This window comes from Nonomuraea sp. NPDC048826 (assembly GCF_043198225.1).
Classification (GTDB): domain Bacteria; phylum Actinomycetota; class Actinomycetes; order Streptosporangiales; family Streptosporangiaceae; genus Nonomuraea.
The window spans coordinates 226,044-332,272 of the sequence record NZ_JBICUQ010000012.1 but is presented as its reverse complement, the minus strand read 5'-3'; the positions used below and the strand labels follow the sequence as shown (position 1 = coordinate 332,272).

Below are 106,229 nucleotides of genomic sequence, written 5' to 3'. Positions count from 1 at the left end.
AGGGCTTTTCGCCGTTTCCACCACGTCGCAAGCCACCGACCTGCGGTTTCACACCCGAACATGCCCTGGATCATGGATTAGCTGCGGAACGCGGGCGGCACGCTCCCGCCAAGCACGCCATCCCGCGCCGCGGCCTCGGCGTTCCAGCCCCACCACAGCGCGTTCCGGAACCGGCTGAGACCCAGCGGGCGGCCAGACGGTTGGATCTTGCCCCATGTGCGGCCGATCGGATCGATGTCCATCAGTGCCTTCCAGACCGCATCTACGACGTCGGGTTCTCGCTGGTTGGCACAGTGGACCTGCGTGTCCCAACCCTGTTTGAAGCCCCCCAAGGTGAACACATGGGTGGGGAATCCGGGCACCGGCAGCGTGGGTGGCGGGTCCGTCCTGCCAGCGGGCGGGAACATGGGAGCGACCAGAAACAGACTCTCGACCTTTTCGGGGTTGTCGATCGCGTACGGGCCCATCTGGAACGCAGCTGCGGACCATCCGATGAACGCGACCTTCGAGACGTTGCGCTCGGACCGGATGTACTCGACCACAGTGTCCAGCTCGGCCCAATCGCTCTGGGAGTTGCTCAGCTGGAACGGATAGCTGGGTGTGCGCTGCCCAGAGAGCGGAGGGATGAGAAGGGTGGTGTGCAGAGCCGGATTGACGTTGCACGGATCCTCCATACGAGGCCGCGTCGACTTGCCCGACCCCTGCAGATCCATCATGAAGACGTCGTAGCCGGGGGCTCACCCCGAAGTGTGGACACGAGCTGTTATGCGCGAGCAGCGCCTTATCGGTGGCTTGCTGCTCGTAGTCGATAGGGCTGAGGTAGCCGAGGGCGGAATGCCGTCTTCGGGTGTTGTAGCGAGTGATCCACTTGAAGACGGCCAGCCGCCCGAACAGCAGCGTGCGGCCAGCCGCGGGCAGCGCGTAGGCCGAAGCGATTCCTGTGGTCAGGGGCCGTGGCATGAACGCTCTGTTCCGGGGCTGCTTAGGAGGTTCGGTCGCCTCGTCCCGGCAAGGGGCCCAACCTGTCGAGTGTGGTGGGCTCAGCTCTCTTTCCCGATCGGCCGCCTCGGCGAGACGCTTGAGCGGCAGCCGCAGATCCTACTCTGCCGCGAGCGTGAACATCTACCGCGTTGTCACGTCAAGCGCCGCGTACCGCGCCCTTTGTTCCACCTGGGCGCCGGAAACCAGCCGGTGGCGTCACAGACGGCGAGGTGCTTGACCACTGTCTGCCGCGTGACCGGCAGCCGTTCGCCCAGCGTGGTCGCGCTCGCCTCGCCATCCGCGGCGGACAGATCGAGCAGGCGACGTCGCGTCGGCTCTGCCAGCGCGGCCAGGACGCTGTCGATCCCCTCGACGGGACCCGATCTTGGGACGGTCTCGGGAGCAATACTCGTACCCCAGCTTCGTAGCGGATCAGGCCGGACACGTAGGACAGCGTCCCCGTGAAGACAACGACCTGCTCAACCCGACACGCCTCTCCGGTTCGGTGTGAACTGGAGAGCGACGGCACCTGAGCTGGTTCTAGGCGTCGCCCTTGAGCTGGATGATCTGGAGGTAGTTGCCGTCGGGGTCGGCGAAGGCGCCGAAGCGGCCGAAGGGGCGGTCCTCGACGGGCAGGAGCCAGTCGACGCCGGCTGCCCGCAGTTGCTTCTCGGCGGCGTCGAAGTCGTCGACGTGGAAGTTGAGGATGGCTCGGCCCGGCTCGCTGTTCTTGGCCGCGACGTCGTCGCGCTGGTCGATGACCAGCAGGAAACCGCCGAGGTTGAGCGGGCCCTCGCCCTGGTGTTCCGGTGCGAGCGCGTTGCGGTACCACTCGCGCAGTTCCTCGGGCCGGGTGCTGCCGAGCAGCAGGCTGCCGGGAGTCAGGATGGTCATGATGATCTCCGTGGTGTCATGCAGGGGTGGGTGCGGAACCAGGCTGGGGCTGAGAGCCGATGCTGGCGTACTCACGCTCCAGCGCCTTAGCCGGGCCACCGCGCCAACCGTCGGCCATAGTCTGCGACATGGGGTCGGGGAAGATGTCTTCCTCGTGGTTCGCCACGCCATCGAAGATGGCACTGGCTACCGATTCCGGCGTGGCCTTCGGGGCGTCGAACTCGCGGGACATGTCGGTGTCCGTCGGGCCGATGAAGACGGCGTGCACCCGTACGCCGCGGCCGGCGAGCAACGCCCGCTGCGACTGCGTCAAGGAGAACGCGGCAGCCTTCGAGATCGAGTAGGCCGGAACGATGGGCAGCGGGGCGAAAGCCATCACCGACAGATTGTTGACGACGGCGCCGCTCGAACTGACCAACTGCGGCAGGAAGGCCTGCGTCATGCGGTGTGGGCCGTACAGGTTGACGGCGAGGTGGTGTTCGAGCACGGCGTCGTCGTCGAGCGCGTCGTACAGTGCCGCGCCGGCGTTGTTAACGAGGATGTCGAGGGACATGACCGTCTGGGCGGCCTTCTGCATCTGTGTCGCGTCGGTCACGTCAAGAAGCAGGTTCGTGACGCGGGCGTCGGGGTGAGCGAAGGGGGCGCGGGTGCCCGCGTACACCCGCGCGGCGTCCCTGCGCAGGGCCTCCTCGACCAGCGCCCTCCCGATCCCGCGGTTGGCACCGGTGACCAGGATGTTCTTGCCTGTGAGCTCGGTCATCTCAGACATCCGCGGACCCGGTGCCGGTGCGGGCCACGGTGGCGGCGTCCTGGTGGGCCGCGATGTCCCCGTCCTCCTTGGGGTTGGGCTGTCCCTTGCCCGTGGCGATCAGGTTGCGGAGGCTGCCGTCGATGTAGCCGCCCCATGCGTTGGAGCACACGTCGTAGCACTCGTGTTGCGGGACCAGGCCCTTGTGGGTGAAGCGGACCTCGGCGCCGCCGTCCTTCTCGAGGATGTCGAAGACGACTTCCGTGCCGATCCACTCGGCCTGGTCAGTGACGAAGTTGAAATGGTTGTTCAGGACGCGCCAGGCGGCCTTCTGGCCGGGAACGAGTTCCGTGATCTGGATCGTGGCGCGATGGACGTCCTTGTAGTGGTGGTAGAACACGGCGCCGACCTGATCGGTGACGCCCTTGACGTCTTCCGACCACCACCCGCGGACGTTGGTGACGGCCTCGAAAGCTTCTTGAGGGGTCTGGTCCACCACGAAGGTGGTGGTGTAGCTCTGCTGCTGAGTCGCTTGCGTCATGCAAGTGACTGTACGGCCATTAGCTTTCATGACGCAAGCACCTTCGCCAGATTGCGTACATGCCCGGGAGGCCCCGCCGCGCTATTCCCGCAGGCATGGACGCGTGAACGACGAGACGAGCGAGACGGAGCCACCGCGGTTCGAGAGACCTCGACGCGATCGTGGACGCGGCTCTGGTCAGGGACGACGTCGACGGCGAGCGCGTCGCCGCGATGGGCGGCTCGTTCGGCGGTTGCATGGCCAACTGGCTCGCCGGCCACAGCGACCGCTACCAGGCCATCGTCACCCACGCCTCGCTGTGGAACCGCGACCAGTTCGCCAGCACCACCGACGCCGCGATGTACTGGCGGCGCGTACCGGCAACGCGAGTTCGGCCGGCCCGACGGCGAGCGTTACTCGCTGCTGTCGCCGCACAACGCCCTCGACCGGATCACCACCCCGATGCTCGTCATCCACGGCGACAAGGACTACCGGGTGCCGATCGGCGAGGCGCTGCGACTCGTGGCACCTGCGGCGTACGGACGGACGCGAAGGCCCTCTACTTCCCGACGAGAACCACGGAATCCTCAAGGCCGGCAACATCGTCGCCTGATACGAGACCGTCCTGGCCTTCCTCGGGCAGCACGTGTCCGGTCAGGAGTGGAAGCGCCCGGACTCGGTGGCGTGATGACGGACTTCCTGCGACTGGTCCGGACGAGCCATCGCCAGGATGAACGGCCCATCCGGCAGGCAAGGTGGCGGGCACGAGCCGCTACGACGGGAGGTCAGACCTTCTGCGATAAGCGGCCGGGCGTGAGCGCGGCTTGGATCTCAGCGGGATCGTCCACGAGACCGCAGTGGTCGCACATCGTCCGCTGGGCGACGCCGGTGCCGCACACCGCGTGAATGTAAAAGACGGGCGGCTCCCCGTCAGTCGCCCACTGGTCGCCCCATTCAGAGAGCGCGACCAGCGCGGGCGCGAGTGCACGCCCCTTCTCGGTCGGCAGGTACTCGTAAAGCTCGGGCTGCTCAGAATACCTGTGGCGCCGCATGAGCCCCGTCTCAACGAGGCCATCGAGCCGGGCCTTGAGGATGTTGGTCGCGATGCCCAGTTTGTGCTGGAAGTCGCTATAGCGGGTGGCTGCCCCGAACAGAGCGTCGCGAATGATTAGCAGGCTCCAGCGTTCGCCGACCACCTCGAGAGTGCGTGCGATCGAGCACTCCTGTGAGTCATAGGTTTTCCCCAGCATACGCTCATCTTAGCGTGCAAGACTTGCATCATGAAAGCATGAGACGTGTATGCCGTGCATGATGCGGCAGGAAACTGACAGCACTGCGCCATCTTCCTTTCCGTGGGCCGCCCTCCTCAGGATGCTCTGATCGCCCGGGCCTGCTGCATCGGCGGCGGCCTGATCAACACAGAGAACAAGCAGCCCAACCCGGCAGCAGCACGCGGTCACCGTGGCGCGGGCGAAGCACTCACTCGAGACCAGGCCCGGCCGATACCGGGTGGACGGGCTCAGTGGCAAGCAGCGCCCGGCCCTTCCAGATCGCCTTGGCGACCAGGGCGAACAGCACGCCTTCCATGTTGGTGGTGAAGCGCCGGCCGTCGGCCGTCTTCTTGATCGCCGAGGCGACGGCCAGTTGCCGCCACAGGCCCTCCAGCAGCCAGACGGCGCCGATGGGACGGGAATCGACCACCTCGATCGGCGCGCTGCCCGCAGGGCGGCCGACCTCGACGGCATCATCGGCCGCACCCGGGGTAACCTCAAGGAGTGAAATGATTACATAGCGCGATACGGGGATGGAGTGGGTATCTGTCATATGCTCCGCTACGGGTTGCTCGTCGCCGCCGCCATCAGCCTCACCTGGTATCTCCATACCAAAGCTGATTCAGGAGGCAAGGCAACAGGCTCGACCGGGGTGCTCTTCGACGACTTTTCCTACTCCGGTGCATCGGATCCGCTGCTCGCCCAGCGCGGCTGGACTGCGCGCTCCGGACTGGGCGGACCCGGCGTGCCTGGCGTGAGCTGGTCACCGTCGGCCGTCAGCTTCCCCGACGGACTGCTGACGCTCGACTCTGTCACGGATGGGACCGCCTCCGGCACCGTGCAGGCCGCGCTGTTCACCACACGTCAACGCTTCCGCGAGGGCACGTACGCGTCCAGAGTGCGCTTCAGCGACACCTCCTTGAGCGGTCCCGACGGTGGGCAAGTGGTGCAGGCGTTCTTCACCATCAGCCCACTGCGGGCGGACTGTGACCTCGACTACAGCGAACTGGACTTCGAGTACTTGCCCAACGGCGGATGGGGGGCGCTGGACACGAGGCTGTACGCCACGAGTTGGGAGACTTACCGAACCCATCCGTGGCATGCGGTGAACACCCACACCGCAGAACCGATGGGCTTCGCCGGCTGGCACGACCTGGTCATCCAGGTCTCCGGTGGACGCATGCGGTACTACGTAGATGGGCGCCTCTTCGCCGATCACGGTGGTATCTACTATCCAGAGCAGCTCATGCGCATCCAGTTCAATCAGTGGTTCACGGCCCTGGCCGACGGCTCGAGCCCGCAAATCTACCGGCTGCAGGTGGACTGGATCTATCACAGCAGGGGTGAAACGGTCTCTCCGGCCGACGTGCGAGCCAGAGTCGCCGGCTTCCGTGCTGCGGGGACCGATTTCCGTGACACCATCGGCTCTCCGTCCAAGCCTGCAGGCCTTGCCATGGTGACCAGCATGTTGCCGAACGGCTGCACCGACAGGCCCTAACTGGACGCCCATCCCTTTAGCCGCGGGCCTTCTCCGTGCAGGCGGGATCGAAGCCCGCAGTCTGAACGGCCGACATGCATCGTGACCTGGTCAGATGACGAAAACGGGGCACTTCATCTCCGGTGTCAATGGACTGTGCGACTTCCCAGTGGCAAACTTGGGTCCTCCCCGCTGGCGGACAGATCTTCTCCCCAGGTGGACACGAAATCTCCGGTGGCTGTCACCCTGGGTGACGATGTGGGCGTGATGCAGGAGCCGGTCGACGGTGGCGGTGGCCAAGGTCTTGGGCATGATCTCATCGAAGCCGGACGGGTGCAGATTACTGCTGACCGCCAGGCTGCGCCGCTCGTAGGCGGCATCCACCAGGCGGTAGAAGCCTTCGGCGGCGTTGGTGGAGACCGGTAGCAGCCCGATGTCGTCGACGATGACCAGGTCGCTGCGGATAATCCGGGCCAGGGCCCTGGCGATGGAGTCGTCGACGCGGTGGCGCGCACCAGCGCGCCGAGGTCTTCGATGGTGAACCAGGCGACGCTCATCCCGGCATCGACGGCGGCTTGCCCGAGAGCCTCGGCGAAGTGGGACTTGCCGGTGCCGGACGGGCCGCAGACACACAAGTTCTCCCTCCGGGCGATCCATTCCAGCGTCCGCAGCGCGCTTTGCGTGGGGATCGGGATGGAAGAGGCCTCTTCCTGCCAGATGTGGAAGGTGCACTGCGCCGGGTTTCGTGGAGACTCTGGTGTGCCCCGAGTTCGGTGGAGTCGCGTTCCTGGATTGTCATGCCACGGTGGGTGTGGCCTGTTGGTAACGGTAGTAGATCGCTTCGTACTCTGCGGGCGGGATGTTGCCGCAGGCGGTGTGCAGAGCCGGATTGACGTTGCACGGATCCTCCATACGCCCCTCCAAGACCGACGCCGAGCGGCGCGACGGAGCGAAGTGTCAGTCAGCGGTCGAGTGACGATGTCCGGGAGTCGGCCTCGCCGGAGTCGCGTGGTGTGAAGCGCAGCGCGCCGCTGGGTGCTCGGGCGCGGGAGGTCAGTGGGTACGGAGGACGACGTCGGTGACGGCGGTGTCCCGGGAGAAGAAGTGGTCCCGCTTCCAGATGACCATGACCACTGCCACGAGGGCGAACACGTAGTTCTCCCAGGGCTGCCCCTCGGGGTAGGCGGGGATGTTGGCCTGGAAGTGGAACAGGGCGGGGATGAGGATACTGCCACGGGAGACGTTGAACAGCGGCGTCATGATGATCGACAGCGCGAATGCACCCAGCATGAAGGGGCCGAAGGACCACGCGCTCTGCGGGGTGCCGCTCAGCAGGAACGCGGGCAGGTGCCACAGCCCCCAGAAGAGTCCGAGGATCAGGCTGGTCACCAAGGGGTTGAACCGGCGCTGCAGCATCGGCTGGGCGTAACCACGCCAGCCGAGCTCCTCGATCGGCCCGAGCAGGAGAGCCGGGATCAGCGCGGGCAGGACCGTGTACCACGGCGAGAACGGAAACTCGCCCGCAGTCCCGTTCAGCAGCGCGCTCAGATATTTGCCCGCGGGCATGGCGAGCAGCAGGAACAACCACCACCCGGCAGGCATCCGCCACAGGGTCAGACGGCGCAAATGGTCCCGGATATCGCGCAGGCCGCCTACACGCCAGAGGACGTAGAGGGCCGCGATCTCGGGCGAGTACACGGCCAGGACGAACACCGGGTGGGTGCCGGACGGAGGGCCGAAGATCGGTTCCAGGAGACCGCCGAACGCGATCAGGGATGCCAGAGCTCCCCAGCCGAATAGGAAGGTCAGGGCGAAGAACACGACGAGCGGCCGACGAAGGCCGCTCTGGGGGGATGCCGTCTTGGTTGTCACGACGCCATCATCGATCTCCGTGCCACGCTGGTGGATCCGGGTCCCCCCTGAGCGGCACCCTGGGCCTGCTGCCGAGATCTCAGGGGCGCTACCCTTGCCGCCATCCGTTCGGATATGTCCTGGGCGCGATCAGGACCGCGTTCGGCGTGATCGTCGTCACACAGGCCTGGGCCACGATGAACTGGATCGACGGACGACCGCCCGGACTCGGCGATCCGGATGGCGAGTTCGTCATGGCGGTTCCGGCCTTCGCCTCTGGTGCGGTCACCAGCCTCGTCGGCCCCTTCATCGTCTTGATTCGATGGTCCGGCTATGATCCGCAAGCCGCCCCGGCGCGTCAACGGGGTCCACGCAGATACGGCAGGGCAAGACGATACGGCGTGACGAGACGTCGGCCGGTGCCCTACGCGGGAGGCCATTCCCCCTGATCGACGGGATGGCCGCTGTGAAGTAGCCGCTCTCACGTCACGTCGAACTCGTTACGGCCGGAGCGGATCGGACCGTGCGGCGTTCCCAGGCCAGGGCCGCGCCCACGCCGATGGCATAGGCGACCAGATCCCATGGGTCGGGGAACGCGCCGACCAGGACGCCGCCGATGCCCGGCGGGGTCATGCCGGCTATCTGGTAGACCTCGACGGCGGCGGCGATCACGGCCGTGGCCAGGGTGCGGCGTGCGGCGGTGGTGCGCCACAGCAGTCCCAGGAACGCGTAGACCAGCATGGTGGCGCCGACGTCGCTCACGTAACCGCGGACGAACGGCTGTCCCGGGCCCCGGTAGAAGAGGGCGAACGCGCAGACGGCGAGGGCGACGCCACCCAGAACGACCATGGCGCGGCGCATGAGACTGACATCTTCTCCGAATCTCAACGATCAGGACGAACCTGATCATAGAGATCGTCCCTTTCGGCGGCATGCTGATCGCGGCAGGCCAGCGACCACCTCACGCAGTCGGAACCGTCCGACCTCGGGTCCGCGCCGGCACCGGGTATGGCGTGCGCTGTTCCAGGCGTAAGTGAGCACGCTGAAGCATGGCCACATGCGGGCTCGGGCACTCATCCAGCACCGTCACGTCATGCTTCTCAGAATAGAACGTGTTTGAGAAGGACTAATTCTGGGCGGGCAGGTACGAACCGCTGCTGTCGAGTGGCAGCAGCCCCGCACGTGAGACGCCGTGCCGTGGTACCGATTCGGATCAGTAGAGCGCGCACTCCCACGGCTCAAGGTCTGGCTCTCCGGGAGGGAGTTCGCCAGTGCAGTACAGGTAGAGCCATGTGGCTGCCCGGCGCTCGGCGTACTTCTCGTTGATCGGCAGTCCGTGATCGTCAAGTTCGAGGACGTTGGCGAAGACGGCAAAGCAGGTCTCCATCTGGGACGGAGAGTCCTTCAACTCGTCCCAGTAGTTGACGCCCTCAAGCATGGGATGACCGACCGAGCCGCGGGCGACCCACCCCGCGAAACGACGGATCGCCCCTGATGCGCCATGACTGAGCCGGAAAGACATGCGCGGAACCTACTCTCTCAGATCGTGCTTGAGACGGCGCTAATCCGCTGGACAGGCAGGTACGAACCGCTGCTGGCGAGAAGCAGCACCTCCGCGGGTGAGGCGGCGCCATGGTACCGATCGCGGCCCAGCGGATCATCGCCTCTGCGGTGGCCGGGTGGCGTTCGTAGTCGCGGGCCAGACGGCGGTGATTGGTCAGCCAAGCCAGCGAGCGCTCCATCACCCAACGGCGCTCGATCACCGCGAACCCGACCTGGCCTGGGGCTTTACCCACAATGTGCAGCGCGGTCCGCAGCACCCGCTGGGTCCACTCCACCAACATCCCGGCGAACCCCGCATCGGCGAACACGTATCGGACCGGGGTGAATAGATCAGGCTCAGTAGCGTGGTCTTGGCTCCGTCCCGGTCCTGGACCGAGGCCGCCATGACACACACGACCAGCAACAGGCCGAGCGTGTCGGTCATGATAAATCGCTTGCGGCCGTTGATCTTCTTGTTCGCGTCGTAGCCTCGGCTGTCATGGCCGACAGTGTCCGCGCCTTTGACGCTCTGGGAGTCGATAACACCGGCCGTCGGCTCCGGGAGCGGCCCTCGGCGAGGCGGACCTGCCGCCGCAACGCGACCAGGATCTGCTCGGTCACCTTGGCCTCTTCCCAGCGGACGAAGTACCAGTACACGGTCTGCAAGTGGGTGATCATGCCATCTTTCTCGCGTTATAATCTTAAAGACATGTCACGCAAAATAGAACATCTCCTTGTGACGTTATGTGTGCTGATAACTGTTGGCGGCTGTAGCACGCAATGGTTCCCAACTCTGCTGGAAGTTGATGAGGCGACAGTTGGTGAAGTATCCAAGGTGGGTAAGGTGGTAACACGGACTACGATAGATTTCGTGTACGAAAATACTCATCAGATTACGCAGATGTTAGTAGTCGATACAGGAAAGAATGTTTTCTCTGATGCGCTGAAATCAATGCAGGAAGGGCTGGAGCGCGAGGGTTGGACTGTCATCCATCGTCGCCCAGATTCCATCGACATGGAATCGGCACGATGGGGGAAGGTCATTCTCTCAGTCAGGTCGTTAGGCTCGCTGGAGCAATACTATTTAGAGGCTAGGCCTGAACTTGCGGAAGCGCGCAGAGATCATGACGCGGGAGTTGGCTTCTACCTGCTCATAGAGCTGATTAGAGTCACATAAGGTTTCTGGGGCGATCAAGCGGCATGTGGGCATCTCGCGCCACCTGAATGAACACCGCTGCGCGCCGCCTCGATCTGACGATCCCGTGCGAGCAGTTGAGGTCCGCGACACCGTCGTGCTGCGCCTGGTTGTCGGGCTTCATGCGGGGGATCGTAGGGGGACCGCCAGTTTCGGACGGGTCCCCCACGCGAACCCGCCGGGGCACCAGCGCTGCGCTCGCCTCCGCCGCCGCCCGAGCCAGGTTCGGCAGCACACTTGTATAGGGGTCCGACGTGATCGCCTGATTCGAGTGCCGCATCATCGCGCTCGTGGTCTTCATGTCGTTCCCGGCCGCGAGATACAGGGTCGCGGCGCCGTGCCGCAGATCGTGCAGGCGAATCGGCGGCGGCCCGGCTGCGAAGACCAGCCGCTCGAAGTACTCCGACACCCGCTCCGGCTTCAGCTCGCTCGCTGCCGTTCTCCTGGGTGAAGATCCGACCCGACTCAAGCCATGCTCCGCCGACGCCAGCCGCTCCTTACGTTGCCGCCGGTGGTGCGCGGAGCACAGCCAGCGTTCCCGAGTCGAGAGCCACCGGTGCGTCACTGCCCTCCGTCTTGGGACGCCCTTCCCGCACCTTCCGGTCCACGATCGTGAGCTGTCTGGCCACCGTCAGCACGGCGTCGTCGAAGTCGAGATCCACCCACCGCGCCCCGCACGCCGATCCGGCGGGCTTGGTCGACGACGTCGTTGAGTGATGTGGTGCCGCCGGCTCCGACGTTGATCAGGCTGTTCGGTAGATGGGCGGTTCCTGCGGCGATGGTGCCGGCGATGGCGTCGTCGATGTAGGTGAAGTCTCGGCGTTGTCGGCCGTCGCCGTAGATCTGGAGGGTCGTGACCGTTCGCTACCTGGGGTGTTTCCTGGCCGACCCGTTGGAGGTGCCGAACGAGGTCCTGGACGTCGTCGCCGGCCAGCTGGGGATCGAGGATCCGTCTTGTGTGAAGCGTTACACCGAGCGGGACAAGACGCGGCTGGAGCACACCTGGGAGATTGCCGAGGCGTTCGGGCTGAAGGACTTCGCCTCGGCCGAGGTCGAGCTGGCGGGCAAGGTGCGGGCGGACGCGTGGAACACCGGCGACGGCCCGACCGCGTGCTTCCAGTACGCGGTGCGCTGGCTGCGCCAGAACGACGTGCTGCTGCCCGGGATCAGCACGCTGACCCGGCCCGGAACTCCTACAGCTCCGGCGAGCCGCCACTCAGTTGATCAGTGGGTACGGCGACGTGGCCAAGGTCAGCACCTCTTTGTCAGCGTCGCTCAACGTGGACAGGGCTTTCATCGCGGTGGCCCGGTCGGCCACCTGGTCGGCCACGTCTCCCTTCAGTTCCTCGGTCCAGCTAGGGCAGATCGAGCATGCGCGGCGCTAACGGCGCGCTAGGCCGGCGCTAGCGCGAACCGTGATGATCGTCGGCTATGACCCTCCCGCAAGTGGCGTGCCAGGTCGTGCTCGCCGTGGTTTTCGCGGTCTCCGCGGTCACGAAGATCCGAAGCGTCGCGGCCCTGCGCGCCTTCGCATCCTCGCTCACCGCCGTGCCGAGCGGGAGCCGGATGACGGTTGCCGTGGGCGTGGCGGGTGCGGAGGCCGCTGTGCCGTTCCTCATGCTGGTGCCGCCACTGGGCCTGGCGTTGAGCGGGCTGCTGCTGGCCGGGTTCACCGCGGTGATCGTCGCGTCGATGCGCGCCGGAGTGCGCACGCCATGCCGCTGTTTCGGCGGCTCCGCGACGCCCCTCGGGCCGGTGCACGTGACACGCAACGCGCTGCTGCTGCTGGTGGTGGTGACGGGCTTGATCGCGCTCGTCCGGCCGGGAGGGCAAGCGCCTCTGGAGGGGCTGGCCGTCGCGGCTTCCGCCGGTCTCGTGGGCGCCGTGCTGCTGATCGTCCTCGACGACATCGTCGATCTGGTGAAGGGGAAGGCGTAGTGTCCTATCTGGTCGCTGCCGTTGTGCTGCTCGGGCTGCTCTGCCTGGTCAACCTGCTGCTCACGGTCGGGATCATCCGCCGGCTCCGCGCGCGACCAGCGCGCCAGGGACTGTCGCACACCGAGGACGGGCTCGCCATCGGCGAGCGGATTCCCCTTGAGGTGATGCGGGGACCCGGGCTCATCGGCTTCTTCGCACCCGGCTGCGAGCCGTGCGAGGAGATGCTGCCCGGCTTCGCCGAGCGCGCGACGCAGGGCTCCGGCGAGGCGATCGCCGTCCTCGTGGCCGAGACCGAGGAGGGGGCGGCTGACTACGCCGCGGCCCTGGCCGGAGCCGCGCGGGTGGTCGTGGAGCCCTCGCTGGGAGGGCCCCTGCAGACGGCGCTGCGCGTCACGGGCTATCCGACCGTCTACCTCGTCGATGCGGCCAACCGGGTGACCGGGACCGAGATGGACCTGGCGTGAGACAGGCCCTCTCCGTGGCCGTCCGGACGGTCCCGGGACTGCTGGCCGCCTATGTCGTGGTGATGCTGGCTCACGCGGTCGCGCCGATCGCGGTGGCCTGGCTGACCAAGATGGTGGTCGACGGCCTGGCCGAGGGGATGCCGGTGGCCGGTCTGGTGCCGCTCGCGGTGGGGCTGGCCGTCGCGGGAGCCGTGGTGGCCGTCCTGCCGCACCTGTCACATTATCTCGGCAGCCAGATGGGCCGGGCCTTCACCGCCTACACCACGGACCGGCTCTTCCTGGCCACCCTCCGCTTCTCCGGGTTGCGGAACTTCGAGGACCCGGTCTTCCACGATCGACTGCGGATGGCGCAGAGCAGCCTGTCGTCGGGTCATGCCGTACTCACCGGTGTGCTTGGCACGATCCGCGAAGCGATCACCCTCCTGGGCATGGTGGGCTCGCTCCTGGTCATCAGCCCGAAGCTCACCGTGATCGTGCTGGCCACCGGCCTGCCCATCCTGATCGCTCAGATCCGCCTCTCGCGCCGGCGCGTCTCGCTGATGTGGGAGGTCAGCCCGACCGAACGACGCCAGATGTTCTTCGGCGACCTCCTGACGACCGTCGAGGCCGCCAAGGAGATCCGTCTGTTCAACAGCGGCAGGTTCCTGCGGGGCAAGGTGATGGGCGAGTTGCGCACGGCCAACGCCGCCCGCCGCCGGATGGACCTCAAGGAGCTGTCCGTGGAGGGCCTGCTGACCCTGCTGGCAGCGGTGGTCGCCGGCGGAGGCCTGGTGTGGGCGGTCATGGCCGCCGGGTCCGGTGCGCTGTCCATCGGAGACGTGTCCTTGCTGATCGCCGTCGTCGCCGCCGTCCAGAACGCGCTCAACGGGATGATCGGCGGCATCGCGGCCCTGCACGAGGACCTGCTGATGTTCGGCCACTATGTCGCCGTTACCCACGCCGGGCGCGACCTGCCGGTGCCGGCCGAGCCCGCGCCCATGCCGCGCCTCCAGCGCGGCATCCAGCTCACCGACCTGTGGTTCCGCTACAGCGACGACCACCCGTGGATCCTGCGCGGCCTCACGCTGTTCATCCCCGCGGGCGCGGACGTGGCCATCGTCGGGCTCAACGGCGCGGGCAAGAGCACTCTGATCAAGCTGCTGTGCCGGTTCTACGATCCCCAGCACGGCTCGATCACCTGGGATGGCGTCGACATCCGGAGCGTGGACCCGCAGGAGCTGCGCGCCCGCATCACCGGCGTCTTCCAGGACCACATGGACTACGACCTGTCGGCCCGGGACAACGTTTCCATCGGCTTCTACGCGGCCCGGGAGGACCTCGAGCGCGTCCACGCCGCCGCCTTCGAGGCGGGCGTGGACCGGACGCTGGCCGAGCTGCCGCAGGGCTACGACACCCTGCTGACCCGCATGTTCTTCGGCGAGGAGGACGAGTCCGGAGTGGTCCTGTCGGGCGGCCAGTGGCAGCGCACCGCGCTGGCGCGCGCGCTGTTCCGGGGCCAGAGGGACTTGATGATCCTCGACGAACCAAGCTCCGGGCTGGACCCGGAGGCCGAGGCGGACGTGCACGCCAGAACGCGCAAACAGCGCAACGGCTGTACCAGCGTGCTCATCTCGCACCGGCTCAACACCGTCAGGGACGCCGACCTCATCGTCGTCCTGGACCGCGGTGCCATCACCGAGACCGGACGCCACGAGGAACTGATGGCGTCCGGTGGTTCCTACGCCCGCCTGTTCGATCTGCAGGCGAGCGGCTACCAGAAGGAGAGCTGTGAAACTCATTGACAACCTCACCGACCGCATGCTCGCGGCGGTCGTCCGGGAAGTTCCGGCCGATGCGAGTGAGTGTCAGTACCAGTACAAGTGCCTCAATACCGTGTGCTACACCGTCAGCGGCCCCATCCATTCCATGCAGAAGGCCAAGAGGCTCGTGTGCTACAGGGGCAAGACCGTCACCTACTCAGGGTGGCAGCGCTACGGCGGCTGCGGCTCCTGCTAACTGCCGGTGACCTTCCTGGCGGTAGGTTCGGCCGCGCTGTTGCTCGCGCTCGCCGTACGACTGCGCCGCACGTACGCGGTCGTCCGCGTGGACGGGTCCAGCATGACTCCCATCCTCGCGGACGGAGACCGCCTGCTCGCCAGGCGTGTGCGGGCTGACGGGCTGAGTCGCGATGAGATCGTGATCGTCCGCAGCCCGCTGCCCATCGGTGGGCCGTACCTCATCAAAAGGATCGTCGCGCTGGCGGGAGATCCGGTTCCCAATGCGGTACGGCCCGCCGTACCCGATGACCGCGTGCCGTACGGGCAGGTCGTCCTGCTCGGTGACAATCCCGCCGCCAGCTACGACTCACGCGAGCACGGATACTTTCGCGCCGCCGATGTACTGGCCGTCACCATCCGGCGGATGCGTTCCTAGCCGGCTGGGAAGGCGTCCGCGCGAGCGTGGAGGATGTCGTCCTGGAGTCGCCGGAGCTCCTCGGAGGGTTCGATGCCGAGCTCCTGCGCGAGCAGATCGCGAACCCGCTGGTAGGCGGTCAGCGCCTCGGCCCTGCGGCCGGTCTTGGCGAGGGCTCTGATCAACATGGCCCACAGGCCCTCACGGAAGGGGTGGACGCGCACGAGCCGCTCCAGGTCCGGTATCACCCGGCTTGCCAGTCCGGTCCGCAGTTCCGCGTCCAGAAGCAGTTCGTGCGCGTTGACGTGCATGTTCGCCAGCCGCTCGCGCTCCTGGCAGATGACGGGGAGGTCGGCGTCGGGCAGCAGCGGACCGCGCCAGAGGGCAAGCGCGTCCCGCAGGTGCTCCGCGGCGCGCGCCGCCTCGTCCTGGGCGAGCATGGCCGCGCCCGCGTCAACCGAGCGCTCGAAACGCTCGGTGTCGAGCGAACCGTCCGGGACAGTGAGCGCGTAACCGGATCCGTGGGTGGCCAGGTGCACGCCCTCGAGAGGCCTCAGGATCCTGCGCAGGCGATACACATACGTCTGCAGGCTCGTCCGCGCGGTGGCGGGTGGTCCCTCCGGCCACAGGTCGGTGATCAGGCCGTCCGTGGTCACCGGGCTGCCCTGCTGGAGCAGCAGCAGCGTCAGGATCGCCTGCTGCTTGGATGCTCCGATCGCGATCTCTCCGACCGCGCTGGTCACCGTCAGTCGCCCCAATAGCGTAAACACGCCCAACAGTATTGGGGGAGCCGGTATGGAGCCGGTATAGCGCGAACGGCCCGGTGACGAGCAGCGGCGAGCTTTGGTCCTCCAGCGCCTAGCTAGCGCCGCTCGCCGAAGCTCGTCGCGATAGAGATCGCGGATCACGTTGTGCGCCACACCAAGTAACCAGGGCAAGGGTGCCTTGGCCGGAATGACGACGATCGCCGCCCGCGAGGTTCTGGCGGGTGACGTAGGTCGCGCGCACGTGCCGGGTAGAACTTCAAGATCAACGCGAAACCGAGCCTGCCGGCCCCCGCCTTTTCGCCGACCAGCTATGACCCGTTCGGCAGCGTTACCGCCCAGACCGGTACTGCTGCCAACCTCGGTTACCAGGGTTGGGGCGATGTCATGGAGTACATTGGCGAGGAGATTCGGTCCGGAGGCTGCATTCAAATCGGCAACACCTGCTCCGAGACGTACATGAGTTCACTATGGTGGACCGCCTACATCAACTCGCCGGAGTATATTCTTTCTCAGCCTGACTGGGATCCTGAAGAGGCAAAAGCGTGTCGGGGTCTACGATAGAGGTTTGGGCAAGGGACGTCCGGCTCCGGACGACTACTGGGGTGCCGATCCTGCCCGTCGTGGCCTTATGGCTGACTTCTACAACCCTCGACTTACCGATAAACAACTTAATGATATGTGGAAGTCGATCAAGAAGGGGCCTGATGAGGACGGCTTCTGCGATATCCAGGATGGCGTTCGCGCTCGTCCGGCGAGGGTCTCGAATTCGGATTACTGGGACGTTTATTATGAGGTGAATCTATGGATTGGTGTGCGACGTGGAGTTACTGCGAAGGAGGCAATGAGCTGGATTGCAAAACATGGAAAAAGTGTCCCCTTTGGTGGATGTAGCTCGCCGTTGGCTGTTGGGCAAAGATGTGATCTAGAGGGTGTCCCGGGATGGAGTCTCTTCGGCAAGAAGGCTCTGTGAAGATAGTGAAGATTACTGACCAGTCTTTCAGGTTCGAGGCGCTCGACGGACATGTCGAGCCGACTGGCGGCCTCATTAGATTCACCATCATTCACGGCGACGACAAAAGGGCGACAGGTTATGGGGATACGCTGTGGTTGAATGTCAAAGCCTGGGGCCCCAAGGAAGGGATCCATCATGCAGGAATCTGCAGCTTCCTTTGGAGGAAGTGTGATTGGGCCACCTTTGATATTGAGATCGAAATAGGAGCGTATGGGAGATGACTCCTCAGAAGTTTATGAGTGCGATTTTAGGACTTTTTAGTGCTAGTGTGAGCTCGCGTGGTCCGTCTACCGCGTCCTGACCGATCACGGCACAGTCGACCAGGACGAGCTCGCCGCGAGTTTCGCCGCCCGCCACGACTTCGATCGCGGGTACGGCCCGGCGACGAACCGCATGCTCCGGCTGGTCCGTGAAGGCGGCGACCGGCGGGCGCTCTCCGCGGAGCAGTTCGACGGCAAGGGCTCGTGGGGCAACGGTGCCGCGATGCGGGTGGCGCCGCTCGGCGCCTGGTTCGCCGGCGACCCGACGCTGGCCGCCCGGATGCTCGGCAACGGGCGGCAGGTCACCTCCCACGACACGGTCCCGTTCACCCTCTGGGTGGCGGCTCGCCGGCACCACGACTACGAGGCGGCCATGTGGACCACGGCAGCGGCCGGCGGGGACGTCGACAGCACGTGCGCCATCGTCGGCGGCATCGTCGCAGCGTCCGGGAGCACTCCCCTCCCGCCCCAGTGGAGAGGAAAGTGCGAGCCGCTACCGGGCTGGGCGGGCGCCCCGCCCCTCGACCACGAGCCCGCCTGACCCGTGCCCCCGTACGGCGTGCGAAGGGTCAGCGCAGGGAGCGGAAGAACGCGCGCACGTCGGCGACGAACGGGCCGGGCTGTTCCAGGGCCAGAAAGTGTCCGCCCCGCTCGAGCTCGGTCCAGTGCACGATGGTGTGATCCCGTTCGGCGAAGCGACGGATGGCGACATCCTGGGAGAGAGAAACCGCTACGCCGGTGGGCACGGTCCCGGGCTCGCGTGGCGCCCAGGCCGATGGGTCGTGGTGGGACTCGTAGTAGTGGTGGGCCGAGGAAGCGCCGGTCTGCGTGAACCAGTAGATGCTGACGTTGGTGAGGAGGGCATCGGGGTCGACGGCGTCTTCAGGCAGGTCGGCGGCGCTGTCGGTCCATTCCTTGAATTTCTCGACGATCCAGGCGAGCTGGCCGGCCGGGGAGTCGTTCAGGGCGTGTCCCAGGGTCTGCGGGCGGGTGCCTTGAAGCTTGTCGTAGCCGCTCTGCTCCTGCTGCCAATGCTCCAGACGCGCCAGCCGCTCCTGTTCGGACACGGTCAGGCCGTCCATCTCGCCGTCGGCCCCGATCGGGAAGGTGACCAGGGCGTTGACGTGCACACCGATGACACGCTCGGCATCTTGGCGACCCATGGCCGGGGCGACGAAGGCACCGACGTCCCCACCCTGCACGCCATAGCGGGAGTAGCCCAGCCGGTGCATCAACTCGGCGAAAGCATCGGCGATGCGCCCCTGCGTCCAGCCCGCATCACGGAGCGGAGCGGAGAAGCCGAACCCGGGGAGAGAAGGGATCACCAGGTGGAAGGCGTCGGCAGGGTCGCCGCCGTGGGAACGCGGGTCGCTCAGCGGACCGATGACATCCAGAAACTCGGCGATCGAGCCGGGCCATCCGTGGATGAGCATCAACGGGGTGGCTCCGGCCTCGGGGGAGCGAATGTGCGCGAAGTGAATGGTCTGCCCGTGGAGGTCGGTGGTGAACTGGGGCAGCTCGTTCAGTCTGGCCTCGTGCTTGCGCCAGTCGTAGCCGTCGGCCCAGTAGGCGGCGAGCTGCCGCAGGTAGCTGGTCGGGACGCCACGGCTCCATCCCTGGCCGCCGAGCTCGCCGCTCCAGCGGGTACGGGCAAGCCGGTCTCGTAGGTCATCCACCTCGTCCTGCGGGATGTCAATGCGGAACGGGTTGATCATCGAGCTATTCCTCTCGGAAATGGAAAATCACATGAAGATGGCGACGCGTTCGTTGTCGCAGGCCCCTTCTCGTGCGGGCGCACCTGATGACCCGAAACGGAAAGTCGCTGAGTCCTCGAAAGCCGGAGCTTTCAGGCTGTTCGCCTGTTCGTGCTTGAGTGGAGATTATGGGGACTCCCATGACGTCGGCTATCCATAAGACGCAGCGCCATGTGCGCTCCGGGGATGGCGTGCGGGGAGACCGCACACTCCATGTTCGGCGGCGTGCACCACGCGGCGTACGGTCGATCGCCCTCGGCCATCATCAGAGGCGCGTGGTGACAAGGCGGGATATCCACTTCGCGTAGCGGGCTCCGCGCTTAACGGATAGAAACGCGAATGGTGGTCGAGCCAGGCTTCTTCTCGGTTGTCGAGGCGAAAAGAGGTGAGAACATGACCGCCACCACTCCGAAGAAGACCCGCGTCCGGCCGTCCACGTACTGCCGTTCCGTCCGTATCACCAGGGGTTAGGCCCGGAAGTTCGTCGCTGCGACCGGCGGGCCCGACCGCGGAGAGTCACCCAGGATGACGGCGGAACAGCTCCAGCAGCTCCTCCGCCCGGCGGGTACGGGCGATCCATACCTCGCGGCCCCGGCGCTCCCGCGTGATCAGCCGTCCGGCGTGCAGCCGGTCGCAGTGGTACGTCAGGCCGCTGGGCGCGATCTGCAGGTCCGTGGCCAGCGTGCGCATGCTCATGGGCCGGTCCAGGGCATAGAGCAGGTGGGCGCGGACCGGGCCCAGGAGCGCCGACACCTCGTCCTCCGCGGGCGCGACGGACTCGTGCCACAACGAGCTCGCGCCAGGCACCGGGTAGGCGATCCAGACTGCGTCCGGGCTGTCCAGGCTGACGATTACGGCGTCCTTGCCGGCCAGCACGGGCACCAGAACGAGCTTCCTGTCACCCAGCTCGAACGTGCTCGACTCCAGGTCGGAGATGAGCAGGCCGCGCTCCCCGTAGACGATGCGTTCGCTCAGCGTGCCCAGTAACAGCTCGTGGCCGCCCCGCACGGCTGCGATGCCCACCCGCTCGACCTCCCTGTCGAGCAGCGGGCGGGCGCGTTGCCACAGCGGTTCCGTGGTTTCCCAGACCTCGGCCAGGGCGCTGGCGTACCCGCGCAGCCAGTGACCGGGCCGCTCGGCGGCCGAGCGCCAGTGCGACGGCAGCGTCCCCGGGCCGAACGTCTGCTCCAGATCCTTGATGAGAGAGTCGGGCGAGCCGTCCTGCAAGGCGGTGACCTGCGACTGCACGGTGACATCGCCGTTGATGGGGGAGCACGGCACGGTGCTGTCCGGCGCGACCGAGCTGCCTGCCACGGCCAGCGGGCGCACGGCGCCCCGGCCGAGCGGGCCGATCCGTGAGGCGATCGTCCTACGCCACGATTCGGGCAGGCCACGGCGGCGTCCGGCGAGGGCGTCGGCGAGCATGGCGAGCGCGGTCAGATTGGGCGAGATCGAGATCTGGAGCTGTGGTGTGGAGCGCAACCGCAACTCGCTCCACACACTGCCTTTCGTAGCTATCCGGCTCTCCACGGGAAGGACTTTAATGGGTGTTTCGTCCATGACATTGAGGGAACCAACAGGCCTCGCACCGGCCGATCCTTCCAGGCGTGGACAGCACGACGGGCGTGCCGGTGCTGTCCACGCGACTGTCCGCGGCCGGGAGGACGATCGAGCGCGGGACGCGAAGGCCGCGGCATCAGCGGCACCGGTTCGGTCGCCCGGCCAAGGGCCGGCTACCTGAAGGCGCGGTGGAGCTGGGTCATGGTGTCCTCGACGCGGCTCTTGTTGCCGACGACCACGTAGGTCTCGTAGGAGACCTTGTCTCCCCGGTCCATGGCTCCGCTGGGGCTGGTGACCTGGATGGTGTTCTCGCCGAAGTGGGCGTTGTAGTCCATGGGCGGGCGGGTCATCGTGTAGTAGTAGCCCTTGCCGTCGAGAACGTCGGGCTTGACGTACATGCCGAGGCAGTAGTCGCCGTCGGGGGTGCAACGGACCATGGGGTCCCTGCTCGTGTGCGACTCCGCGGGCTTGGGCGACAGACGACGGGTGGCGGGGCTGTAGGAGAAGACCTTGGTGAAGTCCGGCTGCAGGTAGGCGACGAGGACACCGCTGAAGTGATCGTGTCGCTCGTCGTCGGAAGTGATCGTGGCGGTGGCGCGGAAGACGTTCTCCAGCTTGGGCACGTCGTGGTCGGGGGCGAGCTCGATCGCGGTCTTCAGCCAGTACGGCGACAGGCCCATGGTGAACGGGACGCGCTTGGGCTGGTGGTCGGCGCTGCGACAGCCGCCCCAGCCCGGTTTCGTGTCCGGGAGGGTGACGAACATCGCGGGCCTCACCTCCGTGCGGATGGTGCTGCCGGACCTGGCCATCACGTAGAGCGCGCTGGTGCTGGGGCCGTGGTAGGGCGGCGGCTGGCCCTCGTCGTCCAGGCGGGTGCCGGCCTGCGTGGGGTTGTAGCACTCGGTCGCCGCCTTGCCCTTCTGCCAGGCGTGGAAGGCGTACTGGAAGGCGGCGCCGTGACCTCCGCTGGTGATGAACTCCTTGTTGTTCACCTTGACCGACGCGATCGCGCCGGCCAGCGCCGTCGACGTCGTGACCGACAGCGTGTTGCGCTTGTCGACCAGGACGGACGCCGTGACGTCCTGGAACGTCCGGTCATAGTTCTTCTTGGTGGCGCATGCGGACTTGTACGTGAGCACGAAATCGTTGTAGGCCGCGCTGCTGCGCGGCGGCGCCTCGCACGAGCTCGACGCCGCCGTCGCCGTCGCCACTGTCACGGGAGTGCCCACCGCCGTGATGACCAGGACCGCGGCCAGTGATGCTCCCTGCCGGATAGATCTCATGCGCGCATCAAACCAGAATCTGGCGATACAGCAGGATCTGTTCAAAAAAATAGAAAATGTTAGGGGTAGTGGCCGGTTCGCGTGCCGATGGAGTCGTGTAGCACGCCTACCGGTGTCCTTGCCGGGTGCTGGACGGCGGCCGGCCGTAGGCCTGCCGGTACAGGGCCGCGAAACGTCCGAGATGGGCGAACCCCCACCGAAGGGCCACATCCGTGACGGTTGTCTGGCTACCCGTCTCAGCGATACGGACCAGATCGGCGTGGGCATGAGCCAGCCGTACGGAACGGAGATAGGCCATGGGGGTGGTCTGCAGATGCTCGCGGAAGCCGAGCTGGAGGGTGCGGACGCTGACCCTGGCCGCGGCGGCGATGTCGCCGAGACGGATCGGCTCGCCGGCGTGATCCTCGCAATAGCGGATCGCGCGCCGGAGAGCGGCAGGGGTCCACGGGGCGGGAGTCTCGCAGAGTTCGTGGGCGTGATTGTGGGACTGGGAGGAGAGCAAGGTGTGCAGCAGGAACTGCTCGAAGTGATGCTCGGCCAGCTTCGAGGCCGCGAAGGGCAGCGTCCCGCTCGTGCCGGCCGACGACAGCATTCTCAGCGCGTGACCGAACGCGCTGGTGGCATTCACCCTCGGTTCGAACCGCAGCCGCTCCCGGGGAGGATCACCCAGGTAATCCTCAAGCACCTCCTGCATGAGTGCCGACGGAAGCTGCATCACCATCACTTCATGATCGAGGCTCCAGTGCATGTCGATCTTCTGCTGGGGGCCGATGATGGAGATCGGCGCGGTGACGTCCTCCCCGTTGAGCGTCACCGCGCCGGCCCCTCGCAACGGCATGATCGCGTAGAAGTTCAACGACTCCGACGTCCCGGTACGGATCTCCGCCCCATAGGACGCGGTGTACAGAGTGATCTTCTCCCTGTGGAGAAGCTGGTATCGAGCGCCGTGCGGATGCGGCTTGATGATCTTGAGATAGTAAGACGGATACTGTTGCTCCAGTAAATCTCGCAGCTGATCGACGCCTGCGGTGGCAGCCGGGTCGTTTGTCAATGGACCTGGGGCATGCCCCGGACTCTGCGAATCCACATCTTTCATTGCGCTGGTTCCCCCTGCACGCTCCGCTGACTGTCGCGCCGACGCGAGCGGTCACACCTGGCCTCGGCGTGGAGGCTGTGTCGATCTCCACGACGGAAGGACCACGGACTTCTCCCTGCGGTCAGCAGATCAGCGATAGATCGCGACCCCTGTAAATCAGGACATTTCTAAATGAATCGTGCCTTTGCGCCGCCGACCCCTACCAGGGGGTGCGGGCGCCGGCTACCGGCCGGGAAGCGCTCGGCATCACCGGCGAGGCGATTGTAGCCAGGGATCTCACCGATGGAACGGTGGGGCAAAAGGCCATACGACTGTGTGTATCCCCCGTATGACCCGGTCGGGCAAGTTACCTGCGGGCTGGCCGAACCGTGCCCGTCCTCCGCGACTGCCTCTGATGTGGCGCAGTTCGATCGCGATCTGGAGAACATTGTGCGTGCGCGATTCGCGGCCATGGCGATGATGCTTGCCGCCGGACTCGTGGTCGGGGTGGATGTACCGGCGTCCTCGGAGCCGTCGAAACGACCGCCCGTTCCGCAGGAGAAGGTGGTCGCCCACACCGATGCGCCGTTGGGGCAGGTGAAGCCGCCGCCGAATCCGGGGGCAGGTGAGGTCCGGGACTTCACGACCTGGCCGAACGCCGGTGAAACCGACATGGTGCTCGCGGGAGCACGACAGGCCGGAACGGCGCGGGCCGGCACGGTGCCGGTGTCGGTGGCGTCGAAGTCGGGCCTGGAGGCTGTGCGGGTCAAGGTGGCCGACCGGGCCACGGCTCGCAGGGCGGCGGTGCCCGGCGTGGTGGTCGCCCTTTCACCGACCCGGGGTACGCCCGGGAAAGCGACGGTGGGCGTCGGATACACGTCGTTCCAGCACGCCGTCGGCGCCGGTTTCGGGGCGCGAGCCCGATTAGTGAGCCTGCCGGAGTGTGCGCTGACCACACCGGACGTGCCGGCGTGCCGGGTACAGACTCCGCTGCGCTCACGCAACGACGCCAAGGCGGAGGTGGTGTCCGCTGACGTGGACATCGCCGCGAAGTCGTTCACCGTGCTGGCCGTGGTGCCCGACTCGGCCGGATCGAACGGGTCGTTCGAGGCGACCTCGCTGTCGCCGTCCGGGACCTGGTCGGTGTCCGGCAACTCCGGCTCGTTCACCTGGTCCTATCCGATCGCGGTGCCGCCGGTGGCGAGCGGGACGGGCGCCGGGCCGTCGGTGCGGTTGTCGTACAGCTCGGGCAGCGTGGACGGGCGCACGGCGGCGACGAACGGGCAGCCGTCGTGGGTCGGCCAGGGCTGGGACTACACGCCGGGCTACATCGAGCGCACGTTCCGGTCCTGTGCCTCCATCGAGAGCCTGCCGGAGGAGAACAAGACCGGGGACCAGTGCTGGGCCGGCGACATCGTCACGATGAACCTCGGTGGCCAGTCGATGCCCCTGGTGTACGAGGAGGGCAAAGGCTGGCACGGCGAGAGCGACAACGGGACGCTGATCCAGTTGCACGGCAGCGGGACCGGCGAGTACTGGCAGGCCACCCAGACCGACGGGACGAAGTACTTCTTCGGCCGCAACAAGTGGACAGGGCACACCGGCCAGGAGCTGACCAACTCGGCGTGGACGACCCGGGTCTACGGGACCAAGGCAGGCGATCGGTGTTATGACCCGGCCGGGTTCGCCCGGTCCGGATGCACCCAGATCTACCGCTGGAACCTGGATTTCGTCGAGGACCCGCAGAGCAACGTCCAGGCGTACCACTACGCGCCGGAGATCAACTACTACGGGGCCAACAAGGAGACCACCGGGGTCGAGTACACCCGCGGCGGGACCCTGCGGCGGATCGACTACGGCCTGCGCAACGTCGACGGCACCATCTACGGCCAGACCGCGACCGGACAGGTCGTGTTCGACGTGACCGAGCGGTGCAAGCCCACCAGCGACTTCTCGTGCGACCCCTCCCTGTTCACGGTGGACAACGCCACCCGGTGGCCGGACACCCCGGTGGACCAGGAGTGCAAGAAGGGCGCGGTGTGCAACAACCACTCGCCCACCTACTGGTCGACCAAGCGCCTGGCGAAGATCACCACCCAGTACGACCCGGGCACCGGCCCGGTGAAGGTGGACACCTACGACCTCACCCAGGACTTCCCGTCGATCGGTGACCCACAGCTGCGGCTGGACAAGATCGTACGCACCGCGCACGCCAAGGACGGCAGGACGCTGTCGTCGCCGCCGGTGGAGTTCACCAGCCAGCTGTCTCCCAATCGGGTCGCGGGCTACGACGGCAACGCGTCGATGCCGCACTGGCGGCTGACCGACATCGCCACCGACACCGGGTCGATCATCCACATCCGGTACAGCCGCGAGGACTGCACCGCGGACAGCGTCCCCGACGATCTGGCCAACAACACCCGGCGCTGTTACCCGGTGTACTGGGACCTGGGGTATCGCAATCCCGAGCCGGTGAAGGACTTCTTCCACAAGTACGTCGTGGAGCGGGTCGAGGTGCAGGACCGCAACGCGATCTCGCCGACCCAGGTCACCACGTACCGATACCTGGGCCACCCGGCGTGGCACTTCGACGACAACGAGGTCGTCGAGCCGAAATACCGCACCCACGGCCAGTTCCGCGGCTACTCCCAGGTCGAGGTCCGTAGCGGTGACACGGAGAACCGGCTGGATCTCGACGGGTCGAAGGACAAGCAGACCCTGACCCGCACCACCTATTACCGCGGTACGGGCGGCCAGGTGGAGAACTCGCTGGGGGAGAAGGTCACCGACCACGACGCCTTCGCCGGCGAGGTCCACGAGTCGCAGACCTTCGACGGCGACAGCGACGTGCTGATCTCGTCGGAGATCACGGAGAAGGAGGTCAAGCGGACCACGGCCACGCGCGTCCGTGACGGGCTGACCCCGTTGACCGCGAACGTGGTCGTCACCAGCCGCGCTCGGGCGCGGGCGCCGATGGCGGCGGGTGGTACCCGGACCAGCACGACGTCGTACGGCTACGACGACCTCGGACGCGTGGTGTCCACCAACAAGGCCGGTGACGGTGTCGCGACCCTGTGCGAGACGGTGAGCTACGCCGACAACACCGACACGTGGATCCGTGACCGCGTCAAGGAAAGGCTGACGTACGGACAGGCATGCCCGGCGAAGGAAGACCGGTCGCTGGCCGTGGGGGCCACCCGCACCTACTACGACCATTCCGAGACGCTCGGTGCCATCCCCGGACCGGGACTGGCCACCCGCACCGATACCGCCACGGCGAAGACCGGCGGCGCTCTGACGTTCACGACCACGGGGACCAGCGCGTACGACACCCGTGGACGGCTGACGGCCTCGACCGATGCCCGCGGCACGACCACCCGCACCGCCTACACCCCGGCCGACACCAGCCTGGTGCGGACGGTGACCACCACCAACGCGAAGGACCGGGTCTCCACCGTCGAACGGGAACCCGCGCGTGGGCTGGTCGTCGCCAAGGTGGACGAAGGCGGCCGCCGTACCGAGGCCGACTACGACCCGATGGGCCGGCTGGTGTCCGTATGGCTGCCGGGCCGGCCGAGGAACAGCCCCGGCCCCAGCCTCTCGTACGCCTACCGGCAGAGTCCCGACCAGCCGCTCGCCGTGACCGCCAAGACGTTGGTGGACAACGGGCTGCTGACCAACTACGTCACCACCGTCAGCCTGTTCGACGGTCTCGGCCGGCTGCGTCAGGTCCAGTCCGACGACGTGTCCGATCCGGCCGGAGTGGAACAACGGGTCGTCAAGGACGTCTTCTACGACTCGCACGGCTGGGAGGTGCTGAGCAACAACCGGTATCTCACCGATGGCGTGCCCGAGGCGAAGCTGATCGAGGTAGATGGCAAGGCGGTCGACGACCGCACCCGCACCACGTACGACGGCGCGGGCCGGCCCACGAAGTCCATCGCCTACAAGGGACTCGACGCGACCCGGGAGACCAGGACCGTCCACGGCGGCGACCGCACCACGGTCATCCCGCCGTCCGGCGGGGTGCCGAGCACCACGGTGGTGGACGTATGGGGCCAGAACACCGCGCTGATGACCTACACCACGCCGCCGGCCGTCAGCGCCACCGCGTCAGGGACCAAGGTGTCCGGTGGAGAGGCGCACACCACCACCTACAAGCACAACGCGCTGGGCCAGCTGGAGTCGATGACCGACCCGGGCGGCAACGTGTGGTCGTACGGCTACGACTTCCTCGGCCGGCAGACCAGCGCGACCGACCCGGACTCGGGTACCCGCTCGGTGACCTATGACATCTCCGGACTGGTCCGATCCACGAAGGACGCCAAGGGCCAGGTGATCTCCTACGACTACGACGAGCTGGGTCGCAAGGTCGCCGAGTACCGGACCCTGAACAAGACCGCGGCCAACAAACTGGCGTCGTGGACCTACGACACCGCGGAGAACGGCGCCGGCAAGCTGGCGCGGACCACCCGGCACACCTCGAAGGGCGACTACAGCGTCAAGGTGTCCCGGTACGACAGCCTGGGCAACGTGGCCGAGCAGGCCATCGAGATCCCGGCCGGGGAGACCGGGTTCGCCGCGGAGTACAAGTCCGAGATGTCGTACACCACGACGGGATTGCTGCGCAGTGCCACCAAGCCCGCCATCGGTGGACTGCCTTCCGAGACGATCACCATCGAGTACGACCGCTACGGCCAGGCGAAGTCCACCAAGGGATACAACGACTACGTCTCCGACTCGGCGTACACGCCCTACGGTGAAGCCTCCCAGTACTCGTTGGGCGCCCGCTCGAACCCCGTCGGATGGCTGACCTACGGCCGGGATCCGCACACCCGCCGCGTCACCCAGGCCAACCTGTCCACCCAGCAGGCCTTCGCGCAGGTCGACGACCTCCGTTACACCTACGACCCGGCCGGCAACGTCACCAAGCTCGTCAACACCCAGGGCGACACGAACGACAACGCCCCGGTGCGAACCCAGTGCTTCACCTACGACAAGCTCAACCGCCTGTCCGAGGCCTGGACCGCGACCGACGACTGCGCCGCCGCACCGTCCACCACGGCGGGCGGCGTCAACGTCGGCGGCCCCGCGCCGTACTGGACGACATGGGAGTTCGATCCCATCGGCCTGCGCAAGAAGCAGGTCCAGCACGCGCTGCCCGGCGCGACCAGCGACACGACCACGACCTACGACTACCCGGGCTCGGGCCCGGGCAGGATCCGGCCGCACGCGCTGTCGAGCACGCGGACCACGGGGCCTGCCGGCACCGCGAGCACCGCGTACGGCTACGACGCGAACGGCAGCACGACCAGCCGTGACGTGCCCGATGGCAAGCAGACCCTGGCGTGGAACGAGAACGGCACCCTGGCTTCGATCACCACCTCGGCCGGCACCACGTCGTATGTCTACGACAGTGACAACAACCAGCTGATGCGGCACGACCCCGGCAGGACCACGCTGTTCCTGCCGGGCGAGGAGATCGTACGGGACAACGCGACCGGGCGGCTGTCCGGCACCCGGTACTACGCGCACAACGGTGTCACCGTCGGCCTGCGCGCCGGCGGCGCCGCCGTCCAGTACCTGCAGGCGGACCAGCACGGCACCAACCATGTCGCGCTGCAATCCACCGGGAACGGCTTCGTCGTCACGCGCCGTGAGATGGATCCTTACGGAAACCCGCTGGCGGCCCAGGGAACGTGGCCGGACAAGCACGGCTTCCTGAACAAGCCGCACAACGAGGTCACCGGGCTGACCGACATCGGCGCTCGTGCGTACGATCCCGCCACCGGCCGGTTCCTCTCGGTCGACCCCCTGCTGAACATGTCCACGCCGCAGCAGTGGGCCGCCTACACCTACGCCGACAACAATCCCACGACCCTCAGCGACCCGAGCGGCCTGAGTCCCGTCTACTGCCTGATGGACGACTGCTACCGGGCCAAGGACAACAAGCAGGTGGCGGGTCCGAAGCCACCGACCCCGGTCACCGGCATGGGGCCCGGAAGGCCCGGGCGGGTCGACTACGGCGGCAACTGGTCGTTGATCGTCGACAACTCCGGAACGGCCTTCCTCAACGGCATCGTCGAACTGCCGTGGAGCCCGCTCGCGGCGGACGTGATCCTCCCGAAGGTCAAGGAGAAGTTCGGCGACATCGTCACGCCGATGGGCGAGGACTACAACGCCGAGAACAGCATGGAGGCGTTGGAGGCCTACTGTCGCGAGGACAAGCGGACCTGCAACGAGACCGCTCGGCTGTTCCTCAAGCAGGAAGCTCTGCGGGTCCAAGCTCTCATCGGCACGTGGGAGGGCGGCGGCCGTGGCCGAGGCGCCGGCCAGCGCTCGATCCTGAAGGCCGTCAGGAAGCTGCTCGACAAGGTCGAGGAGAGCGAGTCCTGCAGTTTCACCGGCGACACCCTGGTCGTGATGGGCGACGGCAGCGCCGAACCCATCGCCGAGGTCGAAGAGGGCGACGAGGTCCTGGCCACCGACCCGGAGACCGGTGAGACCGGACCGAGACCCGTCAAGGCGGTCAGCGTCCACGACGACACGGTGTTCGACCTGGTCACCCGGGACGGCGCCAAGGTGACCACGACCGAGGACCACCCGTTCTACAGCGTCACCGACGGCCGGTGGAAGCGGGCCGACGAACTCGACGGTGACGACGTCCTGCGCGCCCCCACGGGTGGTGGCAGCGTCAGGGTCGGCGGCCTGCTGCTGCGGGCGCCGCGCGTGGCGTCCGCGCACAACCTCACCGTCGAGGGCCTGCACACCTACTACGTCAAGGTGGGCAGGCACCCGGTCCTCGTCCACAACAGCTGCCCGGATTTCGGGGCCGGCACGCCGAAGCCGGGAAACATCGCCGTGATCGGCAGGCTGTCCGACACGGCTGAGGCGAAGAATTGGCCAGGACACGACGTGCTGGACATTCCTCGGTGGAACCTCGCGAAGAACGACGCTTGGATCAACCTCGTGATCAAGAACAAGCAGGATGTGTACGTGGCGTCGCCGTTGACGTACGAGAACCTTTGGGATGCCACGAAAGGCAGGCAGCGCCCGCTGGCCCGGGAGGTCGAGATGCTCACCGCCGCCGGCTACACGTGGGACGGGTTCCACATGCGTTCCCCCAAGAGGTGAGCGCCGTGACTCTTCAGGAGCGGTCGTTCAGCATTCTCGAGCCGCGCAGGAACATCGACTACGGTCGCGACGACCTGCCTTCGGCGCGGGATGGTCAGATACGTGACCTGCTGTTCGAGGTCGTCGACGGCAAAACGTTCGACCAGGCCGCGGCGTTCGTTCCGCGTGCCGGTGACCGGGTGCTCACCGCGTTCGCCGAGCGGGCGGCGTCCATCGCCGTCCGCCATCAGGACGCGCGTGAGCTCCGGGCGGGCCTTCTCGCGGTGGCGATCGCGCAAAAGATCACCGACGACCCGCGAGATTCGTTGCCCGGCCTGGCCTTGCTCTACCGCGCGGCGGTGATGATCGGACACGATCCGGACGCCGAGTTCCGTGCCGCGAACGAGGTGACCGACGGTCGCGCGGGCGGGCTGCTCGCCTTCCTGCGCTGGCCCCCCGAGGACAGGTCGGTCGAGGCGATGGGCTTCGAAGAAGGCAATGACCAGCAAGGGTTCCGTTTTCTCAGCAACTGGTGATCCAGGCGCCGGGCCTTGACGCGTAAGTGGAGCGACAATCGTGGGTAGAACTGTGTCCAGATCCGTCACGGTCGTGCTGGCGGCGTTACTCGCCGCCGGGACGCTGACGCCCGTCGCGGCAGCGGCCCCACTGGCCGCGCCGTCCGCGAACGCCGCGGACACCGCGGACACCGCGACCGGCGCGGCCACCGAGGCCGAGGCGGTACGGCTGGCCAAGCAGACCGGTCAGGCCGTGCCGATCCAGGACAAGTACACCGAGACCACCGAGGTGCTGGCCAACCCGAAGGGCAGCTTCACCCTGCGGTCGAACGCGCGGCCGGTGCGGGTCAAGAAAGGCGGCGCCTGGCGGGGCATCGACACCACGCTGAAGGCCCGACCGGACGGAACCGTCGCTCCGGTGGCCACGGCGCTGGACGTGGCCTTCTCCGGCGGCGGTCACGTCCCGGTCGTCCGGGTCGCCGAGGGGGACGGTGCCCTGGCCGTGACGTGGCCGGACGAACTGCCCAGGCCGGTTCTCGACGGCAACACCGCCACGTACCCCGATGTCCTGCCCGGCGTCGACCTGAAGATGATCGCCGAGCGCGACACGTACGTGCAGACGCTCGTGGTGCGGGACGCCCAGGCGGCGCGCAACCCCGCGCTGGCCTCGCTCAAGCAGACCGTGACGGCCACCAACCTCGCGTTGCGCATCGAGGACGACGGCCGGGTGTCCGCGCTGGACGAAAAGGGCGACGCCGTGTTCGTCAGCTCCGCGCCGCGCATGTGGGACTCCAGCCATGACCCGCAGGTCGGATCCGCGCCGACCGCGGTGTCGGCCGGCGGCGCCAGGGTGACCGAGATCGACGCCACCGCCAAGTCCTTGGCCCGTTCGAAGCTCGGCCAAGGCGGGCACGCGTCGCTCGAGATGACGCTCACTCCCGATGCCGACGCGTTGACCGGGCCGGACGTGCGGTACCCGCTGTTCATCGACCCGCACTTCGCCCGCAACCGGGAGCAGTGGACCGAGGTCACCACCAACTCCGATTGGACCCCGAAGTGGCGAACACCGGACCCGGTGCGGGTCGGTCGCTGCTACAACGGCAAATCCCAGTGCGGCGGGACCTGGACCGCGCGGTCGTACTTCAGCGTGGGCTTCTGGGACCTCAAGCCCCGCGAGAACGGGGTCCGGCCGATCCTGTTCAGCGGCTACTTCATCGTCGGCCAGCTCCATTCCTCGCACAACTGCGAGAACCCGGAGCCCACGGACCTGTACGCCGCGGGTGACTTCGGCTCGGGCACCCGATGGCCCGGACCTGCGAGCAGGTTCCTGGACCGGCAGTCGTCCAATGCCTCGGTCGACTGCGGCGGCGGCCGCGCGGTCAGGTACAACGCCGCGAACTTCGTGCAGGAAGGCATCGAGCACGGGTACAACACCCTGAACTTCGGGCTGCTCGCCCCGGATGAGAGCAACGACCTGCAGTGGAAGGTGTTCGACAACAACCCGGTGCTGGAGGTGGAGTTCTCCTACCCGCCCAACAAGGCCTACGACCTGCGGGTGTCGAACGCGGTCACCTGCACCGGAAAGGTCATCACGCCGGACGCCCGTCCGGTGCTCTACGCCAAGGCCACGGACAACAACGATCCGCCGCTCAACCCGGCACTGTGGTACCACGTGACGACGGCCGACGAGTCACGGACACTCGGCAGCGGCGGTGGTGTCCGGATCGACTCCGGCAGCGAGGGAGGCTGGCGGGAACCGGACGACCTGGGCGACGGCGACTACAAGTTCCGGGTCTACGTGGACAACAATCCCGGCCACCCGCACAACACCAACTCCGGGTACGGCGACTGGTACCACTTCACCGCGCGGTCCACTCCACTGACGGTCGCGCCGACCATCGAGCCCAGCGTGGACTACCCGAAGAACTACTGGGGCGCACCCGCCGGCGCGCCGGGCAGCATCTCGGTGCGGTCCAACGGCGCGCCCAACATCGTCGGCTACACGTACACGTTCAACGGCGCGGGCACCGAGACCCTGCCCAGCACCACCGACTGCGTCTACAACCGGGTGTTCGGCGTCAACGGCGGCTGGATCCCCCACAACGACCACGCTCCCAACTGGATCCCGGTGCCGGCCGGCCTGCCGCCCGGATACCACACGCTGCACGTGCGCAGCTTTGACGACGCGCACAAGCTGTCGCCGGAGTCCGAGCCCTACACGTTCTACGTCGCCCCGCCGGCCGGGGACTCGGTCATGCGGATCGAGGCCGAGGACATGCCCCAGTCACAGCCCGCCGGGCAGAACCGGCCGGTGCACACGCAGCGCGACGCGGAGATCGGCTGGTCGAACGGCCAGGCGCTGTGGTTCGCCGGCAACGCGGCCGGCCAGTCCCTGTCCCTGTCGTTCGACACTCCCGTCGACGCCGACTTCACCGTGTCGCTGGGCATGACCAGATCCACCGACATCGCCAGGATGATCTTCGAGCTGGACGGGCGGCGGCTGGGCGATCCCGCTCTGGAGTTCGACGGCTACCACCCGACCCGGCAGACGGCCAGGCATAACGTGGGCATCCATCGCATACCCAAGGGAAACCACACGCTGACCATCCAAGTGGTCGGCACGAACCCCGATACGGTGGGCGACCGGTATACCGTCGGCGTCGACCACCTGACCCTCAGCCAGACGTCGGTGTCCGAGGCGGAGGATCCCGCCCAGGTCACGCTGAGCCAGCCGCCCGGCCAGAACGTGCCGGCCGTGAACGTTCCCCGGGACGCCGGCAACCCGGCCTACACGCCGTCGCGAGGCGCGGCGGTGGGATTCATGGCCACCGCCCGTGGGCAGTCGATCAACCTCACCTTCCGCACGCGCGTCGAGGCCGACTACGCGCTGGGGCTCGGGCTGGCCAAAGGCCCGGAAGGCGGCCAGTTCCGTATCGCCGTCAACGGAAGAACCGTGATGCGCACCGACGAGACCCCGTGGGACTCCTACGACGGTGGCCGTGGTCTCTCCGTCCACCAACCGCTCGGCGGCACGCATCTGGGCGCGGGCGTGCACCGGCTGACGATCACGATCACCGGGAAGCACGCGGCGTCGCGTGGCTACCAGGCCGTGGTGGACTACATCACCGCGATACCGATCAACAAGGCCACCGCGGCTGACTTCACCGCCGCGATGAACAACGACGGCATCGGGGCCGACGGCACTCGCGCGGATCTCGACCTCATGTCCGGCTCGTTCTCCACGCAGAGCCTCGTGGCGGCCGGGTACGGTCCTGGTGCCGCCGTCACCGTCAACGGCGCCACCTTCACCATGCCGGCCGCTCGGGCCGACGGAGCCGACAACGTGATCGCCATCGGGCAGACCATCCCGTTCCCCGCGTCACAGCAGGTCAAATCCACCGCCATCGGCCTGCTCGCCGCCTCCACCTGCGGCGACACCCCGGCGGCGTCGGCGACCATCCGCTACACCGACGAGAGCACCCAGGACTCCGCCGTCCCCGCGCTGACCGACTGGCTCTTGCAGGAGGTCAGGAACGCGGCGGTCGTGCTGCCGTACCGGAACGTGAGCGGCGCACCGTGGTACAACCATGCGCCGCGGCTGACGGCGCTGTTCGTGCCTGTCGATCCCACGAAGACGGTCAAGTCGATCACCTTGCCCAACTACGGCACGAGCCTGCTGCCAGGCAGTTGTTCTCCCGCGTTGCACGTGCTGGCCATCGCGCCGCGACCGGTCGCGGCCGGCTGGATCGGCGCCTGGGCCGCGCCGGCGGATGCGGCGAAGCCGACGCCGGGGGGCGTCGGCTTCGCCGACCAGACGCTGCGCACCGTGCTCAAGCCGAAAGTCACCGGCGGATCCGTACGCGTGCGGGTGGCCAACCCGCACGCCGACATCCCGGTGACCATCGCGGCGGCGAGCCTCAGCGCCCAGACTGGCACCGGGCCCGGCCTCGTCCGGGCGCCGGTCGCGCTGGCCTTCGGCGGCAAGGCCACGATCACCTTGCCCGCCGGCGGGGAGGCGCTCAGCGACCCGGTCGCCTACCCGGCCGGTGGCACGGGCAATCTCACGGTGAGCCTGCACGTGCCCGACGCGGTGACGTACTCGCCGACGCATCACGCGGCGAACAACCTGAGCGAGCCGACGGTGCTGGCCGACGGCGACAAGACGACCGACACCGCCGGCACCTCGTTCACGACCCTGCTGGACGGCTCCCGCTATCTGGCCGGTGTCCTGGTGTCCACCTCGGACGACGCGCACGGCACCGTCGCCGTGCTGGGCGACCAGCTGGCCGCGGCGGCCCCACCCGGCGTGAACGAGGCCACCTGGGTCGACCGCCTGCCAGGCGAACTGGCCGATGGCGGGAGGCCCCTGCCAGGCGGTCTGGTCAACGCCGCGCAGGAGGGTGTGCTTCCCGCCGGGTCGTGGCCGCTCGACGACGGCAGCGGCACCACCGCACGTGACACCACGAGCAGCAACCCCCTGACACTCAACGGCGGTGCCACCTGGAGTCCCGAGCGCGGCGGGTCGATCGCCTTCGACGGCACCGGAACGGCCACAACGCCGCGCCCCCCGTTCGTCACCGACTACAGCTATGCCGTCTCGGCCTGGGTGAAGGTCACCGACGGAACGGCGGAACAGACCGTCATCGATGCGGAAGGCAAGCACACCTTCGGCTTCAACGTGCGCTACACCGGCGGTGCGATCCCCAGATGGGCCTTCCACCTGCCGACCGAGGACACCGTGGGTGGCCCGTTCGTCAGCGCGATGTCCACCGCGCGCGCCGAGCCGAACGTCTGGACCCACCTTGTCGTGAGTTACAACGCCCCCGGCAAGTACGCCTCGCTGTGGGTCAACGGCGTGCACCAGTCCTCGGTCGCCCTCCCCTGGGCGGTCGGCGCGACCAAGCGGTTCGTCATCGGCCGCGACCTGCGGGGCCTGGTGTCCGATGTGCGCGCCTACCAGACGGCCGCCGACAATTTCGACGTCACCACCACGCTCCACGGCGTGCCCGGAGCCCCACCCGGGTTCGGCGCGCCCACCGCTTACCAGGCCGGCCAGTCCCTCGACCGAACTGTTCAGGTGCAACCCAACCTGCGCACGGTCATCGTCAGCCTCGGCGCGAACGACGTCCTGGCGGGGACGGCGACCATCACCATCAAGCAGGCGCTCACCCGGCTCATGCACACCTCCAGTCCGACGAGTCCCCGGCACACCCGGCGCCCCGACGGCGACGCCGTACGCGTCGTGGTCACGACCATCCCGGCGCTCGGCCTGCCGGCGGATGATCCTCGCGAGCAACGCCGCCGGGAGATCAACGCGGACCTGATGGCCAACCACACCAACTACGGCGCCGACGACGTCGTCGACATCGCCGCCGCGGTGGCCGATCCGGAGAACCCCCACCAGGTCAGGCCCGGGTATCTGACGGGGGGCAAGCGCAACCCCGAGTATCACAGGGCGGTGGCCCGGGCCATCGCCGCCGCCGTCGCCGCTTCCCCGCCGAGGGTTCAGCTGTAGGGCGTGTCACACCAGGAGATTCGCCACTCCTGGTGTGGAACTCGATTCATGAGGCCATCGGACCAATCGTTCATGTGGTACATCTACGCGTATAGCGCGACATGATCTAGAGCACTGACCACTAGGGATGGCGGGGACCTAGATGCGACTGCGGGTGCTCGGACCGCTGGAGGTCCGTGATCGAGACGAGCGTCCGCTGTCCATGGGGCGGGTCAAGGAACGTGTCCTGCTGGCGATGCTGGCCCTTCGCGTGAACACGTTACTGTCGAAGGAATCGATCCTGGCAGGGCTGTGGGAAGGACCGCCGCCGCGCTCCGCAACCGCCAACCTCGCCTCGTACGTGTCCAACCTCCGCCGGTTGCTGCAGACCGATGAGGGCGGCGTGGCCCTCGAGACACGCGCCGGCGGATATCTGCTGGTCGCCGACCCCGACAGCATCGACCTGCTGGTCTTCGAACGGCTCGCCGGGGAGGGCAGACAGGCCCAGGCCGTCGGTCAGTACGCGCTCGCAGTCGAGCGGTTGACGCAGGCGGCCGGACTCTGGCGAGGCCCGGTCATGGACGGGCTGCCCGTGCCCGACGTCGTGCGACCGGACATCGCGCGGCTGGAAGATCTGCGGCTGGCCGTGGTCGAAGACAGCATCGAGGGCCGTCTGAAGCTGGGGCAGCACGACACCCTCGCCGGTGAGCTCGCCGTGCTGACCTCCCGGTACGAGTTCCGGGAGCGGCTCTGGGGTCAGCGGATCCTCGCGTTGTACCGGTCCGGCCGGCAGTCCGAGGCGCTGGCCGCCTACCAGGACGTACGCCGTCTGCTGGCCGAGCACCTGGGGATCGAACCGGGCGCCGCCCTGCGTGCCCTGCACGAGCAGGTGCTGCGCTCGGACCCCGTTCTCGATCACTCGGCGGCACCGCCTGTCGCGGGCCTGGTCCCCCGGCAGCTGCCGCCGGCCATCGGGGCCTTCACCGGCCGGGCCGCCGAGCTGGCGTGGCTGGACGAGACGGTCGTCGCGGCGGACACGACGGTAGTGGCACTGGTCGGCACCGCGGGGATGGGCAAGACCGCGCTGGCGGTGCATTGGGCGCACCGGGTGGCGAGCCGGTTTCCCGATGGCCAGCTCTATGCCGATCTGCACCGCCACGGCACGCACGACCCAGCGGCCCCGATCGAGGTGCTCACCTCTTTTCTCCGGGCATTGGGCATGCCCGGAGAGCGGATTCCCACGGACACGGAAACCGCCACGGCCACCTACCGATCGATGCTGGCGGGCCGGCGCGTCCTGGTGATCCTGGACAACGCGGGATCCGCCGAGCAGGTTCGCCCCCTCCTGCCCGGCGACCCCGGCTGCTTCACCGTCGTCACCAGCAGGCGCCGGCTCACCGGGCTCATGGCGCTCGACGGCGCCCGCGTATGCGCGGTGGGCGGACTCATCCCCCAGGACACGAGCCGATTGCTGACCCGGCTGCTGGGCGCTGACCGGGCCGACGCCGAACCGGCCGCGGTCGCCGAGCTCGGTGACGTGTGTGCTCATCTTCCCCTGGCATTGCGGCTGGCGGCGGCCAGAGTGGCCGCCGCGGAGGGCTCGATCGCGGACTATGTCTCCAGGCTCGCCACCGCGCGGACTCTCGACCTGCTCGCTGTGGACGACGAACCGAGGACTGTCCGCACGGTGTTCGACTCCTCGTACGAACCGCTGAATCCGATGGCGCAGCGGCTGTTCCGGCTGCTCGGGCTCGTACCCGGACATGGTTTCACCCCGCGCGCGGCCGCCGCGCTGCTGGATGTGCCACCCGTACGCGTCGAAGCGGTGCTCAACGAGCTGGTGGCCGCGAGCATGGTCGAGCGACGGGCCGCCGGCCAGTTCGTCATGCACGACCTGCTTCGTCGGTACGCCGAGGAGAAAGCAGGCAGTGAACCCGCCGCTCTACGCCGGTTGTTCATGAGCTATCTGCAGGACACCGAGACCGCCGTCGCCACGTTCGGTTCGGCGCTGGCCCGGCTGAATCCGCCGCTCCAGAAAGTTCTTCCCGAACTGGAACTGCCCGGCGGCGATGCCCTCGCCTGGCTGGATTCCCAACGGGACTGCCTGGTCGCCGCCGTGACCTACGCCGCCGAACATGGACCGCGCGAGGTCGCGTGGCAGTTGTGCGATCAGCTGCGCGTGTACTTCTGGTTGCGGCGCTGCCTCCCGGAATGGTTCGCGGTCGCCGGTGCGGCCATGGCCGCGGCGGTTGCCGAGGGCGACGTCGAAGCCGAGATCGCGGCACGGCACTGCCTCGCCGACGCCCAGTGGAGCGTCGGCCGGTACGAACGCGCGATCGACGAGTACGAGCTGGCCATCTCCGCGTGCGAGCACCGGAACCTGCCCCGCCGGCAGGCCAGCCTGCAGCACAATCTCGGATCGGTGTACCGCGAGCTCGGCCGGCTCGACCAGGCGCACAAGTGGTTGAACGAGGCCCTGGAAGTACAGCGGAGCAACGGTTTCAACGAGTCGGCGACCCGCGCCAACATCGGCACGGTATATGAGGAGATGGGCGCGCTTCAGGACGCGCTCCGCGAACACTCGAAGGTGCTCGAACTGACCCGCACCGCGGAAACCAAGCGCGCACACGCTTTCAGCCTCGATGCGCTCAGCGTCATCCACCGCCTGATGGGACGGCCGGATCTGGCGTTGACCTGCAACACCGAAGCCCTCGCGCTCTACCGTGAAATGGGCGACCGCGCCGGTGAGGCGAGTGTCATGGAGAACCTGGCCTCGTTGCACCTGGATCAGGGTGACGTCGACCAGGCGATGTCCTGCGCCAAGGCCGCGCTCGACATGGCCAAGGACCTCGCCAATCCGCGGATCTACGCCTGCGGCCATACGATCGTCGCCAAGGTGCACCTGCGGCAGGGCGATCACCGGGAAGCCGAGCGCCACTACGAACTCGGCCTGCACCTCGCCCACATCAACCGGATGTCCTACGTCGAGGTCGACGCACAACTCGGCCTCGCGGCCACCCACCATGCCGCGGGCCGGCCCGACCTCGCGCTCGACCTCTGCACCCAAGCGCTGCACACCGCTGAGGCGTCTGGATTCCAGATCCACGCAGCGACCGCTCGCAACCTGCTCGCGGAACTGTCCGTCCGCTCCACCTGATCACACTCCGAGTGTTCACCTGGCTGAGCGTGGTCGGAGCTCGGGACGTGTCCCGTGTGCCGGCGTTTCAGACCGAGCCGACCAGCTGATGTGATGGCCCGTAGCCGATCTTCCAGTCGGCGCAGTAGCCGATGAGCCCGTCGGCCGTGCATCGGACCGCGATGCTGACCCAGCGGATGTCAGAGGTCGGCGTGTCGTCGTAGAACGTGAAACCGACTGCCGTCTCGAACTGGTCCGAGCCACAGGCGCATTCGACGAAGTAACCGGCCTCGGCCTCTTCCTCTGTGGTGGGCCAGTGTTCCTCGCTGTCGAGCATGTAGGTGACCTGGTCGCATCGGACGCAGGTGCGGCGCACACATGTCGAGGATTCGTCGGTCTCAAGGATGAAGACTTGACCTGTGCAGTGAGGGCAATGTGCCGCGACCACCTGATGCACGACATATTCGTTCGGATCAGTGCGGAAATAGGTAACGAGGTCATTGATGTCGTCTCCGACCCACCTGCCGTTGATCTTCTTGAGCGTCACATGAGCAAGGTATCGGGCGCTCTCCAGTCAGTGCGGTCGGATGCCGGCCGTTCTGGTCGTGGGCGGCGGTTTCCCGATGGCTGCTGCTGCGAACGGTTGTCGCTCATCGTTCGCCGGCGGCGCCAGCATGCTGCTGTGGAGCAGGAAGTCGCCCGGCGCAGGACGCTGTCTCCCGAGCGGCGCAGTGTTGAAGATGCCGTGCGCATGGAACAAGCCATGGAGACCCGTTCCGGGCGATACATGGACCAGCCCCGTGATCTTCATCCCGAACGCGAGATGGAAAGCGCCCGTGCGCCCGATCGAGAAGAAGCGAACCGTGATCAAGGGGCACGGTAAAGGACTGGTCTGTTACGGCGTCAAATGCGTTCTGCTCGCCGACCGAAAGGAAGGCGCCGGACTCTTTCGACGGCGGACTGTCGCTGTGCCTCCCACCGTGGGCCCGGTTCCGCGCCGAGGGAATGTGAGGTGCCTAGAAGATTCCGGACAGCCAGCTACATAAGCTGACAGCAGGCTGGAAGAGGTAGGTACGTGACGAGGCGTCGCGGGCAGTTCTCGCCGGAGTTCAAGGAAGAAGCCGTCCGCATGGTGCTGGAGGGCGATCGGTGATCTTCAGCCTGGTGGGACAGCGGCCCGTGTCGGGCTCGCAGGTGGTGCTCAGGCCGGTCTCGATCTGGGTCCCTTTACTGGTGCCGGGAGGCAGGTGGCAGACCGTGACCGACCGGCCGCTCTCGTCGGCGAACCTGGCCAGTTCGGTCTTCCACCGTCGTACCCGGTTACCGTTGGACCCGCCGGAATCGGCGGTGATCAGCAGCCGGCCGGCCTGCGGGCAGGCGGCCCTGCCGACCTTGGCCCACCAGGTGCGCAGGGCGTTGACAGCGAACTGGGCGGTGTCGGCGTCGGTGCCGACATCGACCCAGCCCGCATCGGTGGCCAGGTCGTAGATCCCGACGGGATCGCCTTGCCCAGCTGCTTGTCGACGAAGTCATGGACCCGGACCCGTTCGGGACCTTCGGCTGGACGCCACTCGGCGCCGCCGTTCTTGAGGTCGCCAACCAGTTCCTTCTGCTTGGTGTCGACCGATATCACCGGCTCGCCCTCGGCGATCTGCGCGGTGACCTGGGCGTGGATGTACTCGAATCGGGTGTTGCGGTCCGGGTGCTTGCTGCCCTCCAGCACCTTGGCGTTGGCCTGCCGCCAATATCCCGCCTCGACCAGCAACCGCCGCACGGTGCCGTGACTCTGCTCGGATCGGGCTGCTCGCGGTGGGGCAGCCGGCGGCGGGCGTGACTGTGCACGCCGTCGCCGCATACTGACAGCGGTTCACGGGCGTCGCCAAGCCCTCGCGCCTGTACTGCCGGGCTCTGGTGGCCTGCCTCGGGTTGTGGTTCACGACCCAAGGAGTCGAGCTAGCAGTTGATGGGGGCGCCGTTGGTCGGGTTGGCGGGCGAGCCTTCCAGGGTGAAGCACGTGTTCGGGTCGTTCCCGCCGTCACCGCCGTCGCCACCGCCGACTGGGTTGCCCTGGCCGCGCAGTGTGTCCCCGCCGCCGTTGCCGTACAGCGTGTCGGAGCCGCTTCCCCCATGCAGCTCGTCGTTACCGTCCCCGATCCTGCCATTGCCGCTGAACAGGTCGTCGCCGTAGAGAGTGTCCGCATGGTCGCCGCCGTGCAACTCGTCGTTGCCCGTGTTGCCGATCAGATCGTCGGCGCCGGCACCGCCGCAGATGATGTCGTTGCCACCTCCTCCGCTCAGGATGTCGCGGAACGAGGTTCCGTAGATCCAGTCGTTGGTGCCCGGACCGTTCACCACTGCCCCTTGCTGGCCGCTGAGGTTGATCGTGTTGAAGCCCGCCGCGATGGCCTGGGCCTCTGTCATCCCTCCGCACGACACGACCAGAGAGCTGGCGTGGGCGGCCCCTGTGCCGAAGAGGATTCCGGTCCCGCCCAGCAGCAGCGCCGCCGCCCCTGCGCTGGTCCTGAAGCGTGTGCTCCAGTGATTCGTCATCTGTCTGTCCTCCACGTCCCCGCAGTGCGGGTTCCTCGGGACGGCTGGTCCGCCCATACGGCAAAGGTCCCTGGTTGCGAAGGCCTGTTGTACGGACAAAGACCGGACCTGACGTGCACTTGTGCGTATACGCCGATGGCGCGGTGATGGAACTGATGGGGGACGACAGACGGGCATCGCCTGGGCGCGTAGCGTTCCGGAAAGCGGCGGCTGCTGGTCGAGGCGGGATATTGGCTGCAGGCCAACGCCAAGGTGCCGGAGGGCAGCAGGCACCCGGACCGCAACACCCGATTCGAGTACATCCACGCCCAGGTCACCGCACAGATCGCCGAGGGCGAGCCGGTGATATCGGTCGACACCAAGCAGAAGGAACTGGTTGGCGACCTCAAGAACGGCGGCGCCGAGTGGCGTCCAGCGGCCTCCGGTAGCTCCTCAGGGTGATCACACGTGAGGGGCTGCTGAACCTGGTGACGCCCGGTCCGGCGAGGTGTTCTCCGGTTCGCCCTGTCGTTCGGCGGTCAGGTCCCCGTCGTTAGGGGGCCGAGATCGCGGACGACCTCGGCCAGGGCGCGGACGGACTCGTTGTCCGTCTCGGTGCGCCACACCATCGCGTACGACAAGGGCCCCATGTCGCTGACCGGCAGGTAGGTGATGTCCGGTCGTATCCAGTAGCGGGTCATGTGGGCGGGGAAGAGCACCACGATCTCGGCCAGGCCCGCGAGGGTGATGGCGGCTTCCGTGGTCTTGATCAGGGGGCCGCGCTGGATCGTGAGGCCGCGGCGGGTCTCGCGCGGAATGGCGGCGTCGTACCAGTAGTCCGGCTGGGTGTCCGACTGGGGGAGCTGGAAGTCGGCGGCCATCTCCAGGGAGACCGACGTGCGGCGGGCGAGCTCGTGGCCGGTGGCGACGGCCATCACCCGGGGTTCGGCGAACAGCACCGGGCCCACGGTGAGGTCGGGTTCTTCGATGGGCAGCCAGGCGATCAGGACGTCGATGTCGCCGCGGCGCAGGGTGGCGAAGGCGTCGCTGAACTGGATGCTCTGGATGCGCAGTTTCCACTGCGGATGCCGCAGGCGGAAGACGTCCCAGTAAGGGCGCAGGTCGTGGGCGTTGGCGGGGAGCATGCCGACGCCCACGGTGCCGGTGATGCCCTGGCCGGCGAGTTGGGCGCGCTGCACGCTGTCCTTCAGCCCGGCGTAGACGGGCCGCAGGTCGTCGCGGAGCTGCTGCCCGACCGGTGTCAGCCGTACGCTGCGGTTGGTGCGTTCGAACAGCGCGACGCCGATCTGCCGTTCCTGCTTCTGGATCGCCTGGGTGACTCGGGCGGGTGACAGGCACAGGCGGGCGGCGGTGCGGCCGAAGTGCAGTTCCTCGGCCAGGGTCAGGAAGATCTCGATGTCGCGTAGTTCCACGCCTGGCCTGCTCCGTTTACTCCCACTGAAGGTGATCTTACGGGATCTGTCCTTGTTCTGGGTGCTTACCGTACTTGATCCTCGAATCGCACGAATCATTCGTTCGATGGAGCTTGGTGATGGACGTCCTCATTTCCGGCGCCGGCGTCGCCGGGCCCGCTCTGGCGTACTGGCTGCGCCACCACGGTTTCGCCCCCACCGTGGTCGAGCGGGCCCCACGGGCGCGCGCGGACGGGGGCATGGTGGGCTTGCGTGGCGAGGCGCTGGACGTGCTGGACCGCATGGCCTTGCTGGAGCGGGTCAAAGCGCTGACCATGCACGCGGGCGGCACGGCGAGGGCAGACGGCCACGGCGGCCTGCCGATCCTCAGGGGTGACCTGATCGGCCTGCTCCACGAGGCCACTCACCGGCAGGTGGAGTACGTCTTCGGCGACTCGATCGCCACGCTGGAGCAGGACGCCGACGGCGCGCGGGTCACCTTCGAACGCGGCCCGCCGCGCCGCTTCCATCTGGTGGCCGGCGCCGACGGGCTGCACTCGCACACCCGCTCGCTGGCCTTCGGGCCGCACGAGCGGTTCGTCCGGCGCCTGGGCATCTACACGGCGACCTTCAGCCTTCCCGACCACCTCGGCCTGCGCGACACCGGCCGGCTCCCCGGCATGCCGGGCAAGGCCGCCGACATCCTCGGCACCCGCGACGGCACCGGGACGTACGCGGCGCTGCACTTCGCCTCCGGTCCGCTGGCCTACGACCGTGACGACGTCGCGCAGCACAAGCGCATCGTGGCCGGGCAGTTCGCCGGCGAAGGCGGGCCTGTCCCGCTCCTGCTGGGGGAGATGAGCAGGGCGGAGGATTTCTTCTTCGACGTCAACGCCCAGGTGGAGATGGACCGCTGGTCCTCGGGCCGGGTGGTGCTGCTCGGGGACGCCGGATACTGCGCGGCGCAGACCTCGGGCCTGGGCGCCTCCCAGGCGCTGATCGGCGCCTACATCCTCGCCGGCGAACTGGCCGTCGCCGGCGGCGAGCACACGGCGGCGTTCGCCGCCTACGAGCGGGAGATGCGCGGCTTCGCCGCCGAGCATCAGCAGATGGGACGCGACGAGGCCGACCGGTTCTTCATGGGCGGCCCTTTCACCAAGGGGTCGGCCCGGCCGCCGCCCACGCGCCGCAGGCGGCCTGCGGGCAGATCGTCAGGCTGAAGGACTACGCGCCCGGCTTCGCGTCAAGGCGACCGTGACCGACGCCGACCATGAAGGCTCGATCTCCACCGGCCCGCACGCTCACCGCTACCAGAAGGCGCGGCGTCAGCGGTCGCTCCACTCCGGCGTCCTCCCGTTCACAAGATTTCCCAACACATTCGAAGGAGCACATAGCCATGCCCATCACCCTTTCCGAGCAGGACCAGCTCACCTTGCGGACCGCCGCGTGGGGCGCCGTGTCGCTGATGTCCGCCGCCGGCGCCGCCGGCTCGGCGCACCAGGCCGCCGCCGAGGGCTCCATCGCCCTGACCTCCGCGACCGGCCTGGTCGGGCATGTACTCGCCAAGGCCCCCAAGGGCGTGAAGTACGGCAAGACCGTGGCCGAACTCGCCGACCAGGTGCTGCCCGCCCTGACGCGGTCCATAGGCCTGCTCCGGCAGCGGGACCCCGCCGAGGCCGCCGACTTCCGCCGCACCGTCCTGGTCGCCGTCGAAGCGTCCACCCGGGGTGAGGACCGCCCCGCCATGGCGGAGATGGCCCGCAAGATCACCGCGGCCCTCGACGCCGCCGCCGTCTCACCCGGCGCGGACAGCCTCCCGGCCGCGCGCAAGGTCGGCCAGGACCGCCCAGAACTGGACAAGCTCCTCCAGGAGATGGTCGACGCCGGTTTTGTCGGAGTGTCGCTGCGGGTGCACGATGAGCGGGGTGAGTGGACGGGCAGCGCCGGAACGGCCGAACTCGGCGGCTCCGAGTCGGTCCCGGTGGACGGGCACGTGCGGATCGGCAGCAACACCAAGACCTTCATCGCCACGGTGGTGCTGCAACTGGTGGCCGAGGGCAGGATCGTTCTGGACACGCCGGTGGACGACTACCTGCCGGAGTTCGGGCTGGACCGGCGGATCACGGTCCGGATGCTGCTGCAGCACACCAGCGGGGTGTTCAACTTCACCGGCGAGTACTACGAGGACGGCACGTTCGCGCCCGGCATTCCGGCCACCCCGGCGGGCCGGGAATGGGTGGACAACCGCTTCCGCACCTACCGGCCGGAAGAGCTGGTGCGCCTGGCTCTGTCCAAGCCGGCCCGGTTCGAGCCCGGCACCGGCTGGAGCTACGCCAACACCAACTACGTGCTGGCCCGGCTGCTGATCGAGCGCGTCACCGGCCGTCCGGTCGCCGAGGAGATGCACCGGCTCATCCTCGGACCCCTCGGCCTGACCGGCACCGTCCAGCCCACCACCGAGATCGACATCCCCTCCCCGCACGCCCACGCCTACTACCGCTACGAGCAGGACGGCACGCACAAGACCGTCGACACCACCCGGCACAACCTGTCCTGGATCTCCAGCGGCGGCGACATGATCTCCACCACCCGCGACCTGCACACCTTCATCTCCGCTCTGGTGGGCGGCAAGCTGCTGCCGGCCGGCCTGCTGGCCGAGATGTGCACCCCCGAAGCCAAGGCCGGCTACGGCTTAGGCGTGTTCGTGCAGGAGGTGCCCGGCGGCGGCACCGTCATCACTCACAACGGCGGCATGGCGGGCCACGCCGCGCTGATGTACAGCACACCCGACGGCAGCACCACTCTGACCGCCGCGCTCAACTATGTCGACGACGCCGCCCTGTCCATGGGAGCGGCCTTCCAGCAGGCGACCCAGCGCCTCGTCGCCGAAGTGTTCGGCAGCGGGCAGGCCGGACCGGCTCAGTAAACGCGGCCGAGCACCGCGGATACGTCCTTGAGGGTGAACTCTCGCGCTCGCGCCACAGGAAGAGCGCGAACCGGCCGCGCCGAGCTCGGCGCGGCCCGGTCCACCTGCGCGCCCCCGGATCGGGCAGGGGACAACTGGTCGGCGGGTGTCTCATGAAAGAGGCCGGCGGATCGGATGGCGGCGCCGGTCAGGAGCGGACGCCACGGGCGACGACGACACCAGGCAAAGATCGATGAGCGTGGCTTGAGCCCCCAGGCCCTGTGCCGCTCGAACGCTGGCTGACGGCGGCAGAGCTCGGCCGCCCCCGGCGGAGATCGTCGACGCGCCCAGGACCGACGGCAGCACGGTGTACGGCGTGTACCGGCGGATTGTGCTCCCGCTGGGCATTCCGGCGCTGCTGCCGGTCGGCGTTCTCGGCAGCCTGCTCTGCTGGAACGATGCTTGGAACGATGCTGGAACGATGCTGGAACGATGTGCTCATCGCCCTGATCACGATGCCGTCGCGCCGGAGCGTCGTACCCTCATGATCGGGGTCAACGCGCTGCGCGGGCAGTACTCCGGCGACATCCCCGTCTTCGCCTCAGGAGTCCTGATCGCCGCGGTGCCCGTGCTGATCATCAATCTGGTCGTCCAGCGTCAGATCACCGGCGGGGTCACCGCCGGTTCCACGAAGGGTTGACATGCGGATCACGGGTTATCGCACCATGACGACGGTCCAGGAGTGGGACCGTCCCGTCGGTGACGTCAACGGTGTCTTCGCCGGCGGAGTCGTCCCGGTGCCGCTCGTCCTGGTGGACACCGACGAGGGGATCACCGGCGTTGGCCTCGGGCCCCATGTGGAGATCGAGACGGTCTTCGCCGCGATCGAGGGTGAGGATCCGCGCGGCGTGACGGCGCTCTACGACCACATGCTGCGGCGTACCTTCAAAGCGGGCCACGCCGGCGCCGTGTTCGGCACGATCGGCGCACTCGACACCGCCCTGTGGGACATCAAGGCGCAGGCGGCCGGTGAGCCGCTCTGGCGCCTGCTCGGCGGGCGCGACCGGGTGGTGCCCGCCTACGCCTCCGGCCTCGACATCGGCCTGTCCGACGACGAACTCGTCTCGGTCTACCAGGTCTACGCCGGGCACGGCCTGCGCGCGGCCAAGGTCAAGGGCGGCCTCGACATCGAACGCGACCGGCACCGCCTCACGCTGGTACGGGACGTCCTGGCCGAGGCGGGGCGCGGAGCGCGGCCGGGCCTGATGCTCGACGTGAACGAGGCCTGGACCCGCAAGCAGGCGGTCCGGCACGTCTGCGAGCTCGAACGCACGCTGGATCTCACGTGGATCGAGGAGCCGGTACGGCGGTGGGACGCCGACGGCCTGGCCGCGGTCGGACGCGGGATTCGCGCCTCCGTCGCCACGGGGGAGAACCTCACCGGGCTGGAGCAGTTCCGGCCGCTGCTGGCCGCGGGGGGCGTGGACATCGTCCAGACGGCCGTCGGGTGGGGGGTGTCCCACTTCCTCCGGGTGTCGGCGCTGGCGCACGCCCATGACCTGCCGGTCAGCCCGATCGGGGCCACGCCGGTCGCGCTGCTGCACGCCGCGACGTCGGTGCCGAACCACATCGCCAGCGAACTGCAGGAGCTGAGCCCGCCACTCGGGCTCTCGCTCGACCTGTGCGTCGAGGACGGCGCGTTCATCCTCGGCGACTCTCCGGGTCTGGGCATCACGGTCGACGAGCAGGCGATCGGCGCCTCCGCACACCGGCCGGACGTCAGGCCGGCCGAGGGCCCCCACATCCGGCCGGAGCACGCCGGGCGCCGGCTGCTGTCTGCCGGGGACCCCTTCGCGAAGTGAGCCGCGGCCGGGGTCAGGGGGACGAGAAGAGGCGCTGCTGGATCTCCCTGCGGTAGTCGTCGAGGGTGTTGTCGATGTGCGTGGCCGCGGCCTGGGCGGCCGCTTCGGGGTCGCCGGCGCGGATGGCCTCGTAGATGGCCTCGTGTTCCTCCACGGCCTTGGCGGCGTGCCCGCCCACCGAGCCGTGCAGGCCGATGATGCTCGACTGCGCCTGCAGCCTGCGCGCCTCCCGCACGCCGACCTGGAGGAACATGTTGTGCGAGGCGGCGGCGACCGCGGTGTGGAAGGCGTCGTCGCCCTCATGGAACAGGTCCTCGGCTCCGGTCTCGAAGCCGCGGCGGCACCGGCCGGCCGCTTCTTCGATGGCCCTCAGCTCGGCGGGGGTGGCGCGCCGGGCGGCCAGCCGGCTGGTCTCCATCTCCTGCGTCCGGCGGAACTCGAACAGCATGTAGACATGGTCGAGGTCGGTCGGGAGGAAGAAGGCCCCCCAGCGTCCGGTGCCGAACATCCCCTCGTCGTCGGCCACGTACAGGCCACGGCCCTTCTGGGCGCGTACGCGGCCGAGCGCGGAGAGGATCTTCACCGCCTCGCGCACCACGGTGCGGCTGGTGCCGAGTTGCCGGGCCAGTTCGAGCTCCGTCGGCATGCGGTCGCCCGGACGCAGGCCGAGCCTGACGATCAATTCCAGCACCTGCTCGGCCGCTACCTCGTAGCCCGGCCGGTATCCGCTCTGGCGCGGGGCCTCAGTCACGGTGCTTCCTCCTCGCCGTTCCCTGCAAGAGTATGACGCAAGAGCCGGCCCTTCACCGCCGCCAGAGCGCGCGATAAGTATGAACCATTATGAACGGTTCATCCGAGGTCGTGGGTGAGGAGATGCGGAGTTACGGGTGTTGATCCTGGTGAACGCCGAGAACGGCCGCACGCTCGGTGCCGGAGGCGGGAAATAGGAAGGCTTAAGAGCTTGACGGGTATGCCCGCGGCGAAGGTAATGGGGAGCGAGGCCGGCGTTCCACGTCCGCTCGACCCCGCAATGGCGCGGCCTGCCTGATGATCAGGGCGTGACCTGGCCATACGCCTACCCCCCGAAGGAACCACCGTGCCCTTATCGCCACCCGTCACGATGCTGAGACCGGTCCTGATCGGCATCGTCGCCGCGCTGGCCGCGGCGTTCGTCCTCGTCGGCCCCGTGTCCCCGGCCCGCGCGGCCACCACGACCCTGTACGCGTCACCTGCCGGCACCGGCACCGCCTGCACCTCCGGCCAGCCCTGCTCGCTGGCCGCCGCGCAGACGGCGGTACGTTCGCTGAACGCCGGGATGTCCGGTGACATCGTCGTGGAGCTGGCCGGCGGGGTGTACCGGCTGTCCTCGCCGCTCCGGCTGACCGCCGCGGACTCCGGCGGCAACGGCTACACCGTCAGATGGCAGGCCGCGGCGGGAGCCGTCCCGGTCATCAGCGGAGCCAGGGCGGTCACCGGATGGACCGTGGCCGATGCCGGCAAGAACATCTGGCGCGCCAACGTCGCAACCGGGATCGACACCCGGCAGCTGTACGTCGACGGCGCGCTCGCCACCCGGGCGCGCACCGTCGTCAACCGGTCCGACTTCACCGCGAGCAGCACCGGGATGAGGTTCACCAGCGGCGCGCTGAGCTATCTGAACAACCTCGCCAACCAGGGCCGGGTGGAGATGGAGAGCATCGGCTCGTTCACCGACCGGTACGCGCCGGTGCGGAGCATCAGCGGAAACCTCATCACGATGCGGCAGCCCGCCTGGAACAACAACAACTTCGGCTACGACACCTTCACCAGCCCGCACCGCGCGGGGCCGCTCTACCTGGTCAACGCCTACGAGTTCCTCGACTCGCCGGGGGAGTGGTACCTCGACCCCGCGACCGGCGCCCTGTCCTACATCCCGCTCGCCGGGCAGAACATGGCCGATGTCAGCGTGGAGCTGCCGGTGCTCCAGTCCCTGGTGCACCTGGGGGGAACCTACGACGCGCCCGCGCACCACATCACGTTCAGCGGGATCACCTTCACCGGCACGAGCTGGCTCGGCCCCGGCCAGGACCAGGGCTACGTGGACCAGCAGACCGGCGCCTACATAGCGGGCGACTGGAACTGGCCCGCCTTCACCTCCTGCCATCAGGGCTGCCGTCAGTTCGAGGCGGCCCGGCCGAACTGGTACCAGATGCCCGCCGCCGTGCAGATCTCCGCGGCGAACACCGTCACCTTCACCGACTCGCGCTTCGTCAACCTGGGACAGACGGCCATCGGCATCGGCAACGACGCCAACGCGCACGCCAGCGGGGTCGGCCTGGGCGCCTCCGACATCACGGTCACCCGGTCGGAGATCGCCCGCAGCGCGGCCGGCGGCGTCGTGGCCGGCGGCGTGCGCGGCGACGCGCACCACCCGAGCGACCAGCGGATGGTCAACCGGAACATCACCGTCAGCCACAACCGCATCCACGACCTCGGCCTGAACCACCGGGGCATCGTCTCGGTCCTGACCACGTACGTCACCGGCGCCGACGTGTCCCACAACGAGGTCTACAACCTGCCGTACACCGGCATGTCGATCGGGTACGGCTGGGGAGCCAACGAGCCGGGCGGCAGCGACCACTACGCCCAGCGCGGCCTGTACGACTTCCAGCCGCGCTACACCACGCCCACCACCGCCTCAGGCAACCGGCTCGTCGGCAACTACGTGCACGACGTCATGCAGCAGATGACCGACGGCGGCTGCATCTACACGCTCTCGTGGAATCCGGGCGCGGTGATCAGCGACAACCACTGCCTGCGCACCAACGGCTGGTTCGGCATCTACTTCGACGAGGGCTCGCGGTACTACACCGTCAGGAACAACGTCCTGTCGAACACCGGCACCTGGGCCACCGCCAACTACTGGTACGGCGAGAACATGGGGAACTTCACCGTCACCGGCAACTGGTCGACCAACGGCGGCACCAACGTCACCAACGGCGACCGCGGCAACGTGGTGAACAACAATGTCACCGTCGCCAACGGCGCCTGGCCGGCCGGAGCCCAGGCCGTGATCGCAGCCGCCGGGCCCGAGGGCCAGTCACCCGGAGACGAGACGGGCGTCTTGAGGGGCGTCGGGTCGGACCGGTGCCTGGACGTCAACGGCGCCTCCCAGGCCAACGGCGCCCAGGTGCTCATCTGGGACTGCAACGGCCAGGCCAACCAGCAGTGGACCGCCACCGGCGCCGGTGAGCTGCGGGTCTACGGCGGCAAGTGCCTGGACGTGTACGGCGGCGGGACGGCGGACGGCTCAGCGGTGATCATCTGGGACTGCAACGGCCAGAACAACCAGAAGTGGACGCTGAACGCCGACGGCAGCATCACCGCGGTCGGCGCGAACAAGTGCCTGGACGTCAGCGGCTACGGCACCGCCAACGGCAGCAAGGTGCACATCTGGACCTGCCACGGCGGCACCAACCAGAAGTGGACCCGCTCCTGACACCGCTTGCCCTGACCGGTCTTCCTGCCGCAGGAGGGAACACCCATGCCCCGACGTCCGTGGCTCACCTCGCTGGCCACGATGGCGCTCCTCATCCCCGGAGCGCTCGCAATCACCGCCACCCCCGCGAACGCGCTCGACATCCCGCCGTCCGACTACCAGCAGGTGTCCCTCGCCTCGGGCGGCGCCGAACTGGGCGAGGCGATGTCGCTGGCCGTGCTGCCGAACCGGTCGGTGGTGCACACGGCACGCGACGGCACGGTCCGCGTCACCGACGCCGCCGGCAACACGAAGGTGGCCGGCAGGCTCAACGTCTACACCCACGACGAGGAGGGCCTGCAGGGAGTGGCGGCCGACCCCGGCTTCGCCGCCAACCGGCACCTCTGGCTCTACTACTCGCCGCGGCTGAGCACACCGAACGGTGACGCGCCGAGCACCGGCACGCAGAGCCAGTTCGACCAGTGGAAGGGCGAGCTGTACCTGTCCCGGTTCACCCTCAAGACGGACGACACGCTCGACCTGGCCAGCGAGAAGGTGGTCCTGCGGGTCCAGAACGACCGCGGCCAGTGCTGTCACGTGGGCGGGGACATCGACTTCGACGCCGCCGGCAACCTCTATCTGACCACCGGCGACGACACCAACCCGTTCGAGTCGGGCGGTTACTCCCCGCTGGACGAGCGGACCAACCGCAACCCGCAGTACGACGCCCAGCGCTCGGCCGCCAACACCAACGACCTGCGGGGCAAGCTCCTGCGCATCACACCGCAGCCCGACGGCACCTACACGATTCCCGCCGGCAACATGTTCCCGCCGGGCACGGCGAGGACTCGGCCGGAGATCTACGCTATGGGCTTCCGCAACCCGTTCCGGATGAGCGTGGACAAGGCGACCGGCATCGTCTACCTCGGCGACTACGGGCCCGACGCGGGCGTCACCAACTCCAGCCGCGGGCCCAGCGGGCAGGTGGAGTTCAACCGCGTCACCGGTCCGGGCAACTACGGCTGGCCGTACTGCACGGGCGCGAACACCACCGCCGAGACCTACAACGCCTGGAACTTCGCCACCAACAGCACCGGCCCGAAGTACGCCTGCGCGGGCGGGCCGACGAACGACTCCTTCCGCAACACCGGCCTGACCACACTGCCCCCGGCGAAGCCGGCGTGGATCCGGTACGCGGGGGACGCGGGGAGCCCGCCCGAGTTCGGCTCCGGGTCGGAGTCGCCGATGGGCGGCCCCGTCTACCGCTACGACCCCGGCCTGAACTCGGCCGTCAAATTCCCCCAGTCGCTCGACGGGCGGTACTTCGCCGGCGAGTACGGCCGGCGCTGGATCAAGGCGATCGAGGTCAGGCAGGACGGCGGGTACGGGGAGATCTCTGCCTTCCCCTGGTCCGGGACGCAGGTGATGGACATGGCCTTCGGCCCCGACGGAGCCCTGTACGTCCTCGACTACGGCACCGGCGGCAACAACCAGGCGCTCTACCGCATCGAGTACATCGGCGGCGCCGACCGCAACCCGATCGCCAAGGCCTCCGCCGACAGGACGTCCGGACCGGCGCCGCTCACGGTGGCCTTCTCCTCAGCCGGCAGCTCGGACCCGGAGGGCGGCGCGCTCACCTACGCGTGGAACTTCGGCGACGGCACCACCTCCACGGCGGCGAACCCGGCCAAGACCTACGCCACGGAAGGCACGTACACGGCGACGCTCACCGTCCGGGACCCGCAGGGCCTCACCGGCACGGCGAGCGTGATCGTGACCGTCGGCAACACCGCGCCCACCGTCACCCTCACCGCCCCGGCCGACGGGCAGCCCTTCTCCTTCGGCGACACCGTGCCCTTCCAGGTCACCGTCGGCGACCCGGAGGACGGCACGATCGACTGCGGCCGGGTCACCGTCGCCTACTTCCTCGGCCACGACAGCCACCGCCACCAGATCACCTCCAAGACCGGCTGCTCGGGCACCATCGCGGTGCCGATCGACGGCGAGCACGACGACGCGGCCAACATCTACGGCGTCCTGGAGGCCTCCTACACCGACCAGGGCGGTCTGACCTCCACCAGCGCCCGCACGCTCCAGCCGCGGCACCGGCAGGCGGAGCACTTCACCGCCCACCAGGGCATCCAGACGGCGGAGCACGCCGTCGCGGAAGGCGGCGTGACGGCCGGCTTCATCGACGACGGCGACTGGATCTCCTTCCGCCCGTACCACCTGAGCGGCACGACGAGGATCACCGCCCGGGTGTCCTCGGCCGGCGCGGGCGGCAGGATCGAGGTGCGGGCAGGCTCGGCGACAGGCACCCTGCTGGGCACGGCGAACGTGGCGAGCACCGGCGGCTGGGACACCTTCACCGACGTCTCGGCGGACCTCAGCGGCGCGCCGGCCGGCACGACGACGCTGTACCTGGTCTTCCGCGGCCCGACCGGACAGGGCTACCTGTTCGACGTGGACGCCTTCACCCTCGGCACCGGCACCCCGCCCGCGGAGAGCACGAGCGCGTTCAAAGGCGTCGCGTCGAACCGGTGCCTGGACGTCAACGGCGCCTCCCAGGCCAACGGCGCCCAGGTGCTCATCTGGGACTGCAACGGTCAGACCAACCAGCAGTGGACCTCGACCGGCGCCGGTGAGCTGCGGGTCTACGGCGGCAAGTGCCTGGACGTGAACGGCGGCGGGACGGCGGACGGCTCCGCGGTGATCATCTGGGACTGCAACGGCCAGAACAACCAGAAGTGGCGGCTCAACGCCGACGGCAGCATCACCGCGGTCGGCGCGAACAAGTGCCTGGACGTCAACGGGACCGCCAACGGCACCAAGGCACGCATCTGGACCTGCACCGGAGGAACCAACCAGCGCTGGACCCGCGTCTGAAAGGGACACTCATGCTGCGACATCCGACCCCGCCAGGGGGCGCTCGCAAGACCTCTGTACTGCGGCGCCTGTCGGCCGTGGCGGTGGCGGCGATCACCGCCGCCGCGACGACGCTCCCCGCCGTCCCCGCCCAGGCCGCCGCCTTCAAGGTGCTGGTGTTCTCCAAGACGGCCGGGTTCCGGCACGACGCGATCCCCGCCGGGATCCAGGCCATCCGCGACCTGGGGACCGCCAACGACTTCGCCGTCGACGCCACCGAGGACTCGAACGCCTTCACCACGGCCAACCTGGCCCAGTACCAGGCGGTGGTGTTCCTCAGCACGACCGGCGACGTGCTGAACAACAGCCAGCAGTCCGCCTTCCAGACGTACGTGGACGGCGGGGGAGGAGTCGTCGGCGTGCACGCGGCCGCCGACACCGAGTACGACTGGCCGTACTACGGGCAGCTGATGGGCGCCTGGTTCGCCGGCCATCCGGCGATCCAGCAGGCCACCGTACGGAACGAGGACCGGGCGCACGCCGCGACCGCGCACCTCGGGACCAGCTGGACCCGCACCGACGAGTGGTACAACTACCGCTCGAACCCCCGCCCGGACGTCCGGGTGCTGCAGAGCCTGGACGAGGGCAGCTACAGCGGCGGCAGCATGGGCGACCACCCGATCACCTGGTGTCGCCCGCAGGCCGCCGGCCGTGCGTTCTACACCGGCCTGGGCCACACCCAGGAGTCGTACGCCGACCCGAACTTCCGCGCGCTGCTGCTCGGCGGGATCCGGTACGCGGCAAAGGCCGTCAACGCCGACTGCCGCCCGGAGACCGGGTACACGTCGTTGTACAACGGCTCGACGACCGGCTGGTCGCAGGCGGGGCCGGGGTCGTTCGCCAACAGCGACGCCACGCTGACCTCCCAGGGCGGCATGGGGATGCTGTGGTACAACGCGAAGGAGTTCGGCTCCTACTCGCTCAAGCTCGACTGGAGGCTGACCGGCGACGCCAACTCCGGCGTGATCGTCGGGTTCCCCGCCACCGGCGATCCCCAGGCCGCGCTCGACACCGGCTACGAGGTGCAGATCGACGCGACCGACACCCCGGACAAGACCACCGGGGCGGTCTACGGGGTCAAGTCCGCGGACCTCGCCGCCCGCGACGCGGCGCTCAACCCGCCGGGCCAGTGGAACACCTACGAACTGCTGGTCGAGGGCGAGCGGCTGCAGGTGTTCCTGAACGGCAGCAAGATCAACGACTTCACCAACACCGACCCGGCCCGCTCTCTGCAGCAGGGCCACATCGGCATCCAGAACCATGGGCCCGGCGACGTGGTCTCCTTCCGCAACATCCGCGTCAAGGAGTCGGGCACCACCCCGGGCGGCACGAGCGCGCTGCGCGGCGTGGGGTCGAACCGGTGCCTGGACGTCAGCGGCGCCTCCCAGGCCAACGGCGCCCAGGCGCAGCTCTGGGACTGCCACGGGCAGGCCAACCAGCGCTGGACCGCCACCGCCGCCGGTGAGCTGCGGGTCTACGGCGGCAAGTGCCTGGACGTGTACGGCGCCGGGACGGCCAACGGCACCAACGTCATCATCTGGGACTGCAACGGCCAGAACAACCAGAAGTGGCGGCTGAACGCCGACGGCACGATCACCGCCGTCGGGGCGGACAAGTGCCTGGAGGTCAACGGCACCGCCAACGGCGCCAGGGCCCGCATCTGGACCTGCACCGGAGGAACCAACCAGCGCTGGACCCGCGTCTGACCACCCACTCACCCACCCGGCGCGGCGATCCAGTCGCCGCGCCGGTACGCGGTCAGCGGACTCTCCGGGCCAGGGCGGTCAGGAGTCCCTTGACCTCGGTCGCGTCGTAGGAGTCGCGGTCGAAGGGGCCGATGATCAACGGCCCGTCGTCGGCGCGATCGGGCAGCCGGCCGTGGCTGCCCCGCACCGGCGACGGGTCGAGCGGCACCACCCGCATCGTGTACCGGAAGCCCAGCTTCTTCCTGGCGAGCGCCGCCGCCGCTCGGAGCTTGACGAACGGATCGGCCGGGTCCATGAACAGCTCGGCGGGGTCGTAGCCGGGTTTGCGGTGGATGTCCACGAGCCTGGCGAAATCGGGGGCGCGGTCGTCGGAGAGCCAGTAGTAGTAGGTGAACCAGGCGTCCGGCTCCGCCACCGCGACGAGCTCGCCGGCGCGTTCGTGGTCGAGCCCGTACTTCGCCTTCCCCGCCTGGCCGAGCACCTCGTCCACGCCGGCCAGCTCGGCGATGACGGCGCGGGCGCGGTCGAGGTCGCCTGGGTCGCGCACGTACACGTGGGCCACCTGATGGTCGGCGACGGCGAAGGCCCGGGACGTCCACGGGTCGAGATACTCCATCCCGGCCTGGACGTAGACCTCCAGGAGACCAGCGCGGCGCAGCGCCCGGTTGACGTCCACCGGGCGGGACGCGGGGGTGATGCCGTACTCGGAGAGCACGACCACCTCGGCCTCCTCGCCCAGGAGCGGAGCCAGCGCGGCGTCGACCGCGCGGGCGGCCGCGACCGCCTCGGGACCGGCGGGACCGTACCGCTGGAGGTCGTAGTCGAGGTGGGGCACGTAGACCAGCAGCAGATCCGGCCGCTCGCGGGCCAGGATGCGGCGGGCGGCGGCGATGATCCACCCGGAGGAGGCGATCCCCGCGGTGGGTCCCCAGTAGGTGAACAGGGGGAACGGCCCCAGCGCGGCCTCCAGGTCGTCGTGGAGCGAGGGCGGGCGGGTGTAGCAGTCGGGCGACTTGCGGCCGTCGGCGTGGTAGACGGGGCGCGGGGTGACGAGCAGATCGGCGGGCGCGCCCATCGCGTACCACCAGCAGACGTTGGCGGTACGCAGGCCGGGCGCGGCGGTCCACAGCTGGTCGCCCTGGATGAGCGCGTTGTGCTGGCGCCACAGCAGCACCTCGCCGAGATCCCTGAAGTACCACCCGTTGCCGACGATGCCGTGGTCGCGGGGCATCGAACCGGTGAGCAGGGTGGCCTGCATCGAGCAGGTGACCGCGGGCAGCACGGGCCGCAGCATCGCCGCCGAGCCCGCCTTCGCCACGTTCGGCATGTGCGCGAGCAGGCGCGGGGTGAGCCCGACCACATTGACCACGATCAGCGGTGCCATCACATCTCCTTCAGCCCGAGAGCGGCGAGCTGCCCCCGCATCCAGTCGAGCTCGGCGGCGATGCCCCGCGCGATGTCGGCCGGCGCGCCGGGAAGCACGTGCCACGTGTAGGTCTCCACCTCGACGTGCCTGGTCAGCGGACGCTCCCCGCCGAGCAGCGTCTCCAGCAGGCGCCGCAGGTAGGGGGCGCTGGTGGTGAGCGGCGGGGGCGGCGCGTCGTGCAGCGGGACGTGGAAGTGCACGCGCCAGCTCTCGTCCGCGGGCAGCGCACCGGCCAGCGCCTCGCCCAGGTCGTCGGCGTACCCGGTGGCGGAGCGCGTCTGGTGGAGGAAACGGGGCTCGTCGAACGCGGCCAGCGCCCGCTGCGCCCCCGGCGGCGCCACCAGGGCGCACGACGCTTGGAGCTTGACGACCGGCAGCCCGCCGGCGGCGCCGACGCCGGGCTCCTCGAACCCGACGGCCATGTGGCAGGCGTCCAGACAGAGGCCGAGGTGGTCGTGGTCCACGTCGCCCAGCAGGACGCTCGCCTGGGACGTCGTCTCGACGATGCAGCCCGGCTCGGGCTCGAAGCCCAGCCGGATCACCTTGCCGGTATGATTCGCCAGCGCGCGCAGGCCCCGGGCGGCCGCGTCGAGGTTGGCCGTCACCGCCGCCGCCTTCTCGCTCGTCCACCCGGTCCGCCAGGCGAGGGGCAGGGTCGAGATCGTGCCCTCGGAGACGTCGTCCGGCAGCAGCGCGGCGAGGATCCCGGCGAGCGCGAGCGTGTGGCGCAGCCGCTCCGCGTCGGCCCAGTCGGGGGTGTAGACGCGGTACTTCACGATCTCGTCCTGGAAGCCGCGGTAGGGGAACCCGTTGAGCGTCACCACCTCCAGCCCGAGCGCGGTCAGCCGCTCGCGTAGCGCCGTGAGCTCTTCGGGCCGGGCGGTGAGGTCCGCGGCGGCGCGCTGGGACAGCCAGAGCCCGAGCCCGAGCCGTCCGGCGCCGAGCAGGCGCCTGACCCGTGCCGCGACGCCGGACAGCTGACCGTGGATGCCGGGGAGATCCTCGGCGGCGTGGACGTTCGTGCAGTAGGACAGATGCACCGTCGAGCCGTCCGCGTGGCGCAGCCGCATGGTCAGCCCCGCTTGATCGTGTTGCCGGCGTAGTCAGGGCCGGCTTCCGAGTCGGTCTCGACGTCGAGCCGGCCGCTCTGCCCGTAGAAGGCGACCGGATTGCGCCAGAGAACCTGATCCACGTCGTCCTCGCCGAAGCCGGCCGCGAGCATGACGTCGGCCACCTCGCGCGTCTTGAGCGGGTCGCTCCGTCCCCAGTCGGCGGCCGAGTTCACCAGCACCCTGTCCGTGCCGTACTCCTTGAGCAGGGTCACCATCCGGTCCGGGTCCATCTTGGTGTCCGGGTAGATCGAGAACCCCATCCAGCAGCCCGAGTCCGCGACCATGCCGACGGTCAGCTCGTTGAGGTGGTCGACGAGCACCCGCCCGGACGGTATCCCGGCGGCCCGCACCACGTCGAGCGTCCGGCGGGTGCCCGCGGCCTTGTCCCGGTGCGGAGTGTGCACGAGCACCGGGAGATCATTCTCCTGCGCCAGGGTCAGCTGGGCCTCGAACGCCCGTTCCTCCTCCGCCGTCATCGAGTCGTAGCCGACCTCGCCGACCGCGACGACGCCGTCCTTCAGCAGGTATCGCGGCAGCTCGGCCAGCACCGGCGCGCATCGCGGATCGTTCGCCTCCTTGGGGTTGAGCGCGAGCGCGCAGTGGTGGCGGATGCCGTGCTGCGCGGCGCGGTAGGGCTCCCAGCCGAGCAGCGCGTCGAAGTAGTCGAGGAAGCTGCCCACGTTGGTGCGGGGCTGCCCCAGCCAGAAGGCGGGTTCGACGACGGCCCGGACCCCCGCGTTGTGCATGCGCCGGTAGTCGTCGGTGGTCCGGGAGGTCATGTGGATGTGGGGGTCGAAGATGCGCATTCAGATCCTCTCCAGGACGTCGCGCGGGACGGGCCGGCCCGCCGCCCGCAGCTCGGCCGCGTAGTCCGACAGCATCCGGGCCAGCTCGGCGTCGAAGCGGCGGTCCAGCCCGGCCACCGCCGCCAGGGGGATCGACATGAAGACGCACTTGAGCACCCCCTGGCGGAAGGCGTGGTCGTCCAGCCACGCCGAGCCGTACGGGCCGAGTGCCGCGGCGACCAGCCGCGCGTCATTGGTGCGGAGCGCATCCTCCACCAGCGCGACGGCCGCGTCCTCCAGGCCGAGCTCGTGCAGGACGGCCAGGATCGCCAGCCGCTCGCCGCTGTCGCCGGCCTCGTACAGGCTCCGGATCGCGGCGTGGTCGCCGCGCAGCGCGCCGAGCAGCGCGCGCCGGGCGCCCGGACCGCCCCGCCGTTCGGCCTGCGGGAAGAGCCGGTGGATCGCCCGCGGGTCAGCCTCGACCTGCCGGACGGCCGAGGTCCGCCACTCCTGTGCCGGCTCGTTCATGGGCCCTCCTCAGGAACTCGATCGATCGGCGGGCGACCTGCGGGGCCGCATGGCTGTGCCGGGCCAGTTCCACGGCCACCAGACCCGGGTAGCCGCGCAGGGCGGCGAGCACCGGCACGAAGTCGATCTCCCCTTCGCCGAACTCCAGGTGCTCGTGCACGCCCCGGCGCATGTCCTCGATCTGCACGTGCACGGTGTACGGGAGCGCCCGCCGGAGACAGGTGTCCAGATCCTCCGGCTCCACGCAGTGACAGTGCCCGATGTCGAGGGTGAGACCGAAGCGGGGATGGCCGCCGAGCATCCCGCGCAGCCGCTCGTAGCCGTCCAGGTCGGCGACCAGCATCCCGGGCTCGGGCTCGAACCCCAGCGTGACGCCTGCCCGATCGGCCTCGTCGAGCAGCCGCGCGCACTGGCGGGCCAGTCGCGTGTACGCCTCCGCCTCCGGCATGCCGCCGGGCCGGCCGCCGCTCCACAGATGCACCACGGGAGCGCCCAGGTCGGCGGCGACGCGCATCGCCGTGATCAGGAACTCCGCCCGGCGGCCGGCGTCCTCGCTGATGAGGGTCGGGTGGTGTTTGCGCAGGGGGTCGAGGGTGTAGCGCCCGCCCGTCTCGACCACGACGCCGAGGCCGAGGCGGGCGCAGATCCCGGCGATCCTGGACACCTCCCCGGCCAGGCCGGGGGAGCGGGGATCGAGGTGACCGTGGTCGAGCGTGATGGCCGCACCCGTGTACCCCAGATCGGCCAGGACGGCGAGCGCCTCCGGGAGCCGGTGGCCGGCGAAGCCGTTGGTGCAGTAGGCCCAGTTCACGAGGTCGCCACCCGGGATGAGAGCCACCTGCCCGCGGGGAGCGAACACAGCAGCGCGCCCGCCGTCGCGAACCGGCCGCCGCCCGCGACCACCGCCGCCTGGAGCGGGATCAGGCCGAGGATGCTCAGCTGGACGGCCCGTCGTACGTTCCCCGGGTCGGGGAGGGTCCGTAACCCGGCCTGGACCGGGAGGGCAGAGGCGAGATAGCCGGCGATGAGGACGCCCGCCCCGGCCCGGGCGGCGGCTCCGTTGCGTACGCAGGAGGCGGCCGCGAGCCCGGCCGCCACGGTGCTGGCCGCCAGCGCGCGCTCGGCCGTGCCGGGTGCCGCCCCCGTCACCTCGGCACGGCCGAGGACGCTGATCCCGTAGGTGTGCGCGCCTATCGCCAGCGCCGCGGGCAGAGCGGCCCTGGCCTGCTCGCCCGCGCCCAGAAGAACGTCGAGCACGCGGCAGGCCGCCATCGACGCCGGTCCCGCCGCCGTCCGTTTGAGACGCAGGTCGTAGGCCCACACCGCGCCGGCCAGCAGGCCGGCGACGGTGAGACCGCGACGGCCGCCGGTGAGGGCGGCGGTGGCCAGGCCCGCGCCGGTCAGGGCGGCCGCGAGCCCGAGCGCGGCGCCGGGGCTGATCCGGCCCGACGGGATCGGGCGCTCGGGACGCTCGACGGCGTCCGCCTCGCGGTCCGCCCAGTCGTTGAGCGCCATTCCCGACCAGTACATGAGCACCGACGCCAGGGCCAGGCCGGCCGCCGGACGCCGTCCCGCGGCGGCGGCCCCCGCCAGGGTGTCGCCCGGCACCGACAGCGCGGCCGGTGCGCGGACCAGTTCGAGCAGCGCCTTCATGACAGCTCCTCGGCGAAGGCGCGCAACCGGGCGTACTGGGCGGCCAGGGAGTGCTCGTCCGTCCCCAGCGGGCTCTTGAAGAAGTACGCCAGATCGGGCAGGACGCCGTGCCGTCCTTTCTCGTGCGCGCGGGCGACCAGCCGGGCCAGGTCGAGGACGAGCGGCGCGGCCAGCGCCGAGTCGCAGCCCTGCCAGGTGAACTGCAGCGTCATCCGGACGCCGAGAAAGCCCTCGAAGCTCACGTGGTCCCAGGCAGTCTTCCATTCGCCGAGATCCGGGACGTAGTCGATGTGCGTCTCACCCTCCACGGGTTCTCCCAGGACCTTCGCGATGACCTGGTCCTTGGAGAGCCGCTTGCTGGACCTGGCGGCGGGATCGGCGAGAGTCGCTCCGTCGCCGCCGCCGAGCAGGTTGAGACCGGACCAGGAGCGGACCCGGAGCGACCGGTCCGCGAACATGGGTGCCAGGGCGCTCCTGACCAGGGTCTCCCCGGTCTTGCCGTCGCGTCCCGCGTACGGCACGCCCCGCAGGGCGGCGAGCTCCGCCAGGGCGGGCAGGGCCGGCCCGGTGGACGGAGTGAACTCCACATAGCCGCACCCCGCGTGGAAGGCCGCATAGGCGTACAGCGAACTCGGCGGCAGGATGTCGTCCCCCGCGGCGATCCGCTCCTCCAGATCGGCCAGCCTGCCGAACTCCGGGCGCGCGTCCACCGGCGGCTCGGTCGAGGACACGTTGACGACGACCACCCGGGCCAGCCCGTGCCGGGCGCGGAAGCCGGCGATGTCGTCTATCAGCCGCGCCGCGCTCTGTCCGCCGCCGGGGACGTGGCCCGGCCGGATCTCGGCGTCGGCGGCTTCCAGATCGGACGCGAGCAGCTCCGGCAGGTCCGGAGAGATGACCTCCGCCCGGGCCAGTTGTTCGGCGCGCTTGCGTAAGGAGGTCTCGACGACGTCATGGCCGCCGAAGACCAGGGCGGTCAGCGGAACCAGCCGCCCCGGAAAGCCGGCGGACTCGCTCACGCATCCACGGGGGGACGCCGCTCCCGCCCTGATGGCCGCGGCGCCCACCATGGCAGTGGTCGCCACGGACCCTCGTGCCCCGATGAGCCACACACCGAGCTTGCTCATGAAAGCTCCATCGTGTCGGGACTACCCCCGTAGGCAACGGTAGGTGAGTCTGCGCGATGGTAAAAGCCGATTTCGCCGATGGTCAAGCATAAGTAGGCTCATCGTCGTCCGATTCTGCGGTGTCCCCGGCCCATCGCCGCCCGTCATGCCCGCTTCATCCCGATGATTACGCCATTCGGGCGCCTGACTTTTGCTTGACCGTCGATATAAGCCCGCTTAGCATCCCGCACCAAGAGGCTTGGGCCTGAAACTTTCCTACAGCCCCGGGAGGCTGACCGGATGCTGAGCATGCGAGGCATCGGCAAGAGCTTCCTGGGCGTGCGGGTGCTGTCCGGGGTGGACCTGACGGTGACGGCCGGCGAGGTCCACGCCGTCGTCGGCGAGAACGGCGCCGGCAAGTCCACCCTCATGAAAATCATCTGCGGGGTCCATGGGCCGGACGAGGGCACGATCGAGATCGACGGCCGGTCCGTCTCCTTCGGCCATCCGCTCGAGGCGCGGCGCTCCGGCATCGCGATCATCCACCAGGAGTTCAACCTGCTGCCCGAGCGCACCGTCGCCGAGAACGTGTTCCTCGGGCGAGAGCCCGTCCGGCGTGGCCTGGTCGACCGGGCCGCCATGGAGGAGGCGACCGCGCGGCTCCTCGACGAGCTGGGGGAGACCTCCATCGGCCCGCGTGACGTCGTCAAGCGCCTGCCGGTGGCCCGGCAGCAGATCGTCGAGATCGTCAAGGCGCTGTCGGTGGACGCGCGGCTCGTCGTCATGGACGAGCCCAGCGCCGCGCTCGCGGAGCACGAGGTCGAATCGCTCTATCGGCTGATCGGGCGGCTGCGGGAACGCGGCGTCGCCGTCGTGTACATCTCCCACCGATTACGCGAGGTGTTCGATCTCGCCGACCGGGTCACCGTGCTCAAGGACGGCGCCCGCGTCACCACCCTCCCGATCGGCGAGGTCACCCCCGGCGAGCTGATCCGCCTGATGGTGGGCCGCGACCTCGGCACCTACTTCCCGCCCCGCTCGGCGGGCGCCGGCGAGGTACGTCTCAGCCTGCGCGCGGCGGGCAACCACAGACTCCGCGACATCGACCTGGAACTGCGGGCCGGGGAGATCGTCGGCATCGCGGGCCTGCAGGGCTCCGGCAGATCGGAGCTAGCCCGAGCGATCTTCGGCGCGGAGCCGTTCACCACGGGCGAGATGATCCCGTCACGCCCGCGCTCGGTCCGGGAAGCCGTGGCCCTGGGCATCGGACTCGTGACCGAGGACCGCAAGGCCGAAGGGCTCGCGCTGCGCCAGTCCGTACGCGACAACGTCCTGCTCGTCGCCCGCGCGGTGGGCGGCGGGAACCGCGCCGCCGTCCGCGGCCTGCTCGAACGGGTACGCCTCTCGCCCGTGCGCCGGGACCAGGAGGTCCGTTACCTGTCCGGCGGCAACCAGCAGAAGGCGGTGCTCGTCAAATGGCTGACGATGGCGCCGCGGGTGCTGCTGTTCGACGAGCCGACCCGGGGGGTCGACGTCGGGGCCAAGGCCGCGATCCACGACCTGATGCGCGAGCTGGCGAACGACGGCATGGCCATCATGATGATCTCCTCCGAGCTGCCCGAGCTCATCGGCATGAGCGATCGCATCGTCGTCCTGCGCGACGGCCGCATCGTGGGCACGCTGCCGGCCGGTGCCTCGGAGGAGGCCGTCATGCGCCTGGCCGCGGGAGAGGCGGCCTGAATGCACCTGCTCACGCGCGCCCGCCGCCCCGCCCCGGCGCGCCCGCGTGACCCCGCGCAGGTGCTGTTCCTCGCGCTGCTCGGCCTGGTCGCGGCCGGCTGGGCCCTCGTCGCGCTCGACGGCGGTCAGTTCCTCACCCTGGAGAGCGTCGTCGGGATCCAGCAGCGTTCCGCGGCCCTCGGCATCGTGGCGATCGGGCAGACGCTGGCGATCCTGGCCGGGTCGCTCGACCTGTCGGTGGCGTACCTGATCAGCCTGACCTCGCTGGTCGCGGCGGAGATCATGGCGGGCCAGGACGGGAACATCGGGCCGGCGGTCGCCGCGGTGCTGGCCGTCAGCGCTCTGGTGGGGCTGGTCAACGGCCTGATCATCACCGGGCTGCGGGTCCACGCCTTCATCGCCACGCTCGGCGTCGCGCTGATCATCAGAGGCATCGTGGACCACCTATACGACGGGCCCGCGGGCGCGGTGTCCGAGTCGTTCCAGGTCCTCGGCTACTCCCGGATCGGGCCGGTCCCCGTCTCCGCCCTGCTCTGGGCGGGCGTGGCCGTCGCGGCCTGGTTCCTGCTGAGCAGGACCCGGCTCGGCTACCGCATCTACGCGGTCGGCGGGAACGAGGAGGTCGCCCGCCTGTCCGGGATCCGCACCGGCCGGGTCATCGTGCTCACCCACGTGCTGTGCTCCCTCTGCGCCGGTGTCGCGGGCCTGCTGCTGGCCAGCAGGCTCGGCGCCGGAGCCCCCACGGTGGGCACCGACGGCGGCTACGACCTCGAGTCGATCGCCGCGGTCGTGCTCGGCGGGACCGCGCTGGCCGGCGGCAAGGGCGGCGTGGCCGGAACCGTGGGCGGAGTCCTGCTGCTGGCCGTCCTGGACACCCTCTTCAACCAGCTCGAGGTCAACTCCTTCGTCAAGGACGTGGTCCGCGGCGTGGTCATCGTCGTCGCCGTGGCCGTCTACGCCCGGCGTACCCAGGGACGACCGGCATGAGGCGGGCGCTTCCCATCCTCGCGGTCCTCGCGGCGCTGCTCACCGCGATCGCCCTGGTCAACCCCTACTTCCTGGAGCCCGCCGGATTCCTGGCGTTCCTCAAGCGGGCCGCGCCGCTGGTGATCCTCGCCGCGGGACAGTACTTCGTCATCGTCTCCGGCGAGTTCGACCTGTCGGTCGGCTCGCTGGTGACGGCCGAGGTGGTGATCGCCGCACGCCTCATCGACGGCGACGAGTCCGCCACCTGGCCGGTCCTCGCCCTGCTGATCGTCGCCGGGCTGCTCGTCGGGCTGGTCAACGGCGTGGTCACCACCAAGATGCGGGTGCCGTCGTTCATCGTGACGCTCGGCATGCTGCTCGTCCTGTCCGGGGCGGTGTTCCTGTGGACCGGCGGCGCGCCGCGGGGCGCGCTGTCGGAGGGTTTCCGCGTCTTCGGCCGCGGCGGCCTCGGGCCGGTGCCGTGGTCGGTGCTGATCCTCGTGGTCCTGGGCGCGGCGGCGATCCGGCTCATGCGCGCCGACTTCGGCAAGACGCTGATGGCCGCCGGCGACAACGAGCGTGCCGCGGCGCTGTCCGGGGTCCGGGTCGACCGGGTCAGGATCTTCGCTTTCATGCTCTCCGGCCTGGCGGCGGCCGTCGCGGCGATCCTGCTCGGCGGTTTCGCCGGAGTCTCGGCCCAGGCCGGCCAGGGGCTGGAGTTCTCCGCCATCACCGCCGTCGTCCTCGGCGGCGTGACGCTCGGCGGCGGCCGCGGCTCCGTGCCGGCCGCCATGGCCGGGGCCGTCACGCTGGAGGCGCTGTTCACCCTGCTCAACCTGTACGGAGTCTCGGGTGCGCTGGAGTTCACCGTGCAGGGCGTCATCATCATCGCCGCGATCGCGGCAGGAGCCGCCCGGCTTCCCCGCATGCCCACCCCCCGAACAGGAGACGCCCATGCCGCGTCCTAAGGCCGCCGTCGCCGTGCTGGCCGCGCTCGTCCTCACCGGCTGCACGACCGACAGGCCGACCGCCGCCACCCGGCCCGCGGCGTCCGCCGCGAGCACCCAGGATTCCGGTACGGGCGAGCAGTCGAAGTTCTTCGTCCAGGCGGACTTCGACGCCCAGCTCGCCATGCGTTCCCAGACACCTGAGGGCCCCGCGGACAAGCCCTGGGAGCAGGCCATCGCGCCGAAGATGATCGACACGGCGCAGTACAAGAAGGACGGGCCGTACCACCTGTGCTTCTCCAACGCGGCGATCGACAACCCCTGGCGGCAGGTCGGATGGAAGACGATGCAGGCCGAGGTGGGCCTGCACGAGGAGATCGGGAAGTTCACCGCCCTGGACGCCGAGGGCAAGGACGACAAGCAGATCTCCGACATCGCCGAGCTGCAGGCCAAGGGCTGCGACGCGCTGATCGTCTCGCCGAACACCACGGCGACGCTCACCCCCGCCGTCACGGCCGCCTGCGCGAAGGTGCCCGTCATCGTGTTCGACCGGGGCGTGGAGACGGACTGCCCGGTGACGTTCATCAAACCCATCGGCGGCTACGCCTTCGGCGCCGACGCCGCCGAGTTCCTGACCGAGAAGGTGCCCGCGGGCGGGAAGGTGCTCGCGCTGCGCATCCTGCCCGGTGTCGACGTGCTGGAGACCCGCTGGTCGGCGGCGAAGGTGGTCTTCGACCAGAGCGACCTCCAGGTGGTGGGGGTGGAGTTCACCGACGGCGACGCCGCCAAGACCAAGAACATCGTCAGCGACTACATCCAGCGGCACGGCAAGGTCGACGGCGTCTGGATGGACGCGGGCGCCACGGCGGTGGCCGCGATCGAGGCGTTCGAGGACGCCGGCCTGCCGGTGCCGCCGATCAACGGTGAGGACCAGCAGGACTTCCTGCAGAAGTGGAAGGACGCCGATCTCACCGCCGTCGCACCCACGTACCCGACCTATCAGTGGCGCACCCCGATCATCGCCGCACTGAGGATCCTCGGGGGCGAGGAGGTGCCGGAGAACTGGAACCTGCCGCAGCCCAAGATCACCGGCGATAACCTGCGGGACTACCTCCAGCCCGACATGCCGCCGCTGCACTACGCGCTCTGCGGGTGCGAGGACCTGCCCGGGTTCCCGGAGGTCTGGGGCGGGAAGAAGAGCTGACCGGCTCCTTCCCCCGCGAACCGACGACGAGGAGGAACGCCATCTTCTCCATCGGAGTGAACACCTGGGTCTGGGCCTCCCCGCTGACCGACGGCGAACTGGCGCGGCTCGCGCCCCGCATCGCCCGGTGGGGCTTCGACGTCATCGAGCTGCCCGTCGAGCGGCCCGGCGACTGGGACCCGGACCGGGCCGCGGCGGTGCTGGCCGAGCACGGGCTGGCCGCGTCCGTGGTGCTGGTCATGCCGCCGGGGCGCGAGCTCGTGGCCGCCTCCCCGGAGACCGTCCGCGACACCCAGGACTACCTGCGGCACTGTGTCGACGTGGCGGTGACCGTCGGCTCCCCGGTGATCGCGGGGCCGGCTTACGCCTCTGTCGGCCGTACGTGGCGGCTCTCGCCGGCCGAACGCCGGGAGGTCTACGCCGAGTTGCGCGAGCGGCTGCGGCCCGTCCTGGACCATGCGGCCGAGCGCGGCGTGAAGGTCGCCGTCGAGCCGCTCAACCGGTACGAGACCAGCCTCGTCAACACCGTCGAGCAGGCGCTGGACGCACTGCCCGAGGACTGTCACCTGGCCCTCGACGTCTACCACATGAACATCGAGGAGAAGGATCCCGCCCGTTCGGTGCGGCGGGCTGCCGGTCGCATCGCGCACGTACAGGTGTGCGGCACCGATCGCGGCACGCCGGGGGCCGACCGCTTCGACTGGCCGGGCTTCACCCGGGCCCTGCGCGACGCCGGATATCAGGGGCCGCTCGTCATCGAGTCGTTCACCGCGCACAACCGGACCATCGCCACCGCGGCCTCCGTCTGGCGGCCGCTGGCGGAGAGCCAGGACAGGCTGGCCGTCGACGGTCTCGCCTTCCTGCGCACCCTGTGACACCTGAACGTTTCATACTCATCCTGCTGGAGGCGGGATCTCCCAGGACGCTTCGACCTGCTGATTCGTAGCCAAAAGAGGGGAGTGCCCGCCAGATAAGTAGGAAAGACCGGTTCCTGTGCCCCAAATAAGCATGCTTAATAGGTTTGTTGGTGGGCTCGCCTTCACCTCCGAGCCCGACCGCTGCCGGCACCCCCCAGGAGATCCTTCATGCGAAGATCACGCCTGCTCTCAGCCCTGGTCGCCGCCTTGACAGGGCTGTCGATGTCCCTGTCGCCGCAGGTGGCGCAGGCGGCGGCACCGCAGTTCCGGGTGCTGCTGTTCACCGAGACGGCGAGCGGCGCATACCGGCACGACTCCATCCCCGCGGGTGTCGCGATGTTCCAGCAGCTGGCGTCCGAGAACGACTTCCAGCTCGACCACAGCGAGAACTCCGCCGTCTTCACGTCCGCGACCCTGGACACCTACGACGCGGTGATCATGTTCCAGACCAGCGGCATGGTGTGGGACAACGACGCCCAGCGTCAGGCGTTCCAGGCCTATGTGCGCGGCGGCCACGGCGTCGTCGCGGTCCACAACGCCACCGACATGAACATCGAGGCGCAGTTCCCCTGGTGGGACCAGGTCGTCATGGCGGGCGCCCACATGACCGCGCACTCGTCGGTCCTCCAGGGCACCGCCAAGGTCGCCGACAAGGTCCACCCCTCCACGGCGGGCCTGCCGGATCGGTGGGTGCGCACGGAGGAGTGGTACAACTTCGACAAGAACGCGCGGGGCTCGGTGAACGTGCTGGTGACCGCGGACGAGACCACGTACGACGCGGGGTCGAGCCGGATGGGCGCCGACCATCCGATCTCCTGGTGCCACAACCCGGAGGGCGGCCGGGTGTGGGCCACCGCGATGGGCCACCAGTCGTCCTCCTACTCCGAGCCCCTGTTCCGGCAGCACCTGCTGGGCGGCGTGCGGTGGGCGGCGGGCGCGGCGCCGGGCGACTGCGGCGGCACTGTCGCGTCCCGGTTCCAGAAGGTGACCCTCGACGGCGCGCCGGACCAGCCGATGGAGCTGGACGTGGCCGCCGACGGCAGCGTCTTCTACATCTCGCGCTCCGGCAAGGTGAACCTGATCCCCGCCGGCGGCGGGGCCACCAGAGTCATCGGCACCCTGCCGGTGTACGACGGCGGTGAGGACGGCGGCATCGGGCTGGCGCTGGACCCCGGCTTCGCCGCCAACGGCTGGATCTATCTCAACTACTCGCCGGCCAACGGCGGTGAGGTGAACCGGGTGTCGAGGTTCACCTTCGACGGGACCGGCCTCGACCTGTCCAGCGAGAAGAAGATCATCGAGGTTCCCGCGTACCGTGACGTCGACGAGCCCGGCCACACCGGCGGCTACCTCGTGTTCGGGCCGGGCGGGAACCTGTACATCGGTCCCGGCGACGACACCAACCCCCACGCCTCCGGCGGATACACCCCGATCGACGAGCGGCCCGGCCGGGAGCACTACGACGCCCAGCGGTCCTCGGCCAACACCAACGACCTGCGCGGCAAGATCCTGCGCATCCACCCCGAGCCCGACGGCACCTACACGATCCCGTCCGGGAACCTGTTCCCTCCCGGCACCGCCAAGACGCGGCCGGAGATCTACGCGATGGGCTTCCGCAACCCGTTCCGCTTCTCCGTGGACCAGGAGACGGGCTGGATCTCGGTGGGCGACTACGGCCCGGACGCGGGCGCCGCGAACCCCAACCGCGGTCCGGAGGGCACCGTCGAGTGGAACCTGATCAAGCAACCCGGCTTCTACGGCTGGCCGTACTGCGTCGGCGACAACATCCCGTTCAACGACTACAACTTCGCCACCGGCGCCTCCGGCGCGAAGTTCACCTGCTCGGCGCCGGTGAACAACTCGCCCAACAACACCGGCCTGACGAACCTGCCGGCGGCCAAGCCGGCGACCGTATGGTACGACTACCACGCCTCGGCCGAGTTCCCCGAGATCGACTGCTGCGGCGGCGCCGCCGCGATGGGCGGCCCGTTCTACCGCTACGACGAGGCCGGCGACTCGGAGCGGAAGTTCCCCGCGTACTTCGACGGCACGCCGTTCTTCTACGAGTGGAGCCGCAACTTCGTCAAGGAGTTCCGCCTGGACTCCTCGGGGAACCTCCTGAAGATCAACCCCTTCGTGGCGCAGATCGCCCCGCGCGCGCCGATCGACATGAAGTTCGGGCCGGACGGCGCCCTCTACATGGCGGACTGGGGCAACGGCTTCGGACACGCCAACACCGACGACAGCGTCTACCGGATCGACTACGTGGCCGGCAACCGCGCACCTCTGGCCAAGGCGAGCGCCACCCCCGACTCGGGCGTGGCACCGCTCACCGTGGCGTTCTCCTCGGCCGGTTCGGCCGACCCCGACGGCGACGCGATCACCTACGCGTGGGACTTCGGCGACGGCGGCGCCTCCACCAGCGCCAACCCCTCCCACACGTACCAGGCCAACGGCACCTTCACCGTCAGGCTGACCGTACGGGACTCCGGCGGGAAGACCGGCAGCGTCACGCTGCCTGTCGTGGTCGGCAACACCCGTCCCGCGGTGGCCTTCTCGGCCCCGCCCGACGGCGGGTTCATCGACTTCGGCGACCAGGTGGACTACACGGTGACCGCCACCGACGCCGAGGACGGCGCCGCCGACTGCGCCGAGGTCACCGTGATCACGGCGCTCGGCCATGACCAGCACGCCCACGACACCGGCCAGTACACCGGCTGCTCCGGGACGGTCACGACCACCGCCTCCGGCCATGACGGGGCCGCCGACGTCTACTATGTCCTGTCCGCCGACTACACCGACAGTGGCGGCCTGAAGGGCACCGCCGGAATCACGCTGCAACCGAAACACAAGCAGGCCGAGCACTTCACCGGCTCGTCCGGCATCCGCGTGATCGACGAGGCCGGAGCCGAAGGCGGCAGGCGCATCGGCGACATCTCCAACAACGACTGGATCTCCTTCAGCCCGGTCAACCTGTCGGGGATCGACTCGGTGTCCTTCCGCGTCTCGGCGCCGTCCGGCACCGGGGCGTCCATCGAACTGCGCGCAGGCTCGCCGGCCGGGGCGCTCATCGCCTCCAGCCCCGTGCCTGCCACCGGTGGGTGGAACACCTACGTGACGCTGTCCCCGGTGGTGGTCACCGACCCCGGCGGCACCCGCGACCTCCACGTCGTGTTCAAGGCGCCGACCGCGAACGCGTTCGACCTGGACTCCGTCACCTTCAACGGCAGCGGCGTCGGGCAGGACGACGGCCCGCCTCCGGACAGCACGGGCGCGCTGCGAGGCGTGGCGTCGAACCGGTGCCTGGACGTCAACGGCGCCTCCCAGGCCAACGGCGCCCAGGCGCTCATCTGGGACTGCAACGGCCAGGCCAACCAGCAGTGGACCGCCACCAGCGCCGGTGAGCTGCGCGTCTACGGCGGCAAGTGCCTGGACGTGAACGGCGGCGGGACGGCGGACGGCTCCGCAGTGATCATCTGGGACTGCAACGGCCAGAACAACCAGAAGTGGCGGCTCAACGCCGACGGCAGCATCACCGCGATCGGCGCGAACAAGTGCCTGGACGTCAACGGCGCGGGCACCGCCAACGGCACCAGGGTGCAGATCTGGGCCTGCCACGGCGGCGCCAACCAGAAGTGGACCCGCCTCTGATCCCCGAGCCACGCCCCGGCGAGCCGCGACGCCGGCTCAGGCGGATCGGCTGACGGCAGCCGCCGCCGCGGTCCCCGCCGCGCGAGACAGCGCGGCGGGGACCGATTCACCCCCTCCGGAGGAGTGCGAGATGTCTGATCTGTCGCGAAGGCAAGTGTTCAGGTTCGGCGCGGCCGGAGCGGGAGCCGCCATGCTGCCGCCGGGATGGACCGCCGCCGCCCGGCCCGCCTCGGCCCCGCCTTCCGCGGTGAGCGCCGCCGACGACCTGGCCCTGTGGTACGACGAGAGCGCCGGCACGGACTGGCTGCGCGCGCTCCCGATCGGCAACGGCCGCCTGGGCGCCATGGTGTTCGGCAACGTCGACACCGAGCGGCTGCAGCTCAACGAGGACACCGTCTGGGCCGGTGGACCGTACGACCAGAGCAATCCCCGAGGGGCGGCGGCGCTGGGTCAGATCCGGCAACTGGTCTTCCAGAACCAGTGGAGCCAGGCCCAGACGATGATCGACCAGAACATGCGGGGAAACCCGGTCGGCCAGCTGGCCTATCAGACCGTCGGCGATCTGCGGCTCGGCTTCGGCAGCGCCTCCGGAGCCGCCGAGTACCACCGCTACCTGGATCTCACCACGGCCACCACCGCCGTGTCCTATCTGCAGAACGGCGTCCGCTACCAGCGCGAGGTGCTCGCGAGCGCGCCCGACCAGGTGATCGCCATCCGCCTGACCGCCGACAGGCCGGGCTCGATCACGTTCTCGGCGACCTTCGGCAGCCCGCAACGGGCGACGCGCTCCAGCCCGGACGGGACCACGGTCGGGCTCGACGGCATCTCGGGCGACATGGAGGGAGTGGCCGGCTCGGTCCGGTTCCTGGCGCTGGCGCGGGCCGTCGCCGAAGGCGGCAGCGTCACCAGCTCCGGCGGCACCCTGCAGGTCAGATCCGCCGACAGCGTGACGGTGCTGATCTCCATCGGCTCCAGCTACCGCGACTTCCGCGACACAGGCGGCGACTACCAGGGCATCGCCCGCCGCCATCTCGACGCCGCCACGGCCAGGACCTACGGCGACCTGCGCGGCCGGCACGTCGCCGACTACCAGCGGCTGTTCGCGCGTACGACGCTGGACCTCGGCCGGACCCCGGCCGCGGATCAGCCGACCGACGTGCGGATCGCCCGGCACGCGAGCACCGACGACCCGCAGTTCTCCGCGCTGCTGTTCCAGTACGGGCGATACCTGCTGATCTCCTCCTCCCGGCCGGGCACGCAGCCGGCCAACCTGCAGGGCATCTGGAACGACTCGCTCACCCCGTCCTGGGACTCGAAATACACGATCAACGCGAACCTGCCGATGAACTACTGGCCGGCCGACACGACGAACCTGTCCGAGTGCTACGAACCGGTGTTCGCGATGCTGGACGAGCTCGCGGTCAGCGGCGCCCGGACGGCCCGCGTCCAGTACGACGCCGGCGGCTGGGTGACCCATCACAACACCGACGCGTGGCGGGGGACGTCGGTCGTGGACGGCGCCTTCTGGGGCATGTGGCAGACCGGCGGAGCCTGGCTGGCCACCCTGGTCTGGGACCACTACCGCTTCACCGGCGACCTGGAGTTCCTCCGGAGGCACTACCCCGCGATGAAAGGCGCCGCCCAGTTCTTCCTCGAGACCCTCGTACCGGAACCGAACCTCGGGTACCTGGTCACCAACCCGTCGAACTCCCCGGAACTGGCCCACCACGCGGGCGTCAGCGTCTGCGCCGGCCCCACCATGGACAACCAGATCCTGCGCGACCTGTTCGACGGCTGCGCCCGGGCCTCCCAGGAGCTCGGCACCGACGCCGAGTTCAGGTCGCAGATCCTGGCCGCCCGGGACCGGCTCCCGCCGACGAAGATCGGCTCGCGCGGCAACATCCAGGAGTGGCTGTACGACTGGGTCGAGACCGAGCCCGCCCACCGGCACATCTCCCACCTGTACGGCCTGCACCCCGGCAACCAGATCAGCAAGCGCGGCACCCCGGAGCTGTACACCGCCGCGCGGCGCACCCTCGAACTACGCGGAGACGACGGAACCGGCTGGTCCCTGGCCTGGAAGATCAACTATTGGGCCCGGATGGAGGAGGGCAGCCGTGCGCACGCGCTCCTCCGCCTCCTGGTGACGACGGCCCGGCTGGCGCCCAACATGTTCGATCTGCACCCGCCGTTCCAGATCGACGGCAACTTCGGCGCGACGTCCGGCATCGCGGAGATGCTGCTGCAGAGCCAGAACGGCGAGCTGCACGTGCTGCCGGCACTGCCGCCCGCCTGGCCGAACGGCACGGTGCGCGGTCTCCGGGGACGAGGCGGCCACACCGTGGACGTGACCTGGAGCTCCGGCGGGGCCACCGAGATCCTCCTGAGGTTCGACCGCGGCGGGACGGTCGACGTCCGCGCCCGGATGTTCGCCGGGACCTACCAGGTGGTCGACACCACGACCGGCGCCGACGTCCCCGTCGCCGAACCCGAGGACGACGTCATCCGGCTGACCGGCCAAGCCGGTCGTACGTACCGCATGACCGGGTCCGGCCCCGCGCCGGCCGCCTACGTGCGGATCGCCAACGCGACCACCGGCCTGGTGCTGGACAGCGGCGGGAATGTCGCCTCCGGGTCGAACCTCAAACAGTGGAACTGGGACGGCAGCACCAACCTGCAGTGGCAGCTCGTCGAACTGGGCGGCGGCTGGTACCGCATCGTCAACCGCACCAACGGCATGGTCGCCGACAGCTGGGGCGACACCGCCAACGGCGCCACCGCCCGGCAGGCGCCCTGGAACGGCGGCGCCAACCAGCAGTGGAGGCTCGACAGCACGGGCAACGGCCGCCACCGGATCGTCAACAGGGGCACCGGCACCGCCCTGGACGGCATGGGCAACAGCACCGTCGGCTCGGCCGTCGCCCTGTGGACGCCGAACAGCAGCACCAACAACCAGTGGACGATCACGTGACACTCCGTCGCCGGATGACGGTGCGTGGCTGGACCCGCTTTCGCGAAGGTACGGGGTCCAGCGCCGGTACACCTCACCCCACGGTGAGGTTCCCCGCAGCAGGGATACCCGAGGTGAGGCCACGCGACGGTATCTGAGGGCCGTTGGAGGCTCGCGTCGTGGACGAGCCCACAGCGGGCCCCTATCTGCCGATCAGCGCGCCACTCGCGTCCTCGGCCGCCAGTCGGAGAGCCTGGGCCAGTGCTTGGGGGTGAACGTCCTCCGGCGCTGGCTACTCCGCCAGTGCCGCCACCTCCACCGCCAACGGCTTCGGCCGCACGAGTGATGATGTGCGCAGCCTGGACGCCACCATCAAGAAGATCAGGCGAACGCGGCCCTCGCGCCCAAGGGGGTCGACGCGCTCGCCGTCGCGCTTCAGACGCGGTGCCCGACTGCAGATTTTCTGCAGCAGATCTGCATCGCCTTCTTGCGATGCTGGGTGAGCAGAAACGTGCTGCGTGCACCCGGAAGAAGAAGGACGCCACGTGTCGATCAAGCGCGCTGTGCCCCTGTTGGCCGCCGGCTTTCACCGCGGCGCCGCCTTCATGACCGTCGTACGAGGCGCTCTCCGCTGCTGAGGTTCTGTCGTCGCGCCGTCGTGGGCACACATCCTGCGGACGGTCACGGTTCGGGACCGTGACAGAGAGATGACGAACATCTCGGTTCCTCCGCCGGACCTGCTCGGCACGCCTGTCCAGCCACGTTCAGCGCTATGCGCCCGATCCGCAGAGCGGCGCGTTCCCGGTGTGGGACGAGACCGCCGGCGCACCAAGCCGCCGGTTTCTCACGGCGGTGGCGGCAGCCGTTGTCACGTTCCGAAGTGGAGCTGATGACCACTGACCGGATGTCGGACCCTCTTTACCAGGCCATCGGCGCCTGACCTCCACTCGATTCGTACAAGGAGCAACGCAGCATGTCCGTCGCACTCTCCGATCAGGACAAGATCACCCTGTGGACCGGCGCGTGGGGTGCCGTTTCGCTGATCAGCGCCGCCAGTGCCGGCGGCTCCGCGCACAAGGCCGGCACCGACGGCTCACTCGCCCTGACCTCCGCGACCGGCCTGGTCGGGCACGTGCTGGCCGACAAGCCGAAGGGCGCGCGGCTGGTTGGCAAGTCCGCCGCCGCGCTCGCCGACCAGACGCTTCCCGCGCTCGGCGCCGCCATGGGCCTGCTCGGTGAGCACGACCCGGCGGAGGCGAGCAACTACCGTTCCACCGTCCTCGTCGCGGTCGAGGCCGCCCTGCGCGGCCAGCGGTCCGGCCCGGCAGCCGCAGAGATGGCCCGTAAGATCACCGCGGCCCTTGACGCCGCCGAGCAGGACCGCCCGGGGCTGCGGAAGATCATGCAGAAGATGGCCGAATCCGGCTTCGTCGGCGTGGAGCTGCGCGTGCACGACGAACAAGGCGCGTGGGTCGGGAGAGCCGGGACGCGTGAGCTGGGCGGCACGGAGCAGCCGCCGGTGAACGGGCACGTGCGGATCGGGAGCAACACCAAGACCTTCACCGCGGTCCTGGTGCTGCAACTGGTGGCCGAGGGCAAGGTCGGACTGGACGCGCCGGTGGACGACTACCTGCCCGAGTTCGGCCTCGACGGCCGGATCACCGTGCGCATGCTGCTGCAGCACACGAGCGGCATCTTCAACTTCACCGGTGAGTACTACCCCGACGGCACGTTCACGCCGGGGATCGCCGCCACCAACTCGGGCAAGGAGTGGGTGGACAACCGCTTCAAGACCTACCTGCCGGAGGAACTGGTACGGCTGGCGCTGTCCAAGCCGGCCCGGTTCGAGCCCGGATCGGATTGGAGCTACGCCAACACCAACTACGTGGTCGCCAGGCTGCTCATCGAGAAGGTCACCGGAGACTCCTACGCCGAGGAGATGCGGCGGCGGATCTTGGAGCCGCTCGGGCTGACCGGCACGAGGGCGCTCAACACCGAGACCGACATCCCCGAGCCGCACGCCCGCGCCTATTACCGCTATGAGGAGGGCGGCCAGGAGATGATCGTCGACGTCACCCGCCAGAACCCCTCCTGGATCTCCAGCGGCGGCGACATGATCTCGACGAGCGGGGACCTCCACACGTTCGTCTCCGCGCTGATGAGCGGCAGGCTTCTGCCCGCCGAGCTGCTGGCCGAGATGTGCGTGACGTACCCGGGGATCGGCTACGGGTTGGGGGTCATGGCGCAGGAGGCCCCCGGCGGCGGCACGGTCATCACCCACAACGGCGGGATGGCGGGCCACGCGGCACTGATGTACAGCTCGCAGGACGGCGGCACAACCCTGACGGCGGCGCTCAACTACGTGGACGACGCGGCGATGTCGCTGGGCCCGGTCTTTCAGGAGGTCACGCAGGAGCTCGTCGAGAAGGTTTTCGGCGGAGACGCCGGGCGATGAGGCACTCAGGGTGCAGCCTGCGGCTGATCCCACGATTTCCCGCAGCGCTCATGTAACTGAACACACCTAACCATGCGCGTTCGTCGGCGGTCCCGAGGACGGGCAGACATCGAATGAACGGTGTGCCCGCATGCCCATTGATCCGAGGAAAGGGTGCGGGCCTCCAGGCCGATAAGGAAGAACCACCCTGTGAAACATTGCTCAAATCATCCGGCCGAGGCCGATGAGGTCACGGATCCGGATTTCGTGGCGCTCGGCCTTGGCGGCACGAACATGATGGCGATGCTCTGGACGGTCGCCATGGGACGTCGCGCGATAGGCGTCGAAATGAGAGGGGATCCCTTTCTCGGCGTTCACTGGAACCTCCGAGTGGATCTCTTCCACCAGCTGGGCCTCATCGATCGCATGATGCTGGACCAGTACGGCGAGGCGGGCGTACCCCACCACAAGGACGGGACCGTCTTCCGTCTCGCGGAACGGTTCTACAGCACGAACACGGCCTCCGGCGACGTCACGCCGGATGAGGTCATCGACCGGTACGACCGCGACCTGCACCTGGTCGGCACCATCGAACACGTCGAGTTCATCGACGACCGGTGGCGAGACGGGCGGCCGCACCGGGTGGTGACCGTGCTCGATCCGCCGCCCGTGCCGTGTGCTCCGGAACCCGAGGCCATCCGGACCGATCTCCGCGACGTGCTGGACGGCCCCTCCACCTTCCAGGCCGAGGCCGCCTCCATCCTGCGGCTGCTGCGCCGCTATCTCGAAGCCATCGCCGAGATGGACCTCGCCGCGGGGCTCACTCCGCCGCGCGTCAAGCTCTTCACCCAGCACCGGTTGGTGGAAGGGGAGGGCGATGGTTTCGTCCGGCAACCTGACGGCAGGTACCGGATACGCATCATGGAGTTACAGGAATTCGACTTCAAGGGCCGATTCGTCCGGATGCCGATGCCGGGCCGGGAGGCCATCGACCTCGGCGTCCCCGAATTGTTCGTCATCGCCGAAGGCTTCGACTGCGCCGACGCGGCGAAACTCGGTTTCGAGCAGCGCGACGTGTCGGTAGACCATCAGGACGGACGAGGCCCGGTCGTCGCGCAGGCGGATTTCGTAGCCGGCCTGCTGGAGATCCTCATCGACGGGCGGCTGCGCCGGCGAATCTCCTCCCAGTTCGACGCCGACGGCCGTGAGTACTGGGTCCGGCAGATCGCCGTAGGACACGAGAACGATCCCGAGGTCGGGTGGATTCTGGTCCAAGTCCCGGACTTCAAGTCGTTCGACCCCATCGCCGAGGGCCTGGTGCCGACCGGCACCGACCTGCAGTCGGCCGAATACTACGGTGCGTACCAGCACATGCTCTACGAGTTCTACATCGAGCAGGCGGCCGAGGTGCTGGGCATCGACCAGTCGGCACTTCGCCGTGTGCAGATGGCCTACGGCCCGAAGCTGTTCAGCCTGATCGAGAGGATGGGGGAGGACGCCCTGGTCGCGAGCAACGGCGTCGTGGCGGGCGACTCGTTCGGCAATGGTCACTTCCTGACCAGTGGAGGCGCCATGACAGGCATGATCGGGCACAGTTCGCGGATCTTGCGCTATTGGCAGGCACGCAACCTCGGCATAACCCCCGAAGCCGCGATCCGGGACCTGGCGGACAGCATCCGACAGGACACGAACGCGTGGCTTGAGGTGAGCGCATCGGAGTACTCGAACGCGGTCCCCATCAACTTCGGCGCCGAACGCATCGAAGCCATCGTCGCGGCCAGCGGCTATCCCACCGGCGTGCACGACACCCGCATCGAAGCGGCCCGCAGGCATCGGCACGCTCTTCTCCCGCTGGACGCCTCCGACTGGCGACGCCCCATCTTCCGCAACGGAATGGTCATGACGGACCCGCTTCCCGAGCTGTCAACGCACCTCTGATGGTTACCGCGCATCAGCCCGTACGAAGTCGAAAGGTAAGTGCGATGACGCCGCACGCCCACCCCGCCGCCGAAACGGACGTCTTACCTCCCGCTGAATTCTTCGAAGAGATCGGCCGATCGCTGCAGGAATGTGAAGAAGCGGTGACGGCCTGCGCCTCCGTGGTATTCACGATCCCGAACCCCACCGATTATCTGTTCGAGGTGCGCCGGGACATGGACAGCGCCGAGATCCTCCCGGTGACAAGGAGACTTCTGAAAAGGCAGCTCGGATCGAACCGTGAGCTCGCCATCGCGCAGCTCAACGCCTGCGTCATCGCGGTCCAGGCGAGTTACGACTTCTGTGTGACCCACGCGGACGAAAGCGATGAAGCACGCCGCTGCTCCGATGCCACATCGGCTGCGATCCCCGTCCTGCACCGGGCGCTGGCCTACTTGCAACAGGGAGGGTTCGAGCGCAGGCCGGCCCGGCGCTCCTACGGATCTACCGGATGATCCGGGAAGTCACCCCGCCGCCGGCTCACCCTGCCGTCCGACGAAGCCCGGCGATGCCCAGCGCCATCTCCGTGTTCGACGGTCACCTGTCATGTGACAGCGGACTTGAGGTCGTGCCATCGTGGTTTGATCGGGCCAGGGGATTGGTCGTGGTGGACATAGAGCCTGATAGTGCGGCCTGCGCCCCAAGCCGCTCTGCGCCAGGGCCGATGGCCCTTGCGCGGATCTGTCCCACCATCGTTCTACTGGATCGACGACAACGGCGCCGAGGATCCGACCATCGAGGATGGCCGATGGCGCGCTGCACAGACAAGGGAACCGTATGACCACCACCGCGCTCATCGTCGGCGACCTGCAGACGGGCATCGTGGACAAATACCCCTTCGCCGCCGATGTGCTCCCTGTCGTGGAGAAGGTTCTCCCCGCGGCCAGATCCGCCGGAATCCCGGTGATCTTCATCCGTTTCGGGCTCCGGGCTTCAGGCCTTGATGTGGCGGCGGGAAACCAGTTGATCAGTGGCCTGCACGGAGCGGGGACGCTGTTTCACGAAGAATCCCCCGAGACGCTCGTGCACCCGCGCATTGAGCCATTGCCGGGCGAGGCCGTCGTCCTCAAGCGCCGCGCCAGCGCCTTCGCGGCGACCGACCTCGATCGGCTCCTCCGCGCCCAGCACGTCGACTCGATCGTGCTGACCGGTGTCGCGACCGGGGCGATGATCGCCGCTACCCTCTACGACGCTTCCGACCGCGACTACCAAGTGACCGTGCTCAGCGACGCCTGCGCTGACGGGGAAGCGGACGTGCACGACTTTCTGATCGACCGCGTCTTCCCGGCCAGGGGTGCGGACGTCCTTGCCAGTCACCAGTGGACCGCCCGCCTGTGACCAGCCGTCGGCATTCTCGCCCGACTGACCGGGACGACCCGGCCAAGGAGCGGCCATACCGAGCAGCGCTTGGAGGCGTCTGTGTCCATGCCGGAGAAGGGCTCACGGCTCATCACCGTCGACGGAGCCGTCTACCGCTGGCGAGTGCGCCGCAAGCCGGCTTCGGGCCCCGATGGCGGCCAGGCCCCTCTCACCTTCGCCGTCGAACGAGCCGAGGAGTCGCGTGGCGTCCTGGTGGTCGTCCTGCCCTGTGCCCGGCCGGACAACTGGAAAGGAGAACGGACGATCGTGGTCCGTCCCGTCCTCGTCGCCGGCTGCATCCGGCGGGCGCTGGATCGAGGCTGGAACCCGGGGCAGCGGGGCCCGGCGTTCACCCTCACCGTCGCCGAGGACGATCTGCCGGTGATCCTGGGCGAATCGCCGGAGTATCTGGTCCCCTTTCTGTGGGGCATGATCCCGGAGGGCGGCGGCATCAGAGACCTCCTCGGGCGACTCAGATCTGGCCGAGACTGGGTGATTGATTCCGAAGGGTGGGGGGCTCAGTGGTCGCAGGCGGCGCGCAGACGTTTGTCGTGGCCCAGGCCTGGGCGACGAGCCACACCCCGCCCAGGGCGGTGACGGCCCCGCCCAGGGCTACGGCGGCACCTCTCACGGATCGGCCGCGATCAGCGGCACGTGGTCGCAGGTCCGCTGGTGTGCGGCAATCTCATGGCGAAAGGTCACGCCTCATGCTCCCAACCAACGGTGTGATGGGGTTGTCGAACCGCCAAGGCCGTCGAACGATCTCGGTAGCAAGATCGAAGGAGGCACGTGATGGTCGCGGACAACAGTGTGACGCCCGGGCAGTGGCCGGCGAAGCGTCGAACGTAAGGAGTGGCGATGGACCCGAGGGCTGTCGAACGGCTGCGGGCCGCGGCGTCCCGCGCGGATTACCCCTCGATGGCCCGGCTGGCACGGGCGCTGTACGAGACCGGACTCGGCCCGCGTGAGGTGCTCCGCGAATGCTACGGCGTCACGTTTCCCGAGGAGCTCTTCGTCGTCGTCGATGCCGGGCTGTGGTCCCTCGACCTGCTGGCGGACTTCACCAACCAGCCCTGGGAACTGGCCGTCCCCCTCGATCGAGGCGGCCCGAGGGATACGCCTGATCCGACAGCCGGCATCGAGTCGCTCATGTGGGCCCGCGATCCCGATCTGATGCCGCTCCTGCGGATCACCGCCGCCCGGCCCGAGGGCGACCGGATGGTGTGCTACCGGCTGGGGGAGCTCCGGGCGGGTCGTCCGACGGTTTTTCCCTTGAGGTGCAGGACTATCCCGTCCCGGAGCTGTGCGGGAGTGGGGAGGCGGTGGGCTGCGGTGAGTCCATGCTCACGGCCCTGTACGAGGAACACGCCGCCGACCTCCGCTCGCTGGAGGAGGAGTGGAACAGTCCATGGAACCGGGGCGCGGGCTCGGTCTCCTGGGACGAGGTCGAGCAGGCACGCGAGTCCCTGGAGCGGGTCGTGGAACTGCAACGTCTCACCTCGGCATCGACCTCGAAGTCGTCCAGGGAGACCCCGCCACCAGAGGCTTCACCCCATCGCTGACTGGGCGCGGCACTTGCCCGCACCCATTTCGAGCACGACTGACTGCCTGCCGGCAATTCATGGGCTGAGATCACGTCAATAGCTGCCGTCCGCGGAGTTTGGCGGCGTCTGGATGACCTAGATCCTCCAGAATGCGCAGGGCATCGCGCCGAAGTTCATCCGCTCCACTGCGATCACCTGAGGCCAGGAGATTTTCTCCCAGGTAAGTGAGGGTGTCGGCCTCGTTGTATCGGTCACCCAGACGCCTGTAGAGATCGATCGAACGCTGGTAGCAGGCCGTTGCCTTCGTGTATTCGCCCAGGTGGTGATGGGCCAGCCCAAGGCTGTGGTGCGTGTTGGCCTGCCCGTGACGGTCGTCGATCTCAAGATGCAGATCAAGGGCACGCGTGCAACTGTCGATGGCCAGATCGTAGTCACCCAAAAGCATCTGGTACCAGCCAGTCGCATTCAATGCCCTGGCCATTCCCGGCCGATGGCCTGCTCGCTCGAAGAGCTGAAGAGATTGCCGTGCGCAATGCAGCGCCGCATGGTGATCCTCTTGGAGAACATGCACGGCCGACAGGTTTCCGTAGGTGTGCGCCTGCCCCACCACGTCATCCTCGGCGACATAGACATCAAGAGCGGCAGAGTAATGACGGCGGGCATCGTCGTACTGGGTGAGCCGTAGATGTGCGCGCGCGAGATTCCGGAACGCTGCCGCTCGCCCCAGGGGGTGGCCACTGCGCTCTGCGGCCTCGATCGCCAGGCGTTGGCAGGAAAGCTGGTCCTTCCAGTGACCCTGCCGATCCAGGTAGTCGGCAAGACTCCAAGCCAATGGCCAGACGTGCGCGTCCAAGGTGAGCTCAACGGCCAGGCGGACGGCCGCGAGGAGGGCGTCATGCTGCGCCGTGAACCATGAGAGGGCCTCGTCGTGATCGGCGACCGGTTCCAGCCGCACGCCAGGAAGGACAGGAGGCAGAACGATCGGATCGCGGTGCGGGCTCAGAAGCTGTGCGGCTTCGTGCGCGCTGTGCAGGTAGTGCTCAAGCGCTCGACGTGCGGCCGCACGCCGGTCAGCCGGAGCGTCGACGGCTTCGGCCAGCTCGGCCGCGTAGGTGCGGAGAAGATCATGGACGGCGAAGCGGGCCGGCCGGCACTCGTCGATCAGGTGCATGTCGGCCAGTTCGGCAAGCTGAGCCTGCGCCTCCTGGAGCCGCGCCCCGGCCAGCGACGCTGCCGCCGCCGGGGTGAAGGAGGCGCCGCGGTACAGGCTGAGCATGCGGAACAGCCGGGCGGCCGGTTCGCTTAGCGCCCCGTAGGACCAGGAGAACACCGTGCGCAAACATGTCGCCGCATCACCGCAATCGAACGCGGCGAGACCGGCCTGCAGCTGATCGGCGATGGCCCTGAGCGGGAACTCGTGCTGAACGGAGCTGCGGGCCGCGGCGATGCCCAGCGCAAGAGGCAGGTGCCCGCACGCCGTGATGAGTGCCTCGACGGCCGCAGGGTCGGCTTGCAGCCGTTCGCGATCGATGCGGCGTGCCAGCAGTTCGTACGCCTCATCGGTCGTGAAAAGGGCCAGCCGCAGGAGGTGAGCGCCTTCGGCGGCGACCAGGCTGGACATCTGGCGACGGCTTGTGACAAGGACCAGACATCTCCCGCCGCCGGGCAGCAGCGGACGCACCTGCTCAGCGTCACGTGCGTTGTCCAGCACGATCAGCACTCGCCGATGCGCGAGCACACTCCGGAACTGCGCAGCCGCCTGATCCGTGTCGGCCGGTATCTGGGGGGCGGGGACATGCAGCGCATGGAGAAATCCGCGCAGCGCATCGGCGGCTTCCACCGCCTGCGCGAGTCCGTATCCCCGGAGATTGACATAGAGCTGTCCATCAGGGAATCGATCGCGGACGCGGTGCGCCCAGTGCACCGCAAGTGTCGTCTTGCCGATCCCCGCTGTACCCGAGATCGCCACAATGGTGGCGGCGGGCGGCGCGCTTTCATCGGGGAGAAGCGCATCGAGGTGTGTCACATGCTCTTTGCGACCTGAGAAAGATCCGATGTCGGCCGGAAGCTGCATCGGCGGCAAGGACGCGACGCCGGTCAAGGTGAGTGATGGGGATCGAGCGACGAGGGAAGGATCTGCCCGGAGAATCGACAGCTCCAGTTGGATGAGTTCCTCTGCCGGATCGAGACCGACCTCCTCCCTCAGCCTGTCCTTCATCCGCCTGTAGCACTCCAGGGCCTCGTCGCTTCTCCCCTCCCGATGCAGGGCCAGCATGAGCTGACCCGTGATCCGCTGGCGGTACGGGTATGCGGAGGCCAGAGCGGAGAGCCTGCCGATCAGCGAACGGTGCTGGCCGAGCCTGAGTTCGGTGTCCGCCTGGTCCTCAATCGCCCGCAACCGCAGCTCGGCCAGTTCCTGACGCAGATGCTCGGCCGCAACCTCGTGCGTGAGGCCGTCACCGCGCCACAGGCCGAGAGCCTCGGAGTACATGGCTGCCGCCGTGCTGTCGTCGGCGTCTCGCGCGCCGGCGAGCAGGTCGCGAAATCGGTGCACGTCAACCCTGGCTCGATCCACCGTCAAGCGGTAACACGCACCTTCGCGCTCAATGTTGAGTGCCTGATCGATCGTACGCAATCGCGCACGCAGCCGGGAGATCAACGACTGGACGGTGCGCCGGGCGGATTCCGGGACCTCGTCCCCCCAGACCAGCTCGATCAGTCTGCCGAGAGAAACCCAGCGGTTGGCCTCCAGCAGCAGTACGGCGAGCACAAGGCGTTCCTTGCGTGAACCGATGGGAACGCGTTGCCCGGCGGCGAACATCTCCAGCGCGCCCAGCAGCCGGAATTCCATGAAGACCTACCTCAACAGCAGATTTCTCGCAGCCGCCGCGCACATCAGTGCCCAGCATGCTGAACGAGGAGAACGACACCCGCGGCCCGCGGGGTCGAGGAGCCGGTGATTCGGGCGGATCTCTCCGCGGCGATCCTCGGGGCTCAGATGAGCGCCCTGCGTCTGACAGCGGCAAGGCCGGCCCCGACGAGGACAGCGGTGATGCCTGTCATGATCGCGATTCCGGTGGCCGTGAAGGGCTCGCCGGAGATGACCATGGGCAGGTTGGGGTAGGGCACGGCGTACTTGGCGACCCAGTAGTCGATGCCGAGGATCGGGCCGAGCACCTCGCCGAAGAGGTTGACGAAGAGGAAAGCCGCCCAGGAGATCGCGGCGGCGGCGCGCGGGAGCAGGCCGAAGGCCAGGACGCCGACCCCGGCCAGGGTCCAGGTGGCGGGCACCTGCATCAGGGCTCCCGCGAGCACCTTGCCGGGTGCCCCCGCGACCAGGCCCATGGTGAGCCCGGCGACGGCGAGGACCAGGACGGTTCCCGCCAGCGCGAAGAGCAGGTGACCGGCGACCCAGCGTAGGCGGGACACCGGGGCGGACAGGAGCAGTTCGGCGCGGCCGGAGGTCTCCTCGTTGCGCAGCCGCAATAGGGCCAGCAGCGGGTAGAGGGCCGAGACGTAGCCGAGGCTGAGCATGATCAGCCACAGGTAGGCGTCGGTCATGGTGGCCTCGGGCGAGGCGGTGTAGCGGTGGAAGAACTCCTCGACCGCGGCGCCCTGCCGGGCGACCTCCTCGATGGAGGTGGCCAGGGCGCCCAGGACCAGCCCGGCGATCGCGTACCCGGCGATCCAGCCGCCGAGCAGGCCCTTCTGCAGCCGCCAGGCCAAGCTCAGCGGGCTGCGCAGCCGGTCGGACGAAGCCGGTCCCGGGCGTTCGGGAATGAGGCCGTGGCCCAGGTCGCGCCGGGTGAGCAGCCGGTAGGCCACGGCGACGGCGGCGGCGGTGAAGGCGAGGCTCAGCAGCAGCACGGCCGCGTCGTTGTCCCCGTACGGCCGTACCAGGTGTGACCAGCCCTGCGGGGAGAGCCACTTCAGCATGGTCAGGCCGCTGCCGTCGGCGAGGAAGCGCAGAAGGTAACTGACGCCGAGGCCGAGTGCGGCCAGGCCGATGGCGGTGCGGGCGCTCTGCGTGAGCTGGGCGGCCACCGCGCCGAGTCCGGCGAAGACCAGGCCGGCGGCGGTGATCGCGGCGCCGAAGGCCAGTGAGCCGGACGCGTCCGCGCCGACGGCGGTCATGGCACCGGCGGTGAGCAGCCCTGCCAGCACCGCCGAGCCGCAGGTGACGGCGAGTGCGGCAGTCAGCGGCGCCAGGCGGCCGACCACGCCGGCGCCCACCAGTTCGGCGCGGCCGGACTCCTCCTCGCCCCGGCTGTGCCGGACGACGGTGAGAATCATGATCAGCCCGAGGATGGTGTAGATGGCGTCGGCGTTCTTCCAGACCGCCATGCCGGCCAGGGTGGCGGAGTGGACCTCGCCGGCGAACGCGGTCAGTGCCTGGTTCGCGGCCATCTCGCGGGCGAACGCGGCGATGTCGGGAATGCCGGTCGCGTAGCGCTGCACCTGCCCGGCCGCGAGGGTGACGAGCAGCAGCATCCAGAGGGGGGCGATGAAGCGCTCGCGCTTGAGCACGAGCTTGGTCAGGGTCCAGGCGCCGTTCATCGCTCCGCTTTCGCGCTCTCGTAGTGGCGCAGGAACAGGTCCTCCAGTGAGGGAGGGGCGCAGGTCAGATCGCGCACGCCGACCCGGATCAGCTCGGCCAGCGTCGCGTCAAGCCGGGTGCGGTCCACCTCGAAGGAGATCCGGTTGCCGTCGATCCGCACGGCGTGCAGGTCCGGCATCCGGGCCAGGCCGTTGGGCGAGGAGGCCAGCTCGACGCTGACCCGGCTGCGGGACAGGCCGCGCAACTGCGACAGGGGGCCGGCCTCGACCGTGCGGCCGTGCCGGATGATCGTGACGCGGTCGCACAGGGCCTCGACCTCCGACAGGATGTGGCTGGAGAGCAGGACCGTACGGCCGCGCCGCTTCTCCTCGGCCACACACTGCTGGAAGATCGCCTCCATCAGCGGGTCCAGGCCGGAGGTGGGCTCGTCCAGGATGAGCAGGTCGGCGTCGGAGGCGAACGCCGCCACCAGGGCGACCTTCTGCCGGTTGCCCTTGGAGTAGGTTTTGGCCTTCTTACGCGGGTCCAGCTCGAAGCGCTCCAGCAGCTCAGCCCTGCGAGCCGGGTCCAGGCCGCCGCGCAGCCTGCCCAGCAGGTCGATCACCTCACCGCCGGTCAGCGACGGCCACAGGTTCACGTCGCCTGGTACGTACGCCAGCCGGCGGTGCAGCTCGGCCGCGTCCTTCCACGGATCTCCGCCCAGCAGGCGGACCGAGCCGGAGTCCGCCCGCATCAGGCCCAGGAGAACCCGGATGGTGGTGGATTTACCGGCGCCGTTCGGGCCGAGAAATCCATGGACATCACCGGCGCGTACGGTCAGGTCCAAACCGTTGAGCGCGTGCGCGCGCCCGAAACTCTTGCGGAGCTTTTCCACCGCGATCGCGGTACTCACTGTCTTACCTCCGTTGAGGGGGCCGTCGCCGGCTGATCCACCGGCCGCAGCATTTCGCCCCCGGCGCGTGCAAAGCCTGCGGGGATGCCCGTGCCCGATCAACGACGAATGCGGAGGCACTGCGATAACCGGCGGTTATCAAGCGGGCCGGGGGCGGGTTTCGAGCTTCACCACCCTGTGACGCCGTCCGTTGGGATCCTGCCGTTCCAGGCTGTCCCGAGCCTCGTGGGGACTCATTCCAAGGGCAGGGGGCGGCGTGGCACGGGCGCGGTGTGGATGAGGGAGGTGGTCGTGTGTCCGTACGGCGTGAACAGATCGAGGATCGGTTCGAGTTCGTCGACCGACCGCAGATGCATCGTGAAACAGAAGCAGTCGTCACCGGTCATCCGGTAGCACTCGACGATCTGGGGAACCTCTCTGGCTATCTTGGAGATGCGGTGCAGCTCCCGGAACGCCGGACGGATGCGCACCATCACGGTGACCGGGAAGCCCAGGGCCCGCGGGTCGACCTCGGCGCGATAGCCGGTGATCACTCCTGATTCCTCCAGCCGCTGCACCCGATCGCTCACCGCGGGGGGCGACAGGCCGACCCGGCGGCCCAGCTCGGCGAAGCTCACCCGGGCGTCCGCTTGCAGTTCAGTGAGGATTCGAAGGTCGAGTGCGTCCAACTCCTTGGGTTCGTACGCCCGACCGGGTCTGATCTTTCGATTCGCCATTCTCCCAAATTAGGGGCGCACCGAAGATGGGGCCATGCCGCCCATCGGCCCTCGCGCCGTTCTGTCCAAGGCGCCCTCATGGACCTATTTCATCGGCAGCGCCGTCTTCCACTACCTCGGTCCGGCCTTCGCCGTGCTGTTGTTCGCGAGGCTCGACCCGCTCGGGGTCGCGACGCTGAGGATCTGGAGCGCGGCCCTCGTGTTCGCACTCTGGCGCCGCCCCTGGCGGGCCCTGGCCCGTCTCGACGCCGGGGAGCGTCGTACGATCATCGCCTGGGGTGCGGTGCTCGCGGCGATGAACGTCTGCTTCTATCTGGCGATCGCTCGCGTACCCCTGGCGACCGTCGCCGCGATCGAGTTTCTCCCGGTCATCGTGCTGGCGGCGTTCGGCGCCCGTACCGCCCGCAATCTCGTGGCCCTCGTGGCCGCGGTCGGCGGGGTCTATGTGCTGACCGGCGTCCGGCTGGCCGGAGAGCCGCTGGGCCTGGTGTTCGCCTTCGCCAACGCGGCGCTGTTCGCCGCCTACATCGTGCTGGCCCACCGGGCGGCTCGCAGCCTGCGCGGCGTCGGCGGCCTCGACGGGCTGGCCGCGGCCATGCTCGTCGCCGGGGTGTTCGTCGCGCCGGCGGGCCTCTGGCAGGCCGCTCCCGCGATGATCGAGCCGATCACGCTCGCCGCCGGGATCGGGGTGGGCATCTGCTCGTCGGTGATCCCGTACGTGTGCGATCAACTCGCCATGGCACGCATGGCCCGCTCCACGTACGCGCTGCTCGTGGCGCTGCTTCCGGCCACGGCGACGGTGATCGGCATCGCGGTGCTCCGGCAACTGCCCTCACTCCTTGAACTCGCCGGAGTCGGGCTCGTGGTCCTCGCGGTGGCCCTCCACCACGAACACCAGAATGCCGCGACCGACAAGGCCACAAGGTGCGATACGTGAAGCCGGGGCCGAGGGACCGCACGGCGGATCGTCGCGAAAATGGCTCTTGCGGGGCTCGACTCGTCAGTCATACTCAATGACGTCATCGTTCGGATTCCAGGACAGGCGCCGGTTAGGTCACGCGGGGGCAAGACCGTCACGCCGTTCCACTGTCTCCCATCGGACGATCAACGGAAGCTGCTGATGGAACTGCGCGACATCGAAATCTTCTTGACCCTGGCCGAAGAGCTGCACTTCGGCCGCACGGCCGCACGATTGCACGTCACGCCGGCACGGGTCAGCCAGGCCATCAAGCAACAGGAACGCCGCATCGGCGGCGCCCTGTTCGAACGCACCAGTCGCGCGGTCAAGCTCACTCCGCTGGGCACACTGCTGCACGCCGACCTGGAACCGGTCTACCGCGAACTGCGCCAAAGCCTGCAACGGGCACGGATGGCCGCCCAGGGCGTCACCGACACCCTTCGCGTCGGCATGATCCCCGACATCGCCCACGATCTACGCCCGGCCTGGGCGGCCTTTCGCGCCCGCCACCCCGAATGCCGGCTCGAACTCGGGCACAGCGGCTTCATCGAACCGTTCAAATCCTTACGCGACGGCCAGATCGGCGCGCTGATCGCCTGGTTACCGGTCGAGGAATCCGACCTCACCGTCGGCCCGGTCGTCTACACCGAGCCGAGGGTCCTGTCCGTCGCCGTCGATCACCCGCTGGCCGATCGCGGCACGGTCTCGATGGAGATCTTCGGCGACGATCATCCCGTGACCACCGCGCGCCCGCACCTGCCTGAATACTGGGAAGACGCCTACAACCCGTACGCCACCCGCAGCGGCCGGCCCGTCGACAACCGCGTCCAGGTCGCCAGCTACGAACAGATCCAGCGACTGGTCAGCACCGGCCGGATGATCCACCCCATCGGCGCGCACGCCGCCCGCTACTTCCAGCGTCCCGATGTCGTCTACCTGCCCATCACCGATGGGCCCCGGTTCCGGTGGGGGCTGGTCTGGCGCACCGACGACGACAACCGGTACGTCCACTCCCTGGCGCGCATCTTCCGCGACCTCGGCACCCACGTCGCATGAGAGCGGCCACGCCGAGCCCGGCCCGCTCGGCGTGGCCACCGGTGTCGTTCAGGAGAACATGTCGCTGAGCAGCTCGGGGTCGACGGCGATGGGTGCGGGGCGGTAGGCCGGCGGCCGGGTGCCCATCAGCTCGCGCACCAGGAAGTCCCAGCCCCGCGTACGGACGTAGGCCAGGCAGTCGATGAACGCGTGCTCGGCCCCGGGCACGATGAACAGCTCGAAATCCTTCCCGGCGGCGACGAGCCGGTCGGCCAGCCGCAGCGTCTGGTCCGGGTGGACCCGGTCGTCCATCTCGCCGTGGATGAGCAGCAGCTTGCCGGTCAACCGGTCCGCGAGGTCCACATTGGAAGTCCGGGCCCAAGCTTCCGGATTGTCCGCGCCGTCGTAGGCCTCCACGAAGTCCAGGTTGAAGTAGCGGGCCTCGTGCGAGCCGGACAGCGCGACGCCGGCCTTGTAGGTCTCCGGATAGTCGAGCATCGCCCGTACGGTGGCGAACCCGCCGCCCGAGTGACCGAACGCGCCCACCCGGTCCAGGTCCATCCACGGCCGGGTCTCGGCCAGCTGCCGCAGCGCCGCGACATGGTCCGCCATGCCGCCCGCGTCCGCGAGGTGACCGTAGGAGGCGTCGTGGAAGGCCTTGCCGCGCCCCGGGGTGCCCCGCCCGTCCACCGCGACGACCACGAAGCCCAGCGCCGCGAGGGGTTCGGCGTCCATGCCCATCCCACCCGGGTCGAAGCTCGGAGTGACCCGGTTGACCTGCGGGCCGGGGTAGATGTTGTCCACCACCGGATAGCGCTTGGCCGGATCGAACCCTCGCGGCCGGTACAGGACCCCGTAGACGTCGGTGACGCCGTCGGCCGCCTTGACACAGAAGCGTTCCGGCGCCGTCCAGCCGGTGGCGGCGAGCTTGCCGATGTCAGCGCGTTCCAGCTCCACCAGCAACCGCCCGGACCAGTCGCGGACCGTGGTCACCGGCGGGGTGTCCACGGTGGACGCGGAGTCGAGGAAGAACGACGTGTTCTCCGACACCGTGACGGTGTGGTCCAGGTCGTCGCCGATCAGCTTGGCGAATCCGGTGCCGTCCAGCCCGGCCCGGCACACCGCGCGCCGGTACGGGTCGCCGTCGATCAGCCCGGAGGCGGTGAAGTAGACCGTCCGCTCGGCCTCGTCGACGTGCAGGATCTCCCGCACGGCCCAGTCGCCCGAGGTGACCTGCCCGAGCAGCTCGCCGGTACGAAGGTCGTACCGGTACAGGTGCCCCCAGCCGTCACGCTGTGAGTACCACAGCACCTCGCCGGCCAGCACGCGCACGATCGGGGGCTCGTACATCCACTGGTTGGGCTCCACGCGGGTGTCCCCGGTCTCGCTGATCACGGTGGTGACCTCGCCGGTGACCGGGTCGAGGCGGTGCAGGGTGAGCGCGCGCCGGTCGCGAGGCTGGCCGAGGTAGTACACCGCCGAGCCGTCGTCCGCCCACCAGGCCCACCTGCCCATGACCGGTGACATCGTCGGCGTCAGGAGCGGCTCCGCCTGCGCGCGGACCATGGTGCCCGCGGCGAGGTCGAACACCACCAGCTCGCTCAGTGGCACGTGCTCGTCCCCGGTGTACGCGTACCGCTGGGCGTGCAGCTGTGGCGCGCCGCCGTCGGCGGGCCTGGCCTCCAGAAGGTGGGTCAGCCGCACGCGGCGCTCATCGGTCCGGTGCGTCAGCACCTTCGTCGAGTCCGGCGACCAGGCCACCGCGGGCGGAAGATGGGGGAGGCCGAACTTGCGCAGCAGTGTGCCGTTGCCCATGCTCTCCGGTCCGGAGGCGTACTGGTAGGCGGGCTCGCCGTCGGTGGTGAGCGCCCACTCACGGCCGTCGGTGAGCGAGTGGGCCCAGAGGTCGTGCCCGCGCCGCGATACGGCGATCTTCTTGTCCGGTGAGGGCACCGCCAGCGGGTTGCCCGGAGGCGTGAACTCGGCCGGCTCGCAGGCGTAGCTGTCCAGGTCGCATCGCCAGAACGCGCCCACCGCGAAGAACTCCACGGCGTTCCCGGCGTACATGAAGGCCGCGAAGGGCAAGGCCTCGGGGTCGACCGGTTGTCCGGAGGCGGTGGTGAGCGCGGCGGCGAGCCGGGCGTGGTCGAAGGCCGGCTCGCGGGTGCCCGCCGCCGGATCGACCAGCACGAACCGTTTCCCGGCGCCGGTGCTCACCCCGTACCAGAAGCGGGTCCCTCCGTCGATCCATTGCGGTCTGACCTTGTCGCCGACGACCAGCTCGCCGGGGCGGGCAGGCCGGCGGAGCAGCAGTTCCGCGGCCTGGTAATTCTCATTCGTACTCATGGTGTCCCTTCTCGGTCCTGCGGGAGGCTCAGGCTGCGTCGATCGCCTCGGCGATCTTGCGGATCATCTCGGCCATGGTGGGGCTGGGCCCGTCCTGCTGAGTCCGGGTGGCCGCCTCGACGGCGACCATGACGATGCCGCGGAAGTTGCCGGCCTCGGCCGGATCCTGCTTCGTGAGCAGGCCCATGGCCTCCGTCAGAGCCGGCAGGACGCGGTCGGCGAGTTCGGCTGTCGACTTGCCGTTCAGGTCCATGCCGCTCTTCTTCTCGGCGAGCACGTGCCCGACCGGGCCGATCGCGGAGGCCAGGGCGAGGGACCCGTCCGTGGCGATCCTGTGCGGCGAACCACCGGCGGCACCGGCGGCGGCCAGCAGCGCGACGGCGCCGTACGCGGCGGTCCGCAGGGTGTGCTTGTCCTGCTCGGTAAGGGTGATGGACATGGTCGTACGCTCCTTGTGATCGATGGGGAACTTGGGGCGGAAGGACGGATCGCGGGTGCTCACTCCGTCGTGCCGGCCAGCATGTGCCCTGCGGCGGTGGCCGGTTCTGATGGCGCGGCCGCGAGCTTGCGGTCGCGCAGCACGAAGATGGCGATGACGGCCGCCAGGACGACACCGCAGGCACTGGCGGTGAAGGTGAGAGCCATGCCGTTGGTGAACGCCTCCCGGGCGGCGCCCGCCAGCGCCTGGTCGCCGAGCTTGAGCGCGTCGCTGATGTTGCGGCGCGCCGCTTCGGGGACACCTGACGGCATGTTCCTCGTGTACGCGTCTGCCATGACGCTGCCCAGGACGGCCACGCCCAGCGCGGCACCGGCCTGCTGGATGGTGTCGTTGACCGCGGAACCCACCCCGGCATGCTCGGCCGGCACGGCGCCCATGAGAACGTTGATCGCGGTGGGGACGGCCAGGCCGCTTCCCATGCCCACCACGCCCAGGGCGAAGCCGATCAGCCAGAAGCCGTCCCCGGCGTCCACGGTGCCCAGGACGCCGATCCCGGCCGCCATGATGAGCATGCCGGCGGCGACCATGGGCCGGTTGCCGACCTTGCCGCCCAGCACCGCGCCGATGACGTTGAACAGCAACGACATCCCTGCCACCGGCAGGAACACCAGCCCGGCCTGCATCGGGCTGTAGCCGTGGACGAACTGCAGGTACTGCGTCAGGACCAGCAGCAGGCCGCCGTTGGCGACGCTGAGGAGCACGACGGAGAGGCTCGCGCCGGAGAAGTCGCGGTCACGGAACAGGCTCATCGGCACCATCGGCGAGCCGGATCGGATCTCCCAGACGACGAAGCCGATCAGGCAGGCCGCCGCCGCCGCCGACGCCGCGAGGACGCCGGGATGGGCGATGCCGCGGTGGGGCGACTCGATGATCGCCCACACCAGCGCGGTCATGCCCACGACGGACAGCACGGCGCCCACCGGGTCCGGCTTGCGCCACGGGCCCTTGGACTCCGGCATCAGCGCGAGCGCCGTGATGATCGCCAGACCGGCGACCGGCACGTTGATGAGGAACGCGACGCCCCACCAGAACTCGGCGATCAGCAAGCCGCCCACGACGGGTCCGCCGACCAGGCCCGCCATGGTCACCGCGGTCCATGCGGTCAAAGCCTTACGCCGCTCCTCCTCGTCGGTGAAGACCGTGATCAGGATCGACAGCGTGGACGGCATGATCAGTGCGCCGCCGACGCCCATCGCGATCCGGCCGGCCACCAGCTGCGGCGGATCCTGCGCGAACGTCGCCGCCAGGCTCGCCACCCCGAAGATCACCAATCCGAGGATCATGATGCGGCGGCGGCCGTACCGGTCCGACAGGCTGCCGGCGATCAGCAGCAGCCCGGCGAAGACCAGGATGTAGGAGTCGAGGATCCACTGGATGTCCTGGGAGGTGGCACCGAGGTCTCTGGTCAAGGGCGGGATCGCCACGTTGAGCACCATGTTGTCGATGACCAAGACCAATGAGCTCATACAGAGCACCACCAGAATGAGCCATCTCTTGGGACCGCTTCTCTGACTCACCATGACAGACCTCTTTCGGACAGCGGCGCCGGCTCATGAAGGGGGGAGTTCGTACCGGCGAGTTCGCCGGTACGGCTGAAAGCCGAGGTGCCGGCGCAAGGCGAGCAGATGCGACTCGTCCTCCGCGGAGGCGATCTCGATCTCGTTGACGTGCGAGTGCACCTTGCGCAACCGCTGGATCAGGGCGGCGTTGACCCACAGGCCCAGTCGCCGGCCCCGATGGTCAGGCAGCACGACCGGTCCATATTGGCGAGCGCGGGGTTCCCAAGGCGCATCCACCACCGCGACGGCGTACGCCGCCAGCTCGCCTTCCGCCTGCACCGCGGTCAACGTGGCGTTACCAGTGTGGCTCGGGCGTCGGAGCAGCTCTTCGGCACGGATCGTGCCGGCCAGATCGCCGGTCCAGTGGATCAAGCGGTATCCGGGGTGCTCGGCCTCGACCATCTCACCGAGCCATGCCTGGTGGACATCGCCGTAGGAGAGCAGATCATGGCGCCTGGATCCGGTGTACCAGAAGCCGTGCCGCAGGCAGAACGCCTCTCCCGGCGAACCCTCCGCCACGATCGCCACCAGACGCGGCCCGGGGGACTGTCCCCGCACGGCGGACAGAAGCCTGGACCCGAGCCCACGGCGCCGCCACAGCGGCTCCACGTGCAGGGTCAACTCGGCGGCGCCGGCCCCCGTCGCCGGCGCCGGGGATGGCAGGAAATCGTGCCCGAACGGGATGATCCGCCGCAGGCCGGCCACCCCGGCCACCGGGCCGCGTGACACCACCGCCTGCCACCGCGAGCCCCCGGAATGATTCGACACCGCCACGACGTCGATCAACGGTTCGCTCATGAGGCAACCATCGCGGCGGCCACCGGTACGGAACAATGCGAAAGATCGAGCCGCCGCTTAAGCCACCGGTTAACGTTCGAGGCACGACGGTTCGCCGTCGTAAGAATCGCCGATGCCAGTTGACCGTCTTGCGTGGGACCGCGCGTTCTCCACCTCCACCGGCCGTCGTCCGGAGGTTAAAATCACGCGTGGAGCTACGTGACATCGAAATATTCTTGACCCTCGCCGAAGAACTGCATTTCGGCCGGACAGCCGAGCGATTACACCTGACACAGGCCCGCGTCAGCCAGTCCATCAAGAAGCAGGAGCGCCGGTTCGGCGCCGCGCTCTTCAACCGCACGAACCGATACGTCCAGCTCACCGAGTTCGGCGAACAGCTCCGTACCGACCTGGTCCCCGGCTACCGCCTGATCCAGCATTCGGTTTCGCACGCCCTGGCCAGAGGACAGGGCCTCACCGGGATGCTCCGAGTCGGTTTCTCGACCGTATGGTGCGGCAGGCTCGTGCTCGAAGCGGCCGACGCGTTCCAGGCAGAGCACCCCAACTGTCAGGTCGAGATCCGCGAAGTGCCGCTGCACGATCGATTCGGCGCCTTGCGCGCGGGACAACGCGACATACAGCTGACCGAGCTTCCCGGTGAAGAGTCGGACATCGTCAACGGGCCGGTGTTCTTCTCGCACCCGCGCGCCCTGGTCGTGCCCGCCGGTCACCGGCTCGCGGCGGAGAAGACCGTGTCATTGGAGGATCTGGCCGGCCAACCGCTGATCCCTCTGTCCGGCCCGCCGCAGTACTTCGCGGACTACCATTTCCCGTCGCACACCCCCAGCGGGCGACCCATCGCCCGCGGACCATCGGCCATGGTGTGGGAGGACGCCATGAATCTGGTACTCGCGGGGCGAGGCGTCTTCCCCGCCTCGGCCGAAGCGGCGACATACTACGCGCGGCCGGGATTGGCGTTCGTCCCGTTCCGCGATGCGCCGCCGGTGGAGTACGGGTTGTTCTGGCTCGCCGACGGCGAGTCGCCCAAGGTCCAGGCCTTCATCAAAACCCTCGTCGAGAAACTGTCGGCCACAGAGAGCCAGAGCCGACGTGCGGCGGGTCCATAAGCGCGGGTAATCGCGTGGGTCTCGCATCGTCGTTGTCGGACGCGACCGCCGGCCGGAGACTGATCGCGACTCCGATATGGAAGCGAGAAATGATGAACGGCAACCACCATATCGTCGTGCTCGGCGCCGGATACTCGGGCATGATGGCCACGGCCCGGCTCGCTCGCCGGCTGCGGCGTACCGATGCCCGCATCACGTTGGTCAACCCCTCGGCGAGCTTCACCGAAAGGCTGCGGCTGCACCAGATCGCCGCTGGACAGCGGCTGACGGATTTCCGGATCCCCGAAGTGCTGACCGGGACCGGTGTGACCTTCGTAGCGGGAACAGCCACCGCGATCGATCCCGGGACCCGCACGGTGGACATCGACGACGGTACGGAGGCGCTGCGCTACGACACGCTGGTGTACGCCCTGGGCAGCCACCCCGACACCGGCAAGGTTCCGGGGGCCGATGTCCATGGCTTCACCCTCGACAGCCCGGAGACCGCCAGCCGGCTGGCAGCCCGGTTGCGCGACCTCGAGGCGTCCGGCGGCACGGTGACCGTCTGCGGTGGCGGCCTCACCGGGATCGAGGCGGCGACCGAGATCGCCGAGACGTTCCCGCGGCTGGACGTCACGTTGCTCAGCCACGACAAGCCCGGGGCCATGATGGGCGCCAAGGCACGCGCCCACCTTCGCCGTGCACTGGACCGTCTGGGCGTCACCGTCAGATCGGGCGTGCGGGTGACCAAGGTGCTGCCCAACTCCGTCGAACTGGAGGACGGGCGGAACGTCCCGTCGGACGTGTGCCTGTGGACCGCGGGGGTGTCGGTGTCCCCGCTGGCCAAGGACGCCGGAATCGCCACCGACAGGCGAGGGCTCGTCCTGGTCGACGCGACACTCCGGTCAGTGTCCCACCCTGACATTCACGCGATCGGCGACGCCGCCGCGATCCGGCTGGCCTGGGGACAGATTCACGGCACCTGCCAGAGCGGGATACCGGCCGGCCAGTACACCGCCGACACCATCGCCAGACTGTTGAGGGGCAAGCGGGTCAAGCCCTTCCGCTACGGCTACTTCCACCAGCCGGTCAGTCTCGGCCGTCGCGACGCGGTCATCCAGTTCACCCACGCCGACGACACCCCGCGCAGGGCCTACCTCAAAGGCCGCTCCGCCGTCTTCTACAAGGAGAGGCTCGTCAGCAGCACGCCCCTCAAGACCTATCGGCTCCACAGATACATGTACGTCACAGGCACCCTGTCCAAGGGCGGGCGGGCCACCCGGAAGCCGGCCGTCTGAGGAATGCGGCTGCGCGCCGGGGATGTCCTCATCTGGCTCGCGGCGGTGGCGACGGCCACCGCGTGATCACCTTCATCGCCCGCCGCACCCGCTGACCCACCCCGGCGGAGATCGGTTCCGGCGTCATCAACCGCAACCAGAAGTACGGTTCCGCCGGCTCAGGGGTCGCGCAACACCGGCCGTGCCTACGCGGCCCAGGTGACCTTGCCTTCGGCGTTCATGGTGACCAGTTGCCCTGTCTCGGTGAAGCCGGCCGCGACGACGTCCGCGTGCCGCCGCCGTACCTCTCCCTCGGCGTCCAGCAGTTCCAGCTCACCACCGTGGACCAGACCGACCGCGCCGGAAGGATCGGTGATCACGCCGGCCCGAGTCGCGATGTCACGCGACCACCTCTGCCGGCCGCTCGAGTCGATGCCGCGCACCTCGGTGTGATGCACACCGCGGTCATCGACGTACCGCGAGACCACCGCGCCGCCTGCCGTACCGACCACGCATTCCCCCACCTGGTCGAGATCGACCTGGAGCGGAACCACGGCTCCCCCCTTGAGAAGCCCGCCGCGCTCACCGGTCAGGATCGCCCAGTCCCCGCCCACGCAGGCACCCCAATAACCTCCGGAGGGCAGGCGCTCCCCGGTCTCCCGCCACCCGCGAACGTCCCGCCGGAAGCGCAGGATCTCCCCGCCGGACACGGTGGGATCGGCGTACAGCAGCAGGGCAGCCCGCCTGTCCGGGCTTTCCCGCCACAGGGCTTGGCCCGCGTCGGCGACCGGACGGCGGTCCTCCGTCCCGTCAGGACGAACGATCCGCAGCTCGTCCCCCTCGGCGACCACCATGTCCCGCTCGCCCAGCCAGCTCAGCACCTTCCGGGTGGCGGTGGAGAAGGCCGCCTCCGGGCAGCGGGCCGCGCAGATCGCGGCCTGATCGTCCGTCCACACCCGCCGGCCGTCCGAGGAGTATCCGAGGTACGAACCGGCCTCCGGGTCGTACAGGATCGCCCCCGTCGAGGAGGCGGCGACGAAGACCGGGGCGATGCGCTCCTGCTCACCCGTGCCGGAACACGAGGCGACAGCCAGCGCGGCGAGCAGGAACCCGGCGAGTGCGCGGTGGCTCATCGGCCTCTAGATCCGCTTGGTCTGGAAGCTGCACGAGGGGTCGACGGCGTTGGCCTTGTCGAAGGTCACGCCGAAGCGCACGTAGACCTTCTCCTTGGCCGGCGCATTGATGTGGACCGTCTTGCTGCCCGACCCCTTCTTCGCACTCCCCGTGTAGTACCCGCCCTCCCAAGGGTCGACTGCGTTGTTCTTGTCGACGTACACGTCGATGGCCACGTCGTTCTTCGATCCGACGCTGCCGGAGATGTGCCAGTTGAACTTGGTGAAGACGTCGCCTCCGGCGTCGTTGTAGTAGTACCGCGCGGTGCCGCCGAACCTCTTGCTGTCCTTCGAGCACTCACCGCTGAGATACCGATAGCCGGACGCGGACGCGGAGGCCGAGGCACCCGTGGCGCCGCAGACCCCCACCACCAGCCCGACGATCGCCGCCTTCCGCAGAACGGTGGTCAGTCGCATGATGCCTTCTCTCGTCGTCGTTGACCTGTATTGCCTGAGAGACATTAGAGAGCGGCGGTATATCGCCGGTATGCCGCTGACCTGCGCCGGGTCGTCGCATCAGCGGGCATGACGACGTTCGGTCCCGCCGCACACCGGGCCGGGTCACCCGGAATCCCACCGTTAGAGGAGAGCTAGGAACCGGCAGCGGCAGGCCCGTCTCTCGGTGAGGGATCGTCGCCTTCGGTCAAGGGCCGCAGCACCTTGGCCTGCTCGACGTCGGTGCCCTCGGCCCGCATCCGGGCCGCCTCCTGGGCAGTGAAACCCGCCGCACGCCAGGCCGCCACCTCGTCGATCGGCACCCCGGCGCGCCAGAACTCGGTCATCAGGGTGATGGCGTCCTGCCCCGGGACGAGTACGCGTTCGGCCTCACGGGCGGACAGGCCGAGCGCGTCGAAGACCCGCGCCTGGCCAGCCTCGATGCCGCGTTTCGCCCACTCTGCCGCGGTGCCGTCGGTCCAGCCCGCTTCCACGAAGGCGCGTGCCCGGCTCGCTGGGACGCCCGCTCGCAGCAGCTCACGCATGCTGTCGGAACGTTCTTCGTCGGCGAACGCCTCGCCCGGCTTCGCGCCCCGGTGCAGCAGCCGCCACAGCAGGCCCCGAGGGCGCGGACGCTCGCCGGCGAGGTGCCGGTCGGCTGCCTCCTGGGGGGAGTAGCCCAGTTCGCGCCACCGCACCGCGTCCCGTGGGGTCATGCCGGCCCGCAGCCACAGATCCACGGTGTACGGGGTGGCTCCGGCGGTGCGCCAGGGCCGCGCGTCGGCGGCGGTGTAGACGCCGGCCTTGCGCCACCGTTCGGCGTCGTCGACCGAGAAGCCGTCCGCGATCCACCGCCGGGCGTCGGCGATGGTGAAACCGCGTTCGCGCCACTCGTGCAGCGGCTCGGGGCGCGGCTCGTCGGCGTAGGTCGTGGTCATGACCCTCCTCTCGTCGGCACACGCCGCGGCGGGTCCGCCGGAACGCGGGCCGCGGACGCCCACGCGGGCGCGTGCCCGCCATCGCCGATCAGGCAGACCACCACGTGCGCCGCGGGGCGCTGCTCCGGCCACGGCGTTGCGCCGTCGGTCAGCACGACGACCAGGTCGGGCCGGGGCCGCAGGGCCATCGCCGCGGCGAGGCCGGCCCGCATGTCGGTGCCCCCGCCGCCGACGAGCTCGATGTCGCTCGCCCGGCGCACCGCCTGGACCGCGTGGGGACGGACGTCGCAGCAGTACGCCCGCAGCCGCCGGTCCGGCCCGGCCGCGCCCTGGATGATGGCGGTCACCTCGGCGAGCAGCCGGTTCAGCACGTCATCCGTGACGCTGCCGGAGGTGTCGATCACCACTACGGTGTCCGGGACGACACGCACCATCGACGGCGGCACGATGTCGGTGTAGGCCCCGAGCCGGCGCGACGGGCGGCGGTAGCTGAAGTCGGCCTGCCCGGCGGTGCTCAGCCCGCGCCGGATCACTGCTCCCAGGCGGGCCCGCCAGTTCACCGAGGGGCGCAGGCGCTCCTCGGCCCAGCGGCGCCAGCCCGACGGCACCTCGCCGCGCACACTGATCCTGTCCTGGATGCCGGCCGCGATGGAGCGTTCGAGCAGTTCCCGGTCGAGCCGGCTGGGCCCTTCGCCGGAGCCGCCGTCCTCGTACGTGCGCTCCTGCCCGTCCACGACGCCGCCGCAGTCGATCGCATCCGCCAGTGGCCGCCCGCCGCGGCTCACGGCCTGGGCCAGCACCTCGAGCATCGGCACGTACTCCTCGGCGGTGCGGTTGGCCTGAAGGCCCAGCTCGGCGGGCGACACCACGCCCGCCGGGCCACGCAGGTCCTCGGCCTCCAGGTCGTCGTTGATCTCGGCGTCGGCGGCCTGGTTCCAGCGGTGGGCCTCCTCGTCGAGGACCGTGCCCGCGGCGGGGCTCACCTCCCGGCCCGCCTCCGGCCGTACCGGAGAACGGGCCGCGTGGCCGCGCACCAGGTGGCCCACCTGGTGCAGCATCCACCAGCCGACCTCCTCGACCGGCGTGGCCAGCGCGGTGCCCGGCTCCACGTACAGGTTCCATCGGGTGTCGGCGGGAAAGGCGCGGAAGCCCGGGTCGGCGACCGGCTCTCCGGTGTCCTCGTCCCTGGCCGGTTCCAGGATGACCGGGTTGAGTGCGAAGACGGCCGAGGCGAGGTACGGCGCCTGGTGCGCCGCCCACAGCCGCGCGGCGGCGATCCGGGCGCGTACCTTCTCTTCGTAGGCGGGGGCACGGAGGCGGTCGGCGCTCATCGCATCAGCCCCGCCGCGCGCAGCACCGGCGCGAGTTCGAGCATCGTCTTGGGCAGGGTCGCACCCTCGGGCCGGGAACGGGCCAGCGGCCGGGCCGCGGCCGCCGCCACGTCCGGCGCGGTGCGCGCGACCCGGGTCACCACCGCCCACGCCCGCTCCCACGTGTCGGCCGTGCCGTCCGACTGCACGTAGGCCACCACCGCGCCGAGCAGGGCATGCATCCGGTCGAGGCGTTCGGGCAGGCGGGCCCGGGGGTCGTTCAGCAGGGTCTTCGGGTCGGGCAGGTCAAGGTTGCGACGCCAGGAAAGCAGCTCGAACCCGGCCGCCTCACCGACCGCGCCGAGCACCAGCTCCGCCATGACCGGCTCGCCGGCGCCCAGGTGCTCGCACGCGGCGACCGCCCGCGCGGCCATCTCCCAGCTGCGCGGACTGGGCCAGCCGCAGCCCGCCCGGTCAGGACTGTCGGGCACCGCCAGCACGAGTTCCGGCCGTACCCGGAGGAACGCCCCGACCAGTGCCCGCGCGCCGGCCACCGCGGCGGGCCCGGCCGTGTCCTCGACGTCGAACTCCGGTGCCGGGAACCCGCCGGCGAAGCCCTCGGCGATGTCCTCGGCGGAGACCGTCCACTTCAGGTGGATGAGCCGGTTGGCCAGGGGCGCGGACAGCTCCCAGCCGTCGGCGGCCTGGTCCGGCGGGTTCGCCGCGGCCACGATCCGCACCTCGTCCGGCAGCGTCAGGTCACCGACCGTGCGCTCCAGCACCACCCGCAGCATGGCGGCCTGCACGGCCGGCGGCGCGGTGGTCAGTTCGTCGAGGAACAGCAGCCCGCCACCCTCGGCGGCGAGCCGCTCGGCCCACCTCGGCGGCGCGAACCAGGTGCCGCCGTCACGCAGCACCGGCAGCCCGGAGAAGTCGCTGGGCTCGCGGATCGAGCCGACCACCACCTCCACCGGCAGGCCGACCGCCGCGCCGAGCATGGTCACCGCGGATGTCTTGCCGGTGCCGGGCGCACCCCAGAGGATGACCGGCAGATTGGCCGTCACCGCGACCGCGAGAGCTTCCCGTGTCACCGATGGCGCCGCCATGATTCGTCCTCCTCGCCGGCCGCCCTGACCGTTTCCGGGCAGCAGTCGGAACGTCAAGCCGTGATCGCTGACGTTCGGTGTGTTCTGTGTACGGGTTATGGCCGGCCGCGGATCAGGCCCCGGCCGCCGTGCTTATCGGGCACCGCCTGTTCGCTGACGGCCGCGAGTGAGCTGATCGGGTCGTCCGCGTTCGCCGCCTGGGCAAGCGGTGCGATGCGATCGGGCTCCCTGGCGTCATCCTAGGTTGACGCGCGGCGTCGCGTCAACCAAAGATGACGACCCGGCGCCTGGCCCGGATCTGTGAGCCCCTGCTTCGGGAAGCGCACGCGCTCTACGAGCGAACCAGCCCGGCTTCGTAGGCGAGGATCGCCGCCTGGACGCGGTTGCTCAGGCCCAGCCTCAGCAGGATCGCGCTGACGTGCGACTTGACCGTGCCCTCCGAGACGAACAGCTCCCGTGCGATGTCGTGGTTGGACCGCCCACGGCCGACCAGCGCGAGCACGTCGAGCTCGCGCGGCGTCAGCGCCGCGATCTCCTTGCGCGCGGCCTCCTCCCTGGCCATCCGCCCACCGCCGAGCTGGGCGATCACCTTCTGTGCGATCCGCGGTGACAGGTAGGCCGCGCCACCGGCCACCGCCCGGACCCCCATGATCAGCTCACGGGGATCGGCCGCCTTGAGCAGGAATCCGGCGGCGCCGATGGCGAGGGCGCGGGCGACGTACTCGTCCTCGTCGAAGGTGGTCAGCATGACGATGGCGACCTCGGGGACGGCGGCGCGCAACTCCGCGGCCGCGGCCAGGCCGTCCAGGCGCGGCATGCGGATGTCGAGCAGGGCGATGTCCGGCCGGTGCGAGAGGACCACGTCGACCGCCTCGCGACCGTCGGCGGCTTCGGCGATCACCTCGATCTCCGGATCGGTGGTCAGGATCGACCTGACCCCTGCCCGGATCATGGCCTCGTCATCGGCCAGCACCAACCGGATCACCGGCTGACCTCGCTTTCGCTCGGGTTCTCCGGGAGCCGTGCGGTCACCGTGAACCCGCCTGCGCCATCGGGCCCCGCGCGCAACGTGCCGTCCAGCAGCCGGACCCGCTCGCGCAGCCCGGCCAGCCCGCTGCCGCCCCCACTCGACGGATCCGGCGTGTCCGCCGGCGCCTCGTTGGCCACGGTGACCGTGATCCCCTCGGCGTCCCGTACCACCTCGACCCGCACCTCGGCGCCCGGCGCGTGCCGCGCGGCATTGGTCAGAGATTCCTGCACCACCCGGTGCACGGCCCTGTCCACCAGGGGAGGGAGCGGTCCAGCGGAGCCGTGGAGCTCGACGGACAGGCCGGCGGCCCGCGCCCGCTCGACGAGTCTCTCGACGCTCTCGTCCGGCGGCTCGGTCGGGGCCCGGCCGTCCCAGGGCCGGCCGTCGCGCAATACTCCGACGGTACGGCGGAGCCGGTCGGTCGCGGTGACCGCCGAGGCGCGCAGCCCGGCCGCCGCCTCACGATTCCGCTCCGTCAGGTCGGGCGCCAGCTCCAGCGCTCCGGCTCGCAGCGCTATCAGCGCCAGCTCATGGCCCAGCGAGTCGTGCATGTCGGCGGCGATCCTGGCCCGTTCGCGGAGCCGTGCCCGTTCGGCGATCAGCTCCCGCTCCCGTTCGAGCTGCGCGACCCGCTCCCGCCCGGCCTGGACCAGCGCGGCCTGCTGTCCCCGGAAGCGCCCGGCCAGCCAGGGCAGGACCACGAACACGCCCAGCGTCAGCAGCGCGGTGCCGCCGTTCCAGAAGTCCGGCACCATGAAGAGCCCCGTAGGGGCAGCGGAGAGGGCCAGGACCAGCCAGTCGCGCCGGCTGGTCAGATGCCGGCCGTGCAGGTAGGCGGCCACGGCCAGGACGGCGAACAACAGCTGGCGCCAGGCCGGCACCTGCGCCAGGTACAGTCCGTTGGCGACGCAGGCCAGCGCGATCACCGCCAGGACCACCCGGTTCCTCCAGGCGGTCCACCTCCTGCCCGTTCTCATCGCGTGGAGCCTACCGACCGCCACGCGCGCAGCCGCGCCAGCCCCGTCACCAGCCCCGCGACGGCTGCCACCACCAGCGTGATCGTCAGCGGCGCGGCGTGGTAGGTGAGCTGCTCCCAGGTGATCGTCCGGCCGTTCATCAGGAACGAGATCGTCGCCGGGTACAGCGCCAGCAGCACGGTGGGCAGGAGCACCGGGACCAGCCGCAGCGCGACCCGCCGGCCGGATCGCCCGGCCCGCCGCGCCGCCCACGGGCCCGCCCGCCGTACTCCCAGCACGCCGAGCCCCGCCGCGGCCAGCACGACCAGCCCCAGGATCACCTCGATCAGCTGCCGATCACCACCGGGCACCCGCGGCGTGTCACCCTGACTCATGGCGACCAGCCCGGTGAGCACGTCGTAGGTGTCGTCGTACAGGCCCGCGCTGTTGGTCATGACCGCGAAGCCGTACCCCGTCTCGGGGTCGATCGCCTCCACCGCCGTATAGGTGAACAGGTTGCCCGCATGCACCAGCATGTCGGCGCCGTTCACGCTCTGCTTCCCCCAGCCCATCCCATAGTCGTGCACTTCGGACGGCGCGTGCATGGCCGCCAGGCTCTCGGCTCCGACCAGTTGCCTGCCCCGGCCGGTCTGGCTGATCAGCCACTTCCCCATGTCGGCCGCGTTGGTGACGACACCTCCGGCGCCTCCCCCGTACGGGAAGTCCCGCAGCTCGGAGCGCGCCATCCACACCCCGAACAGCGAGTTGAACCCGTCCGCGGGCCTGACCGCCGGATCACCGGCAGCGCTTCCGCTCATCCCCAGCGGCTCGAACACCCGCTCCTTCAGGTAATCCCCGAACCTCCGCCCGCCGGCCACCTCCACCAGCCGCGCGGCCGTCTCATAGTTGGCGTTGCTGTAAGCCCAGCGCGTCCCGGGATCGGCCGCCAGCTTCCCGCTGCCCAACTCCGCGACATACCCCGCCAGCGACGGGGCGCTCTCCGCCGCCCCAAGATCGACCGTCGCGTCCGAGATTCCCGAGGTCTGGTTGAGCAACTGCCTGACCGTGATCTCCTCGGCCCGCGGGTCCGCCATACGGAAGTCCGGCAGCCGATTCACCACCGGCTCATCCAAGGCGAGCTTGCCCTCCTCGACCAGGGTCATCACGGCCATCGCGGTGAACGACTTGGACAGCGAGGCGACCCGCATCGGCGTCCGCTCAGT

The 106,229-nt window shown here is 69.1% G+C and carries 85 protein-coding genes and 8 pseudogenes (1 of these 93 only partly in view); 43 read left to right on the top strand and 50 right to left on the bottom strand.

Features of this window, described 5'->3' with window-relative positions:
• Positions 1–77 precede the first annotated feature (77 nt).
• From ACGFI7_RS37940 to ACGFI7_RS37915, 6 genes and pseudogenes are all read right to left on the bottom strand, one after another.
• Positions 78–719 (bottom strand): annotated as a pseudogene (locus tag ACGFI7_RS37940) (alpha/beta fold hydrolase); the annotation flags it as partial.
• Positions 720–792: 73 nt separating this feature from the next.
• A pseudogene (locus tag ACGFI7_RS37935) lies at positions 793–885 on the bottom strand (integrase core domain-containing protein); the annotation flags it as partial.
• Between the two features lie 248 nt (positions 886–1,133).
• Positions 1,134–1,325, bottom strand: coding sequence for an ArsR/SmtB family transcription factor (locus ACGFI7_RS37930; RefSeq protein WP_393413434.1), 192 nt, complete (start codon positions 1,323–1,325; stop codon positions 1,134–1,136).
• Between the two features lie 196 nt (positions 1,326–1,521).
• Positions 1,522–1,875, bottom strand: a complete 354-nt coding sequence (locus ACGFI7_RS37925) for a VOC family protein (protein ID WP_393413416.1) — start codon at positions 1,873–1,875, stop codon at positions 1,522–1,524.
• A 16-nt stretch (positions 1,876–1,891) separates the two neighbouring features.
• On the bottom strand, positions 1,892–2,635 hold the full coding sequence (locus tag ACGFI7_RS37920) for an SDR family NAD(P)-dependent oxidoreductase (protein WP_393413414.1): 744 nt from the start codon (positions 2,633–2,635) through the stop codon (positions 1,892–1,894).
• A 1-nt stretch (position 2,636) separates the two neighbouring features.
• Entirely contained in the window at positions 2,637–3,164 is a 528-nt protein-coding gene (locus ACGFI7_RS37915; RefSeq protein WP_393413412.1) for an SRPBCC domain-containing protein, read from the bottom strand.
• A 161-nt stretch (positions 3,165–3,325) separates the two neighbouring features.
• Between ACGFI7_RS37915 and ACGFI7_RS37910 the strand changes: the two are divergent.
• Both ACGFI7_RS37910 and ACGFI7_RS37905 read left to right on the top strand, forming a co-directional pair.
• Positions 3,326–3,448: pseudogene (locus ACGFI7_RS37910) on the top strand (alpha/beta hydrolase family protein); the annotation flags it as partial.
• A 115-nt stretch (positions 3,449–3,563) separates the two neighbouring features.
• Positions 3,564–3,611: pseudogene (locus ACGFI7_RS37905) on the top strand (hypothetical protein); the annotation flags it as partial.
• A gap of 317 nt (positions 3,612–3,928) precedes the next feature.
• Here ACGFI7_RS37905 and ACGFI7_RS37900 read toward each other — a convergent pair.
• Both ACGFI7_RS37900 and ACGFI7_RS37895 read right to left on the bottom strand, forming a co-directional pair.
• Positions 3,929–4,393, bottom strand: coding sequence for a winged helix-turn-helix transcriptional regulator (locus ACGFI7_RS37900; RefSeq protein WP_393413410.1), 465 nt, complete (start codon positions 4,391–4,393; stop codon positions 3,929–3,931).
• 229 nt (positions 4,394–4,622) lie between these two features.
• The gene (locus ACGFI7_RS37895; protein ID WP_393413408.1) at positions 4,623–4,967 is read right to left on the bottom strand and encodes a hypothetical protein; all 345 of its coding nucleotides are present in this window, start codon (positions 4,965–4,967) and stop codon (positions 4,623–4,625) included.
• Here ACGFI7_RS37895 and ACGFI7_RS37890 point away from each other — a divergent pair, their 5' ends adjacent.
• Positions 4,968–5,912, top strand: a complete 945-nt coding sequence (locus ACGFI7_RS37890) for a glycoside hydrolase family 16 protein (RefSeq protein WP_393413406.1) — start codon at positions 4,968–4,970, stop codon at positions 5,910–5,912.
• 90 nt (positions 5,913–6,002) lie between these two features.
• On the opposite strand, the gene ACGFI7_RS37885 is transcribed toward ACGFI7_RS37890, so the two are convergent.
• The 6 genes and pseudogenes from ACGFI7_RS37885 to ACGFI7_RS37860 form a co-directional block, all read right to left on the bottom strand.
• Positions 6,003–6,548 (bottom strand): ATP-binding protein, encoded by a 546-nt coding sequence (locus ACGFI7_RS37885; protein WP_393413404.1) that lies wholly within the window; start codon positions 6,546–6,548, stop codon positions 6,003–6,005.
• Positions 6,467–6,781, bottom strand: a pseudogene (locus ACGFI7_RS37880) (ATP-binding protein); the annotation flags it as partial. The pseudogene ACGFI7_RS37880 and the gene ACGFI7_RS37885, both read right to left, overlap by 82 nt.
• A 163-nt stretch (positions 6,782–6,944) precedes the next feature.
• Positions 6,945–7,763, bottom strand: coding sequence for a type II CAAX prenyl endopeptidase Rce1 family protein (locus ACGFI7_RS37875; RefSeq protein ID WP_393413402.1), 819 nt, complete (start codon positions 7,761–7,763; stop codon positions 6,945–6,947).
• A 465-nt stretch (positions 7,764–8,228) separates the two neighbouring features.
• Positions 8,229–8,591 carry a DUF2809 domain-containing protein gene (locus ACGFI7_RS37870; RefSeq protein WP_393413400.1) on the bottom strand — a complete coding sequence of 121 codons (363 nt, stop codon included), beginning with the start codon at positions 8,589–8,591 and terminating at the stop codon, positions 8,229–8,231.
• Between the two features lie 364 nt (positions 8,592–8,955).
• Entirely contained in the window at positions 8,956–9,264 is a 309-nt protein-coding gene (locus tag ACGFI7_RS37865; protein WP_393413398.1) for a hypothetical protein, read from the bottom strand.
• A gap of 237 nt (positions 9,265–9,501) precedes the next feature.
• A complete protein-coding gene (locus tag ACGFI7_RS37860) occupies positions 9,502–9,825 on the bottom strand; it encodes a transposase (RefSeq protein ID WP_393413432.1) in 324 nt (107 codons plus the stop codon).
• Here ACGFI7_RS37860 and ACGFI7_RS37855 point away from each other — a divergent pair.
• Positions 9,784–10,461, top strand: a complete 678-nt coding sequence (locus ACGFI7_RS37855; protein ID WP_393413396.1) for a hypothetical protein — start codon at positions 9,784–9,786, stop codon at positions 10,459–10,461. The two genes, ACGFI7_RS37860 and ACGFI7_RS37855, sit on opposite strands and share 42 nt — an antisense overlap.
• On the opposite strand, the gene ACGFI7_RS37850 is transcribed toward ACGFI7_RS37855, so the two are convergent.
• Together ACGFI7_RS37850 and ACGFI7_RS37845 are read right to left on the bottom strand one after the other, a co-directional pair.
• Positions 10,454–11,044, bottom strand: coding sequence for a tyrosine-type recombinase/integrase (locus ACGFI7_RS37850; RefSeq protein ID WP_393413394.1), 591 nt, complete (start codon positions 11,042–11,044; stop codon positions 10,454–10,456). The two genes, ACGFI7_RS37855 and ACGFI7_RS37850, sit on opposite strands and share 8 nt — an antisense overlap.
• Positions 11,041–11,322 (bottom strand): NAD-dependent epimerase/dehydratase family protein, encoded by a 282-nt coding sequence (locus ACGFI7_RS37845; RefSeq protein WP_393413430.1) that lies wholly within the window; start codon positions 11,320–11,322, stop codon positions 11,041–11,043. The genes ACGFI7_RS37850 and ACGFI7_RS37845 overlap by 4 nt, the downstream gene beginning before the upstream one ends.
• Positions 11,323–11,332: 10 nt before the next feature.
• On the opposite strand from ACGFI7_RS37845, the gene ACGFI7_RS37840 reads away from it, so the two are divergent.
• The 6 genes from ACGFI7_RS37840 to ACGFI7_RS37815 are packed head-to-tail and all read left to right on the top strand — an operon-like array spanning position 11,333 to position 15,293.
• A complete protein-coding gene (locus ACGFI7_RS37840; RefSeq protein ID WP_393413392.1) occupies positions 11,333–11,875 on the top strand; it encodes a DUF4158 domain-containing protein in 543 nt (180 codons plus the stop codon).
• A 35-nt stretch (positions 11,876–11,910) separates the two neighbouring features.
• Positions 11,911–12,417 (top strand): MauE/DoxX family redox-associated membrane protein, encoded by a 507-nt coding sequence (locus ACGFI7_RS37835; RefSeq protein WP_393413390.1) that lies wholly within the window; start codon positions 11,911–11,913, stop codon positions 12,415–12,417.
• The gene (locus ACGFI7_RS37830) at positions 12,417–12,881 is read left to right on the top strand and encodes a TlpA family protein disulfide reductase (protein ID WP_393413388.1); all 465 of its coding nucleotides are present in this window, start codon (positions 12,417–12,419) and stop codon (positions 12,879–12,881) included. The genes ACGFI7_RS37835 and ACGFI7_RS37830 overlap by 1 nt, the downstream gene beginning before the upstream one ends.
• Complete coding sequence (locus ACGFI7_RS37825; RefSeq protein ID WP_393413386.1) at positions 12,878–14,662, top strand: ABC transporter ATP-binding protein; 1,785 nt, start codon at positions 12,878–12,880, stop codon at positions 14,660–14,662. Before ACGFI7_RS37830 ends, ACGFI7_RS37825 begins: the two co-directional genes overlap by 4 nt.
• On the top strand, positions 14,649–14,876 hold the full coding sequence (locus tag ACGFI7_RS37820) for a hypothetical protein (protein ID WP_393413384.1): 228 nt from the start codon (positions 14,649–14,651) through the stop codon (positions 14,874–14,876). Before ACGFI7_RS37825 ends, ACGFI7_RS37820 begins: the two co-directional genes overlap by 14 nt.
• A gap of 6 nt (positions 14,877–14,882) precedes the next feature.
• On the top strand, positions 14,883–15,293 hold the full coding sequence (locus ACGFI7_RS37815; RefSeq protein ID WP_393413382.1) for a S26 family signal peptidase: 411 nt from the start codon (positions 14,883–14,885) through the stop codon (positions 15,291–15,293).
• Here ACGFI7_RS37815 and ACGFI7_RS37810 read toward each other — a convergent pair.
• On the bottom strand, positions 15,290–16,015 hold the full coding sequence (locus ACGFI7_RS37810; RefSeq protein WP_393413380.1) for a BTAD domain-containing putative transcriptional regulator: 726 nt from the start codon (positions 16,013–16,015) through the stop codon (positions 15,290–15,292). The two genes, ACGFI7_RS37815 and ACGFI7_RS37810, sit on opposite strands and share 4 nt — an antisense overlap.
• 652 nt (positions 16,016–16,667) lie before the next feature.
• On the opposite strand from ACGFI7_RS37810, the gene ACGFI7_RS37805 reads away from it, so the two are divergent.
• The 4 genes and pseudogenes from ACGFI7_RS37805 (at position 16,668) to ACGFI7_RS37790 (ending at position 17,852) form a co-directional block, all read left to right on the top strand.
• The gene (locus ACGFI7_RS37805) at positions 16,668–17,009 is read left to right on the top strand and encodes a hypothetical protein (RefSeq protein ID WP_393413378.1); all 342 of its coding nucleotides are present in this window, start codon (positions 16,668–16,670) and stop codon (positions 17,007–17,009) included.
• Positions 17,006–17,272, top strand: coding sequence for a hypothetical protein (locus tag ACGFI7_RS37800; protein WP_393413376.1), 267 nt, complete (start codon positions 17,006–17,008; stop codon positions 17,270–17,272). Before ACGFI7_RS37805 ends, ACGFI7_RS37800 begins: the two co-directional genes overlap by 4 nt.
• Before the next feature lie 64 nt (positions 17,273–17,336).
• Positions 17,337–17,582 (top strand): annotated as a pseudogene (locus tag ACGFI7_RS37795) (ADP-ribosylglycohydrolase family protein); the annotation flags it as partial.
• A gap of 9 nt (positions 17,583–17,591) precedes the next feature.
• Positions 17,592–17,852, top strand: a complete 261-nt coding sequence (locus tag ACGFI7_RS37790) for an ADP-ribosylglycohydrolase family protein (protein ID WP_393413428.1) — start codon at positions 17,592–17,594, stop codon at positions 17,850–17,852.
• Between the two features lie 28 nt (positions 17,853–17,880).
• Here ACGFI7_RS37790 and ACGFI7_RS37785 read toward each other — a convergent pair whose 3' ends face one another.
• The 4 genes from ACGFI7_RS37785 to ACGFI7_RS37770 all read right to left on the bottom strand — a co-directional run bounded on the left by ACGFI7_RS37785 (position 17,881) and on the right by ACGFI7_RS37770 (position 23,004).
• Positions 17,881–19,026: an epoxide hydrolase family protein gene (locus ACGFI7_RS37785; protein ID WP_393413374.1), complete on the bottom strand. Its 1,146-nt coding sequence runs from the start codon at positions 19,024–19,026 to the stop codon at positions 17,881–17,883.
• Positions 19,027–19,581: 555 nt separating this feature from the next.
• Positions 19,582–20,565 carry an ArsR/SmtB family transcription factor gene (locus tag ACGFI7_RS37780; protein ID WP_393413372.1) on the bottom strand — a complete coding sequence of 328 codons (984 nt, stop codon included), beginning with the start codon at positions 20,563–20,565 and terminating at the stop codon, positions 19,582–19,584.
• 233 nt (positions 20,566–20,798) lie between these two features.
• Positions 20,799–21,908, bottom strand: a complete 1,110-nt coding sequence (locus tag ACGFI7_RS37775; protein WP_393413370.1) for a hypothetical protein — start codon at positions 21,906–21,908, stop codon at positions 20,799–20,801.
• Between the two features lie 106 nt (positions 21,909–22,014).
• Positions 22,015–23,004 carry an AraC family transcriptional regulator gene (locus tag ACGFI7_RS37770; RefSeq protein WP_393413368.1) on the bottom strand — a complete coding sequence of 330 codons (990 nt, stop codon included), beginning with the start codon at positions 23,002–23,004 and terminating at the stop codon, positions 22,015–22,017.
• 429 nt (positions 23,005–23,433) lie between these two features.
• Between ACGFI7_RS37770 and ACGFI7_RS37765 the strand changes: the two genes are divergently transcribed.
• From ACGFI7_RS37765 to ACGFI7_RS37750, 4 genes are all read left to right on the top strand, one after another.
• Positions 23,434–30,117 (top strand): RHS repeat-associated core domain-containing protein, encoded by a 6,684-nt coding sequence (locus ACGFI7_RS37765; protein WP_393413366.1) that lies wholly within the window; start codon positions 23,434–23,436, stop codon positions 30,115–30,117.
• Between the two features lie 5 nt (positions 30,118–30,122).
• Positions 30,123–30,632 (top strand): hypothetical protein, encoded by a 510-nt coding sequence (locus ACGFI7_RS37760; RefSeq protein WP_393413364.1) that lies wholly within the window; start codon positions 30,123–30,125, stop codon positions 30,630–30,632.
• 40 nt (positions 30,633–30,672) lie between these two features.
• Positions 30,673–36,126, top strand: a complete 5,454-nt coding sequence (locus ACGFI7_RS37755; protein WP_393413362.1) for a LamG-like jellyroll fold domain-containing protein — start codon at positions 30,673–30,675, stop codon at positions 36,124–36,126.
• A gap of 142 nt (positions 36,127–36,268) precedes the next feature.
• The gene (locus tag ACGFI7_RS37750; RefSeq protein ID WP_393413361.1) at positions 36,269–39,262 is read left to right on the top strand and encodes a BTAD domain-containing putative transcriptional regulator; all 2,994 of its coding nucleotides are present in this window, start codon (positions 36,269–36,271) and stop codon (positions 39,260–39,262) included.
• A gap of 67 nt (positions 39,263–39,329) precedes the next feature.
• Here the strand turns inward: ACGFI7_RS37750 and ACGFI7_RS37745 are convergent, their stop codons facing one another.
• From ACGFI7_RS37745 to ACGFI7_RS37730, 4 genes and pseudogenes are all read right to left on the bottom strand, one after another.
• Positions 39,330–39,788, bottom strand: a complete 459-nt coding sequence (locus ACGFI7_RS37745) for a hypothetical protein (protein WP_393413359.1) — start codon at positions 39,786–39,788, stop codon at positions 39,330–39,332.
• Between the two features lie 27 nt (positions 39,789–39,815).
• Positions 39,816–40,112, bottom strand: coding sequence for a hypothetical protein (locus ACGFI7_RS37740; protein WP_393413357.1), 297 nt, complete (start codon positions 40,110–40,112; stop codon positions 39,816–39,818).
• 238 nt (positions 40,113–40,350) lie between these two features.
• Positions 40,351–41,096, bottom strand: a pseudogene (locus ACGFI7_RS37735) (ISAzo13 family transposase).
• Positions 41,097–41,194: 98 nt separating this feature from the next.
• Positions 41,195–41,791 (bottom strand): calcium-binding protein, encoded by a 597-nt coding sequence (locus ACGFI7_RS37730; protein ID WP_393413355.1) that lies wholly within the window; start codon positions 41,789–41,791, stop codon positions 41,195–41,197.
• A 210-nt stretch (positions 41,792–42,001) separates the two neighbouring features.
• On the opposite strand from ACGFI7_RS37730, the pseudogene ACGFI7_RS37725 reads away from it, so the two are divergent.
• Positions 42,002–42,205, top strand: a pseudogene (locus ACGFI7_RS37725) (ISAzo13 family transposase); the annotation flags it as partial.
• Positions 42,206–42,309: 104 nt separating this feature from the next.
• Here the strand turns inward: ACGFI7_RS37725 and ACGFI7_RS37720 are convergent.
• On the bottom strand, positions 42,310–43,203 hold the full coding sequence (locus tag ACGFI7_RS37720) for a LysR family transcriptional regulator (RefSeq protein WP_393413353.1): 894 nt from the start codon (positions 43,201–43,203) through the stop codon (positions 42,310–42,312).
• Positions 43,204–43,322: 119 nt separating this feature from the next.
• Between ACGFI7_RS37720 and ACGFI7_RS37715 the strand changes: the two genes are divergently transcribed.
• From ACGFI7_RS37715 to ACGFI7_RS37700, 4 genes are all read left to right on the top strand, one after another.
• On the top strand, positions 43,323–44,402 hold the full coding sequence (locus ACGFI7_RS37715) for an FAD-dependent monooxygenase (RefSeq protein ID WP_393413351.1): 1,080 nt from the start codon (positions 43,323–43,325) through the stop codon (positions 44,400–44,402).
• 176 nt (positions 44,403–44,578) lie between these two features.
• Positions 44,579–46,108 (top strand): serine hydrolase domain-containing protein, encoded by a 1,530-nt coding sequence (locus ACGFI7_RS37710; RefSeq protein ID WP_393413349.1) that lies wholly within the window; start codon positions 44,579–44,581, stop codon positions 46,106–46,108.
• A gap of 346 nt (positions 46,109–46,454) precedes the next feature.
• Positions 46,455–46,787 (top strand): hypothetical protein, encoded by a 333-nt coding sequence (locus ACGFI7_RS37705; protein ID WP_393413347.1) that lies wholly within the window; start codon positions 46,455–46,457, stop codon positions 46,785–46,787.
• Between the two features lies 1 nt (position 46,788).
• Positions 46,789–47,949 carry a mandelate racemase/muconate lactonizing enzyme family protein gene (locus ACGFI7_RS37700; RefSeq protein WP_393413345.1) on the top strand — a complete coding sequence of 387 codons (1,161 nt, stop codon included), beginning with the start codon at positions 46,789–46,791 and terminating at the stop codon, positions 47,947–47,949.
• A 13-nt stretch (positions 47,950–47,962) separates the two neighbouring features.
• On the opposite strand, the gene ACGFI7_RS37695 is transcribed toward ACGFI7_RS37700, so the two are convergent.
• Positions 47,963–48,700: a FadR/GntR family transcriptional regulator gene (locus ACGFI7_RS37695; protein ID WP_393413343.1), complete on the bottom strand. Its 738-nt coding sequence runs from the start codon at positions 48,698–48,700 to the stop codon at positions 47,963–47,965.
• 369 nt (positions 48,701–49,069) lie between these two features.
• Between ACGFI7_RS37695 and ACGFI7_RS37690 the strand changes: the two genes are divergently transcribed.
• From ACGFI7_RS37690 to ACGFI7_RS37680, 3 genes are read left to right on the top strand one after another with little or no spacing between them, the layout of a single operon-like run.
• Positions 49,070–51,427, top strand: a complete 2,358-nt coding sequence (locus ACGFI7_RS37690) for a ricin-type beta-trefoil lectin domain protein (protein ID WP_393413341.1) — start codon at positions 49,070–49,072, stop codon at positions 51,425–51,427.
• A 45-nt stretch (positions 51,428–51,472) separates the two neighbouring features.
• Positions 51,473–54,292: a PQQ-dependent sugar dehydrogenase gene (locus ACGFI7_RS37685; protein ID WP_393413339.1), complete on the top strand. Its 2,820-nt coding sequence runs from the start codon at positions 51,473–51,475 to the stop codon at positions 54,290–54,292.
• 11 nt (positions 54,293–54,303) lie between these two features.
• Positions 54,304–56,037, top strand: a complete 1,734-nt coding sequence (locus ACGFI7_RS37680; protein ID WP_393413337.1) for a ThuA domain-containing protein — start codon at positions 54,304–54,306, stop codon at positions 56,035–56,037.
• A gap of 52 nt (positions 56,038–56,089) precedes the next feature.
• On the opposite strand, the gene ACGFI7_RS37675 is transcribed toward ACGFI7_RS37680, so the two are convergent.
• Genes ACGFI7_RS37675 through ACGFI7_RS37645 form a run of 7 tightly spaced genes read right to left on the bottom strand, consistent with a single transcriptional unit; the run spans position 56,090 to position 62,668 of the window.
• Positions 56,090–57,421, bottom strand: coding sequence for an alkaline phosphatase family protein (locus tag ACGFI7_RS37675; protein ID WP_393413335.1), 1,332 nt, complete (start codon positions 57,419–57,421; stop codon positions 56,090–56,092).
• A complete protein-coding gene (gene eboE / locus ACGFI7_RS37670) occupies positions 57,421–58,533 on the bottom strand; it encodes a metabolite traffic protein EboE (protein ID WP_393413333.1) in 1,113 nt (370 codons plus the stop codon). The genes ACGFI7_RS37675 and eboE overlap by 1 nt, the downstream gene beginning before the upstream one ends.
• A 2-nt stretch (positions 58,534–58,535) precedes the next feature.
• A complete protein-coding gene (locus tag ACGFI7_RS37665; protein ID WP_393413331.1) occupies positions 58,536–59,381 on the bottom strand; it encodes a TatD family hydrolase in 846 nt (281 codons plus the stop codon).
• Complete coding sequence (locus tag ACGFI7_RS37660) at positions 59,382–59,888, bottom strand: EboA domain-containing protein (RefSeq protein ID WP_393413329.1); 507 nt, start codon at positions 59,886–59,888, stop codon at positions 59,382–59,384.
• Positions 59,833–60,699 (bottom strand): sugar phosphate isomerase/epimerase family protein, encoded by an 867-nt coding sequence (locus ACGFI7_RS37655; protein ID WP_393413327.1) that lies wholly within the window; start codon positions 60,697–60,699, stop codon positions 59,833–59,835. The genes ACGFI7_RS37660 and ACGFI7_RS37655 overlap by 56 nt, the downstream gene beginning before the upstream one ends.
• On the bottom strand, positions 60,696–61,541 hold the full coding sequence (locus ACGFI7_RS37650; RefSeq protein WP_393413325.1) for an SCO3242 family prenyltransferase: 846 nt from the start codon (positions 61,539–61,541) through the stop codon (positions 60,696–60,698). The genes ACGFI7_RS37655 and ACGFI7_RS37650 overlap by 4 nt, the downstream gene beginning before the upstream one ends.
• On the bottom strand, positions 61,538–62,668 hold the full coding sequence (locus tag ACGFI7_RS37645) for an inositol-3-phosphate synthase (RefSeq protein WP_393413323.1): 1,131 nt from the start codon (positions 62,666–62,668) through the stop codon (positions 61,538–61,540). The genes ACGFI7_RS37650 and ACGFI7_RS37645 overlap by 4 nt, the downstream gene beginning before the upstream one ends.
• A gap of 279 nt (positions 62,669–62,947) precedes the next feature.
• On the opposite strand from ACGFI7_RS37645, the gene ACGFI7_RS37640 reads away from it, so the two are divergent.
• From ACGFI7_RS37640 to ACGFI7_RS37580, 13 genes are all read left to right on the top strand, one after another.
• Positions 62,948–64,387: a sugar ABC transporter ATP-binding protein gene (locus ACGFI7_RS37640; RefSeq protein WP_393413321.1), complete on the top strand. Its 1,440-nt coding sequence runs from the start codon at positions 62,948–62,950 to the stop codon at positions 64,385–64,387.
• Positions 64,388–65,374, top strand: a complete 987-nt coding sequence (locus ACGFI7_RS37635) for an ABC transporter permease (RefSeq protein WP_393413319.1) — start codon at positions 64,388–64,390, stop codon at positions 65,372–65,374.
• Positions 65,371–66,321 (top strand): ABC transporter permease, encoded by a 951-nt coding sequence (locus tag ACGFI7_RS37630; protein ID WP_393413317.1) that lies wholly within the window; start codon positions 65,371–65,373, stop codon positions 66,319–66,321. Before ACGFI7_RS37635 ends, ACGFI7_RS37630 begins: the two co-directional genes overlap by 4 nt.
• Positions 66,308–67,504, top strand: coding sequence for a substrate-binding domain-containing protein (locus tag ACGFI7_RS37625; protein ID WP_393413316.1), 1,197 nt, complete (start codon positions 66,308–66,310; stop codon positions 67,502–67,504). Before ACGFI7_RS37630 ends, ACGFI7_RS37625 begins: the two co-directional genes overlap by 14 nt.
• A 41-nt stretch (positions 67,505–67,545) precedes the next feature.
• Positions 67,546–68,379 (top strand): sugar phosphate isomerase/epimerase family protein, encoded by an 834-nt coding sequence (locus tag ACGFI7_RS37620; protein ID WP_393413426.1) that lies wholly within the window; start codon positions 67,546–67,548, stop codon positions 68,377–68,379.
• Positions 68,380–68,589: 210 nt separating this feature from the next.
• Positions 68,590–72,072, top strand: a complete 3,483-nt coding sequence (locus ACGFI7_RS37615) for a lectin (RefSeq protein ID WP_393413314.1) — start codon at positions 68,590–68,592, stop codon at positions 72,070–72,072.
• Between the two features lie 130 nt (positions 72,073–72,202).
• Positions 72,203–75,043, top strand: a complete 2,841-nt coding sequence (locus ACGFI7_RS37610) for a glycoside hydrolase N-terminal domain-containing protein (RefSeq protein ID WP_393413312.1) — start codon at positions 72,203–72,205, stop codon at positions 75,041–75,043.
• A gap of 952 nt (positions 75,044–75,995) precedes the next feature.
• A complete protein-coding gene (locus ACGFI7_RS37605) occupies positions 75,996–77,477 on the top strand; it encodes a serine hydrolase domain-containing protein (protein ID WP_393413310.1) in 1,482 nt (493 codons plus the stop codon).
• 189 nt (positions 77,478–77,666) lie between these two features.
• A complete protein-coding gene (locus ACGFI7_RS37600; RefSeq protein ID WP_393413308.1) occupies positions 77,667–79,394 on the top strand; it encodes a hypothetical protein in 1,728 nt (575 codons plus the stop codon).
• 44 nt (positions 79,395–79,438) lie between these two features.
• Positions 79,439–79,888: a hypothetical protein gene (locus ACGFI7_RS37595; RefSeq protein ID WP_393413306.1), complete on the top strand. Its 450-nt coding sequence runs from the start codon at positions 79,439–79,441 to the stop codon at positions 79,886–79,888.
• Positions 79,889–80,210: 322 nt separating this feature from the next.
• Entirely contained in the window at positions 80,211–80,771 is a 561-nt protein-coding gene (locus ACGFI7_RS37590; protein ID WP_393413304.1) for a cysteine hydrolase family protein, read from the top strand.
• A gap of 81 nt (positions 80,772–80,852) precedes the next feature.
• Complete coding sequence (locus ACGFI7_RS37585; RefSeq protein WP_393413302.1) at positions 80,853–81,389, top strand: hypothetical protein; 537 nt, start codon at positions 80,853–80,855, stop codon at positions 81,387–81,389.
• 743 nt (positions 81,390–82,132) lie between these two features.
• The gene (locus ACGFI7_RS37580; RefSeq protein WP_393413301.1) at positions 82,133–82,354 is read left to right on the top strand and encodes a hypothetical protein; all 222 of its coding nucleotides are present in this window, start codon (positions 82,133–82,135) and stop codon (positions 82,352–82,354) included.
• 70 nt (positions 82,355–82,424) lie between these two features.
• Here the strand turns inward: ACGFI7_RS37580 and ACGFI7_RS37575 are convergent, their stop codons facing one another.
• The 4 genes from ACGFI7_RS37575 to ACGFI7_RS37560 all read right to left on the bottom strand — a co-directional run bounded on the left by ACGFI7_RS37575 (position 82,425) and on the right by ACGFI7_RS37560 (position 88,454).
• Entirely contained in the window at positions 82,425–85,187 is a 2,763-nt protein-coding gene (locus ACGFI7_RS37575; RefSeq protein WP_393413299.1) for a BTAD domain-containing putative transcriptional regulator, read from the bottom strand.
• Positions 85,188–85,330: 143 nt separating this feature from the next.
• A complete protein-coding gene (locus ACGFI7_RS37570) occupies positions 85,331–86,893 on the bottom strand; it encodes an ABC transporter permease (protein ID WP_393413298.1) in 1,563 nt (520 codons plus the stop codon).
• The gene (locus ACGFI7_RS37565) at positions 86,890–87,786 is read right to left on the bottom strand and encodes an ATP-binding cassette domain-containing protein (protein WP_393413297.1); all 897 of its coding nucleotides are present in this window, start codon (positions 87,784–87,786) and stop codon (positions 86,890–86,892) included. Before ACGFI7_RS37565 ends, ACGFI7_RS37570 begins: the two co-directional genes overlap by 4 nt.
• A gap of 233 nt (positions 87,787–88,019) precedes the next feature.
• Positions 88,020–88,454, bottom strand: a complete 435-nt coding sequence (locus ACGFI7_RS37560; protein WP_393413296.1) for an Lrp/AsnC family transcriptional regulator — start codon at positions 88,452–88,454, stop codon at positions 88,020–88,022.
• 82 nt (positions 88,455–88,536) lie between these two features.
• Here ACGFI7_RS37560 and ACGFI7_RS37555 point away from each other — a divergent pair, with 82 nt between their 5' ends.
• Complete coding sequence (locus ACGFI7_RS37555) at positions 88,537–89,439, top strand: DMT family transporter (RefSeq protein WP_393413294.1); 903 nt, start codon at positions 88,537–88,539, stop codon at positions 89,437–89,439.
• 183 nt (positions 89,440–89,622) lie between these two features.
• The gene (locus ACGFI7_RS37550; RefSeq protein ID WP_393413292.1) at positions 89,623–90,516 is read left to right on the top strand and encodes a LysR family transcriptional regulator; all 894 of its coding nucleotides are present in this window, start codon (positions 89,623–89,625) and stop codon (positions 90,514–90,516) included.
• Between the two features lie 48 nt (positions 90,517–90,564).
• Here the strand turns inward: ACGFI7_RS37550 and ACGFI7_RS37545 are convergent, their stop codons facing one another.
• From ACGFI7_RS37545 to ACGFI7_RS37530, 4 genes are all read right to left on the bottom strand, one after another.
• Positions 90,565–92,841 (bottom strand): prolyl oligopeptidase family serine peptidase, encoded by a 2,277-nt coding sequence (locus ACGFI7_RS37545; protein ID WP_393413290.1) that lies wholly within the window; start codon positions 92,839–92,841, stop codon positions 90,565–90,567.
• Positions 92,842–92,869: 28 nt separating this feature from the next.
• The gene (locus tag ACGFI7_RS37540) at positions 92,870–93,280 is read right to left on the bottom strand and encodes a hypothetical protein (RefSeq protein WP_393413288.1); all 411 of its coding nucleotides are present in this window, start codon (positions 93,278–93,280) and stop codon (positions 92,870–92,872) included.
• 59 nt (positions 93,281–93,339) lie between these two features.
• Positions 93,340–94,806: an MFS transporter gene (locus tag ACGFI7_RS37535; RefSeq protein ID WP_393413286.1), complete on the bottom strand. Its 1,467-nt coding sequence runs from the start codon at positions 94,804–94,806 to the stop codon at positions 93,340–93,342.
• 84 nt (positions 94,807–94,890) lie between these two features.
• Entirely contained in the window at positions 94,891–95,697 is an 807-nt protein-coding gene (locus tag ACGFI7_RS37530; protein ID WP_393413284.1) for a hypothetical protein, read from the bottom strand.
• 188 nt (positions 95,698–95,885) lie between these two features.
• Here ACGFI7_RS37530 and ACGFI7_RS37525 point away from each other — a divergent pair, with 188 nt between their 5' ends.
• A complete protein-coding gene (locus ACGFI7_RS37525) occupies positions 95,886–96,803 on the top strand; it encodes a LysR family transcriptional regulator (protein WP_393413282.1) in 918 nt (305 codons plus the stop codon).
• A gap of 89 nt (positions 96,804–96,892) precedes the next feature.
• A complete protein-coding gene (locus ACGFI7_RS37520; RefSeq protein ID WP_393413280.1) occupies positions 96,893–98,080 on the top strand; it encodes an NAD(P)/FAD-dependent oxidoreductase in 1,188 nt (395 codons plus the stop codon).
• Positions 98,081–98,265: 185 nt separating this feature from the next.
• On the opposite strand, the gene ACGFI7_RS37515 is transcribed toward ACGFI7_RS37520, so the two are convergent.
• The 8 genes from ACGFI7_RS37515 to ACGFI7_RS37480 all read right to left on the bottom strand — a co-directional run.
• Positions 98,266–99,192, bottom strand: coding sequence for a hypothetical protein (locus ACGFI7_RS37515; protein WP_393413278.1), 927 nt, complete (start codon positions 99,190–99,192; stop codon positions 98,266–98,268).
• Positions 99,193–99,198: 6 nt separating this feature from the next.
• On the bottom strand, positions 99,199–99,648 hold the full coding sequence (locus ACGFI7_RS37510) for a hypothetical protein (protein WP_393413276.1): 450 nt from the start codon (positions 99,646–99,648) through the stop codon (positions 99,199–99,201).
• A 173-nt stretch (positions 99,649–99,821) separates the two neighbouring features.
• The gene (locus ACGFI7_RS37505; RefSeq protein WP_393413274.1) at positions 99,822–100,604 is read right to left on the bottom strand and encodes a hypothetical protein; all 783 of its coding nucleotides are present in this window, start codon (positions 100,602–100,604) and stop codon (positions 99,822–99,824) included.
• On the bottom strand, positions 100,601–101,935 hold the full coding sequence (locus tag ACGFI7_RS37500) for a VWA-like domain-containing protein (protein WP_393413272.1): 1,335 nt from the start codon (positions 101,933–101,935) through the stop codon (positions 100,601–100,603). The genes ACGFI7_RS37505 and ACGFI7_RS37500 overlap by 4 nt, the downstream gene beginning before the upstream one ends.
• The gene (locus ACGFI7_RS37495) at positions 101,932–103,020 is read right to left on the bottom strand and encodes an AAA family ATPase (RefSeq protein WP_393413270.1); all 1,089 of its coding nucleotides are present in this window, start codon (positions 103,018–103,020) and stop codon (positions 101,932–101,934) included. The genes ACGFI7_RS37500 and ACGFI7_RS37495 overlap by 4 nt, the downstream gene beginning before the upstream one ends.
• A 331-nt stretch (positions 103,021–103,351) precedes the next feature.
• Positions 103,352–104,005 (bottom strand): response regulator, encoded by a 654-nt coding sequence (locus tag ACGFI7_RS37490; protein ID WP_393413268.1) that lies wholly within the window; start codon positions 104,003–104,005, stop codon positions 103,352–103,354.
• Positions 104,002–105,027, bottom strand: a complete 1,026-nt coding sequence (locus tag ACGFI7_RS37485) for a sensor histidine kinase (protein ID WP_393413266.1) — start codon at positions 105,025–105,027, stop codon at positions 104,002–104,004. The genes ACGFI7_RS37490 and ACGFI7_RS37485 overlap by 4 nt, the downstream gene beginning before the upstream one ends.
• On the bottom strand, positions 105,024–106,229 hold the 3' portion of the coding sequence (locus ACGFI7_RS37480) for a serine hydrolase domain-containing protein (protein ID WP_393413264.1). 228 nt of this gene lie beyond the right edge of the window; only the last 1,206 of its 1,434 coding nucleotides appear in the window; its start codon lies off the right edge, out of view — the gene reads right to left on this strand; its stop codon occupies positions 105,024–105,026. The genes ACGFI7_RS37485 and ACGFI7_RS37480 overlap by 4 nt, the downstream gene beginning before the upstream one ends.

Bases quoted from the DNA above. Each gene is read 5' to 3' on its own strand.
- ACGFI7_RS37865 (WP_393413398.1), bottom strand. From the start codon at position 9,264: ATGTCTTTCCGGCTCAGTCATGGCGCATCAGGGGCGATCCGTCGTTTC.
- ACGFI7_RS37590 (WP_393413304.1), top strand. From the start codon at position 80,211: ATGACCACCACCGCGCTCATCGTCGGCGACCTGCAGACGGGCATCGTG.
- ACGFI7_RS37580 (WP_393413301.1), top strand. From the start codon at position 82,133: ATGCTCACGGCCCTGTACGAGGAACACGCCGCCGACCTCCGCTCGCTG.
- ACGFI7_RS37855 (WP_393413396.1), top strand. From the start codon at position 9,784: ATGGCCGACAGTGTCCGCGCCTTTGACGCTCTGGGAGTCGATAACACC.
- ACGFI7_RS37895 (WP_393413408.1), bottom strand. From the start codon at position 4,967: ATGACAGATACCCACTCCATCCCCGTATCGCGCTATGTAATCATTTCA.
- ACGFI7_RS37915 (WP_393413412.1), bottom strand. From the start codon at position 3,164: ATGACGCAAGCGACTCAGCAGCAGAGCTACACCACCACCTTCGTGGTG.
- ACGFI7_RS37885 (WP_393413404.1), bottom strand. From the start codon at position 6,548: ATGGATCGCCCGGAGGGAGAACTTGTGTGTCTGCGGCCCGTCCGGCAC.
- ACGFI7_RS37555 (WP_393413294.1), top strand. From the start codon at position 88,537: ATGCCGCCCATCGGCCCTCGCGCCGTTCTGTCCAAGGCGCCCTCATGG.
- ACGFI7_RS37520 (WP_393413280.1), top strand. From the start codon at position 96,893: ATGATGAACGGCAACCACCATATCGTCGTGCTCGGCGCCGGATACTCG.
- ACGFI7_RS37710 (WP_393413349.1), top strand. From the start codon at position 44,579: ATGCCCATCACCCTTTCCGAGCAGGACCAGCTCACCTTGCGGACCGCC.
- eboE (WP_393413333.1), bottom strand. From the start codon at position 58,533: ATGCGGCTGCGCCACGCGGACGGCTCGACGGTGCATCTGTCCTACTGC.
- ACGFI7_RS37790 (WP_393413428.1), top strand. From the start codon at position 17,592: ATGCTCGGCAACGGGCGGCAGGTCACCTCCCACGACACGGTCCCGTTC.
- ACGFI7_RS37605 (WP_393413310.1), top strand. From the start codon at position 75,996: ATGTCCGTCGCACTCTCCGATCAGGACAAGATCACCCTGTGGACCGGC.
- ACGFI7_RS37540 (WP_393413288.1), bottom strand. From the start codon at position 93,280: ATGTCCATCACCCTTACCGAGCAGGACAAGCACACCCTGCGGACCGCC.
- ACGFI7_RS37700 (WP_393413345.1), top strand. From the start codon at position 46,789: ATGCGGATCACGGGTTATCGCACCATGACGACGGTCCAGGAGTGGGAC.
- ACGFI7_RS37530 (WP_393413284.1), bottom strand. From the start codon at position 95,697: ATGAGCGAACCGTTGATCGACGTCGTGGCGGTGTCGAATCATTCCGGG.
- ACGFI7_RS37645 (WP_393413323.1), bottom strand. From the start codon at position 62,668: ATGAGCAAGCTCGGTGTGTGGCTCATCGGGGCACGAGGGTCCGTGGCG.
- ACGFI7_RS37665 (WP_393413331.1), bottom strand. From the start codon at position 59,381: ATGCGCATCTTCGACCCCCACATCCACATGACCTCCCGGACCACCGAC.
- ACGFI7_RS37750 (WP_393413361.1), top strand. From the start codon at position 36,269: ATGCGACTGCGGGTGCTCGGACCGCTGGAGGTCCGTGATCGAGACGAG.
- ACGFI7_RS37640 (WP_393413321.1), top strand. From the start codon at position 62,948: ATGCTGAGCATGCGAGGCATCGGCAAGAGCTTCCTGGGCGTGCGGGTG.
- ACGFI7_RS37870 (WP_393413400.1), bottom strand. From the start codon at position 8,591: ATGGTCGTTCTGGGTGGCGTCGCCCTCGCCGTCTGCGCGTTCGCCCTC.
- ACGFI7_RS37630 (WP_393413317.1), top strand. From the start codon at position 65,371: ATGAGGCGGGCGCTTCCCATCCTCGCGGTCCTCGCGGCGCTGCTCACC.
- ACGFI7_RS37625 (WP_393413316.1), top strand. From the start codon at position 66,308: ATGCCGCGTCCTAAGGCCGCCGTCGCCGTGCTGGCCGCGCTCGTCCTC.
- ACGFI7_RS37550 (WP_393413292.1), top strand. From the start codon at position 89,623: ATGGAACTGCGCGACATCGAAATCTTCTTGACCCTGGCCGAAGAGCTG.
- ACGFI7_RS37900 (WP_393413410.1), bottom strand. From the start codon at position 4,393: ATGCTGGGGAAAACCTATGACTCACAGGAGTGCTCGATCGCACGCACT.
- ACGFI7_RS37805 (WP_393413378.1), top strand. From the start codon at position 16,668: ATGGCTGACTTCTACAACCCTCGACTTACCGATAAACAACTTAATGAT.
- ACGFI7_RS37535 (WP_393413286.1), bottom strand. From the start codon at position 94,806: ATGAGCTCATTGGTCTTGGTCATCGACAACATGGTGCTCAACGTGGCG.
- ACGFI7_RS37570 (WP_393413298.1), bottom strand. From the start codon at position 86,893: ATGAACGGCGCCTGGACCCTGACCAAGCTCGTGCTCAAGCGCGAGCGC.
- ACGFI7_RS37510 (WP_393413276.1), bottom strand. From the start codon at position 99,648: ATGCGACTGACCACCGTTCTGCGGAAGGCGGCGATCGTCGGGCTGGTG.
- ACGFI7_RS37925 (WP_393413416.1), bottom strand. From the start codon at position 1,875: ATGACCATCCTGACTCCCGGCAGCCTGCTGCTCGGCAGCACCCGGCCC.
- ACGFI7_RS37575 (WP_393413299.1), bottom strand. From the start codon at position 85,187: ATGGAATTCCGGCTGCTGGGCGCGCTGGAGATGTTCGCCGCCGGGCAA.
- ACGFI7_RS37495 (WP_393413270.1), bottom strand. From the start codon at position 103,020: ATGGCGGCGCCATCGGTGACACGGGAAGCTCTCGCGGTCGCGGTGACG.
- ACGFI7_RS37785 (WP_393413374.1), bottom strand. From the start codon at position 19,026: ATGATCAACCCGTTCCGCATTGACATCCCGCAGGACGAGGTGGATGAC.
- ACGFI7_RS37505 (WP_393413274.1), bottom strand. From the start codon at position 100,604: ATGACCACGACCTACGCCGACGAGCCGCGCCCCGAGCCGCTGCACGAG.
- ACGFI7_RS37545 (WP_393413290.1), bottom strand. From the start codon at position 92,841: ATGAGTACGAATGAGAATTACCAGGCCGCGGAACTGCTGCTCCGCCGG.
- ACGFI7_RS37680 (WP_393413337.1), top strand. From the start codon at position 54,304: ATGCTGCGACATCCGACCCCGCCAGGGGGCGCTCGCAAGACCTCTGTA.
- ACGFI7_RS37610 (WP_393413312.1), top strand. From the start codon at position 72,203: ATGTCTGATCTGTCGCGAAGGCAAGTGTTCAGGTTCGGCGCGGCCGGA.
- ACGFI7_RS37715 (WP_393413351.1), top strand. From the start codon at position 43,323: ATGGACGTCCTCATTTCCGGCGCCGGCGTCGCCGGGCCCGCTCTGGCG.
- ACGFI7_RS37615 (WP_393413314.1), top strand. From the start codon at position 68,590: ATGCGAAGATCACGCCTGCTCTCAGCCCTGGTCGCCGCCTTGACAGGG.
- ACGFI7_RS37675 (WP_393413335.1), bottom strand. From the start codon at position 57,421: ATGGCACCGCTGATCGTGGTCAATGTGGTCGGGCTCACCCCGCGCCTG.
- ACGFI7_RS37485 (WP_393413266.1), bottom strand. From the start codon at position 105,027: ATGAGAACGGGCAGGAGGTGGACCGCCTGGAGGAACCGGGTGGTCCTG.
- ACGFI7_RS37730 (WP_393413355.1), bottom strand. From the start codon at position 41,791: ATGACGAATCACTGGAGCACACGCTTCAGGACCAGCGCAGGGGCGGCG.
- ACGFI7_RS37775 (WP_393413370.1), bottom strand. From the start codon at position 21,908: ATGAGATCTATCCGGCAGGGAGCATCACTGGCCGCGGTCCTGGTCATC.
- ACGFI7_RS37635 (WP_393413319.1), top strand. From the start codon at position 64,388: ATGCACCTGCTCACGCGCGCCCGCCGCCCCGCCCCGGCGCGCCCGCGT.
- ACGFI7_RS37685 (WP_393413339.1), top strand. From the start codon at position 51,473: ATGCCCCGACGTCCGTGGCTCACCTCGCTGGCCACGATGGCGCTCCTC.
- ACGFI7_RS37650 (WP_393413325.1), bottom strand. From the start codon at position 61,541: ATGAAGGCGCTGCTCGAACTGGTCCGCGCACCGGCCGCGCTGTCGGTG.
- ACGFI7_RS37920 (WP_393413414.1), bottom strand. From the start codon at position 2,635: ATGACCGAGCTCACAGGCAAGAACATCCTGGTCACCGGTGCCAACCGC.
- ACGFI7_RS37500 (WP_393413272.1), bottom strand. From the start codon at position 101,935: ATGAGCGCCGACCGCCTCCGTGCCCCCGCCTACGAAGAGAAGGTACGC.
- ACGFI7_RS37890 (WP_393413406.1), top strand. From the start codon at position 4,968: ATGCTCCGCTACGGGTTGCTCGTCGCCGCCGCCATCAGCCTCACCTGG.
- ACGFI7_RS37690 (WP_393413341.1), top strand. From the start codon at position 49,070: ATGCTGAGACCGGTCCTGATCGGCATCGTCGCCGCGCTGGCCGCGGCG.
- ACGFI7_RS37595 (WP_393413306.1), top strand. From the start codon at position 79,439: ATGACGCCGCACGCCCACCCCGCCGCCGAAACGGACGTCTTACCTCCC.
- ACGFI7_RS37835 (WP_393413390.1), top strand. From the start codon at position 11,911: ATGACCCTCCCGCAAGTGGCGTGCCAGGTCGTGCTCGCCGTGGTTTTC.
- ACGFI7_RS37770 (WP_393413368.1), bottom strand. From the start codon at position 23,004: ATGAAAGATGTGGATTCGCAGAGTCCGGGGCATGCCCCAGGTCCATTG.
- ACGFI7_RS37660 (WP_393413329.1), bottom strand. From the start codon at position 59,888: ATGAACGAGCCGGCACAGGAGTGGCGGACCTCGGCCGTCCGGCAGGTC.
- ACGFI7_RS37515 (WP_393413278.1), bottom strand. From the start codon at position 99,192: ATGAGCCACCGCGCACTCGCCGGGTTCCTGCTCGCCGCGCTGGCTGTC.